The organism is Kitasatospora sp. NPDC051984, from assembly GCF_044593455.1.
Classification (GTDB): domain Bacteria; phylum Actinomycetota; class Actinomycetes; order Streptomycetales; family Streptomycetaceae; genus Kitasatospora.
Window position 1 is genome coordinate 448,873 of sequence record NZ_JBIUCB010000002.1, and the last position, 115,343, is coordinate 564,215.

At 70.8% G+C, this 115,343-nt stretch carries 79 protein-coding genes and 6 pseudogenes (1 of these 85 running past the window's edge); 29 read left to right on the top strand and 56 right to left on the bottom strand.

The annotated features are described in order from the left end of the window. The 6 genes from ACIHEI_RS05915 to ACIHEI_RS05940 all read right to left on the bottom strand — a co-directional run. Window positions 1–1,161, bottom strand: partial view of a lantibiotic dehydratase gene (locus tag ACIHEI_RS05915; protein ID WP_396605771.1) — the 5' portion only. The gene continues 1,491 nt to the left of window position 1, outside the view; only the first 1,161 of its 2,652 coding nucleotides appear in the window; it begins with the start codon at window positions 1,159–1,161; the stop codon falls past the left edge of the window. Window positions 1,162–1,254: 93 nt separating this feature from the next. After that, on the bottom strand, window positions 1,255–2,802 hold the full coding sequence (locus ACIHEI_RS05920; protein WP_396605772.1) for a SagB family peptide dehydrogenase: 1,548 nt from the start codon (window positions 2,800–2,802) through the stop codon (window positions 1,255–1,257). A gap of 170 nt (window positions 2,803–2,972) precedes the next feature. Then, window positions 2,973–4,901, bottom strand: a complete 1,929-nt coding sequence (locus ACIHEI_RS05925; protein WP_396605773.1) for a TOMM precursor leader peptide-binding protein — start codon at window positions 4,899–4,901, stop codon at window positions 2,973–2,975. Window positions 4,902–5,081: 180 nt separating this feature from the next. Next, window positions 5,082–5,255: a hypothetical protein gene (locus tag ACIHEI_RS05930; protein ID WP_387636431.1), complete on the bottom strand. Its 174-nt coding sequence runs from the start codon at window positions 5,253–5,255 to the stop codon at window positions 5,082–5,084. A 105-nt stretch (window positions 5,256–5,360) separates the two neighbouring features. Further along, a complete protein-coding gene (locus tag ACIHEI_RS05935) occupies window positions 5,361–7,466 on the bottom strand; it encodes a TOMM precursor leader peptide-binding protein (protein ID WP_396605774.1) in 2,106 nt (701 codons plus the stop codon). 373 nt (window positions 7,467–7,839) lie between these two features. Then, on the bottom strand, window positions 7,840–8,511 hold the full coding sequence (locus ACIHEI_RS05940) for a MerR family transcriptional regulator (protein ID WP_396605775.1): 672 nt from the start codon (window positions 8,509–8,511) through the stop codon (window positions 7,840–7,842). Window positions 8,512–8,778: 267 nt separating this feature from the next. Between ACIHEI_RS05940 and ACIHEI_RS05945 the strand changes: the two genes are divergently transcribed. Further along, a complete protein-coding gene (locus ACIHEI_RS05945; protein ID WP_396605776.1) occupies window positions 8,779–10,149 on the top strand; it encodes a YhgE/Pip domain-containing protein in 1,371 nt (456 codons plus the stop codon). Between the two features lie 219 nt (window positions 10,150–10,368). Then, entirely contained in the window at window positions 10,369–10,815 is a 447-nt protein-coding gene (locus ACIHEI_RS05950) for a MarR family winged helix-turn-helix transcriptional regulator (RefSeq protein ID WP_396605777.1), read from the top strand. Between the two features lie 12 nt (window positions 10,816–10,827). On the opposite strand, the gene ACIHEI_RS05955 is transcribed toward ACIHEI_RS05950, so the two are convergent. After that, window positions 10,828–11,595 (bottom strand): SDR family NAD(P)-dependent oxidoreductase, encoded by a 768-nt coding sequence (locus ACIHEI_RS05955; protein ID WP_392950160.1) that lies wholly within the window; start codon window positions 11,593–11,595, stop codon window positions 10,828–10,830. Window positions 11,596–11,839: 244 nt separating this feature from the next. Between ACIHEI_RS05955 and ACIHEI_RS05960 the strand changes: the two genes are divergently transcribed. From ACIHEI_RS05960 to ACIHEI_RS05975, 4 genes are all read left to right on the top strand, one after another. Beyond that, the gene (locus ACIHEI_RS05960) at window positions 11,840–12,310 is read left to right on the top strand and encodes a hypothetical protein (protein WP_396605778.1); all 471 of its coding nucleotides are present in this window, start codon (window positions 11,840–11,842) and stop codon (window positions 12,308–12,310) included. A gap of 206 nt (window positions 12,311–12,516) precedes the next feature. Then, entirely contained in the window at window positions 12,517–13,182 is a 666-nt protein-coding gene (locus ACIHEI_RS05965) for a VWA domain-containing protein (protein WP_396605871.1), read from the top strand. Between the two features lie 164 nt (window positions 13,183–13,346). Then, window positions 13,347–14,210: a protein phosphatase 2C domain-containing protein gene (locus ACIHEI_RS05970; RefSeq protein WP_396605779.1), complete on the top strand. Its 864-nt coding sequence runs from the start codon at window positions 13,347–13,349 to the stop codon at window positions 14,208–14,210. After that, window positions 14,207–16,171 (top strand): hypothetical protein, encoded by a 1,965-nt coding sequence (locus tag ACIHEI_RS05975; RefSeq protein WP_396605780.1) that lies wholly within the window; start codon window positions 14,207–14,209, stop codon window positions 16,169–16,171. Before ACIHEI_RS05970 ends, ACIHEI_RS05975 begins: the two co-directional genes overlap by 4 nt. Window positions 16,172–16,178: 7 nt before the next feature. On the opposite strand, the gene ACIHEI_RS05980 is transcribed toward ACIHEI_RS05975, so the two are convergent. The 3 genes from ACIHEI_RS05980 to ACIHEI_RS05990 all read right to left on the bottom strand — a co-directional run bounded on the left by ACIHEI_RS05980 (window position 16,179) and on the right by ACIHEI_RS05990 (window position 20,247). Next, window positions 16,179–18,944 carry a tetratricopeptide repeat protein gene (locus ACIHEI_RS05980; protein ID WP_396605781.1) on the bottom strand — a complete coding sequence of 922 codons (2,766 nt, stop codon included), beginning with the start codon at window positions 18,942–18,944 and terminating at the stop codon, window positions 16,179–16,181. Beyond that, on the bottom strand, window positions 18,941–19,363 hold the full coding sequence (locus ACIHEI_RS05985; RefSeq protein WP_387636461.1) for a hypothetical protein: 423 nt from the start codon (window positions 19,361–19,363) through the stop codon (window positions 18,941–18,943). Before ACIHEI_RS05985 ends, ACIHEI_RS05980 begins: the two co-directional genes overlap by 4 nt. Before the next feature lie 350 nt (window positions 19,364–19,713). Continuing rightward, on the bottom strand, window positions 19,714–20,247 hold the full coding sequence (locus ACIHEI_RS05990) for a PH domain-containing protein (protein WP_396605782.1): 534 nt from the start codon (window positions 20,245–20,247) through the stop codon (window positions 19,714–19,716). Window positions 20,248–20,495: 248 nt separating this feature from the next. On the opposite strand from ACIHEI_RS05990, the gene ACIHEI_RS05995 reads away from it, so the two are divergent. After that, window positions 20,496–20,672, top strand: a complete 177-nt coding sequence (locus ACIHEI_RS05995; RefSeq protein WP_396605783.1) for an alpha/beta fold hydrolase — start codon at window positions 20,496–20,498, stop codon at window positions 20,670–20,672. 177 nt (window positions 20,673–20,849) lie between these two features. Here the strand turns inward: ACIHEI_RS05995 and ACIHEI_RS06000 are convergent, their stop codons facing one another. The 3 genes from ACIHEI_RS06000 to ACIHEI_RS06010 form a co-directional block, all read right to left on the bottom strand. Beyond that, window positions 20,850–21,254, bottom strand: coding sequence for a DUF2267 domain-containing protein (locus ACIHEI_RS06000; RefSeq protein ID WP_396605784.1), 405 nt, complete (start codon window positions 21,252–21,254; stop codon window positions 20,850–20,852). Then, window positions 21,251–21,592, bottom strand: a complete 342-nt coding sequence (locus ACIHEI_RS06005) for an STAS domain-containing protein (RefSeq protein WP_396605785.1) — start codon at window positions 21,590–21,592, stop codon at window positions 21,251–21,253. Before ACIHEI_RS06005 ends, ACIHEI_RS06000 begins: the two co-directional genes overlap by 4 nt. Before the next feature lie 134 nt (window positions 21,593–21,726). Continuing rightward, the gene (locus tag ACIHEI_RS06010) at window positions 21,727–22,161 is read right to left on the bottom strand and encodes an Hsp20/alpha crystallin family protein (protein ID WP_387636477.1); all 435 of its coding nucleotides are present in this window, start codon (window positions 22,159–22,161) and stop codon (window positions 21,727–21,729) included. Window positions 22,162–22,270: 109 nt separating this feature from the next. Here ACIHEI_RS06010 and ACIHEI_RS06015 point away from each other — a divergent pair, with 109 nt between their 5' ends. The 3 genes from ACIHEI_RS06015 (at window position 22,271) to ACIHEI_RS06025 (ending at window position 24,488) form a co-directional block, all read left to right on the top strand. Further along, window positions 22,271–22,957, top strand: a complete 687-nt coding sequence (locus ACIHEI_RS06015; RefSeq protein ID WP_396605786.1) for a type III effector protein — start codon at window positions 22,271–22,273, stop codon at window positions 22,955–22,957. Further along, on the top strand, window positions 22,932–23,186 hold the full coding sequence (locus ACIHEI_RS06020) for a hypothetical protein (protein ID WP_396605787.1): 255 nt from the start codon (window positions 22,932–22,934) through the stop codon (window positions 23,184–23,186). Before ACIHEI_RS06015 ends, ACIHEI_RS06020 begins: the two co-directional genes overlap by 26 nt. Window positions 23,187–24,206: 1,020 nt before the next feature. Continuing rightward, a complete protein-coding gene (locus tag ACIHEI_RS06025) occupies window positions 24,207–24,488 on the top strand; it encodes a MerR family transcriptional regulator (RefSeq protein WP_396605872.1) in 282 nt (93 codons plus the stop codon). Window positions 24,489–24,606: 118 nt separating this feature from the next. On the opposite strand, the gene pcaB is transcribed toward ACIHEI_RS06025, so the two are convergent. Beyond that, window positions 24,607–26,019 (bottom strand): 3-carboxy-cis,cis-muconate cycloisomerase, encoded by a 1,413-nt coding sequence (gene pcaB / locus ACIHEI_RS06030; protein WP_396605788.1) that lies wholly within the window; start codon window positions 26,017–26,019, stop codon window positions 24,607–24,609. Next, window positions 26,016–27,935: an FAD/NAD(P)-binding protein gene (locus tag ACIHEI_RS06035; RefSeq protein ID WP_396605789.1), complete on the bottom strand. Its 1,920-nt coding sequence runs from the start codon at window positions 27,933–27,935 to the stop codon at window positions 26,016–26,018. Before ACIHEI_RS06035 ends, pcaB begins: the two co-directional genes overlap by 4 nt. A 646-nt stretch (window positions 27,936–28,581) precedes the next feature. On the opposite strand from ACIHEI_RS06035, the gene ACIHEI_RS06040 reads away from it, so the two are divergent. Further along, window positions 28,582–30,297, top strand: a complete 1,716-nt coding sequence (locus tag ACIHEI_RS06040) for an APC family permease (RefSeq protein ID WP_396605790.1) — start codon at window positions 28,582–28,584, stop codon at window positions 30,295–30,297. Here the strand turns inward: ACIHEI_RS06040 and ACIHEI_RS06045 are convergent. The 9 genes and pseudogenes from ACIHEI_RS06045 to ACIHEI_RS06085 all read right to left on the bottom strand — a co-directional run. Next, entirely contained in the window at window positions 30,286–32,010 is a 1,725-nt protein-coding gene (locus ACIHEI_RS06045; RefSeq protein WP_387858794.1) for a hypothetical protein, read from the bottom strand. The two genes, ACIHEI_RS06040 and ACIHEI_RS06045, sit on opposite strands and share 12 nt — an antisense overlap. Further along, a complete protein-coding gene (locus tag ACIHEI_RS06050) occupies window positions 32,007–33,032 on the bottom strand; it encodes a hypothetical protein (RefSeq protein ID WP_387636495.1) in 1,026 nt (341 codons plus the stop codon). The genes ACIHEI_RS06045 and ACIHEI_RS06050 overlap by 4 nt, the downstream gene beginning before the upstream one ends. 1 nt (window position 33,033) lies before the next feature. Then, entirely contained in the window at window positions 33,034–33,363 is a 330-nt protein-coding gene (locus ACIHEI_RS06055) for a hypothetical protein (RefSeq protein ID WP_387636498.1), read from the bottom strand. 163 nt (window positions 33,364–33,526) lie between these two features. Next, window positions 33,527–33,973: a hypothetical protein gene (locus ACIHEI_RS06060; protein WP_396605791.1), complete on the bottom strand. Its 447-nt coding sequence runs from the start codon at window positions 33,971–33,973 to the stop codon at window positions 33,527–33,529. Between the two features lie 112 nt (window positions 33,974–34,085). Next, window positions 34,086–35,546, bottom strand: a complete 1,461-nt coding sequence (locus ACIHEI_RS06065) for a hypothetical protein (RefSeq protein ID WP_396605792.1) — start codon at window positions 35,544–35,546, stop codon at window positions 34,086–34,088. Window positions 35,547–36,545: 999 nt separating this feature from the next. Then, complete coding sequence (locus ACIHEI_RS06070; protein ID WP_396605793.1) at window positions 36,546–37,007, bottom strand: hypothetical protein; 462 nt, start codon at window positions 37,005–37,007, stop codon at window positions 36,546–36,548. Between the two features lie 434 nt (window positions 37,008–37,441). After that, window positions 37,442–38,992, bottom strand: coding sequence for a serine/threonine-protein kinase (locus ACIHEI_RS06075; protein WP_396605794.1), 1,551 nt, complete (start codon window positions 38,990–38,992; stop codon window positions 37,442–37,444). Then, entirely contained in the window at window positions 38,989–39,741 is a 753-nt protein-coding gene (locus ACIHEI_RS06080; RefSeq protein WP_396605876.1) for a hypothetical protein, read from the bottom strand. Before ACIHEI_RS06080 ends, ACIHEI_RS06075 begins: the two co-directional genes overlap by 4 nt. A gap of 187 nt (window positions 39,742–39,928) precedes the next feature. Next, window positions 39,929–40,579 (bottom strand): annotated as a pseudogene (locus ACIHEI_RS06085) (serine/threonine-protein kinase); the annotation flags it as partial. Window positions 40,580–41,720: 1,141 nt separating this feature from the next. Here ACIHEI_RS06085 and ACIHEI_RS06090 point away from each other — a divergent pair. The 3 genes from ACIHEI_RS06090 (at window position 41,721) to ACIHEI_RS06100 (ending at window position 45,846) form a co-directional block, all read left to right on the top strand. Beyond that, window positions 41,721–43,004 carry a serine hydrolase domain-containing protein gene (locus ACIHEI_RS06090; protein WP_396605795.1) on the top strand — a complete coding sequence of 428 codons (1,284 nt, stop codon included), beginning with the start codon at window positions 41,721–41,723 and terminating at the stop codon, window positions 43,002–43,004. Between the two features lie 596 nt (window positions 43,005–43,600). Beyond that, window positions 43,601–45,187 carry an FAD-dependent monooxygenase gene (locus ACIHEI_RS06095; RefSeq protein ID WP_396605796.1) on the top strand — a complete coding sequence of 529 codons (1,587 nt, stop codon included), beginning with the start codon at window positions 43,601–43,603 and terminating at the stop codon, window positions 45,185–45,187. A 65-nt stretch (window positions 45,188–45,252) separates the two neighbouring features. Continuing rightward, window positions 45,253–45,846, top strand: a complete 594-nt coding sequence (locus ACIHEI_RS06100) for a transposase (protein WP_396605797.1) — start codon at window positions 45,253–45,255, stop codon at window positions 45,844–45,846. Window positions 45,847–46,025: 179 nt separating this feature from the next. Here ACIHEI_RS06100 and hypE read toward each other — a convergent pair whose 3' ends face one another. The 14 genes from hypE to ACIHEI_RS06170 form a co-directional block, all read right to left on the bottom strand. Next, entirely contained in the window at window positions 46,026–47,120 is a 1,095-nt protein-coding gene (hypE, locus tag ACIHEI_RS06105) for a hydrogenase expression/formation protein HypE (RefSeq protein WP_392950558.1), read from the bottom strand. Window positions 47,121–47,127: 7 nt separating this feature from the next. Then, the gene (gene hypD, locus ACIHEI_RS06110) at window positions 47,128–48,252 is read right to left on the bottom strand and encodes a hydrogenase formation protein HypD (RefSeq protein ID WP_396605798.1); all 1,125 of its coding nucleotides are present in this window, start codon (window positions 48,250–48,252) and stop codon (window positions 47,128–47,130) included. Continuing rightward, complete coding sequence (locus ACIHEI_RS06115) at window positions 48,249–48,539, bottom strand: HypC/HybG/HupF family hydrogenase formation chaperone (protein WP_189272948.1); 291 nt, start codon at window positions 48,537–48,539, stop codon at window positions 48,249–48,251. The genes hypD and ACIHEI_RS06115 overlap by 4 nt, the downstream gene beginning before the upstream one ends. A gap of 13 nt (window positions 48,540–48,552) precedes the next feature. Further along, window positions 48,553–50,847 (bottom strand): carbamoyltransferase HypF, encoded by a 2,295-nt coding sequence (gene hypF / locus ACIHEI_RS06120; protein ID WP_396605799.1) that lies wholly within the window; start codon window positions 50,845–50,847, stop codon window positions 48,553–48,555. A 47-nt stretch (window positions 50,848–50,894) separates the two neighbouring features. Beyond that, window positions 50,895–51,659 carry a hydrogenase nickel incorporation protein HypB gene (gene hypB / locus ACIHEI_RS06125; protein ID WP_396605800.1) on the bottom strand — a complete coding sequence of 255 codons (765 nt, stop codon included), beginning with the start codon at window positions 51,657–51,659 and terminating at the stop codon, window positions 50,895–50,897. Between the two features lie 6 nt (window positions 51,660–51,665). Next, window positions 51,666–52,046, bottom strand: coding sequence for a hydrogenase maturation nickel metallochaperone HypA (hypA, locus tag ACIHEI_RS06130; protein ID WP_396605801.1), 381 nt, complete (start codon window positions 52,044–52,046; stop codon window positions 51,666–51,668). 120 nt (window positions 52,047–52,166) lie between these two features. Next, window positions 52,167–52,271, bottom strand: a complete 105-nt coding sequence (locus ACIHEI_RS06135) for a DUF6893 family small protein (protein ID WP_380330774.1) — start codon at window positions 52,269–52,271, stop codon at window positions 52,167–52,169. Next, on the bottom strand, window positions 52,265–52,795 hold the full coding sequence (locus tag ACIHEI_RS06140) for a hydrogenase maturation protease (protein WP_396605802.1): 531 nt from the start codon (window positions 52,793–52,795) through the stop codon (window positions 52,265–52,267). The genes ACIHEI_RS06135 and ACIHEI_RS06140 overlap by 7 nt, the downstream gene beginning before the upstream one ends. Further along, window positions 52,792–54,153 (bottom strand): hypothetical protein, encoded by a 1,362-nt coding sequence (locus ACIHEI_RS06145; RefSeq protein ID WP_396605803.1) that lies wholly within the window; start codon window positions 54,151–54,153, stop codon window positions 52,792–52,794. The genes ACIHEI_RS06140 and ACIHEI_RS06145 overlap by 4 nt, the downstream gene beginning before the upstream one ends. Then, window positions 54,150–54,794 (bottom strand): DUF6084 family protein, encoded by a 645-nt coding sequence (locus ACIHEI_RS06150; RefSeq protein ID WP_396605804.1) that lies wholly within the window; start codon window positions 54,792–54,794, stop codon window positions 54,150–54,152. Before ACIHEI_RS06150 ends, ACIHEI_RS06145 begins: the two co-directional genes overlap by 4 nt. Continuing rightward, complete coding sequence (locus tag ACIHEI_RS06155) at window positions 54,791–55,438, bottom strand: DUF5947 family protein (RefSeq protein WP_396605805.1); 648 nt, start codon at window positions 55,436–55,438, stop codon at window positions 54,791–54,793. The genes ACIHEI_RS06150 and ACIHEI_RS06155 overlap by 4 nt, the downstream gene beginning before the upstream one ends. Beyond that, window positions 55,435–55,902, bottom strand: a complete 468-nt coding sequence (locus tag ACIHEI_RS06160) for a thioredoxin (protein WP_396605806.1) — start codon at window positions 55,900–55,902, stop codon at window positions 55,435–55,437. Before ACIHEI_RS06160 ends, ACIHEI_RS06155 begins: the two co-directional genes overlap by 4 nt. Continuing rightward, window positions 55,899–57,680 (bottom strand): nickel-dependent hydrogenase large subunit, encoded by a 1,782-nt coding sequence (locus tag ACIHEI_RS06165; protein WP_396605807.1) that lies wholly within the window; start codon window positions 57,678–57,680, stop codon window positions 55,899–55,901. Before ACIHEI_RS06165 ends, ACIHEI_RS06160 begins: the two co-directional genes overlap by 4 nt. A 79-nt stretch (window positions 57,681–57,759) precedes the next feature. Next, window positions 57,760–58,815 carry a hydrogenase expression protein HypE gene (locus tag ACIHEI_RS06170; protein WP_387636563.1) on the bottom strand — a complete coding sequence of 352 codons (1,056 nt, stop codon included), beginning with the start codon at window positions 58,813–58,815 and terminating at the stop codon, window positions 57,760–57,762. Window positions 58,816–59,112: 297 nt separating this feature from the next. On the opposite strand from ACIHEI_RS06170, the gene ACIHEI_RS06175 reads away from it, so the two are divergent. Then, on the top strand, window positions 59,113–59,265 hold the full coding sequence (locus tag ACIHEI_RS06175; RefSeq protein WP_396605808.1) for a hypothetical protein: 153 nt from the start codon (window positions 59,113–59,115) through the stop codon (window positions 59,263–59,265). A 255-nt stretch (window positions 59,266–59,520) separates the two neighbouring features. Then, a pseudogene (locus tag ACIHEI_RS06180) lies at window positions 59,521–59,997 on the top strand (transposase family protein); the annotation flags it as partial. A gap of 77 nt (window positions 59,998–60,074) precedes the next feature. On the opposite strand, the gene ACIHEI_RS06185 reads toward ACIHEI_RS06180, so the two are convergent. From ACIHEI_RS06185 to ACIHEI_RS06195, 3 genes are all read right to left on the bottom strand, one after another. Continuing rightward, a complete protein-coding gene (locus tag ACIHEI_RS06185; RefSeq protein WP_396605809.1) occupies window positions 60,075–62,075 on the bottom strand; it encodes an ATP-binding protein in 2,001 nt (666 codons plus the stop codon). Between the two features lie 487 nt (window positions 62,076–62,562). Next, window positions 62,563–63,513, bottom strand: coding sequence for a hypothetical protein (locus ACIHEI_RS06190; protein WP_396605810.1), 951 nt, complete (start codon window positions 63,511–63,513; stop codon window positions 62,563–62,565). Between the two features lie 35 nt (window positions 63,514–63,548). Next, a complete protein-coding gene (locus ACIHEI_RS06195; protein ID WP_396605811.1) occupies window positions 63,549–63,944 on the bottom strand; it encodes a hypothetical protein in 396 nt (131 codons plus the stop codon). Between the two features lie 367 nt (window positions 63,945–64,311). Between ACIHEI_RS06195 and ACIHEI_RS06200 the strand changes: the two genes are divergently transcribed. Beyond that, window positions 64,312–66,891: a DUF262 domain-containing protein gene (locus ACIHEI_RS06200; RefSeq protein WP_396605812.1), complete on the top strand. Its 2,580-nt coding sequence runs from the start codon at window positions 64,312–64,314 to the stop codon at window positions 66,889–66,891. Window positions 66,892–67,490: 599 nt separating this feature from the next. Further along, entirely contained in the window at window positions 67,491–68,516 is a 1,026-nt protein-coding gene (locus tag ACIHEI_RS06205) for a hypothetical protein (RefSeq protein WP_396605813.1), read from the top strand. Window positions 68,517–68,608: 92 nt separating this feature from the next. On the opposite strand, the pseudogene ACIHEI_RS06210 reads toward ACIHEI_RS06205, so the two are convergent. From ACIHEI_RS06210 to ACIHEI_RS06240, 7 genes and pseudogenes are all read right to left on the bottom strand, one after another. Further along, a pseudogene (locus ACIHEI_RS06210) lies at window positions 68,609–69,146 on the bottom strand (transposase). A gap of 50 nt (window positions 69,147–69,196) precedes the next feature. Further along, a pseudogene (locus ACIHEI_RS06215) lies at window positions 69,197–69,578 on the bottom strand (winged helix-turn-helix domain-containing protein). 173 nt (window positions 69,579–69,751) lie between these two features. Then, window positions 69,752–72,070 (bottom strand): UvrD-helicase domain-containing protein, encoded by a 2,319-nt coding sequence (locus ACIHEI_RS06220; RefSeq protein WP_396605814.1) that lies wholly within the window; start codon window positions 72,068–72,070, stop codon window positions 69,752–69,754. Further along, window positions 72,067–78,807, bottom strand: a complete 6,741-nt coding sequence (locus ACIHEI_RS06225; protein WP_396605815.1) for a DEAD/DEAH box helicase — start codon at window positions 78,805–78,807, stop codon at window positions 72,067–72,069. Before ACIHEI_RS06225 ends, ACIHEI_RS06220 begins: the two co-directional genes overlap by 4 nt. Next, a complete protein-coding gene (locus ACIHEI_RS06230) occupies window positions 78,804–84,248 on the bottom strand; it encodes a hypothetical protein (RefSeq protein ID WP_396605816.1) in 5,445 nt (1,814 codons plus the stop codon). The genes ACIHEI_RS06225 and ACIHEI_RS06230 overlap by 4 nt, the downstream gene beginning before the upstream one ends. After that, window positions 84,245–87,385: a DEAD/DEAH box helicase gene (locus ACIHEI_RS06235; protein WP_396605817.1), complete on the bottom strand. Its 3,141-nt coding sequence runs from the start codon at window positions 87,383–87,385 to the stop codon at window positions 84,245–84,247. Before ACIHEI_RS06235 ends, ACIHEI_RS06230 begins: the two co-directional genes overlap by 4 nt. A gap of 107 nt (window positions 87,386–87,492) precedes the next feature. After that, a complete protein-coding gene (locus tag ACIHEI_RS06240; RefSeq protein WP_396605818.1) occupies window positions 87,493–88,662 on the bottom strand; it encodes a protein kinase in 1,170 nt (389 codons plus the stop codon). Between the two features lie 244 nt (window positions 88,663–88,906). Here ACIHEI_RS06240 and ACIHEI_RS06245 point away from each other — a divergent pair, with 244 nt between their 5' ends. After that, entirely contained in the window at window positions 88,907–90,403 is a 1,497-nt protein-coding gene (locus tag ACIHEI_RS06245) for a hypothetical protein (RefSeq protein WP_396605819.1), read from the top strand. A gap of 193 nt (window positions 90,404–90,596) precedes the next feature. Here ACIHEI_RS06245 and ACIHEI_RS06250 read toward each other — a convergent pair whose 3' ends face one another. Continuing rightward, entirely contained in the window at window positions 90,597–91,190 is a 594-nt protein-coding gene (locus tag ACIHEI_RS06250) for a phospholipase D-like domain-containing protein (protein ID WP_396605820.1), read from the bottom strand. A gap of 256 nt (window positions 91,191–91,446) precedes the next feature. Further along, a pseudogene (locus tag ACIHEI_RS06255) lies at window positions 91,447–93,900 on the bottom strand (DEAD/DEAH box helicase); the annotation flags it as partial. 235 nt (window positions 93,901–94,135) lie between these two features. Between ACIHEI_RS06255 and ACIHEI_RS06260 the strand changes: the two are divergent. Next, entirely contained in the window at window positions 94,136–94,327 is a 192-nt protein-coding gene (locus ACIHEI_RS06260) for a hypothetical protein (RefSeq protein ID WP_396605821.1), read from the top strand. Continuing rightward, a pseudogene (locus ACIHEI_RS06265) lies at window positions 94,285–95,262 on the top strand (hypothetical protein); the annotation flags it as partial. The gene ACIHEI_RS06260 and the pseudogene ACIHEI_RS06265, both read left to right, overlap by 43 nt. Window positions 95,263–95,455: 193 nt before the next feature. On the opposite strand, the gene ACIHEI_RS06270 reads toward ACIHEI_RS06265, so the two are convergent. Then, complete coding sequence (locus ACIHEI_RS06270) at window positions 95,456–98,242, bottom strand: SpoIIE family protein phosphatase (protein WP_396605822.1); 2,787 nt, start codon at window positions 98,240–98,242, stop codon at window positions 95,456–95,458. A gap of 94 nt (window positions 98,243–98,336) precedes the next feature. Between ACIHEI_RS06270 and ACIHEI_RS06275 the strand changes: the two genes are divergently transcribed. Continuing rightward, window positions 98,337–98,594 carry a hypothetical protein gene (locus ACIHEI_RS06275; protein ID WP_396605823.1) on the top strand — a complete coding sequence of 86 codons (258 nt, stop codon included), beginning with the start codon at window positions 98,337–98,339 and terminating at the stop codon, window positions 98,592–98,594. Window positions 98,595–98,772: 178 nt separating this feature from the next. On the opposite strand, the gene ACIHEI_RS06280 is transcribed toward ACIHEI_RS06275, so the two are convergent. Together ACIHEI_RS06280 and ACIHEI_RS06285 are read right to left on the bottom strand one after the other, a co-directional pair. After that, a complete protein-coding gene (locus tag ACIHEI_RS06280; RefSeq protein ID WP_396605824.1) occupies window positions 98,773–99,891 on the bottom strand; it encodes an RICIN domain-containing protein in 1,119 nt (372 codons plus the stop codon). Window positions 99,892–100,321: 430 nt separating this feature from the next. Further along, window positions 100,322–102,073, bottom strand: a complete 1,752-nt coding sequence (locus ACIHEI_RS06285) for a CocE/NonD family hydrolase (protein ID WP_396605825.1) — start codon at window positions 102,071–102,073, stop codon at window positions 100,322–100,324. Here ACIHEI_RS06285 and ACIHEI_RS06290 point away from each other — a divergent pair. From ACIHEI_RS06290 to ACIHEI_RS06320, 7 genes are all read left to right on the top strand, one after another. Then, on the top strand, window positions 102,009–102,437 hold the full coding sequence (locus ACIHEI_RS06290) for a tyrosine-type recombinase/integrase (RefSeq protein WP_396605826.1): 429 nt from the start codon (window positions 102,009–102,011) through the stop codon (window positions 102,435–102,437). The genes ACIHEI_RS06285 and ACIHEI_RS06290 overlap by 65 nt on opposite strands. A 441-nt stretch (window positions 102,438–102,878) precedes the next feature. Then, a complete protein-coding gene (locus tag ACIHEI_RS06295) occupies window positions 102,879–103,868 on the top strand; it encodes an alpha/beta hydrolase (RefSeq protein ID WP_396605827.1) in 990 nt (329 codons plus the stop codon). Between the two features lie 11 nt (window positions 103,869–103,879). After that, entirely contained in the window at window positions 103,880–105,400 is a 1,521-nt protein-coding gene (locus tag ACIHEI_RS06300; RefSeq protein WP_396605828.1) for a peptidoglycan DD-metalloendopeptidase family protein, read from the top strand. 95 nt (window positions 105,401–105,495) lie between these two features. Then, window positions 105,496–106,881 (top strand): hypothetical protein, encoded by a 1,386-nt coding sequence (locus ACIHEI_RS06305; protein ID WP_396605873.1) that lies wholly within the window; start codon window positions 105,496–105,498, stop codon window positions 106,879–106,881. A gap of 291 nt (window positions 106,882–107,172) precedes the next feature. Next, window positions 107,173–107,940, top strand: a complete 768-nt coding sequence (locus ACIHEI_RS06310; protein ID WP_396605829.1) for a serine/threonine protein kinase — start codon at window positions 107,173–107,175, stop codon at window positions 107,938–107,940. A 12-nt stretch (window positions 107,941–107,952) separates the two neighbouring features. Then, window positions 107,953–109,305, top strand: coding sequence for a serine/threonine-protein kinase (locus ACIHEI_RS06315; RefSeq protein WP_396605830.1), 1,353 nt, complete (start codon window positions 107,953–107,955; stop codon window positions 109,303–109,305). Between the two features lie 170 nt (window positions 109,306–109,475). Beyond that, window positions 109,476–110,546 (top strand): BTAD domain-containing putative transcriptional regulator, encoded by a 1,071-nt coding sequence (locus tag ACIHEI_RS06320; RefSeq protein ID WP_396605831.1) that lies wholly within the window; start codon window positions 109,476–109,478, stop codon window positions 110,544–110,546. 49 nt (window positions 110,547–110,595) lie between these two features. Here ACIHEI_RS06320 and ACIHEI_RS06325 read toward each other — a convergent pair whose 3' ends face one another. The 3 genes from ACIHEI_RS06325 to ACIHEI_RS06335 all read right to left on the bottom strand — a co-directional run bounded on the left by ACIHEI_RS06325 (window position 110,596) and on the right by ACIHEI_RS06335 (window position 114,956). After that, entirely contained in the window at window positions 110,596–111,678 is a 1,083-nt protein-coding gene (locus ACIHEI_RS06325; RefSeq protein WP_396605832.1) for an alpha/beta hydrolase, read from the bottom strand. Between the two features lie 53 nt (window positions 111,679–111,731). Then, window positions 111,732–114,194 carry a penicillin acylase family protein gene (locus ACIHEI_RS06330; RefSeq protein ID WP_396605833.1) on the bottom strand — a complete coding sequence of 821 codons (2,463 nt, stop codon included), beginning with the start codon at window positions 114,192–114,194 and terminating at the stop codon, window positions 111,732–111,734. Between the two features lie 93 nt (window positions 114,195–114,287). Next, a complete protein-coding gene (locus tag ACIHEI_RS06335) occupies window positions 114,288–114,956 on the bottom strand; it encodes a cutinase family protein (protein ID WP_396605834.1) in 669 nt (222 codons plus the stop codon). Between the last annotated feature and the right edge of the window lie 387 nt (window positions 114,957–115,343).

Sequence of the window (115,343 nt, forward strand, 5' to 3'; positions counted from 1 at the left end):
CATCCGCCCGACGAGCACGGCGATGTCGTCGGCCCGGTCCGTTCCCAGCCGCGACAGCCCCTTCCGGTACGTGGCGACCGGGTCAGGGTCGTGGATGTCGATGTCCAGATCCGGCACGACGAGCAGCCCCAGCCTGAGCAGCTGGGCCAGGTACCGCTCCACGTCCTGTTCCGGCCGCTTGCCGTCCATCGCGCACAGCCGTCGTACGGCGTCGCCGAACCGCAGCGTCCTGCCGTCGCGGAACAGCGTGAGGACATCGGTGATGGCCTCCCCGCCCGGCAGGTAGAAGAGACTCTCGTGCACGGCGTCCAGGGTGACCGCGGCGTCCGCGTCGCCGTCGGCACCGCGGAGCTTGCGCAGGTAGCGAACCCGGTCGCGGTGCACCTGTGTTCCGCTGGTGGCTCTCACCGGCAGATCGCGGCGGACCTCCGGGTTCCCGGTGAGCTGGTCCGACAGTCTGGCGAGCAGGGCGATGTTCAGCCGGGTGCTGCCCTGCTTGCCCCAGCCGCGGACGGAGGCGGTGAGCGGCCTGCCGTCGCTCTCCGCGAAGGCGCCGGCGGACACGGCCGTCAGCGTGCTGAACGGGCTGGTCTTGCACGCGGTGCGCAGCAGGTACTCCAGCAGCGACCGCTCGATGCGCCGTTCCCGCTTGCTGAGCGGTCCGTCGGCACGCCGCAGGAAGTCGTCCAGGTACTCGTCCAGTGACGGGGACGACAACTGGACGCCGTGGCGCAGATCGGTCTCCGTCGCGACGCGGCGCAACTCCCTTCGGACCGCGGCGATTTCGTCGCCGAGGATCCCCGAACCGGTCCGCAGCAATTCGTCATGTCGTTGCCGGTCGGCCGACCACGCGTGCAACTCGTCGAGTTCGTCGGCCGAGAGCAGCGGTTCGGCCGCGGTCAGGCCGCGCGGGGCACGGGCGTTGAAGACGTCCCGACGCAGATTGATCAGTGCCCGTCGCGCCTGGGGATCGTCGAGGTGGTCGGCCACGCGTTCTTGCAGGGAGTCGGCGATCCGGGCCGCGCGCTCGCTCAGCCGGTGCCGTGCGTCGAGGACGCCGTCCCCCCATGCCGCGGCCGCCGGAGTCGCCAGAGCGGCCGCGGTTTCGAAGGGAAGACCACCGACACGCAGCATGAACCTCGGCACCAGGTGCCAGGTCACGTGCTCCGTGCTCCGGTGATCGGGCGGGGTCGCTGCGGACGCCGTGCGGGGCATCGTCGATGGCGGCGCGCTGGATTTCACGGATCAGCCCTCTCAGACCAGCCGGTAGTCGTAGTCCGCGCTGTCCGCGCGTTCGTGGCCGAGCAGCACGAACAGGAAGGTGCGCTCGTCGCCGTCGTCGAGGCCGACCGCCTCGTCGATGGCGATGTTGTCGAAGCCGAGCACCACTCCGCAGCCGACGTTCAGCGCGGCAGCGGTGGTGTACGCCGTCTGTGACAGGGCGCCCACCTCGGAGTTGAGAACGCGATAGCCGCGGCTGCCGTAGGCATCGAGCGTGCTCTGCCACCGGCCGGAGATCGCCAGTACGGCGGCGACCTGCTCCAGGTTGTAGTTGCTCAGGTAGTAACTGCGCTGCAACTTCTCGGCGAGCGGCATCTCGGACACGACCCGCAGCCGGTGCCCGGCGGCGTCGTAGCGGTAGGTGCCGCTCGGCAGGCCGGTGACGCGGTTCGCCAGGACGTACAGACCCGTCAGCCCGACCTCGTCGGGCACCACGTCCGCGAGGTACCGCTGCCCCGCCGCCGTGCCCGCCAGCACGGTCGCCAACTCGTCGAGGTGCAGGGGGCGGGAGCGCGTGAACGAGCCGAAGCTGGTCCGCCGCGAGCGCAGGGCCCGGCCGACGTCCCGGCCTAGCCGGCCGGTCAGCGGCTCGGGCAGTTCGACCTCCTCGCCCCCGGCGGGCTTCCGCGGCACGAGGCCGCGGGCCACCGAGGGCTGCGGGCGCTCACGACGGTCCGCCAGGACCGCGCGGTGCACCTGCTCGATCTGCTCGAAGGTGCGGGGACGGGCCGATCGCTCGAAACTCGGCCGGTCGATGAGACCTGCGCGGTCCACCGGATCGACCTGGGCCGCCCGGTCCGCGGGTGGGCCGAACGGCATCGGCACCACGGCCAGTACGGTTTCCTGATCGGTTTCGAGTCCGAGCAGGCGGTTCAGCCGCTCGTCGTCGAACCACAGCGTGCGGGTGAGGCGCCGGCCCGTTCCCCGCGCGATCAGTTCCCAGCATCCCAGCAGCGCACCGGCGTCCTGTGTCACCACGTGGTAGCAGAAGCTGTTGTACTTGAAGGAGTTCTTCCAGAAACGCACGGTCACCACGAGGAACCCGTCCGCCGCCCCGTCCCCGCCCCCGGACTCGCACGCCGCACGGACCTCGTCCGTGAGGTCACCGGCAAGCAGCCGCTCGAAGCTGTGGTGCGCCGTCGAGTAGTGGTAGACACCCGGAAGCAGCGGGCTGCCGGGCCCGGCCACCCAGTAGACCTCCAGCGGGTACATGCCGCCCCCCGAGGCGGTACCGCGCCCCCACAGCGCCTCCGGGTAGAGCACCCGGACATGGCTGTCCTGGTTCCAGCTCACCCGCAGCCTGCGGTCGAGCACGCCGTACGACAGCCGCAGCAGCGTGGCGAGGGACTCGAGGGTCCAGGGCGCCCCGCGGCCGACGGGCGGTTCACCGAAGAGAACCTCCGCGGTGTCCCCCAGCGCCGGATCGACGCCCGCCGGGAGCGGGAAGCGCCGCACCCCCAGATAGGTCTTGTGCCGGGACGGCTGGTCGTCCCAGTCGGGGGTGAAACCGACCGGCTCCATCGGCTCCCGACCGCGCCGGAACACAGACTCGACATAGCCTTTCACGACCTGCGTTCGGTCTACGGACACGGGACTTCCTCCTTCGGCCCGCGGGCGGGCCGACGTGACGGACGGGACTCGCTGCCGGGTTCCGCACCGGACGGACAGCGCGCGGAACCCGACGGGACGGCTCAGGGGAACGGGTGCGGCCTGCGGTTCAGCCCCGTGGGACCGAACCCCTCGTCACGGGCGTGGATCTCGGCCAGTTCTCCGTCGAGGTACGCCTGGAGCCGCGGATGGCCCAGCACGCGCTGCCGCTCCCAGCCGAAGTCGATCGGCACCAGCCCGGGCGCCAGTACGCACAAGGTGCGGATGCCGGTGCCGTGCTGCTCCGGGCAGGTCTGGTCCACCGCCACGACGTCGCTGCCGGCCTCGCGCAGACGTTCCATCACGAACCGGGCGTCGTCCGCCAGGTCAAGGGTCGCGGGTCGCTGCGCGAGCCACGGACCGTACAGCTCGTCCATCGACCGGAGCGGTGCCGCCTCCAGCAGGAAGTCGGCCGTCGACGCCATTTCCGGCAGCCCGTACAGCAGTGCGTGGTGAGTGAGCTCGTGCACCTGGTTGTAGTCGGCGGCCATCTCGCGCAGCGCCGGCAGCTTCGCCTCCACCCGTTCGTCCATCCCCGGGATGTAGGACGCCGTCTCCGCGATGGCGGCGCGCACCGCCTCCACCGGGTCCAGGCTCGCGCCGGCGGCGAAGCACAGCTTGCCCAGTCCCCCGTCCAGGCGCTCGGCCACCGCCATCACGGCGGGCACCGGGACGTCGACGCGCATGTCGAACAGCCGCATCCGGTAGCCGAGCCGGGCCACCCGGTCCAGTACGAACCTGATCTCCTCGTCGACGAGGGTCGACTGGTCGATCTCGGGCAGTCTGGCCGAGCCGTACCAGCAGAGCAGGAACGCGTCCCGCTCGATGAGTTCGAGCATGCCGTGCAGCAGTGCCTCCTCCACGCTGCTGCCGCTGGCACAGCCGTTGGAGCACTCCTGGACGAACTTCCGGTCCGGCCGGCGGTCCAGGTAGAAGACGAACTGCTCGGGCACGAGCAGCGGACGCTGCTCCCCGAAGGAGTAGCCCCACACCCAGTGGGTCGGGGTGTCCGGGTGGTACGGCTGGTAGTAGTCGTGGTGCCCGGTGTAGAACTCCGGACTGTACGAACCCATCGCCATGGGGTCGAGCGCGTTCGGCTTCAGTTCGTTGTAACTGGCGTACGTCTGCGTCTGCTTGGCCCGCGGGAACTGCCCGGCGTACCGCTCCATGCCTTCCAGGACGCCGTACCGCTCGCTGCTGGCCGAGCTCTGCGACTGCCCGCTCCACCACATCTCGTGGTAGTCGTACTTGCTGCGGACCCGGAAGTACCCGCTGACCGGCAGAGTGGCGCTGCACTGGTACACCCGTCGTGCCGCGCTCGCCAGCGCTCCGCACACCTCGTTCACCAGACCGGCGGTCGGCAGGTTCAGGTCCGCCGCCGACGCGCCCCGGTAGCTGGTCGGACCCGGCTTCGGCCGGGGACTCAGCGGGAGCATCGCGCCCTCGGCGGTGTCCGGCACCGGGGTGGCGCACCGCTCGCACTCGGAGTCGGCGACCAGCTCGTGCCGGTTGACCGTCAGATCGCGCAGTCGCAGTTCCACGATGCGCCCGATCCGGCGGTCCCCGGGGACGAGCTGACCGCCGGCCGTCTCCGTGTGGACGACCTGAGCGATCTGTTCCATGGCGAACGGCGTGAGCAGGGCGTCGTCACCCGCCACCCACACGTCCGCGCCGTCCTCGACCGGCTTGCGCTCCTCGACGGGGCGCAGCGCCAGCCAGCGGCGTTCCAGGCAGAGCCCGCACGGCTGACTCGTACCGTCGGCCCGGTGCAGCGGCCCCATCAGTACCGTTCCGCCGTACAGGCGCACCGGGTAGACCAGACCGTCGGCCCTCCGCGCCCCGCTCGGCGCGTGGCGCTCAGGCAGGCCGAGCACTCCGACGTCGACCGTGACGCCCGCAGCGGCGTACCCGGCCAGATGGTCGCGGACGACCTCGACCACCCCGGGGCCAACCGGGACCGTCACGGTGGTCACCGCGCTCGACTCCACATTCATCCGTCCACCCAGTCGATGAGAAGATAGGGGTGTGCGGCTGCTTGCCACTTCACGGACAGACCCCTCCTGTCGACGGGGACCGTCCTGCCAAGCAGCCGCACGTTTTCAGCCCATGTGCCGGGTCCCGGGCAGGTGCCCGGCGACCTGGTCAGCCGTGGGTCAGCTGGTGCTCGAGGAGCAGGAGCAGCAGCTGCTGGTGGAGCAGGAGCAGCAGCTGGAGCAGGAGCAGCTGGAGCTGGACCAGGCCAGCTCGACGGACTCGTCGGTCATCTCCTCGACCTCGAACGTCGCGCTCTCGAGAGCGCTCAGCTCGTTCATGAGCTCAACGGACATGGCAATCCTCTTTTCTCGGGATGTGCTCGGGTTGTGCCACCCGGAACGGGACGTTCCGAGAACCGTGGCGCGCCTCGAGTGGGCGCGGACCGGCCGACTGTCCGGCTACTTCGCGGCGAGCAGGACCGTGCCTGTGGTCATTCCGCGGACTGCCCTCAGATCGATCGGTGTGGTGTCGACGAACAGCGCGCGTGTTCCCTCGGCTTCCAGCCGGGCGAGCGCTTCGGACATGGGCACTTCGAGTTGGTCGAAGGACCACTCGGTCTTCGCGTCGGCCGGGACGAGGACCCTGGGATCGAAGTCCGCGATCAGCGGGTCGCCGAAGTCCATGGGTGCGCCCTCGTAGTGGCGGCCGACCGCGAGTCCGACGGCGTCCCGCACCGCTTCGCGTACCGCGGCACGTACGGACAGCGCCGAACCGACCGCCCAGTCGACCTTCCCCTCGGAGTCCTCGACCATCGCGAGAACGGCGAAGGACGGTGCGGCACCGGGCAGCGCCCACACCCTGGCGGACCGGCCGATGGGCCGCAGGCTGCGCAGCGCGAAGGCCGTCTCGTCGTCGGTGCCGAGCCACTCCTCGGAGAGCGGGACGGCCGGTTCACCGCCGCGTACCGCGAGGACGAGTCCGCGATGGGCGAGCGCCGAACACAGTCCTCGCTCCCGCACCTCCTCGGCGGTCCAGCCGACCGCCGCGCCCGCGGGGCTCGGCTCGAACGTGAGGAGGGAGTTGGACGGTGACAGCGGGTGGACTGCCGCAGCCGGCACCTGCCACCGGCTTTCGTCGTACAGGGACACGGCGGCCATCATCGGACCCGCCGCCCGCGCACCGGCTGTGGGCAAGCCGCTGAACAGGCCGAGCCGTTCGGCCGGGACCGCTTCGGCGTCGGCCGCGGGTCCTCCGTCCGGAAGCCCGGGGGAGCCGAGCCGGCCCACGTAGCAGGCGACTGCCGACCGCACCGAACGGGTGCGGGCGACGAGGGCCGTGTCGATGTCGAACGCGACGATCTCACGTGCCGCGTCGGTCAGGGCCAGGGCCGGACCCAGCCGCACCCGGCCCGTCTTGAGCGGGATCTGCCGAATCGATTCGTCGGTCCATCCGGACATGACGCCCAGTTCCGGGGAGACCAGAACAGCCGCGCGTCCGTAGGCGTCGCTGTCGTCCGCGGGCGGAAGCACCTCCTCGGGCGGCACCGCCTGGTGGCGCAGCGGGCATCCGGGATGGGGCAGCACGCGTTCGCGGCGGGATTCGAGCGTGGTCAGGTCCTGGATCACGGCGTGCCGCTCGTCATCCATCTGCAACTGCCCGGTGCGCAGCCGGAAGATCTCGAACGCCAAGGCGTTGCCGACCATGGACTGTGTCACCGGATCGCCGCTCGGGGCCCCGGCGCCGGTCGGGCCGAGCGCCAGTCGGCGCCAGAGGTCGGCCGTCCGACGCGGATCGGAGTTGGCCGACAGACGAAGCTGGGCGCACACCCAGCACGGCTGCTCACCGGGTCCGGAGATCGGACCGACGACCATGCGGGTCGGGTCGGCCACCACCGGGATCAGTCGAGGACCCTGCGGAGCTCCGTGCAGGCGCCTGGTCAGGTCGAGCACGGCGCTGCTGTCCGACTCGTCGGCGACCGCCACCACGACGTCGAATTCCGTCAGGTCCTCGGGAGTTGACGGCAGCACCACGACCTGTGCCGGTGCGCCCGCGTCGGCGAGCCCGGCCGTCTCGCTTTCGAACTCCCGTCCCCACGCCGCGTCGTCCAGCGACACCTCGGCCAGCCCGTTGCGCAACAGACCGCGCACCGCCGCCGCCGCGACACCACTCGGTGAGCCACTGACCAGGACCCGGGAAGAGCGGAAGCGCGCGAACAGCTCCTGTGGCGTCCGCTGGTCCGCGTGCATGAAATGTTCGACGAAGTTGATCTGCGGCGCGAACCTGTCCAGCACTTCGGCCGGCAGCGTCCCCGCGCCCGTGCCCGCGCCCGGAACAGCACGGGCGAAACCCCTGTCGAGCAAGGTGCGCATCAGGCCGACGGCGGTCTTGCGCCGATTGTCGTCCAGGCCTTCGCATATTTCCTCGACAGTGCGTTCACCCGTCATTCGGGGGCCGAGGACAGACATCCATTCATAGGCGCCCGCGCCTTTGAGAACACACGATGTCTCTGAACTTCTCAGATAAATTCCGGTGTCGACGCGAAGGAATACAACGTCATTGCGCAACCGGGGTCTTACGCCTGCCAGAGGTATATCTTCGGCGGTTCGCATAGCGTCCTCTCGCGGGATCATGCGCCGACTGTGGGGCGACGCTACGCGCGTCCACCGAGGAAGAGTGTGTTGGTTGGTCTAGGGCACGTCAACACTCTGTGCAAATCTCGGCAACCTGTGCCCGATTGGACCACTTTTGTAGCCATGGGCAACGCCGCGCGAAATGCCGGATCGTAGCGACACCATCACCGATTGCACTATCGCGCCCCGCAAAATGGGCGATCGGAGCCCATTGGTCTCGACCAAAGTCCTTGACCGGCCATCCCCGGAAAGCGCGATCGGCGCGGGCGCCGCGGTTCACGGCCGAACCGGACGAGCCCACCGCCACCTACTCCGGGTGTGCCGTGGACCGCGGGTCCGTTCCGTCGCCGGTGCGGACCCACGCCGCGCGGCGGCGGGACTCGTCCTCCTGGGCAAGGCGGCGCAGCACGGCCAGGACGGGTTCGAGGAGCAGGACGACGATGGCCGCGTGTTCGGCGAGCCGGAGGCGGTCCTCGATGTGTTCGAGCCGGTCGAGGTCCAGTCGGGCTGCGGCGGCGGCGAGTTCGGCGTAGGGCAGCAGTTCCTCCGTGCCGTACTCCATGCCGAGGCGGTTGAGGTCCATCAGGCTGGCGGCGAGTGCTCTGCGGTGCGGCGATTCCTCGGAGATCTCCCAGCGCATGGCCTCCAGCAGCTGGTCGACCTGCGGCGCCTGCTCGTCGACCGCGTCGGTCTCGGCGGCGTCGACCGGAGTGGGCAGGGCGTAGTGGACGACGCGGAGCGTGTCCAGCGGTTCGAGCGGCTGGTCGATCGCGGTGAGGACGTCGCGGGTGGCGGAGATGGACAGGCCGCCGCGGGCGGTCAGGGCGCGGATCAGCCGCAGGCGCTCGGCGTGTTCGTCGCCGTACAGGGTCAGGGTGGCCCCGAGGGACCGGCCGGGCGGCAGCAGGCCTTCCCGCAGGTAGTACTTGATGGTCCCGACCGGTGTCCCGGTCAGGCGGCTCAGGTCGGAGATCCTCATGCGCTCACTCACTCGGCTGTTCGGTATGCGCCCAGTCTTCCAGACCCCCAGATGGACACCCCTGTTCGGTAGTGCCACTATTGAGCTAGAAAGTGAAGGTTTCTAGCAAGCCTCCAACCAGGCGCGATGCCGGAAACCGCTCACTTCCGCCCCTGAGCGCCACCCCGACGCGACATCGCAACTGGAGCACCATGCCAGCCCCACGCCCCACCGGACCCGGGTCCCACGAACAGGCCCCCGCCACCCGCCACCGCTGTGGGAGGAGCCATGTCTGAACCGCCCCACGCACTCACGGCCAGCGCCCGCGGACTGCTGCGCAGGAAGAACCTGTGGCTGCCGTCCGCGGTGATCCTCGGCCTGCTGTCGTTCGTCCTCTCCCTGCTGTACCTGGGCGCCAACAACAACCCGGTCGGCTCGATGAAGGACCTGCCGATCGCACTGGTCAACGCGGACCGGGGCACCCAGGTCGCGGGCAAGCAGGTCAACCTGGGCGAGCAGATCACCCCGCAGATCGCCCAGGACCCCGGCTCGAAGGGCAAGGTCGCCTGGAAGCAGGTCGACCGCCGAACCGCCGACGACCTCCTCGCCAAGGACAAGGTGTTCGGCGCGCTCGTCATCCCGGACGACTTCTCCGCCTCCGTGGCCGCCCTCGGCGGCCCGCCCCAGCACGATCCGCACCCGCCGACCATGACCGTGCTGACCAACCCCGCCGCCGGAAGCTTCGGCTCGAGCATGGCGTCCGAGATCAACCGCCAGGTCGTGCACACCGTCTCCACCCAGGTGGGCCAGGAGCTCACCCGGCAGCTGAGCCAGCAGGCCCAACCGCACGCTGCCTCCGGCTCCACCGAGCACCCCGCCGCCCCCGGCGCCCCCGGCGCCGCCGCACAGCTGATGATCGCCGACCCGGTCAAGGCCGCGATCGAGGAGGGCCACCCGCTCGGCGACCACAGCGGCCTCGGGCTGAGCGCGTTCTTCTACACCCTCGTCCTCGTCCTCGGCGGCATGCTGGGCGCCAACGTCATCCACACCCAGCTGGACACCGCACTCGGCTACATCGCCAGCGAAAAGGGCCCGTTCCGCACCACCAAGCCCGTGCAACACATCAGCCGGGTACGGCACTTCGCGGTCGGCTCGGTCCTCATGGTCGTCCTGTCGATGGCGACCTCCGCACTGGCCATGGCCGCCGCCGTCGGCGTCGTCGGCATCGACGCCTCCCACCTGCCCCAGCTGTGGATCTTCGGTACCTGCGCCACGGCATCGATGGGCATCACCGCCCTGGCCCTGCTCGCCGCCTTCGGCACCCCGGGCCCGATCATCTCCATGCTCGTACTGATCGGCCTGGCCATCCCGTCCGCCGGCGCCACCATCCCCCTTGAGGCACTGCCCGGGTTCTACCGGTTCCTCGCCGACTTCGAACCCTTCCGCCAGGTCGTCGACGGCGTCCGCTCCATCCTCTACTTCGACGCCCAGGCCGAGGCCGGACTGGGACGGGCCTGGAGCATGGTCGGCATCGGCTTCGCCGTCTCTCTCCTCCTCGGCCTCGCCATCACCCGCCTCTACGACCGTAAGGGCCTGCACCGCACCGCGCCCCGCACGCCCGCACCGCAACCCGCACCGCAACCCGCACCGATCGGCTGACCCGCCCACGGACGGTCCGACGCCGGCCCCGCGCCGACGCCGGACCGCCGGTGCACCGCCCCCGTATGCCCGCACGACACCTGGAAGGCCCCCGTGCCCCGGCACACACCCGAAAGCACTCCCGCTCCACCCGGCCGAACCACACCGAAGACCCTCGCCCGCGCTCCCCGCCCCGAGACCCTTCCCCCGGCCGCGCCGTCCCCGCAGCCACTCGGCCGCATGTACCGGATAGCCACCCTCTGGAAGACCCGACTGGAGCCCCTCCTCAAGCGGCACGGCCTCACCGCCACCGGCTTCCATGTGCTCGTCACCCTGCGCCAGGCCGGGCCCGCCCACAGCCTGACCACCGGCCAACTGGCCGCCCTCGGCCTGGTCACCTGCTCCGGAATGACCATCCGCGCGGACAAGTTGGAGCAACAACGACTGATCGCCCGCGAACGCGACGACCACGACCGGCGCATCATCCACCTCAGGCTCACCGAACACGGCCTCGACCTCGTCGACCACCTCCTCGCCCACTACCGCGCATGCGAACAGCGCCTACTGGCAACGCTCGACGCCGACGAACAGCGGACCCTCTCCAAGCTGCTCGGCAGCATGGAGCACTCCCTGCGACACGACGAACAGACCCTCGTTCCGCACGTGTGCTGCGACGGCCGCGACTGATCTTCGCTCACGTCAGGAGGAAGCTTTGACGGCGGACCAGCCGCCGTCCACCACGAGGGTCGTACCGGTGATGTAGGAGGCGTCGGAGGAGGCCAGGAAGGCCACCGCCGCGGCGACCTCCTCGGGGCGGCCGAAGCGCTTGGCGACGGTCTCGGCCACGCTGTTCGCCCGGCCGACCTCGTCCACCCGGTCCCAGGCCGCCGTCATGATCGGGCCGGGGAGCACGGTGTTCACCCGGACCTCGGGCCCGTACTCCACGGCGAGCTGACGGCCCATCGAGCACAGCGCGCCCTTGGCCGCGGCGTACGCGGGGTGGCCCGGGATGCCGACGAGCGCGTGCACCGAGGAGGCGAGAACCAGCGAGCCCTCGCTCGCGCGCAACAGGTCGGCGAAGGCCCGCACGGCGAGCCAGGATCCCTTCAGGGTGACCGCGAGCTGGCGGTCCCACTCGTCCTCCGCCAGTTCGTGGGCCGGCTTGACGGTCACGGTGTAGGCGTTGCTGAACAGGACGTCCAGGCGCCCGTAGCGGTCCCGGACGTGTGCGGCCAGTTCGTCCCACACGGCGGCGGCGGACACGTCACCGTGCCGGTACTCGGCCCGGCCGCCCTCCCGGACGAGGGAATCGACCAGGACCCGGCCGGCGTCGTCGTCGATGTCGACGGCGATCACCACGGCGCCCTCGGCGGCCAGCCGCCGGGCCGTCGCAGCGCCGATGCCGTTGGCGGCGCCGGTGACAAGGGCGACCCGCCCGTGGAATCTGCGAGGTGTCTGCTCGGGCATGGCCTCACCGTAGCCCTTGGCACTGATGGTGGAAATATCCAGGCGAAGAAGCGGCGGCTCAGGTGGAACGGGCTGGTTTCGGCGGCGCCCTGAGCTTGGGCTCGGACTCAGCTCCCGATGGTGCCGAGCAGTTGCCTCAGGCATAGGCGGATCGCCAGAACCGGTGAAGGTCCGCCAATGCCCTGTGCCGGGCTTTCGACGTGTGTCATCCTGCGCAGGGCGGAACCGGGCGACGGGGGGACTCATGGGCAAGTCGTCAGACGAAGCGCTGTTCCTGGCGGCCCGTGCCGCGCACCGCGTCCTCCATCACATGGTGGTGGACGGAGGTCAGGCCAGGGACTTGGAAGCCGACGTCCAGGCTGCCGGGCCCGCGATGTTCGGGGTGTTGAACGCGTTCCTGCGTAACGTCATGGAGTACGTGTTCAACGGCTCGGAGCCCGTCGAGCACATCCACGCCTACCTGGTCCAACTCCAACAGGCCCATCCGTCGGAACTGAAGGCCCTTCAGCCGCAGCCGATGGCCGTGTTCGTCAAGGAACAGATCGGGCCCGGCGCTCCTCCGCCCGGACAGTCCCGATTCCAGGTGAACGACGGAGTCGTCCACCAGTCCCGCCTGATCGCCGAGTACACGGCCAAGCACGAAGGCTTCTCGCGCGACCAAGTGGAGTTGTACCTGCAAGGTGCGACAGCCCGATACGTCACGGGAGGCTTCTGAGCTTCCCGTGACGGCCTGGCACGCGTCGCCGAGCTGTCCCGAGTCGCAAGCGACGCCAGGACCGCTCTCTCCGGGGCGAGCCGGCCACCGAGGATTCCTCGCGGTGTCCTGTGCGCGGAGTCCACCGGTCTCGCCACCCGACTGCAACTGTCAGAAGCTTGTGGGAATGCGGCAAGGGGGAAATACCGGTGCCAGATGTCAGGGGCGTGTTGCTGCCCGCCTACGTGGTGGCCGACGAGTCCGGATCGATGGCGGTGTGCGAACGGGAACTGGCAGACGGCCTGGTCTCGCTGCACGAGGCGCTGCGGGGCGCACCGATGATCTCGGCGAAGGTCCGGCTGGCGATCCTGGGCTTCTCGGACGACGTCGAGGAACGCCTGCCGCTCTCCGACGTGCGCAACGAACTGCAGTTGCCCCGCTTCGTCATCCGGGGGCTGACCTGCTACGGCGCGGCCTTCGAGGACCTGCTCGCGCGTATCCCCGACGACGTCCGCCGGTTGAAGCAGCAGGGGTACCAGGTGCACCGACCGGTGGTCTTCTTCCTGAGCGACGGGGCCCCCACCGATGGGGAGTCGTGGCGGGAGCCGCATGGGCGGTTGGTCGATCGGAGCATCACCAGGGCGGCCCCGAACATCATCGCGTTCGGGGTGGGCCAGGCCGAGCCGCGGACGATCGCGGAGATCGCCACCCGCCCCGACTTCGCGTTCGTCGCCGTTCCCGGGACAAACGTGGGGAAGGCCATCACCGGGTTCTTCGAGACCTTGACGCAAAGTCTGATGGAGTCGGGCGGTGCGCTGGCGAGGGGCGCCGGCGAACTGCTCGTCAAGCCGCCGGACCCCAGCATCATGCGCGTACCCATTGACATGGTGTGACCATGAGTCTGCCGAACCCTCGCCCGCAGCCCCTGACACCGGCAACGCCGGTCGACTGCACACCACCTCGCCCCGAGACGCCACCACGGCCCGAGACGCCACCACGGCCGGAGATCCCGCCGCGTCCGAAGGCGCCGCCCGACCCGACCGTCTGGCCACCGATCGTGGTCGACCGCGCCGGTGCCGTCTTCGAGCCCCGGCCGCCCAAGGGGCGCAGCTACCGTGCGGACACCGAGTCCGACGGCTGGTCCACGCCCCGCGCGCAGCTGCGCATGGCCTCCGTCCGCGGCAATGCCCACCGTTACTACGGCAAGCCGCGCCAGGACTCGGCCGCGGCGGCCGTGCACGCCGCCTCGGGCACGATCGTGTTCGCCGTCGCCGACGGGGTGTCGGCTGCCGAGGTCCCCGAACTCGGTTCCGCGCTTGCCTGCGAGGCCGCGCTCGGAGCGGTGCTCGACCGACTGGACGCCGGTCAGCGCCCTGTCGAGTGGGCCGCCGTCCTGCGCGACGCGGCCGCCGCCCTGCTCGAACGCGGCGCAGCCCTGCTCGACGACCCGGCTCCCGACCCGGCGAAGGTGGAGCGGCTGCTCGCCACCACCCTCGTGGTGGGGACGGCGTGCCCGGTCCCCGGCGGCCTGGACGTGGCCCTCTCCCGGGTCGGCGACTCCGGGGCCTGGGCCCTGGATCTCCACCGTGCCGCGTACCGCGCGCTGTTCGCACCCAAGTCGGCTCCGGACGCGGAGGTTGTCTCCAACGCGGTGGTGCCGCTGCCCCGCTGCCCCGAACCGGCGGAACTGGCCGGCTGTCAACTCACTGCGGGGCAGGTCCTGTTGGTGGGCACCGACGGATTCGGCGATCCGCTCGGGGACGGCACCGGCTTGGTGGGCGCGCTGTTCGCCCGGCAGTTGGCCACCGAGCCGTCCGCCGCTTGGCTGGCACACGTCCTGGACTTCTCCCGGGAGACCTTCGACGACGACCGGACACTGATCGCTCTCTGGCCGGTCGCCGAGCCGGGGCCCCTGCCGTGACCTCGCCGGCTCCGACGGTCTGCCTCTCCGACCTCGTCCTGGGCGCGGAGTTGGGAAAGGGCGGCCAGGGCGTGGTCCGTTCGGTCCGTCCCGTCCGCGGCCGTCCGGCCGGCCTGGCGTCGGCCGTCTACAAGGAGTACCTGCCGGCCGTCCTGCCCTCCCTCCGCTCCGGGGTGCTGCAGTCCATGGTCGACCTCCCGGGGGTGCCGGACGACGATGCCCGCTGGCTGCGCGAACATGCCGCCTGGCCCGACGCCCTGGTGACCCATCAGGGCGCCGTCACCGGCTTCCTGATGCGGAAGGTGCCCGAGCGGTTCAGGTTCGACTACCGGGGGCTCAGCCCGGTGGGTTCGGAACGCAAACCCGCCAACTTCGAGTTCCTGCTCAACAGCGACGACTACGTGGCCCGGATCGGCCTGAAGATCACCCCCCGTGACCGGCTGGCGCTGCTCCGGGAACTGGCCCGCACCCTGGAGCGGATGCACCGACTCGGCATCGCCGTCGGCGATCTGTCGCCGAGGAACGTGCTCTTCGCCACCGGGCCCACCGCCACCTGCTTCTTCCTCGACTGCGACGCGATGCGTTTCCGGGGCGACAGCGCGATGCCTCAGCTGGAGACCCCGGAGTGGCAGGGCCACGACGGGGAGGAGAAGGCGACGCCGCACAGCGACGCCCTCAAGTTCGGACTGATGGCCATCCGGCTGATCGCCCGGGACCAGAGCGCGACGGACCCCGGGGTCCTGTCGTCCATCGACCCCGAGCTGGCCGACCTGGCCACCGGAAGCCAGTCGCGGCCGGACGCGCGCCCGACCCCCGGCGAGTGGCTCCCCGCCCTGGAGCGTGCCCTCGTCAACGCCTCGACCAAGCCCGCCGCACCGTCGCCGCGGCCCCCTTCGCCGCCCCCGCCCCGGCCGACCCCACCCACCCGACCGCACACGGCACGGCCGGGCCCGGTGGGGCCGGGCCCGGTGAGGCCGGGTGGTGCACCGGCACCCGCGCCGACCCCACCCACCACCGTCCCGCCGGTCCCGCCTCCGAAACGCGGCAAGGCCGTCGGCTGGCTGCTCGCAATCGTGGTCGCCGCAGCGTTGCTGTTCGGCTCGTCGGACGGCGACTCCACTCCGCGGTCCGACCCCGCCCCACAACCCCCGGTGTCCCACTTCGTCGTCCCGGAGCCGCCGCCGATCGTGCCGACGGCCTCCGTCCGGCCGACTCGACCGGCGCCGGATCCGCCCAGCCGGACCGTCGAGAGCCCGACCGTCGAAAGCCCGACCGCGCCACCGCCCGACCCGATCCGGACCGCCCGGTCGGGTCAGTGCTTCGGCGCCAACGGCAGCGGGCAGGACGTCCGACTCGAACCGGCGGACTGCGGCAACGGGGTGTTCAAGGTGCTGCGGGTCTTCGAGGGCACCACGGACCAGAGCCGCTGCGACGACATCCCCGCCGACACGTGGAACTTCTCCTACCCGGGCTACAACCTGGTCCTCTGCCTGAGCTACCAGTACGAGCACGGCGACGCGTACTACGCCCGGCCCGGTCAGTGCGTGTACGGCGAGCCCGGCACCTCGTGGGTCCAACTGTCCTGCCGGACAGGTGCCTTCACCGTCCTGGCACGCCACCAGGGGCCGGCCGACGCCGGTTTCTGCGGCGCCGCTCCGAGCACCCAGAAGGTCATGCAGTTCCCGGTCCCCCGCTGGGACAGCCAGAGCGTGACGCTCTGTCTGGAGATGCGCTATCCCGACGACCTGGGACGGGCGGTGGTGAACCAGTGCCTGGCCAGAACCGGCTCCGACAGCCACGCGACCTTCACGAAAGCCTCCTGCGACCGGGCCAACGTGATCGTCGTCGGCCGGACCAGTACCTACAACGCCCCGGGATTCTGCGGCCGTTACGGCTGGGGCACCTGGTCCCCGAAGATCTACACCGACCTGGCCTACACCGTCTGCTACCGGAACCTCTGAGCCCCGCTCAGCCCCCGGCCGCGCGCAGCGCCGCCGCCAGGCACCGGGCGGCCCTCCTGGTGTCCGGGTGCTCCTCGCCGCGGAGCCGCCCGGAGATCGCCCGGGCAGCGCGCCACGCGGTGACGGCCCGATCGGTCAGCCCTACCAGGTCGTAGACGTCGGCGAGCAGGACGAGCTGGTCCAGCGTGCGCGAATGTTCCTCCCCGAAGACTCGCCGCACGTCCGCCAGGAGGTGTTCCAGCTCCTGGACGATCGCGTCGTAGCCCCCGCACTCGGCCCGCGCCGTCGCCAGATCGCTGCGCGCCGTCAGGGTCATCGGATGGTCCGGGCCGAACACCCGCCGGCTCGCGGCCAGCGTCTGTTCGAGCAGCGGGATCGCAGACTCGGCATCCTGTGCCATCACGCAGGTGCGGCCGAGGCCGCTCCGGATCATGAGCACCTCCGGGTGGTCCTCGCCGAGGACCCGGACGGCGGTGGCCAGCGTCCCCCGGTACAGCTCGATCGCCATCCCGTACTCCGCGACAGCGTCGTAGGCGTTCGCGAGGCTCGAAGCCATGCGCAGCGCAGTGGGGTGCTCCTCGCCGAGGACGCGGCGGGCGTCGGCGGCGACCGGGGCAAGCATCGCCAGCGCCCCTTCCGGATCGCCCGCGTCGAGTCGGGCGTGGGCCAGGTTGTGACGGGCCAGTAGGGTCGACGGGTGGTCTTCGGCGTGGATCCGCCGGCGGTCGTGGAGGTTCTGTTCGAGCAGGGGGAGCGCCTGTGCGAAGTCCCCGCCCTCGGCGAACGCGCCCGCGAGGTTGTTGCGGATCGTCAGTGTGTCCGGGTGGTCGGGGCCCAGGACCCGGAGGCTGTCGGCAAGGGCTTGCTTCAGCTGGGGAACCGCCCGCCGGATGTCGCCGAGGGCGAGCTGCGCGGTGGCCACGTTGCTGCGGGAGTGCAGCGTGTTCGGGTGGTCGGGGCCGAGGATCCTCTCGTAGTCGGCGAGGTTGCGGTCGAGCAGGGGCAGCGCCCGGGCGAGGTCTCCGGCGGCGCTGTACGCGACAGCCAGGCTTTCACGACAGGTGACGGTGTCGGGGTGCCCGTCACCCTTCACCCGGCGGTAGCCGTCCAAGGTCAGCTTCAGCACGGCGATCGCCCGGTGGGCTTCTCCGGCGGCCAGTTGGGCGCCGGCGAGGTTGGTCCACACCCGCAGCGTCCTGGTGTCCTCCTCGCCGAAGACCCGGCGCACATCGTCCAGGATGTCCTCGAACAACCGGATCGCCCGCCTGGCGTCACCGGCCTCGCGCAGGAGGTCGGCGAGGTTGTTGGTGCAGACCAGAGTGTCCGGGTCGGCGCGGTCGGTCAGTCTCCGGAATCCGTCCCGGGCCCGGTTCACGAAAGCGATTCCGGTCGCCAGGTCTCCCTGCGAGCCCAGGAAGATCCCGGCCTGGTTCAGGGCGGCCGCGGTCTTCAGGTCGTCGGTGGCCGGGTCCGCATGTTCGGCCAGGGCCGCGATCTGCTCCGTCAGCCACCGCCAGACGGGCCAGTGACGCACGTCCTTCGTGGTTTCGGGCATCGCCCCGACCAGTAGACCGGTGGCCCGCGTGCGGGCCCTGGCGATCGCCTCCGGTGACCGGTGCGGATCCGCCGGATCCGGCGTCCGGGCCACCGCCTGGACCAGCCGGTGCACCGTCAGGAAGCCGCCCCCGTCGGGCCCCTCCGACCGGCGGGCGATCATGCTGTACGCCGTCAGGCGCCCGAGCGCGTGGGCGAGTTCCGGTTCGGCGGCCAGGCCGTCGAGCAGTCGGCGGGGAATGCCGGTCGGCGCGAGCCAGGCCAGCACCCGCAGGACCTCCCCGACCAACGGGGTGTCGGCGACACGGTCCAGTGTGATGCGCCAGATCCGGGCGATGGTCCGGTCCGGGTCGGTGTGCTCGTCGCCCCTGTTGTAGGCCACGACGGGCTGCTCGGCGAGCAGCCGGAGGTAGGCGTGCGCCCCGGTGGCGGTCTGCGCCAGGTACGCGCCCGCCTGGACGACGGCCAGTGGCAGGTGGCCGAGCGCCTCGCACACCTCCCGGCCTCCGGGCGGCGGGGCGGGTCCGCGGCCCGTACTCGCGGCCAGCAGGCGGAGCGACTCCTCCGCGCCCAACGATTCCAGCACCTGCGTGTCGGCCCCGATCCGCTGCCATCCGACCGAACTGCGACTGGTGATCAGGAACCGGCCGGAGCCGGAGATCCCGGCGAGCAGCGGAGCGAGGCTGTCGGCCGCCGTCGCATTGTCGAGCACCACCAGCCACCCGTCGTGCGCGGACAGCCAGGCCAGCGCCCGTTCGACCAGCGCCTCGGAGGCCAGCAGGCTCGCGGCGGGTTCCAGGGCGAGGGCGAACCTGCGCAGACCTGCCGCGATCGCAGTGGTGTCGTCGGCCCCGAGCCACACGACCTGTGAGTAGCGGTGGCCGTGGGTGCACACGTACTGCGCGGCCAGTGCGCTCTTGCCGACGCCACCGAGACCGTGCACCGTGTGCACCACCACGCCGGGCCCCGGCGCCAGGGCCCGCGCTGTTCGGGACAGCGCGTCGAGCCGTCCGACGAACGACTGCACCCGGCCGGGGATCCCCACCGGCCCCGCGGTCGGCGGAAGTTCGTCGATCGCCCGCAGCGGCGGGAGCCGCGTGACGGTGATCGGGGAGTGGTCGCCGGTGGTGATCTGGCCGTAGTTCGACCCGGCGATCAGGACCGCTCGCTGGCCGGTGGCCCCGACGGGCGTGCCGGGCCAGGGCCCGGCGGATGTCACTCCGGCCCCGAGATCGGCGAGTTGTCGCCCGTGGTGATCCTTCCGCCGTGGTTGGTCCCGACGGCCACCGACCGCTCCCCGTCGGCCTGGACCGGCGAAGCGGCCGGCACCGGCGGAAGCATGGCGGCCACCTGCGCGGCCAGCTCCGGGTCCGCCAGCAGGAGCCTGCGGACCTGCAGCCGCAGCGCGGCCAGCGCGTCCGGGTTCAGCCGGTCCTCGGCGAGGTCCTCCACCGCCGCCTCCAACGGCGCCGGCACGGGGGCGCGGTGCAGCAGTCTGGCCAGCAACCGCTGCCCCAGCCCGACCGTGGCCCCGGCTGCGGCATCCTGCGTCCGCCGCAGCACCTCCACCCCGTAGGCACCGACTGCTGCGCCGATCGCCGGCACGACCTGACCGACGATCACATCCACATCGGGCACGACATCCCCTCCCAGCCGTCCGGTCACCCACCAGGCTAGCCAACTACGCGTGCCACCGGGCCTGTTACTCCAAACCGGCAGGGGTGCCGGGCCAGGTCGTCCAGGAGATCCGCTGCACCGGCTCGCGCCCCGTCACCGTCCGACATCGAGGCCACCACGCAGGTGCACCTTCGGCCCCGCGGTGCCTGCCCCCACGATGCCCTGCCACCTGCCGACAATCCCGGCGACGCCCGCAGCCGGCCGGGGACCCGGTCGTTCACCATCTCGGCTGCGCCTACACCGTCAGCCAGGGCGCCGACGCCTCGATTCACCCGGGCGCGGCGGAGGCGGGGCCGCTGGAGCCGCCCCGGTCATCGGGTCGTGGAGGTCATCCCGTCGGACCCGTGCTGGTGCTCCTGCGCCTCGTCCATGGCCTCGTAGATCTTGTTCTTCAGCCCCTCGGGGTCCGGAACATGCCTCAGCGTCAACATCCCCTGCTCGGAGGCCGACTCGACGTTGAGCGTCCCGCAACGGATGATCCGCTCCCACAGCGAAGCCTCGAACGAGATGTCGTTCACCCGGAGGAGCGGAACGCTGTGACCGGTCTTGGTCAGGAAGCCGCTGCGCAGGTGGAGCCGCTTGGTGGTGAGGATGTAGACCGTGCCACGCCACTTCATCAGCGGGATCAGCCAGTACCGCAGGGAGACGAACAGCGCCGCGGCGAGCACCACGTAGCTTCCCACCCCGCCCCAGCCTTCGCCGCTGGGCAGCAGCCACAGGATCCCGCCCGCCACGACCCAGGTGAGGCACAGCACGACGAACTCGCCGACGAGCTGCGTCCAATGCTGCCGGGTGACGTAAACGAGGTCTTCGTCCTCGGCGAGGTGACGGTCCACAGTAAGCATGATGTGCATCCTGGCACACCACCTCCCGTCCGCCCACGGGCTTACCAATCACCGCCGCTCCAGCACCTCGCCGTCACGGCCTCCACAGACACGAACCCCTCGCCACCCGGGGAACGGGCGAAGGCAACCTCCCCGGCTACGCCCACTACCTGCGCGACCCCGCCCACCTGAGGGCGAGCCTGGCGTGGTTCCGCGCGTTCCCGCAGGACATCCAGGACAACGCACGGTTCCGGCAGACCCCCCTGCCGATGCCGGTGCTCGCCATCGGCGCGTCGGGCAGCCTCGGCCCAGCCGTCGGCGAGCAGGCCAAGGCGTACGCCTCCGACGTCACCGGCGTGACCATCGCAGACTCCGGCCACTGGATCTACGAGGAACACCCCGAGGAACTGACCGCTCTGCTGCTCGACTTCCTCGGACGCCCCTGACCACCTCACCGAGGCGCCCAAGCGCCGATGAACCGTCCGCCACACGTCGGACTGCGGCGAGGTCGCAGCGTTCGTCGCCGGTGAGCTGGGAGCCCAGGAGGGCCAGCACAGCGTCGAGTCATGACCGTGGGCCTTCCAGGGGCCGGCCGCCGGCGGACCGGCGGCGTGAGCGGGTGGTCAGGGGCGTGGCCGTGCGGTGGGGCGGCCGAACAGCAGGTCGTAGCCGGGTGGCAGCTGGAGCAGGATCCGCCTGGTGAGGTCGTCGCCGGCGGCGTCGGCCACCGTGGACAGGACTGCGCCGATGTCCCACGGGGCCGTGGCTTCGGTGGCTCCCTCGATCCAGGCCGCGGTCGCGCGTACGAACCGCTCCGGGCTGAGCGGCTCGGCTGCCTGCAAGGGGTTGAGCAGGATCAGGGCCATGGTCTCCGGCAGGCGGGCGGCCAGTTCCGCGCGCGCGTTGCCGACCAGGTGGGCGCCGAGCAGGGCCAGGACGACCCGGGCGGCCCGCTCGGCCTCCTGCGGGGTGTCGTACTCGCCGCGCTCCCGGACCTCGTCCAGGAACGCTTCCCATCGAAGAGTCACCGCGGTTCTCCCTCCGTTCCAATGTCCGGCGCGACCGTGCCCGCTCGGGGCTCGGCGGCAAAGCGCCGGTGCAGACCGGTGAGCTCGAGCAGCCGGACGACGCGGCGGCCGGCTCCGCGCAGGATCAGGCGGCTGCCGCTGCGGTCGGCCTGGTTGCGGGCCCGGACGAGGGCGCCCAGGCCCGCACAGTCCATGAACGTCACCTCCGACAGATCGAGCACCACCTCCCGGTGCGCCTCGAGCGCGGCGGCCAGAGCACGGCGCAGCGCGGGGGCGGTGTCGAGGTCGATCTCGCCGTCCACCCGCACGATGAAGGGGTGGTTGCTCTGGCCGTTCATGGCGTTGCCACGTCGCTGCGGGTGGGCCGGTCCGGGCGGAAGCGGCCGGCCGTTGGGGGTCGGGGGTGTTCCGGCCGCCCTTGCGATCGAGGGGGGAGAGATCAGGGGGCGGCCGGAACGGCACCGGGGGTTGGTCAGGCCTGGATCTGCTTGCGGTCGCCGCCGTGACTGATCGCGACCTTCCGGGGCTTGGCCTTCTCCGCGACCGGGATCTTCAGGGTCAGCACGCCGGCGTCGTAGTCGGCGGTGATCCCGGCGGGGTCGAGGGTGTCGGAGAGCATGACCTGGCGGGAGAACACTCCGAGCGGGCGCTCGGACAGCTCCCACTTCACGTCCTCGCCCTGGTGACGCGGGCGGCGTTCGGCCTTGACGGTCACCATGTTCCGCTCGACGTCGATGTCGATCGCCTCCGGGTCCACCCCCGGCAGGTCGAAGCAGATCACGTACTCGTCGCCGGCCCGGTAGGCGTCCAGCGGCATCGGTGCCGGACGCGACCAGGTCCCCGTGTTGCCCAGGAACTGCTGGGTCAGACGGTCCAGCTCGCGGAACGGGTCAGTGCGCAACAGCATCGCGAAACACCTCCACTGATCGAATGGGTGCCAGTGCGCTTCACCTGACACCTTTGTAGCGCGTCATCCATCCGATGACAAGTCCACATGTCGCGTATAGAGTGACTTCATGAGTGAGAAGCCCCGCAGACCCGCCGCCGGTCCTCCCCAGCCGGTCGAGCCCGCCTCGTTCCTGGCGGCCGCGGCGGCGCTGGCCGCCATCGACGACGCCGTCCGCACCGCCCAGGACCCCGCGTCCCGGCCCCCGGCCTCCCCTGACGGGCAGGAAGGCCCCGAGCAGGCCCTGGCCGCCCTGATGCTGCTGCGCGAGCTGCGTACCCAGCTCGCCGGGTGGGAAGCCGGCCTGGTGGAGAGCGCCCGGGAGGCCGGCGCCACCTGGGCCGACCTCGCCCGGCCCATGGGCGTCGCCAGCCGCCAGGCCGCAGAGAACCGCTACCTGCGCCTCAAGCCCGCCGGTGGCAAGCCGCAGGCCGCCACCGGTGTGGAACGCGTCAAGGCGGTCCGCGACCGGCGGGCCGCCGACCGGACGGTCACCGCCTGGGCCCGCGACAACGCCGCCGAGCTGCGGGTCCTCGCATCCCGGATCACCATGACCGCACTCGCCCCCGGTGCCCACTCCGCCCAGGCCGCGCTGACCGCCGCCCTCGGCGCCACCGACCCCGCCGACCTCATAGAGCCCCTCACCGCCATCCGCCCCCACCTCGGCACCGATCAGGCCGACCTCGCCACCCGCCTCGACACCCTCACCCACCACACCACCCAGCTCCGCGATGACAGCGACCGACGCCGCGCCTGACCCCCTCGCCACCGCCGCCTCCGAAAGGCGCTGGCAGGACATCCTGGACCGGATCCAAGACCTGGAAGCACGAGTAGCCGCCACCACGAGCACCGTCACCGCCGCCCTCGACCACCACCTCGCCCGGCTCGACGCCCTGCGCCGCCGGCTCGCCCACCCCGACTGGCCGCTGCCCGCCGCCGCCCCGGGCAGCCCCCCGACCACACCGGCGGACAACCGGCCGACCTGACCGGACCGGAAGCCACCGCAGCCGTCCGACCCGGCGCCCGTGCCCCGCCCTCGCCGGTCGCCCCCATCCCCAGCGGCGGCGACCGGCCACTCCCCCACGCGCGGGGCGCAGACTGTCTACCTCGCCGACACGGAAAAATCTGTGCTCGCTGGAGTAGACATTGCCGCGCACCGTGGCTAGTTTTTCTCTCGTAGACGAGGTCGAGCGGTACCCGCCAGACACGAACTGGCGGGCAGCAGTACGCAAGTGCACAGGTCGGCACGGTTGCAGGGTCCTGAAGCCACAGATGGTGCAGTAGGCGACAGGGCCGGCGGCCGGGCCTGGCGGCCCGCAGGTATCAGGGGTCGCAGACCGAGCGGTACCGCAGTTCAGCAGGACGCAGGACACGCCGGGCAGGTGGGCGTGAAGAAGGTGACGCAAAGACGGCGCGGTAGCGGAGTCCCGGAGCCACAGCAGGTGCAGGACGGCGACGGGGCTGGCGACCGGGCCAGGTGGCCCGCAGGTATCAGGGGCCGCCACCGAGCGGTACCGCAGTGCGGTAAGTGCATGACCGGCAAGTGAAGTTGAAGTCGGGCAGTACCGGCAGTCGCAGTACGCGGTATCCCAGTGAAGGCGCCAGGCTGCCGGCGCGCGTGCTGGGAGTCCGGAAGTTGGAAGTACCCGCAGTTCGCAGTAATCGGCCAGTCCAGAGGATGAACGGAGGGCACAGAGCGCCATCAGGATCGCCCGGCCCGTGAAGATCACCCGGGCGGATTCCGAAGACCCCAAGGCAAGGACGGTGGTTTCCGGTCACGCATACGCGATCCCCGCACGCCCCCTCTCTCGGGGCGAGGCGGACATGAGGAAGTCGGCCACAGGCCGACAGATGGTGTAAAACCCTTCGGGGCCCCGGGAGCCGAAAACGCCCCGGGGCCCCTCAACGCGTCCACCGACACAACAAGAAGAGGTGCAGTGACCACGGCAACCGTCCGACCGCATACCCCCGACTCCCTCGACGACGACGACTACCCCGCCTACACCATGGGCCGCGCCGCCGAGATGACCGGCACCACCCCCGGCTTCCTGCGCTCCCTCGGCGAGCAGGGCCTCATCACACCCTTGCGCTCGGAGGGCGGACACCGCCGCTACTCCCGCTACCAGCTACGGATCGCCATGCGCGCCCGCGACCTCGTCGACCAGGGCACCGCCATCGACGCCGCCTGCCGCATCATCATCCTCGAGGACCAACTCGAAGAAGCCCTGCGCATCAACGAGCAACTGCGCTCCTCCCAGCACGGCCAGAAACCCGCCGCCGACACCTGACCCGCCCGCCGGGGCAACGAGACCGGCCCGCGGCGGGCGACAGCCGCGCACCGCAGGCCGCGCCCCCGGGGGGCGAGCCCCCCGTTCCGTCGCACCGGCCGACCGTTGCCCGCCGGGGTCAGAGCCGCAGGGCCCGGTCGACCAGTGGTTCCGCGGCGCCGAGGTAGTCTTCGGGGCGGCACAGCGCCGCGAGCGCCTCCGGAGTGAACACGTCCTTCAGTTCGGGGAGTTCGGCGAGTACCTCGGCGAGTTCCCGGCCCGTGGCCGCGGCGGTCGCGGCGGCCCGGGAGGACAGGGATCGGGCGGCTGCCCGGCCGAGCAGGGGGGCGAGGACGGCGGAGACGCGTTCGGAGACGATCTGGCTGCCGGTCAGTGCGAGGTTGGCCGCCATCCGCTCGGGCCGGACCTGCAGACCCTCGGCGAGTTCCACCGCGGTGTGCGCGGCGCCGCCGGTGAGCCGGAGTGCCTCTCGCAGCAGTTGCCACTCGGCGTGCCAGACGCCGCCGGAGCGTTCGTCCTCGGTGATCAGGCACTGCGTCAGACCGGTGGCGATGACCGGGACCTGGAGTGCGGCACTGCGGATCAGAGTGGAGTGCACCGGGTTCTGCTTGTGCGGCATGGCGGAGGAGGCTCCGCGTCCGGCCACCGGCCGCTCGCCGACCTCGCCGATCTCGGTCCGCGTCAGGACCTGTACGTCGACCGCCATCTTCCCGAGTGCCCCGGCGGTGAACGCGAGCGCGGCGGCCAGGTCGGCGATGGGGGTCCGCAGCGCGTGCCAGGGCAGGACCGGCCGGGCCAGTCCGGTCTCGGCGGCGAAGGCGTCGACCAGGCGGTCGAGGTAGCCGGCCGGGTCGTCGTCGGTGGCGGGGTCGGCGGCGCGGGCGTTCTCCAGGTATCCGGCCAGGGTGCCGGCCGCGCCGCCCAACGAGACCGGCAGACCGGTCTGCTCGACCAGCGCCAGCCGGTGGTCGGCGTCCAGCACCAACTGCCGCCATCCGGCGGCTTTCAGGCCGAAGGTGGTCGGCACGGCCTGGAGGGCGAGGGTGCGTCCCGCCATCGGGGTGGACCGGTGGGCCTCGGCCAGTGCGGCGAGCGCCTCGGCCACCCGGTCCAGGTCCGCCCGGATGATCCGCAGGGCGCGGGCCGCGACCAGCATCGCCCCGGTGTCCAGGATGTCCTGGCTGGTCGAGCCGGAGTGGACGTACTCCGCCGCCCCGGGGTACCGGGCTGCCACCAGCTCGGTCAGGGCCCGGACCAGGCCGACCACCGGGTTGGCGGTCTCCCGGGAGGCCAGTGCGAGCGCCCGTACGTCGAAGTTCTCGACCCGGGCGAGGGCGGTGATGGCCTCGGCCGCCGATGCCGGCACCACTCCGAGTCCGGCCTGGGTCCGGGCCAGCGCCGCTTCGGCGTCCAGCATCGCCTGGAGCCAGGCCCGGTCGCCGACCGCGCCTTCGATCGGGGTGCCGGCCCGGACCGGCGAGAGCAGACCGGTGTCCGCCTCCGCCTCGGATGGCACGGTCTCAAGTGTCACGCGCTGACTCCTGTCCTGTCGGTTTCCTGGTGCCCCACGGGCCGGAGCGAAAGTATGGCGCGTGCGATCGCGTCCGAGTCGCCCAGGGTCACGGAGTCCACCCCGGGGCGGATACCGGCCGCCGTGACCCAGTGGACGCCCTCGGTGGGAACCCCGTAGGCGAACCGGCGCGGGTGCGCCCTCCCGTCGGCGTCGACCACCCGGTACGGGCGGCCGGTCACGTGCAGTCCCCCGGTCTCGTGGCCTCCGGTCTCGTCACCGCCGGCGCCCGACGTCCGGTAGGGAGCGATCCGGCCGCTGTCCAGCAGGTGCCGCAGCAGCGGGTCGGCGGTCCGGCGCACGTCCGGTTCGGGGAGCCTGGCCTCGATCAGCACCGTGGCCAGGACCGGCGGCCCCGACACCCGGCCGGAACGGGCGACGAAGGCCCGGCGGTCGGTGTCGACGCTCACCGTGGTTCCGGGGCCGGTGAGTTCGAGCACGCCCGCCTCGATCAGCGCGATCATCTGCTCGATCCGGGCGGCCGGTGGACCGATCGACAGGAACGCGTTGAGCGGGGTGTACCAGCGCTCCAGGTCCTCGCGGTGCGAGTCGCCGGCCAGGCCGCCGTGGTCCACCGCGAGCCGGATCTCGTTGCGCAGGTCGCGCAGGACATCCAGCGCGGCCTTCAGCGGGCCCCGGAGGTTGCCGGCGCGGGCCTCCCGGAGGTCCTGTGACAGGTACTCCAGCAGCCAGGACCGGAACTCCGCCCGGTCGCCGAACTCCCGGCCCGCGCACGGTCGGGCCAGGCGTTCCCAGTCCCAGTGGTCCGCCCGGTCGATGCCGTACGCGCGCAGGAGTTCGGCCCGCCGCTCCGGCCGTTCGGCGGCCAGGTAGAGCTCGGTGAACGGCCCCCGGTCGGCCGGGCGGTCGCGGACGTCCAGCAGCGCGCCGTAGTACACGCTCTCGACCTCGCGGGCGATCAGCGGCCACAGGTCGCGACGGAAGTCGAGCGGGGCGTCCTGCCGGCGAAGGGCGCTGACGAACTCGACCGAGAGCAGTCTCGGGACGTACCGCCCGTAGGCGCCCTTCTGGTTCTCGCCACGAGCCTGGTACGGCACACCGCGCCGCGAACTCGCGTACAGCACAGGCTCCTTGCCGGAGGCCCGGTACACCAGCCGGCCGCCGCGGCGGGTGAACGTGCCGCCCCGGCCCTCGGTCAGCAGCGCCAGGTGGTCGAAGAAGTTCAGCCCGAGGCCGCGCAGCAGAACGTGTTCTCCCGGCCGGACGGCACTCAGGTCGGCGTCGGCCGGATTGCCCGGCGGCAGGTAGCGCAGCCCCGATCCCGCTGCTGCGTCGGCGAGTTGCTGTTCCTCCGGGCCCAGTACGGCCGGTCCGTGCCCCGTGGCCAGCACCACGGCGTCCAGTGCGTCGACCGTGCCGCCGTCCGCGAGCCGGACCCGCTGAGACCCCTCACCGGTGAGGGCGACCGCCCGGGAGCGGTGCACCCGGACCGTGACATGCCGCGGGGCCCGCTCGACCAGGCGCTGGAACACGGCCCGCAGGTACGCCCCGTAGAAAGCGCGGGTGGGGTAGGAGTCGGGGCCCAGCGAGGCTGCCTCGGCCAGCACCTCGGCCTCGGCCCCGTACGGCGAACGGGCCCACTCGTACAGGCTCGGCCCGGGCTCCACCGGGCCGTCGATCCGTACGCTGTCGTCGGTGAACACGGTGACCTGGGACGCCACGGTGTTCATCAGCAAGTGCCGCGACTGGTCGGTGCGCCAGACCCTGCCCGCCCCCGGCGGGTCGGGGTCGATCAGGTGCACGGTCAGGGGACGCGGGGAGGGGTTGATCCGCTCGTTGGCACAGAGCCGCTCCAGTACGGACAGACCGCGGGGGCCCGCACCGATCAGGGCCACTCGCATGCGAGTCTCCGTCATGACCGCCGTCACCGCGCCCGGCCGGGCAACACGGCACGGCCCGCCCCGGGGGCGGTGCGGCGAGCGCCCCCGGCCCGCGTCCCACCCCGGTGCCCCCGCCGGGTGACGAACATCCCGTCCACGGGGCCGGTGCGATGCGATCCGAGAAGCCCCGACCGGCTTGGTCGGACGTCCGGCTCCGTCGCAACCGTGCAGACGTTCCCCACTGGGCCCCCTCCTGTCCTAGTGCATCTGTTGCGGAGACCTTGCAAGGTACGGGTGGAGAGAGTGTGATTCCGGCCGTGTCCGCCTGGATGATCGGCATCCTGCCCGGCGATCGGCGACGGAGTCAACGGTCTCGCGAACTTCCTGGCCCGAAAGGGCATTTGACCTGCCCAGACGATACTGAGGTCGTTTGCACGCGACCGGCGGGAGCGAAGCCGGCGGCACCTCCTGGACCAGCAGTTGGAGCCACTGCGGCTGACCCGGGCCCGGCCACGGGACAGTGGACGACAGCGAGCCGCCCGGACCCCGGCACCGGCTGCTGACCTGATTTTCATTGCGTAGCAATTTCCTGACGGACCATCACCCGGATCGTCTCGTGTTCTGTAGCCTTTCGATGCTGTGCATGGGGGAGCCAGCACCGTGAACGTCGGGGAGGGCCCAAGTGAGCGTCCACGAGGCGCGGCGCGGCAGCGGACAGGCGGTGCGGATCGAGGACGAGGACGAACAACGCCGGTTGCCTGTCTACCATCTCGTCGGTTTGGCGGCCGGGGGCGTCTTCGGGTCGGGCTGGCTGGTGGGCGCGCAGAAGGCGTACGAGCAGGCCGGTTCCAGCGCCTGGCTGGCTTGGCTGGTCGGCGGCGGGCTGATGCTGGTGGTGGCCTGGGTCATGGTCGAACTGAGCAGTGCCGCGCCCAAGACCGGCGGGCTGATATTCCTGCCCCTGCAGAGCAGTGGACCGCTGGTGGCGACCGTGATCGCCGCCGGGCTGTGGATCTTCTACGCGATCAACTCGGCCAGCGAGGCCCTGGCGATGACCCAGGGCCTGTCCTGGAAGCTCCCCGGGCTGCTCGTCGACCACCGGCTCACCCTCGTGGGCTGGGGGTACACGCTGGCCTTCATGATGCTGATATGTGCGGTCAACCTGATTGCACCGCGGCTCCTGTTCCGCTTCTCCACCGCCCTGACCCTGGCGAAGGTCGCCGTCCCGGTCCTGGCCGTCGTGCTGCTGCTCACCCACGGCGTTCAGCGCGGCATCCTGCCGTCGGCCGCCGATCCCCGCGGGCACGGCGGCAGTGCGGTGCTGGCCGCCGTGGTGAACAGCGGCGTGATCTACGCCTACGTGGGTTTCCAGGCGCCACTCGAACTCGCCGGGAACGTCAAGCGGCGCGGGATCGGCGAGGCGGCCCGGCTGCGCTGGGCGGTCTTCGGGACGATAGTCGGCTCGACCGCCCTGTACATCGCGCTGCAGGTGGTCTTCGGCCGGTACCAGACGCACTGGCAGCCACTGGGGTCCCCCTCGCACCAGGCCGTGGACGGGTCCGAGTCGCCCTTCGTCGACTTCGCGTTCGCCGCCGACCTGAACGTTCTGGGGTGGCTGCTCAGGATCGACGCCGTGGCCTCGCCGTTCGGCGCCGGCCTCGTCTTCGGACAGGCCGTGACCCGCGAGGTCGCCGCGCTCAGCCGGGCCCACCTCACGCACCGGGGCCTGCAGAGCGCCCGCAGGGCCTCGCTGCGGCAGCGTTACGACGTCTACTGGCTGATCCTGCTGGCCGACTTCTTCATCGGGGCGGTCGTGCTGTGGCTGGCCGGCGGGAGCTGGGCCCCGCTGACCGCCGTCACCGGGGTCCTGACGCTGATCATCTACGCCTTCCCCGGGGTGGTCCTGGTCTCGCTGCGGAGCAAGCTGGGCCGGCACTCCTCGCGACGGCGCACCGTCCACGAGGGGCTGGCCCGGGTGAGTTTCACGCTGATCGCGCTGATCCTCTACGGCGCGGGCTGGGCAAGCATGTGGCGCTCCATGGCCTCGCTCGCCGGCGGCAGCGCCCTGCTGCTGATACTCCCCGTCCTCTCGCGCCGACTCCCACTCCTCGGACGGATCTACGACGCCAAGGAGCACGTCACGCTCCTGCGCCACTGGCGCACCAGCGCGGCGGCCCGGGCGGCGATCTGGCTGACCGCCTACCTGGCCGCGCTGATGCTGCTGACGCTGCTGGGCAACTCATCGGTCGGGACGCACCAGGAGTTCGCGGTGGGCGTGCTGGTGGCCGCCCTGGCGCTCGGCGCCTTCGAGATCCTGGTCAGGACCTCGCGCCAGCACGTGGGGCAGGAGGCCCCGCTGCTGCCGGCGCCGACGCCCGCCCCCGACCTACCGAAGTGAGCGGACGACTTCCGCCGCCTCCGGGTCGTAGCCCTTCTCCCGCAGCAACTCGACCGCGTTCTCCCGGGCGTGGGTGTCGGACCAGCGGCCCACCGTGGCGCGCAGCAGGAAGAGCCTGCGGTCCGCCGGCAGCGTGCTGTCGGGCTCGCGCAGCCGGGCGACGACGGCCGCCACGTCCTGGTGGCTGATGCGCTGCTCGTTCTCCAGGCAGCGCTCCAGCAGGTCCCAGCCGTCGCGCCCCGCGTCCCGGGCGTAGAGGCGGACCGCGATCTCCGCAATGACCAGCGCCGACCCCTCGGACCAGCTGCCCGGGTCGGAGGGGTCAGCCAACTCCTTGAGGGCGAGGAAGACAGCGTCCGAACGCCCGTCGACGCGCAGCCTCGTGACGTAGTCGACGAACAGGGCGGGGTCGGCGCCGTCGCCGAGCACGTGCGCGGTGAGCTTGCGCGCGGTCCTGCGCGCCACCCGGTAGCGGTCGCTGGTGCGCTCGACTCGGCCGAGCAGCTCGGCCAGTTCGATCCCCGAGCGGCCCTCGACCTGTTCGGCCGCGGCGATCCACAGCAGTCGCCGGCACTCCGCCTCGGCGTTGAAGTTCGCCAACACCTTGTCCAGGTCGGCCACCCTCGACCGCGGCCGGGGTCCGGTGGCCCCGCCGACCCCGACGGCGACGACGTCGGCGAGGAGGTCCTTGGTGGTCCGGGTGAGGATCTGGGAGCGGTGCCAGGCGATGACGAGCTCGGCGAGCTCGTCGTTGCTGCTCCGGGCCGCGGCGTGCCGGCGGATCTCGTCGCACTTCTCGGGCCGCGTTGTCGCCAACTGGCCGCATATCTCGACGATGTCGTGCCGGGACAACCGGGCGCCGACGTGTTCGACCAGGGTGTCGGGGCTGCCCGTCTCGCTGGCGATCAGCCGGGCGACGATCCGCCTGGTCGCGATCACCTGCTCCGGGTCGGCCAGTTGGGCATCGACCCAGTTCTCCAGGATCTGCTCGGCCGGGCTGAGCTGGTAGAGCGCCCCGACCAGGTCGTGGAACTCGGCCGGGTCGGTGTCCGCCGCCTGCGTCGAACCGTGCCGGTCGATCGTGGACAGGGTCTGCAGGAGCAGCTTGGTGGCCTCCGGGTCGCAGCCCTGTTCGCGCAGCAGGATGTAGAGCAGCGCCTTGTCGAGATTCGTCCGTCCGGAGCTCGGCCGGGTGAAGACGCGCAGCGTCTTGTCCACCGGCCCCTGCGCCCGCCGGCACTCCCGGACGAAGACGGCGACGTCCGGCGCGGTCCGCTGGCAGGCGACGTCGTGCACGATGCCGTCGGTCAGCGGTGTGCCCCGCCCCGCTGCGCCGCGCCCCTCGGCCTCCCACTGCTTGCACGCGAGCTCCGCCGCCTGTTCGGCGCTGCGGCACAGGGCCGCGGTCGCCAGCATGTTGACGGAGTCCCAGTAGTTGAGGCGGTCCCGCGCGGGCAGGGCCGGGCTGGACGCGGGCATCGACGTCGAGGCCGCCGTGAGCAGATCGTCGATGGAGCGACTGACGGCGAACACGTGCAGCAGGCGGATCGCGGTGGCGGGCTGCGCCCCGTCGTCGTTGGCCGTGCCCAGCCGGATGGCCTGCATGCGGCGCACGAAGCTCTCGATCGAGCAGGTGGTCACCCACCCGTAGCCGAGGGCCGAGGGGCGCTCCGGGCCGCCCCCGGCAGCCTCGCCCGGCAGACTGCCGCTCATGTGCGCGGCGCCCGCTCCACCCGGTTCCAGTACCGGGCGAAGGTCTCGGCCTCCTGGAACCGCGTGTTCGCCTTCTCGTCGAGGTGGCGCGCGAGGGACTGACTGGCGTCGTCGGGCCTCCTGCTCAGCGTGCCGACGATGTCCCCGACCATCCGCTCGTCCCCGAACAGCACGTCGAGCAAGTAGTCCTGATCGAGCATCAGATGCCGGATCCAGTCCTCGGCGCTGGCCGGCACCTGGCTCTGATCCCGCAGCCGGCGCTCCATCTGGTTGGTGAACAGCGGGGTGCCGTCCCGGGCGTCGTTGAGCAGCATGCCCGGCGCCTGGTGCGCGCAGCCCTCCATCTCCCGCCGCACCGCCTCGCGCAACAGGCCGATGGTCAGCCGGTCCTTGTGGTCCTTGGTGCCGCCCTGCAGGACGCGCAGCAGGTGTCCGCTGAACGGTGTGCACCGGTCCAGCGGTGCGGGCAGGCTCGAACAGCCCTCGGCGTCGGCGGCCCTGACGTTCCTGACGGCCGTGAAGACGCAGCTGCCCTCGTCCCGCCGGCCCAGCACCCCGGGCAGGACCAGCGCCTCGTCCCCTCCGCTCAGGATCGGCAGCATGTTGGAGTAGCAGCAGTCGGCTATCAGGACCTTCAGCCGCGCCTTGGCCTTGCGCATGGCGCGGTAGAGGTACCAACTGGAGAGCCAGGTCCACGGCTTGTCCTTGTACGAGGACCCCACCGAGAAGTGGACCTGACCGCCCGGCACGTCGCTCCAGTACTGGCCGTGGCCGACGTAGACCACCAGCAGGACGTCCTCGGGCCCGGTCGCGTCCGCGGCCCCCTGCAACGCCCGCATGACGTCGTCCGCGGTCCGCGCCTGCTCGCCGACCAGGACGCGGTAGCTCTCCGGGCCCCACATCGCGTCGCCGGCCAGGGCGTGCCCGTACATCAGGGCGCTCGCGCGGATCGTGGGGTGGCCCGGCAGGCCCGAGTCCTCGGCGTACTCGCCCGGTCCGATCACCAACGCCCGGGAGGCCATCTCAGCCGTCCCGCTCCTGCGCACCCGTCGCCTCGGTGCCGGGCAGGGCCTGCGCGTCGACCGCTGCCTCCGGCCTGTCGAGCCGCTCCTCGCGCCAGCGCTCGACGACCTGTTTCACCCGCTCCAGCACCGCCTCGAAGGCCAGCTCGGTCGTCTTGCTCACCACGGCCACCAGCAGGATCTCCACCAGGCCACCGCTGAGGACCTTGCCCTCGTCGACCGGCTCCTCGCGCCAGCCGAGGCCCGTCTGCGCGGCCAGCTCCTCCAGCAGCCGGGACGCGTCGTCCAGCCCCAGCGGCCCCTTGAGCGACACCGAAATCCTGGTCCCCACGCCCGCCCCCAGCCAGCCGCCAACCCTTGCGCCCAGCGTACCCGGCCCAACGGTCGGACACCCGCGAGTCACCTTCAAAAGGGTCGCCCTGCCCGGAGCGAATCCCACGCCTCCGGCCTGCCGGGTCACCGGCGGCCCGGCCACTCGGGGCGTCCGGACCTGGCTACCTGGCCCGCCAGGCATCACGCGCGGTCTCGACGGCGTCGACGGCGCGCAGCCATCGTCCTTCGATCCCCTCCAGTACGGTCAGCCGGATCCAGGTCCATCGGCACCACCAGGACAGTTGCCGGAACGGGATGAAGGTCAGAGCGTCCCTGATCGCCGTGTCCGCCACCCCTCCGAGTCCTTCCGCTCGCAGCGCCGCGTAGATGCTGGGAGTCAGGCGGCCCGAAGTTCGGGCGAGGTCGCCTGCGGCCACGCAGGCCAGCTGCCGAACCTTGAACCGGTCGGCTCCCAGAGCACGCTCGACCCTCGCCGCGACAGCCTCGAACCCGTCGCTCGCGAAGACCAGCTTGATCACCTCGGTACCGGCGTCGGGGTCGCCCCGATCGAGCGCGGCATCGAGCGCGGCGTCGACCGCGGCAAACCTGGGATCGATCCCGTCCTGCATGGCCGGCGTGCCCTCCCTGCTTCGCTCATCAAGCCCTGCCCACTCCTCGCCGGGCGTCTTCGCGGGGTCCGGACCCGCTCCTTCCTGCATGGTGTCGCCTCGGACGGGCCGGTCAGGAGTGGGCGCCCCCGCCCGGCTCGCCCTCGGCTTCGGTCGCGAGGGATCCGCCGTTCCGGATCCGGTGCACCATCAGGCTGCGGAGGGCGCGAAGGTGGGGCGTCTCGCCGGGCAACGCGGAGATCGTTTCCCCGGTGCGGAGGACGACGCCGACCTCGTGGTCGGCCGTGGTGACGTGGTGGATGTCCCGCCACGGGTGCGCCGTGCCGTCGACGGTCAACGCGGCGGCGCTCAGGGTGAATTGGCCGTAGGTGACCGACTCTCCCCGGTCGAGTCGCTCCTGGGCCCGCGGGACTTCGTAGGCCGCGAGCAGCTCGGCGAACCGGTCCGCCTCCCGCTGCCCGAGGAATCCGAGCAGTTTGGTGCCGGCGGGGGAACGCAGCTCCAGGCAGCGGTGGTAGGAGGTTCGTGAACTGCTCCCTTGGCCACTGCTGCTCCTCAGGGCCCGCATGAACTCGAAGGGGACGACGTCCTGCCAGGAATGAGGTTCGCATCCCCGCTCGGAGGCGATGACCATGCCGGACTCGTACCCGTACACGATGGGCGCCCTGGCGGTGTCGCGTCTGTCGCGTCGGACCGTGAGCACCACGACGGCCACCGCCGCGACAAGGAGGACGACTCCCACCAGGCTCGGGGCCGACCCGAAGCCCGTGGCCGCCACCAGGGAGACCCCGAAAACGATGAGCAGGACCGCGCCCATGCACCCGCCGACGAAGACGGCACTGCCCGGCATCTTCTTCCTGGCGACGAACGAACCGAACCCCTCCGCTTCGGCCACGCTCCGCGCCTCCGGCGTATCCTGCTCCGGCTCAGGTGCGTAACCGTCGCGACCAAGCCGAGCGAGGTCCCGTTCACCGTCCACCAGCCCCCACGCCGCCCCAGCGGCCGTCAGCGCGGAGAGCACGATGCCGACCCACAGGAGCCTGTAGTCCTGGTCCGCCCTCCCCAGGTCTCCCGGGTGGGCCGGGTCTACCCGCAACGTCACGGGAAGAGACCCCCCGAAGTTGCCGTCGCCGAGGTACTCCCGCCCGTTCACGACGTAGGAGTAGTGGCACTTCTGCCCGTGCTCACCGGAGTCCTCGCACTCCACCGTCAGGGCCTGGACCCGAAGCGTCGCGGTGCCGTCGAGGTCACGGCCGTGGAACCAGACGCTGACGGTCAGCGCGAAGGCCACCGCCGCGACGCACAGCACCAGGACCCAGGCGAAGGCGAGGACGGCGGTCGCCCGCCTCTTCACCTCGTCGGCCGGCACCTCGCGGATGCGCCGGGGCCACGCCACGGCCACCGCGACGAGGCCGAGGCCCGTGATCAGCCAACCCGCTTTCCACTGCGGCGAGAACCACGTCCCCGACGCGGTGGCGAGAGCCCCGGCCACCACCACGCACACCGCGGCCACCGCCGCACCGCGCACCGGACCCGGCTCGGCCGACTTCCCCGTACTTTCCTGATCGGTCACAGGATCTCCAAGGTGAGTGCACATCGCCGGGCATTCGCGGGTGCCGCGAGTCGGGGTACCGATCTCAGGCGTTTCAGCGCGACCAGGCGCAACAGGTCGGATTCCCGGCGGCTCTCGACTTCTCCTCGACCGCTTCGCCGCTCACCCCAATGCCCCTCCGCCGTAAGGCAGTTGTGGCAGCCTGGCGCTCGGACAACAACGCGACTCGCCGTCACGGACACTACTGGAAGCCATGCCAGTGGTGGAAGTGGTTCCAGTACCGGGCGAGTGTGAAGTCGGCCCCAGCGAAAGAATCCTCCGAACGACACGGCAGGCGATCGTCGAAGCTGCCGAAGCCCTCCTCGTCGCGGGCGGACCGGCGCCCGTGGCCGGGCCCTGGTCGCCCGAGAGCTCTACCTGCCCAAGTCCCGGGCCGCGGACCGGGACCGCTGCCGCGCGACGAAGATCCCCGATGAACGGAACTTCCACACCAAGGGCGACCTGACCAAGGCCATGGTGCTGCGTGCGCTTGCCTCCGAGCTGCCCAATCGCCTGGGTCACCGCGGACTCGGCCTACGGGCAGGGGGCCGCTTCCGGCGCCTGCCCGAACAGTCCGGCGTCGGCCATGTCCTGGCAGTGCCCAAATCCCAGTTCAGCGCAGGCTGTCCACGGATCGACCGGCTGTTCGCCCAGGCCCCGGCCGAGGCTTGGGAACGGATCTCGTGCGGCAACGGCGCCAAGGGCCCGCGCGTCTACCGCTGGGCGGCCGTCCGGCTGCCCGCCGTGGCCGAGTACGACTACCAGGACGAGACCCAGGTCCGCCGGCGATGGGCACTGCCTGACCAAGCCCGACGAGATCGCCTACTACCTTGCTTACTCACAACTCGACACGACCGTCGAGTAGTTGGTGCGAATCGCCGGGACGTGCCGGTCGGCCTTCGGTTGACCTCCGTGACGGCGCGCACCTCCAGCGCGGACACCCGGGCGGCATAGAGCAGACCCTGCCATCGTTCGGCGGCGTCAGCGGACGAAGATCCGGTGCGGGGTGTTCGTGGTGGTGGGCTGGTCGCGGTCCACGCGGACGCCCGAATAGGTCTTTGCCCCGCTGCGTACGCCGAAGCTGGTGGCCACGGCGAACAAGCCGGTCACGCCTGCCAAGCCGGCACCCGCGCCGCTGCCGCCGATGAGACAAGCGATGACAACAAGGCCGATCCCCGCCACGAGCAGGAGCCAGCCGAGCGTGCTGCGGGTCCGCTGCTTCTGCGCGGCGGTCGGCTCGGATTCCAGCACGACCTTGATCGGGACGCGGCAGTCTCCGCACACTACGTCGAGAACCACGGACCCCGTTTCCGGGCGTCGGCTCGCGCCGAGCGGGAACAGGTGCCACTGCGACCGATAGGTCGTGCTGCGCAGCCCCTCGGTGCGGATCATGCTCGTTCGGTGGCCCAGGCGAAACTGTGAGATCTCAGTGGGTACGCTCATGGATCTCGCTCCATTCTCCCCGTGCACGGTCCCCCACAAGTCCGCGCGAGTCGCGATGCTAGCAGGCGCGCATGTACACGACGAGGCCATCGGGCAACGCCCAGGCGGCGACCTCAGCCGCCGGCTGGCGGACCAGCGGATAAGGCACTTCGGCTGGTGATCCGGCGCCCCACCGGGTCGACATGCTGGACGCGCTCGGGATGCTGTGGTCGATGCCGGACGCGCGGTCCGAGGCCGGCCTGGACTGGGCCCGGGTCTGGGCAAAGGAGCCTGGCGCCCGTTGCGCCGCCGCCGCCGGTCGCCCGACCCCTGGCGGCACATCCGGCTGCTCCATGCCGAGAACTGCCCCACCCGTTGACGCCCTCCAGGAGCTGGGACACCGCAGTGCGCTGCTGGCAGGGATCAACAAGGTTGAGGGGTGACACGGGAGCGGCTCACGCTCCCGCCGGGATGGCCGCCAGGGTCGCCCTCGCGACGTCCCGGGCCGACGCCTCGCAGTCGGGGTAGGTGCCGCGCTTCAGGTACACCCGGATCACCAGGTTGCCGGCGCGTACGTTGAGCTGGCATTTGGGGCCGGTGGTGGTGGCGTCGAGCCAGTCGGCCTGGTCGCCGAAGCCCAGGCCGGTCTCGGGCCGGTTGCCCGTCCCGGCGAAGTCCTGTTCGGCAGCCCGGGTGCCGTTCTGGGCGCGGGTCGAACGGTACATCTCCCAGGAGACGATGCCGCTCTCGTCCGGGATCGGATCGCCCTGGCGGATGGGGGCCGTGGGGAACCAGTGACACTCGGTCTTGGCGTGGTTCCCGATGTTCGTGTCCGATCCCTTGTCCGCCCGCAGCTGATCCTTCATCGGAATAACGGGCGCCATCTGCGCGCAGGTCGGCATCGTGTAGTAGGCGTCGGGCAGTTCACTGCCGCCGCCCGGCTGACCCAGCAACAGGTAGCCGCCGACGCCGAGTCCGGCCGCGAGCAGCCCGCCCACGACCCACCACCTGATATGGCGTGGGACGCGAGGACGGGGCGGTGGGACGGGGAGGTCGGGCACAGTGCGCAGCGCGGTCGGCGGGGCGGCCTCGGTGGGCGGCACCGGGTGCTCGGCCCCGCCGCTCAACAGCTGCTCGGCGCGGGCCCGCTGCGCCGCCACCATGAGCTGCACGGCGGGTGGCCACGGCTCGGTCGATGGGGGCACCGGCCCGAGCAGGGCCAGTAGTTCGGCCGGCGTGGGGCGGTCGGCCGGCTGCTTGGCCAGGCAGCGCGCGACGATCCCGTGCAGGGCCGGCGGCAGGGCGGTCAGGTCGGGTTCGGTGTGCACGACGTTGTAGAGCGTCTGCAGGACGGATGGGCCGGCGAACGGGCTGTGGCCGGTCGCCGCCAGCGCCAGCACCGAGCCGAGCGAGAAGACGTCGCTCGCCGCGGTCAGCTCCCGGCCGTCCGCCTGCTCCGGCGACATGAACTGCGGAGAACCGATCACCCAGCCGGTGCCGGTGAGCTCGGTGGTCTCCCGCCCCTCCGCCGCGCGCGCGATGCCGAAGTCGATGACCCGGGCCCCGTCCTCGGCGAGCAGCACGTTCTCGGGCTTGAGGTCTCGGTGGACCAGTCCGGCCCGGTGGATCTCCGTCAGGGCCGTTGCCAGGCCGACCGCCAGCCGGTGCAGTGCCGGTTCCGGCAGTGCGCCGGCCTTCCCGACGGCTGCGGCGAGCGACGGGCCGGCCACGAACACGGAGGCCAGCCAAGGCTGTTCGGCGTCCGGGTCGGCGTCCAGTACGGCCGCCGTGTACGCCCCGGAGACCCGGCGGGATGCGGCCACCTCGCGCCGGAAGCGGGCCCGGAAGTCGGGCTCGGCCGCGTGCCGGGCGTGCACCAGCTTCACCGCTGCCGGGCGCCCGTCCGGTGTGACTCCGAGCAGCACCCGGCCCATGCCGCCCCGGCCCAGTTCGGCGAGCAGCACGTACGGTCCGGCCTGCCGGGGCAGTTGGTTCTCTCCGCTCACAGGGCCGCCACCGCCGCCAGGCCCTGGCGGGCCATGTCCTTGGCGAGGTTCTGGCAGACCGCCCCCCTCGGGTAGTGGACGCCCTTGACCATGATGAACATCTCCACGTTGACGTCCCGGACGTACAGCTCGCAGTTGGCGTCATCGGGGGTGGCGTACCACATGCCCTCCTCGCCGACACCGAGGTTCGGGTCGCGCGGGGTCTTGGCGCCGAGGTACATGCCCTCGTAATGCTGCTTCGCGAGTTGGGCACCGGTGAGGCCCCCCGGTCGGGAGAGGAAGAGGTCCCAGTAGACCCCGACCTCGTCGCCCGAGCGGCTGTTCCAGACGCAGGAGTTCGCCGGATGCTGCTGCCCGTCCGGGCCGGGCTCCTGGCCCACGCCGTCACTGTTGCCGCTGGGCACGCCGAAGTCGGCCGGAGCCTTGATGCTGCGGTCGGCCTGCGCGCAGGTGGGGAGGGTCTTGGTGTACTTGTCGGCGACCTCGGCGAGCGGGGTGCTGCCGGGTGTCGGCACGGGGTCGGGGGCCACCGCCTGGTACACCTTGTCCGGGCCGGCTGTCAGCACCACGGCCGCCACTGCGGCGAGCACCACGCAGGACGCGATGACGGGGACGAGCCAGCGGGGGCGGCGGCGCGGGGCGGGGGGCGGCGCGACGGGGGCGGTCATGGTGGGGGCGGTGGCCACGGAGGCGGTCACCGCCGGAGCAGGGGCGGCCATGGTGGGGGCGGTGGCCACAGAGGCGGTCACCGCCGGAGCGGGGGCGGCCGGGGGGCGCGGCCTGCGCCAGCCGGGCCGCGGTGCTTCTCTTCTCTTCGATCTGCGCGTACACGCTCGCCGGCCACGGGCGTGCGGTCGGGGCCAGCGGGCCCACCAGCTCCAGGAGCTGACCGGACGTCGGCCGGTCGGCCGGCTCGTTCGCCAGGCACGGGTCGACGATCCGGCGCAGCCCGGCCGGGACCGCGGCGAGGTCGGGCACGCCGTGCGCGACGGCGTGCATGACGGCGAGCGGCGAGTCACCGGCGTACGGGCTACGGCCGGTGGCGGCCGTGACGAGTGTGACGCCGAGCGAGAAGACGTCGCTCGCCGGCCCCGGCTGCTCGCCGCGCACCTGCTCGGGCGACATGAACGCGGGCGAGCCGATCACCGCTCCCGTGCGGGTGAGCACCGTCTCGTGGTCGGCGGCGCGGGCGATCCCGAAGTCCACCACCCGGACGCCGTCGGCCGTCAGCAGGACGTTCGACGGCTTGAGGTCCCGGTGCACGAGCCCGACCCGGTGCACCTCCGCCAGCGCCTGCGCGAGCCCGGCAGCGAGCAGGCGCACCGTCTGCTCGGGCAGCGCCCCGCCCGCCTCCAGTGCCTCGGCGAGGGTCGGCCCGGCGAGGAAGAGCGAGGCGAGCCAGGGGGTGGGCGCATCGGGGTCGGCGGCGATGACCGGTGCGGCGTACGCCCCGGAGACCCGGCGGGATGCATCCACCTCCCGCCGGAAGCGGGAGCGGAACCCGGGGTCCTCCGCGAGGTCGGCGTGCACCCGCTTGATGGCGACGAGCCGCCCGTCCGGCGCCACCCCGAGCAGTACCTGCCCCATGCCGCCCTGTCCGAGCACCCCGGCCGTGCGAAACGGTCCGATGTGCGTCGGGTCGTGAGATGCCAGTGATTGCACGCCAGGTCCCCCTTGCCCGTGAGTCTAATGCCTTACCGAATTGGCCGCCTGCTTGATGGGTCCCGAGCAGGCGGCCAACTCCTTTCACGCAAAGCAAAGTTGACCCCCAAGCGATTGCTCGCGCGGTTCGCACGGCCTGACGGAGGCCCAGGTGTCACCTCGGCCAGAGATGTCCAATTCCGTCCACATGCGTCCACCGGCAGCCAAAACAGCTGGTCCCGAAATGGTCCCAAGGCCCAGCAACGACCACGGACACGCCGAGCAACAGCACTCCAACCACCACCCGCGGCATCCCGCTGACGCCACCCGAGACAACGGCCTGAAGCGTCGCCTGCTGCGGGGCATCCGGGAGCGGATCAGAACTGCCTACCCGTCGACCACTCGCCGTGATCTTCCGAGCGGCGCGTCGCCCTGCGCGTGTCTCCGCCAGCCAACCAAGGCGCGCTTCGCACGCTCTGCCCACACGCCGAACGGGGTCGCGAACCTTGGTGCCAGAGAGCACCAAGCGCAAGGAGGGGTTCATGGGACAACGTCCACAGCGGAGCAGGGTGTACCGGCGGTGCGGCTGCCCGGACGGCAACGGCAAGCAACTGTGCCCGTGGTGCCCGCAGTTGGCCGTGGACGTGAAGCCCGGCAAGTGCACGCACTGCATCGACCCCGCCCCCGACGAAGGGCGGCGCCGCACCCGCCGGCGGAGCGGGTTCGCCACCCGAGCCGAGGCAGCGCGAAAGATGGCGGCGGTCCTCGACGGCGAACTGCGCGGAGCGTACGAGAACCGGCGCACCACCGTCGCGAGCTTCCTGCGGGAGTGGCTGGCCCTGCAGGAAGTGCGGCTGGCGCCGAAAACGTGCGGCGGCTTTGACCCGCCGCTTCGTGGGGGCGCATCAGGGATCCGTCGGGGGCGGCCGCGACCTGAGGTGGAGTTCTGCGGGCGGGAAGATGGGACTCGGGACGGAGCTGCTCCGGCTCCGAGGAGGACGTCTCCTCCCGCACCGGCCTGACACGCTCTCAATTGCCTTTGTGGTCAATGGTGTTGGTTTCATCGGCCGGTTTCCTGGAGGGTGGCATGGTGGACGGGGCAGCGGGTCCGAGGCTTGGGAAGATCGGGGCGGAGAGCCGGCGGTGGCGTTCGGCGGTCGTGGTGCTCGCCTGCGCGGGCCTGCTGGCGGCCTTCGCGCCGGCCGCCGGTGCGACGGGCACCTCGGCGGCGCCCGACCTGGTGGCGGTGAGCGGGGCGCGGGCCGGGGACGGGGCAGGCATGGACGCGGTGGTCCGGGCCATGGTGCGGGAGGGCGGCGCCTCGGCGACGCTGGCCCGAGTCCGGGAGAACGGCTCCACGGTGTGGAAGGGTGCGGCCGGCGTGGCGGACATGGCCACCGGCGCGCCCGCCGTTCCGGACGGTCGTTTCCGGATCGGCAGCGTCACCAAGACCTTCGTCGCGACGGTGGTCCTCCAGCTGGTCGCGGAACACCGACTCGGCCTCGACGACTCCGTGGAGAGCCACCTGCCGGGCGCGGTACCGAACGGCGCCGGCATCACGGTGCGCCAACTGCTCAACCACACCAGCGGCATCCACGACTACACCGACGACCCGGCGTTCGACATCACCAACCCGGAGACGCTGCGGCGGTGGCTGACGGGCGGACGCTGGACGTCCTACCGTCCGCAGCAGCTCGTGGACATCGCCAACAAGTACCCGCCGTACTTCGCCCCCGGGCAGGGCTGGCACTACTCCAACACCGACTACATCCTCATCGGCATTCTCATCGAGCGCCTCACCGGCCGCAGTTGGGCGCAGGAGGTGACCAGCCGCATCATCCGGCCGCTGGGTCTGACGGACACCTCGATGCCCATCGACTCGCCCTTCGTACCCGGCCCGCACGCGCACGGCTACCTCAAGCTCCCCACCGGCCCGGCCGACGTGACGCTACTCAACCCGTCAGTGGCGGGCGCCGCCGGGGCGGGCATCTCCACCACCGCGGACCTCACCCGCTTCATCGCCGCCCTGCTCGGGGGACGACTGCTCGGCCCGGCCGAACTCGCCGAGATGAAGCGCACCGACGGCGCGAGTGCGGCCGTCGGCTACGGCCTCGGGCTCCAGCGGATGACCATGCCCTGCGGCGAGTTCTGGGGACACGACGGCGGCATCCCCGGCTACAACACCCTGCTGGTCGGCGAGGCCAACGGCCAACGGCAGTTCGCCACCTCGATCAACCGGTACGACATGTCCGACCACGCCGCGATGATCCGAACCTCCAACGCCCTGTACTCCACGGGCATCTGCGGCAACCGCCCTTCGACCTCCTCGCCGTCCACCACAATGCTGCGGCCCGCCGGACCGCTCACCTGACCCCGGAACCCTCGCCATGGCCTGCCTCCTCGAAAAACCGGCTCGTGGTTGACACCGGTGCGCTCACCGGCCGTACGGCTCGTCTCGGAGGCCGCGCCTTCTTCCACGGCGGGTCGGCTGCACCGGGGCGGTGTGCTCGTCGTCCGGGCGGGGGCCGGGTGCGGTTGTAGGTTCCGTGACTCGTTCCGTGACTCTGTGAGCACGGATTCCTGCGCATTCGCCGACATCCGGGCACGGTGAGCAGCGGCGGTGTCGACGGATCTTGAGCATCCGGGGTCTTCCGGGTGATCAGGCCGGTGACAGATGGTGGTGAGTTTCGGCGGTCCCGCACGCTGACGACGCGGGTGGTCCCGGCGCTGCCACGGGCCCGAGGCGAACGAAGAGTGGGGACGTGGCCGTGCACCCGCGTGAGCACGTTCGGATGTATGCCGACGCGCGAACATTGCGGTCGGCCGCAGGGTGCGGATGATTGACCTGATGTCGGTTCAGGTCGACGTCGAGCGTGGCTACGCCACCGGCGCGGCCGAGTTGCCGACCCGGCCTGTCACCGTCACCGAGTGCCCCGACGAACCCGGGGTGGGCAGGAGGAGCTTGACATGCCCGTAGCCAACGCCGGGGCAGACGTATTGATCGTCGGTGGTGGGCCGGTCGGGCTCACCGCCCGGGCGCTTCTGGAGCGCTGGGGTGTGCGGGCACTGCTGGTCGAGAAGCACCGCAAGCTGTCACCGTTTCCCCGGTCCCGGCTGGTCAACGTGCGCTCGATGGAGATCTTTCGCCAGCTCGGGCTTGCCGACAAGATCACGGCCGACGCATTCGCACCGGAATACGGCCGCGTCCGCTTCCGCGACACCCTGCGCGACCGCGACTTCGCCACCGCGGCGATGGTCGGGGTCAACGCGCCGGTTCCGGAGAGCCCCGCAATCGGCGTGGTCACCTCGCAGGATCGGTTGGAACCCACGCTTCTCGCCGCCGCGGACGCGCACATGCGGTTCGGGGTCGAGCTCGTCGATCTGGTCGAGGAAGCCGAGAGCGTCGTGGCCTTGCTCCTCGACCACCAGCGCGGTGAGAAGGTTCGCGTCCGTGCCCGCTATGTCATCGCCGCTGACGGCGCGAGCTCCACGGTCCGGCAACGGCTGGGAATCGACACCACCGGCCCCGGAGCGATCGGGGACTTCACCACCGTCGTGTTCGACGCCGACCTCAGCCGCTGGTGCGCCCGCCAGCCCGCCGGGGTCTACTTCACCGCGCACGGAACGTTCCTCCCGCTCTACCCCGAGGGAGGCTGGGCCTGGTTCGTTCCCACGCCCGAAGACGCTGCTCGGGCCGACTGGGCCGGCCTTGTCTCGCGCGCCCTCGGCGTCGACTCCGGCGTACAAGCCGACGTGTTGCGGGTTCAGCACTGGGTGATGAACGGGTTCGTCGCCGAACGCTTCCGTCACGGCCGGATCCTGCTGGCCGGCGATGCCGCGCATGCGGTGCCCATCATCGGCGGTCTGGGCATGAACGCCGGCGTCGCCGATGTGCACAACCTGTGCTGGAAACTGGCGGGCGTTCTCCAAGGGTGGGCCGAACCAAGCCTGCTGGAAACCTATGAGACGGAGCGACAGCCCGTCGCCCAGCAGACTCTCCACCAAGCCGTGGCCAACACCCAACTGCTGCTCCAAGTACAGAACCGGCGCCGCGAGCAGCTGCGGACCGGCGAAGCAGCACCGGCACAGGTCGAACTTCCGTGGTCGGAGCAGTACTTCGCCCAGCTCGGTCTCGTGCTCGGTGTCACCTACCACTCTGCCGCCGTCCTCACCGACGGCAGCACCCCGCCCGAGCCGTCCGACCCCGGCACGGACTATGTCCCCACCGCAGAGCCGGGCCGTCGCATGCCGCACCTCTGGCTCACCCGCGACCGCTCCACCCTCGACACCCTCGGCGAGTGGTTCACCTTGCTCACCCCGGACCCCACTCACTGGGAGCAACAGACCGCCGCACCATGGCCGCTGCACATCGAGGCCCTTCCCATTGAGCACACCGCTCTCTGCAACCTCCGGCCGCACGGAGCCCTACTCGTCCGCCCCGACGGCCACATCGGCGCCCGCTGGCGGGACCGCCCACCGAGCGACGCCACCCTCCACCGCGCCCTCACCGCAATCACCCGCTCGCCAGCCCCCTGGCAGCCCGGCGCCCGGTGACGCGAACCACCGCCGACCTCAGAGGGCGGTATGTGACGTGATGTCGGTGCTGTCGCCACCGGAACGTGTTCATCCACGACCTCCTGCGCCGGCAGGTCCGCGAGCGCAGGGGCCGATCAGCCGACCCGAGCCTGATCGTCCTCGACACCCAGAGCCTGTACGCGGCACTGGCGTCCCCGCCGACACCACCGGCCGCGGACGCCCACAAGAAAGTCCCAGGCCGCAAGCGGGGCCTGGCAGTTGACGTGCTCGGCCTGGTGATCGCCGTGGTGGTGCCGGCCACGTCCGCCCACGACAACGCCGTCGGCATCGCCCTGGTGGACAAGGTCGCCGCCGACACCGACACGGTGAAGAAGACCCTCGTGGACCAGGGATTCAACCCGCCGTCAGGGGTGCCCGCCGTGGAACCGGACCTGACGGCCGGTCCCGTAGCGGTCGGCGAGTTCGGCCGCCAGGCGGTGGGCGAGCGCGTCGCCGCCGCACACCACCATGTGCCCGCCGGGCTGCGACGGCGCGCCGGAGGGGGTGCGGGGACCGGGCAGCGGGACGGGGCGGTCGCGGTCCGTGGCACCGGGTGGGGTGCTCACCCGGGCAGTCTCCTCACTCGGCCGCCCCAGGTCTCCTCGCGAGCGCGCTTCGTTGATGACCCGTCACATTGAGCGGGTGGGCAGAGGGCCGCTCCGTGCCGGCTCGCGCCCGACGAAGCCGGGCCGGACCGCAGGTACCCGCACCCGTGCAGATGACAGCCGAGAGCACACTCTCCCCGGGCGCCGGTTCCAGCGCGCCGGTGTCCATCCGCACACTGTCCTCGTTCCGGTGGGCAGGCGTTGCTGCGCGATCAGCAGATTCTCGGTAGCTGCTCGCCGATGGGCAGGTCCATCACCCGGGTGGCGCCGAACGCGGTTCGAGCGACGACCATGCCGGGGTGGTCGGGGACGCACTCACCGATCACTGCCGCGCCGGCGCCGAGCGGGTGCGCGCGCATCGCGTCGAGCACGGCGTCGGCGGTCCGGCGGGGCACGAAGGCGACCAGCTTGCCTTCGTTGGCGACGTACAGCGGGTCGAGGCCCAGCACCGCACAGGCGTTCGCCACCTGCGGCGGAATCGGCACCGACCGCTCGTTGACCACGACACCGACCCCGGCGGCCATCGCGATTTCGTTGAGAGCGGCGGCGAGACCGCCGCGGGTGGGATCGCGCAGGACGTGCAGGTCGGGGGTGACGGCGAGCATCGCCTCGACCAGGCCGCCGAGCGAGGCGCAGTCGCTCTCGATCTCGACTCCGAACTCCAGGCCCTCGCGCACGCTCATGATGGCCACGCCGTGCAGGCCGATCTCCCCGCTGACGATCACCACGTCACCGGGAGCGGCCCGCTGCGGCCTGATGTCCACGCCGGCCGGGACCAGCCCGATGCCGGCCGTGTTGAGGTAGATGCCGTCGCCGTGACCGGCCTCGACCACCTTGGTGTCGCCGGTGGCGATCTCCACCCCGGCCGCCCGCGCGGCAGCGCCGACGGCCCGCGCGACCCGGTCGACGGCGGCCATCTCCACTCCCTCTTCAAGGATGAAGCCGCAGGACAGGTAGGCGGGCCGCGCGCCGCTCATCGCGAGGTCGTTGACCGTGCCGTTGACGGCGAGGTCCCCGATGCTGCCGCCGGGGAAGAACAGCGGCCGCACCACGTACGAGTCGGTGGAGAAGGCGAGCCGCGCGCCGCCGAGTTCCAGTACGGCGGAGTCGCCGAGGCCGGCGAGGGCAGGGCCGCCGAACGCGGGGGCGAACAGGTTGGCCACCAGCTCGGCGGACATCGCCCCGCCGCCGCCGTGCCCCATCACCACCCGGGGGTGGTCGCGCAGCGGCAGCGGGCAGGACCACCCTGAGAAGTCGGGCGCCGAGGGCGGCCCGTCGGGCGCGGTGGCCGGCGGCGCGGTGAGAATCTCGATGTCAACCAACGAAGGTCGCCTCCTGGGGAGCGGTCGGCGCGCCCAGTCGCCGGTAGAGGTAGTAGGCCGCGCACGCCCCTTCGCTGGACACCATGGTGGCGCCGAGCGGGGTGCGCGGGGTGCAGAGCGTGCCGAAGGCCTCGCACTCGTTCGGCTTGAGCTGCCCTTGCAGCACCTCGCCGGCCCGGCACTGCGCGGGCTCGCAGGTGGTGATCCCGGAGACGTCGAAGCGGTGCTCGGCGTCGTGGTCGCGGTAGCGCGGGGAGAGCCGCCAGCCGCTCTGCGGGATCACTCCGATGCCGCGCCAGGCCCGGTCGGTCACCTCGAAGACGTCTTCCAGCATGGCCCGGGCCGCCAGGTTGCCCTCGGGGCGGACGGCCCGCGGGTAGGCGTTGTCGACGGTGTGCTCGCCGCGCTCCAACTGCCGTACGGTGCGCCGGATCCCCTCCAGGATGTCGAGCGGTTCGAAGCCGGTGACCACGATCGGCACCCGGTGGCGCTCGGCCAGCGCCGGGTACTCGTCGGTGCCCATCACGCTGCACACGTGCCCGGCGGCCAGGAAGCCCTGCACCCGGCAGTCGGGCGAGGTCATGATGGCCTCGATGGCCGGAGGCACCCGGACGTGCGAGACCAGCATGCTGAAGTTGCGCACGCCCAGCTTCCGGGCCTGGTGGACGGCCATGGCGTTGGGCGGGGCCGTGGTCTCGAAGCCGATGCCGAAGAAGACCACCTCGCGGTCCGGGTTCTCCCGGGCGATCCGCAGCGCGTCGAGCGGCGAGTAGACCACCCGGACGTCGCCGCCCTCGCCGCGGACCCGGAACAGGTCGCGGTCGGTGCCGGGCACCCGCAGCATGTCGCCGAAGGAGCAGAAGATCACCTCGGGCCGGGCTGCGATGGCCAGCGCTCGGTCGATCACCTCGAGCGGGGTGACGCACACCGGGCACCCCGGCCCATGGATCAACTCCACGCCCTCCGGTAGCAGTTGGTCGATGCCGTGCCGGATGATGGTGTGCGTCTGCCCGCCGCAGACCTCCATCAGCGCCCACGGCCGGGTGACCGCCGCGCGGATGTCGGCCAGCAGCCCGCCCGCCAACTCCGGGTTCTGGAACTCCTCCAGGTACCTCACTGCCGCTCCTCCGTCGCGCCCGTTCCTGCCGCCGCCTCCCATGGGTCGCCGAACTCCTCCTGCAGCAGGCCGAGTTCGGCGAAGAGGTCGAGGGTCTTCCGGGCCGACTCCTCGTCCAGCCGCTGCAACGCGAAACCGACGTGCACGATGGCGTACTCACCGACCTCGAGGTCGGGCAGGTACTCCAGGCACACGTCCTTGACCACCCCGCCGAAGTCGACGACCGCCATTCGCGTCCCGTCCCTTTCCGAGATCTCCATCACCCTGCCGGGCACCGCCAGGCACATTCCTTCTCTCCTCTCAACCCGCGCCCGGGCCGCCGGCCCGGGCGGCCACCATCAGCTGGCCGAGCGCCAGCCCGCCGTCGTTGGGGGGCACCCGGCGGTGCCGCAGCACGGTGAAGCCGTCCTCCCGCAGCCCGTGCGCGCAGGCCGACGAGAGCAGCGCGTTGGCGAACACGCCACCGGTCAGGGCGACCGTGTCCGTGCCCTGCTCATCGCGGGCGGCCCGGCACTGAGCGCGCACCAGCTCGGCCACCGCGGCGTGGAACCGGGCGGCGACCAGGCCGCCGGACGCCCCCAGGGCCAGGTCTGCGACCACGGCGGCCAGCACCGGCTCGGGCTCGCCGAGCAGCACGCTGCCGTCGCGCCGGAGCCCGAAGGCGTACCCCTCGGCGGGCCCGTGGGCCAGCGCTGCGGCCTCGAGCTCAATGGCCGCCTGCGCCTCGTACTCGGCCAGCTGGCAGACGCCGGCCAGCGCGGACACCGCGTCGAACAGCCGCCCCATGCTGGAGGTCGGCACGCAGTTCAACGACCGATCCAACTGGGTTTCGAGTACCGCCAGTTCGTCGCGTGGGCAGGCCCGGACCGGCGCCAGGTCCGCCGACCACGGAATGCCCGCCGCCCACAGGTGGGCGAGCGCCATCCGGTACGGCCGGACCACCGCGGCGTCGCCGCCGGGCAGCGGCACGTACGCCAGGTGTCCGAGCCGCCGGAAGCCGTCGTAGTCGGCGAGCAGCACCTCGCCGCCCCAGACGGCGCCGTCGTCGCCGTACCCGGTGCCGTCGAACGCAACCCCGATGACGGGCCGGCTGCCGTCCAGCCCGTGTTCGGCCATGACGGAGGCGATGTGCGCGTGGTGGTGCTGTACCGGCCGCACGCGTGCGTCGCCGAAGGACCGCCGGGCGTGCCGGGCCGACCGGTAGTTGGGGTGCCGGTCCACCGCCAACACCTCGGGCTGGACCCCGGTGACGGCCTCCAGGTGCGCCGTCCCGCGGTCGAAGGCCTCCAGTGTGGCGAGGTCGTCCATGTCCCCGATGTGGCCGGACAGCCAGGCGTAGCCGTCGCGCGCCAGCGCGAAGGTGTTCTTGAGGTCCCCTCCGACGGCCAGCACCGGCCGGACCGGCACGGGAAGCGGCAGCGGCAGCGGCACGTGGCCGCGGGAGCGCCGGACCGGCAGCTGCTCCCCGTCGACCACCCGCACCACCGAGTCCTCGCACGGGACGTGGATGGTCCGGTCGTGCGTCAGCCAGCCGTCCACCAGCGGAGCCAGCCGGTCGAAGGCGTCCTGGTCGTCGGTGACGATCGGCTCGCCGGAGAGGTTGGCGCTGGTCATCACGAGCAGCCCCGGCCCTGGCGGCGCGAGCAGCAGGTGATGCAGCGGGGTGTACGGCAGCATCACGCCGAGGTCGGGGCTGCGGGGCGCAACGGCCTCCAGCGCCGCCACCGACCCCGGCGCCGAGACTCTCGGACCCACGCGGCGGAGCAGCACGATCGGCCGGGCCGCACTTGTGAGCAACTCCTCCTCCACCGGCCCCACCTGCACCAGCCCGGCGAGCTCGGCGAGGTCCCGGGCCATCAACGCGAACGGCTTGGAGCCGCGCCGCTTGCGCCGGCGCAGCCGGGCGACGCTCGGCACGTTCCGCGCGTCGCACGCCAGGTGGTACCCGCCGATGCCCTTGACGGCCAGGATCGCGCCGCCCCGGAGCATCCGGCGGGCCCCGTCGAGGGCGTCCTCGCGGCGGGTCGTCCGGTCACCCGGTACGACGAGGGAGAGTTCGGGCCCGCAGGCGTGGCAGCAGACCGGCTGGGCGTGGAAGCGCCGGTCGGCGGGGTCGGTGTACTCCCGTGCGCAGTCCGGACACATCGGGAAGTCCGCCATGGTGGTGTTGGCGCGGTCGTACGGCAGACCGGTGACGATGGTATGGCGCGGCCCGCAGTTGGTGCAGCTGATGAACGGGTGCCGGTGGCGGCGGTCGTGGGGGTCGGCCAGTTCGGCGAGGCAGTCCGCACAGGTGGCGGTGTCCGGCGGGACCAGGGAGCGCCGCAGGCCGTCGCCGCGGGACGGGGTGATGGCGAAGCCGGTCGCGCCGGTTGGCGGCAACGGCGCATGTTCGACTGCGTCGACGCGTGCCAGCGGCGGCGCGTCACCGGCGACGCGTCGGCAGAACGAATCGAGCGCCTCGGCCTGCCCTTCGATCTCGGCGAGCACCCCTTCGCCAGTGTTGGTGACGGTCCCGGCAAGGCCGAGTTCGGCGGCGAGCGCGAAGACGAACGGCCGGAACCCGACGCCTTGGACGACCCCGCGGACAGCCACCCGCCGCCGCTCCAACCCGGCTGCCGGCGAAGCTTCCTGACCGGCCTTCACAGGTTCTCCGCGGCAGCACCGTCGTGCGAGTGCGCATCCCCGTGGGAGTGCAGGTGCCCGGGCCCGTTCGCCGACGCTCCCGCCATCACCGGCCGGTGCACCTCCGCACCGTCCAGCACGGCGCACGCCCGGTCCAGCAACCCGCCCACGCCCTGCCCGGTCCGGGCCGAGGTGAACACCACCTCCACCCCCGGGTTGACCCGGGCGACGTTGGCCAGGAACGCCGTCTCGTCGAACTCCACCGCCGCAGCGAGGTCGGCTTTCGTCACCAGCACCAGGTTGGCCAGCCCGAACGCGGTGGGGTACTTGAGCGGCTTGTCCTCGCCCTCGGTGACCGAGGCGAGCGCCACCCGCAGCGTTTCGCCGAGGTCGTACGAGGCCGGGCAGACCAGGTTGCCGACGTTCTCCACGAACAGCAGCCGGGTGCCGGCTGGCAACCAGCCGGCCAGCTGCCCGGTGAGCATCTCGGACTCGAGGTGGCACAGCCCGTCGGTGAGCACCTGCTTCACCGGCACGCCCGAACGGGCCAGCCGCAGCGCGTCGTTCTCCGTCGCGAGGTCGGCGGTGAGGGCGGCGACGGCAATCCCGCGGTCCCGGGCCAGGCAGAGTTCGGCCTCGAGCAGCGCGGTCTTCCCGCTGCCGGGGCTGGAGAGCAGGTTCACCGCGACGGTGCCCTGGGCGGCGAGCCGGGCGCGCAGGGCGCGGGCACCGTCGTCGTTCCGGGCCAGGACCGCCTGCCGGAGTTCCACCGTACGACACATGGGAGTTCAGCCTTCCTGTCGGGCTCCGGCGCCCGCCGGGCGCTCGGCCCGTTCAACGCCGATGATCTGCAGCTCGCGGCCGGCCAGCAGTTCGACGCCGGAGCCGTCGCAGTTCGGGCAGCCGAGGTCGGGCGGCATACCGACGGACCATTCGGTTTCGCACCCGAGGCACCTCGCGCGGGCCGGCACCGTCTCGGTCTCCAGGACCGCGCCTTCCAGCAGCGTTCCGGCGCAGGCCAGTTCGAAGCAGAACTCGAGGGCCGAGGGCACCACGCCGGCCAGTTCGCCGACCTGCAGCCGCACCAGGACGACGGCCTCCGTCCCGTGCTCGCGCGCCGCGGCGTCCACCTGTTCGACGACTGCCGCCGCGATCGACATCTCGTGCATGGGCCCCGTTCCCGCTGCTGGGAGGCAACAAGGCTTCATTGAAGAGCGCGGCGGCGGCAGCGGCTCGGAGCCGCACTGCCGCCGCGCCGGGGGGCTACGCCGTTCGCAGCAATCCGCGGCTCACATCCGGCTGATCCTCACGTACCGCTTCACGTCGTCCAGGTTCTGCCAGATCACCGCCGCCACGGCCGTCACGACGGCCGCACAGAGCAGCTTCTTCACCATGCCGTTGTCTCCCTCTCCACTTGCGGGTCCGCCTTCGCGCCCGTCGGCTCCTCCGCGCCGACGATCCGCAGAACCACCCGGACCGCCTCCTCGACGGCGGCGGCGACCGGTGTGCTCAGGCCGATTCCCTCGTCCAGCGACTCCGGCTCGCAGCCCACCACGAGCACCCGCCCGGGCAGAGTGCCTCCGGTACCTGCGGCCAGGGTGCCGAGCAGCGCGAGTACGGCGTCGGGTCCCATCCGGTGCCCGTCCAGGACGGGCACCTCGACCGGGCCGGCGTCCGGTTCGATCAGGTAGACGGTGCCCGGCCCGCCGCCTCGCGCGGTGGCGTCGACCAGCACCAGCAGCCGGTAGCCGTCCAGGGCCTGGTAGGCGAGGTGGACGCCGCGCACGCCCACGTCGAGCAGTTCGACGTCGTCCGGCAGCGGGTGCTCCCCCAGCCGCCGGACGGTCTCCACCCCGAACCCGTCGTCGCCGAGGAGGATGTTGCCGACCCCGGCGACCAGGACGCGGCCCGTGCTCATGGCTCCTCCAACAGGGCGATCTCGTCGGGCTGGAAGTAGCGGAAGCGGCCCTGGGCCCGCCACAGGTCCGCGCCGGGGTCGTCCTCCACCGTCACGGCGAGGTGGACCGAGCCGTCCACGTCGTGCAGCACGGCCTCGACGAGGGCGGTCCGCCCGTCCAGGAACAGGTCCTGCGCGTCGGTGCGCCGCCGCCCGGGCCTGAGTACGACCCGGCTGCCCGCACCGACCTGTCGGCCGTTGACGACGACCCGGTCGTGTTCCGGGTCGGCCTCGGGGTCGTCGCCCGGATCCCACCACGGCTGGCCGGGCACGTTCCCGGTGATCTCGCGCAGGCCCCGGACGGCGCCGTGCAGGCGTTCCAGCACCTCCGGCGGCATCGAGTCGGCGAGGTCGATCACTGCTCCGGCCCGCTCGTCGGTACCGCGGGCCTCGCGCTTCTCACGGTCGGTCAGGGCCGCGGTCCGCAGTGCGAGAATCTCGTCGATCTCGGTCGCGTCGTAGAGCGCGCCGGGGCTCTCGGGGGCGATGCTCGGGTGGTCCTCCAGGATGATCGGCGAGGAGAGCAGCACCCGGCAGCGCCCGGGCGGCCCGGCGAGGACCGGCCAGGTGTGCTCGTTGCGGCACTGCGCGACCGCCTCCCTGGCCCACTCGGGCGGGTCGGTGACCGACAGGAAGGAGCCCCGGTCGAGCCCCAGCAACAGGTGCGCCGAGACGAGCGAGTGCTGCAGCGCCGCCTCCCGCCCGTCTGCCGGCGCCGCCGTCCGGACGGTGGTGTTCTCCACCACGACGGTCAGCCGCTGGGCCGCGTACGGCCCCGGGACCGCGCGGGCCGTCAGCCTCAGCACGCCCTCGACCGACTCCCGTCGCCGGACCAGCCGTCCGATCGGCACGTCTTCCTCATAGAGGATTTCGATGTCCTCGCCGGCCAGGAGGTGGAACGGGTGCACTACCCCCTCGGCCGGCTCCGTGACCGGGAGCAGTAGCTCGATGCGCTCCTCGACGCCTTCGTCCCACGGCACCATCACCCGGTCGGCGAGCTCCAGCTCCTCGACCGGCTCGAACCCGCCGCCGGGCAGCGCGCGTTCGACGGTGCGGCGCTGAGCCCGCAGGAAGCGCAGTTCCACAGCGAGTCGGTCGCCGGGGCGCGGCTCCATCAGGCACTCGGTGCGCTGGTGGGAGTGCTCGCCGCTGTCCTCGCCCCAGCCGGGCGGGACGAGCACGCCGAACTGCCAGCGGAGCCGGTTCTTGGCGGCCGAGGCGCGGTAGGGGTACAGCACGTACCCCTCGAAGAGCACGGCGTCGGCGATCTGCCGGGCCTGCGCGAATCTGCTGTCGAACTCCTCGGTCAAGGCGGTCACCGGGCGGCGTCCTCGAGCTCGGTGGCGGTCAGCAGTTCCCGCACGGTGGCCTCCCAGGAGGGCAGGGCGCGGCGGGAACGGTAGGCGAGCAGCGCGTCCATCACGTCCTCGGGCAGCCGCAGCCAGCCGCAGCCGGGGAAGTGCCGGTCGATCGCCTCCCGCCACACCGCGACGGGCATCCGCACCGAAGCCTCCCGGTCCCACGGGACCGGGGTGACCTGGAACCCGCCGGGCCCGGCGAACGCGGTGCCCGAGAACAGGAGCAGCAACGGGACCTCCCCGCCGTCCAGCGCCCTGAGGTAGCGGGCGGACGCGACGTCCATGTCGTAGGTGCACGGCACGGGCAGGTCCACCTCGGTCTCGCCGGTGAACCCGGGGACCATCAGCGGCACCTGGGCGAGCTGGACCGGGTTGAGCGTCGTGCCCCAGCGGGAGCGCTCGCCGAACAGGTCGGCGAGCCGCTCGCCCTCCGCCTCGCCGTAGCCGCGGCGGGCGGGTTCGATGCGAAGCTGGCAGCGGAGCGCGAGGGCGTGCACCCGGGCGGCGGCGGGCGCGGTGATCCGCAGCCGGAAGACGAGCGTGGGCCCGGCGGCGTGCGGATCGGTCGTCACGCCGGTACAGGCGAAGCCGAGTTCGGTCATCGGGAGACCTCCGCCGCCAGCGGCCTGGCGCGCTCGTCGAGCCGGGCGAAGAAGGCGTCGAGTTCGGCCCGGGCCTCGGCGCCGCCGTCGAACCCCCGCCAGCAGCGCCGCAGCCGGCCGACCAGTTCGTAGCAGGTGTCGATGGGCACCAGGTGGCACTGGACGCCGTCGTCGGTGTGCCGCAGCAGCAGGGCCTCGACGTCCGGCTCCAGGACGGCGGCGAGCCGGCTGCCGTCGAGGGCGGACTGCCAGGCGGCCTCGTCCGGCTCGCTCTCGGTGGCACCGGCCGGGCCGGGGTAGAACACCACCAGTCGGTCCTGCCTGGCGTTGCGGAAGAGGAAGGCGGTCCCGACCGGGATGCCGAGCGCCGCCCAGGCGTCCTCGCCGATCCGGTGGTCCGGGTCGATCAGGTGGCGGTCGGGGACACTGCGGTAACGGCCGCCGGCCGCGCCCGGCTGCTGGAAGAGCAGCCCGCACGCGGTGCAGACGCAGGTCAGGGCCTGTTCCTCGGTGTCCACCAGGTGCCGGTGGTGCTGCGGAACGCGCTGGCCGCAGAAGGTGCAGCGCTCGGGCTGCGGAGGGGCCGGTTCGCGCAGCCGGCGCAGCAAGGCAGTGCCGAGCCTGTCGAGTCGACGGACGCTCACCGTGCCTCCGCCGGGCTGGGCGGGCGGGCGGAGATCTGCAGCAACTGCGGGGCCTGTTCCAGCTCAAGCGCCGTCACCTCGGGTGCGTGGCAGGCGAGAACGGCCTCGATCTCCTGCTCGGAGCAGCCGCAGCCTCCTCGGGTGCGGCGGAGCCGGGCGGTGCCGGTGGCGGGTTCGTAGCCGGACAGTTCGATCGGCTCGGCGAGGGTGGCGAGCGCCCGGCGGATACGGGCGGTGGCGTCCTCGGGGTGCAGGTCGTGCAGGACGAGCAGTCCGGCCACCACCGGGTCGTCCAGCAGCCGCTCCAGCGCGGGCGGCGGCACCGCCCGGACCAGTCGGGTGAGGCCGTCGCCGTACATCTCCATCAGCTCGCGCACCAGGTGCTCGCCGGTCTCCTGCGCACCGTGCGCGGCGAGCCGGTCCAGTGCTTCCTGGACCCGTTGCCCGGTCTGCTCCGCCGTCATGCGAGCCCGCTCAGGCCGGTGGGCACGTGCATCTGCTGCACGGTCTTCCCGCCGCCCACGTACATGTGGACGCCGCAGGGCAGGCAGGGGTCGAAGCTGCGGACGGCCCGCATGATGTCGATGCCCTTGAAGTCGTCCGGGGAGTTCTCCTCGAAGATCGGCGTGTTCTGCACCGCGTCCTCGTACGGGCCGGGCGTGCCGTAGCTGTCGCGGACGCTGGCGTTCCACGGGGTCGGCGGGTACGGGTGGTAGTTGGCGATCTTGCCGTCCCGGATCACCATGTGGTGCGAGAGCACACCGCGGACCGCCTCGGTGAAGCCGCAGCCGATCGACTCATCCGGTACCTCGAAGCGCTCCCAGGTCTGGCTGCGGCCGGCGCGGACCTCCTCCAGCGCCTTCTCGGCGAAGTGCAGGGCCGCGGCGGCCGCGTAGGCCTGGAAGTAGGTGCGGGCGCGGTTGCGCTCGATGGCGTTGCTCCACTGCGGGATCTTCCACTCGAAGGTGGTCTCCGGCTTGGTCATCGAGCGCGGCAGGTTGATCACCACGCTGTGGCCGGTGGCCTTGACGTAGCCGATGTCGACCAGCCCGGACAGCGCGGTGGACCAGAGCCGGGCGATCGGGCCGCCGCCGGTGTCGAGCGCCAGGTGATTCTTGCCGTCGAACCAGCGTGGGGACATCACCCAGCTGTACTTGTCGTCGAAGTTGCGCTTCTGCGGCTGCGGGATGGTGTGCTGGTTCCACGGGTGGCGCGGGTCGACCGGGTTGCCGAGCGGGTCGTGGGTGACGAACAGTTCCTTGCCCTGCCAGTCCTCGTAGTAGGAGCTGCCGAGCAGGATCCGGATGCCGAGGTTGATCTCGGTGAGGTCGTTGGTGACCAGTTTGCCGTCGACCACGATGCCGGGGGTGACGAACATCCGCCGGCCCCAGTCGGTCATGTTGCGGTAGGTGAAGTCGCAGTGGTCCGGGTCGTTGAGGCTGCCCCAGCAGCCGAGCAGGACGCGCCGCCGACCGACCTCCTCGTACCCGGGCAACGCCTGGTAGAAGAAGTCGAAGAGGTCGTCGTGGAGCGGCACGACCTTCTTCATGAACTCGACGTAGCGCATCAGCCGGGTCAGGTAGTCGGTGAACAGCTGGACGGTGGCCACCGTGCCGACACCGCCCGGATAGAGCGTGGAGGGGTGCACGTGGCGCCCTTCCATCAGGCAGAACATCTCCCGGGTGTAGCGGCTGACCTGCAGCGCCTCGCGGTAGAACTCACCCTCGATCGGGTTGAGCGAGCGCATGATGTCGGCGATGGTCTTGTAGCCGTGCTCGCCGGCGTGCGGCGCTTCCGTGCGCTCGGCCAACTCCAGCACGCCGGGGTTGGTCTCGCGAACCATCTTCTCGCAGTAGTCGACCCCGACCAGGTTCTCCTGGAAGATGTTGTGGTCGAACATGTACTCGGCGGCCTCGCCGAGGTTGATGATCCACTCACCGAGGTGCGGGGGCTTCACGCCGTACGCCATGTTCTGGGTGTAGACCGAACAGGTGGCGTGGTTGTCGCCGCAGATGCCGCAGATCCGGCTGGTGATGAAGTGCGCGTCGCGCGGGTCCTTGCCGCGCATGAAGACGCTGTAGCCGCGGAAGACCGATGAGGTGCTGTAGCACTCCGCCACCCGCTTCTGCTTGAAGTCCATCTTCGTGTGGATGCCCAGGCTGCCCACGATCCGGGTGATCGGGTCCCAGGACATCTCCACCAGGCCGCTGCCGTCCCCGGCCGCCTTGGTCATCGGTGCCATCGTGTCTGTCGTGCCCTTCTGAAGGGGTGGGAGGAGCGGCGGGCGGGCCGCCACGCGGGGTGCGCAGCGGCCCGCCGGGTCACCAGGGGGCGCGGTAGCCGGTCGTGAGCTTGCGGCCGGTGCGGCGCCACTTGGGTTCCTTGTCGAGGGTCTTGAGGGTGATCGCACGCAGCCGCCGGATGACCGAGCCGTACGCGGAACTGGCCGCCGTGGAGACGGTCGAGCCGGGAGGCGGGTCCATGAATGGCATGAACTTGTCAGGAAATCCGGGCATCGTGCAGGCGATGCAGATGCCGCCGACGTTCGGGCAGCCGCCGACCCCGTTGATCCAACCGCGCTTGGGGACGTTGCACTTCACGACCGGGCCCCAGCAGCCGAGCCGCACCAGGCACTCCGGCGTGCCGTAGTCGGTGGCGAACTGCCCCTGTTCGTAGTAGCCGCCGCGGTCGCAGCCCTCGTGCACGGTGGCGCCGAACAGCCAGGCGGGGCGCAGCTTGTCGTCCAGCGGGATCATCGGCGCCGAGCCGGCCAGCTGGTAGAGCAGGTACGTCAGGGTCTCGGCGAAGTTGTCGGGCTGGATCGGACAGCCGGGCACGCAGACGATCGGCAGCCCCGCCTTGGACTTCCAGTCCCACCCGAGGTAGTCCGGCACACCCATCGCACCGGTCGGATTGCCCTCCATGGCGTGGATACCGCCGTACGTGGCACAGGTGCCGATCGCGACGACGCCGGTGGCCTTCGGGGCGAGCCGGTCCAGCCACTCACTGGTGGTGATCGGCTGACCGGTCGCCGGGTCGTCGCCGAAGCCGCACCAGTAGCCCTCCTCCTTGATCTCCTCGTTGGGGATGGATCCCTCGACCACCAGGACGAACGGGTCGAGTTCGCCGCGGTCCGCCTTGAAGAACCACTCAACGAAGTTGTCGGCGCCCTGCACCGGTCCGCACTCGAAGTCGATGAGCGGCCAGTGGACGGCGACCTTCGGCAGGCCCGGCAGGGCCCCCGTGACGATCTCCTCGATGCTCGGCTGCATGGCGGCCGTCAGAGAGACCGAGTCGCCGTCGCAGCTGAGCCCCGCGTTGATCCAGAGAATGTGCACCACGTCGGTGTCGGTGGCACTCGTTGTTGCAGCACCCATGAGGATGCCTCCTCGGAGCCGGGAGAGCCGGACACAATGGCTCAGAACCGTCTTAACAGCGGTTGGCCCGGCACGCCGGTCCACAGGGCCGTGCGGGACATCCGATGGGCCGCAGACCAGGTCCGCCGTTCGGCTCAACACACCGCCGCTCGGGGGGCAAAGAACTGGCGGCGCATCACCGCCAGCTCCTCGGCACGGTACGCGGCCGGCGACCGACTGCGTCCGTCGACCTTCCGAGCGGCCTTCTTCGCCACGATCCGGCCCTCTTGCCCCATAGCCGAACCGAGGGTTCCCTTCATGGCGCTCATCGTCGCGTTCGGGGCCGCGCTGCTCGTCGCGGTCCTGCTGTCGGGCCTGGCCGCTCGCACCGCCCTCTCCACCTCGTCGCTGTTCCTCGCCGCGGGCGCTTTCAGCGGCGGACTCGAACGCAGCCACTCGCCTGACGACTGACCACAACGGGGGGCGCCAATGTTGGCGGCCGGTTCGGATTCCCCGCACGCAGCCGGTTGACGGGGAGTCACCAGGCTGCGGATGCCACGACGTGCAGTCGTCGACGGAGTCAGTGAGCCTCTTCAAGGCGGGCACCGTTCGGGTGACGGCAGGGTGCTCGGGATGAGAGCAGAACGAACGAGGCTCCCGGGCGGTTGAGCGAGATGTCTCACGTCTCAAGCAGCCGACCAGGGAGCCTCGTTGGCCACCTATCCTGACCCGGAATACGTCCTGGTCGACGGAACCCTCGCCGAGTGCGACCGCGTCGGCGACGGCCGGGCCGACTACTCCGGCAAACACCGCCGCCACGACGTCAACCACCAGGTCATCACCGGCCCGACAGGCAAGCTCGTGCGGATCTCCCGCGCCCTGCCCGGCCGTACCCACGACCTGACCGCCGCCCGCACCCACCGCATCGTCAGGACCTGCGTCCGGCTACGGATCCCGGCCCTGGCCGACATGGCGTACACAGGCGCCGGCGGAACGTTCGCCGTGCCGACCAGACGCCCCGCCCGCAAGGAGCTGACCACTGGGCAGCGGTCGCTGAACCGGGCCCACGCCCGGCTCCGTCACCCCGTCGAACGCGGCGTCGCCACCGTCAAGCGCTGGCGAATCTTCCGCCACGCACGTTGCAGCCCGAACTGGCTGACCTCAGCAGCCAAGGCAGTCCTCACCCTGGAGCTTCACCGCTGAAAGTCTCAATGAGCGGCCAGCATCCGCTCGGCGCGCCGACAGTTGGCGGTCACTCAGGTGTCTCTGTGTGACGCTGATCAGTTCTCGTTGCGCTGGGGTGTCGCGTCAGCGCTCTGGTCACTGCGTGACTGCTGGGGAAGCCTCAACTCCATTGGAATTACCTGCGGGTGGTGCAGGCGTAGGTATTCCAGTGCTTGTTCGACGGACGGGTCGTGCTGCAGGTGCTCTTGGAAGTAGGTGAGGCGGCCTTTGCACTCCTCGATGATCTCGGACCAGCGCTTTACCCAGACCCGAACCGTCATACCGCCGCGCGTGAGGTCCCAGGCACAGCCGGCGGGCCTCTCACGTTGTTGGACCTCCATCTCGACGAGGTCGCCGAGGTCAGTGGCGACGAGCCAGAAGTCCCACTCGACGTTCACGTCGGCGAACTGAGGGTCCTTCGCCACAGCGTTGGCGTAGCTCTTGATCTGCTGCAGCTGCTTGTCGCCAGCGTTCACATCCGGGGCCTTGAGTTCCACGATGAGATGCTGGCGTCGATCGTGGAACTTCCGCGACCGGGACAGCATCAGGTCGACGATCGCCACACTGCCGTCGTCGCGCCGCACTGGTTCCGGAGCTCGGTTGTCGCGGCCGAGGATCTTGAGGTGTCGGTCGAGGACCGTGTTGAGCGACCTGTCGCTGGCGAGGAGGGAGTACTGCTCTCCGAAGATCCACGTCTCATTCTCCAGGATCTTGTGGAGCTGCGTCCGTTCCTTCACGACCTTGCGGATTTCCGGATCGAAGACCATGTGCGACAGCGCGGTCAGGAAGTCAAGGCGGGCGGCGACGCTGCTGGATGCCTTGATGATGCTCGCCAGACTCGTGCGGTCAAGGAGCCGTTCGAGCTCGGTGCGATCCTCCGCGTTGAGCCGGAAGACCTCGTCCAGGATCCGATTCACGCTCTCGGGCTGATGCTTGACCGATTCACGAAGCAAGGCGAGCGTCGCTTTCAGATGCTTGTCGGGCCGGGGCATGTGGCGCTGTACGGTCGTGGCGATGATGTCGAAAGTGTCGCGTTCCAGTTGTTCGGCCTCGGAGCCCACCTCGCCCTCGTATGGGTAGAGACGCTTGTCCTTCCACTGCTGGACGATCTCACCTCTGCGCTCGACCGTGCGGACCTTGAAGTGCTCACGGAGGATTTCGCGGCTTCGCGTCAGCAGTATGGCGACGGGCCCGTCGGCCGCTTCACCCAGGAGGAACTCACCTGCGTGCGACGCCATCTGATCCCAGCTCACGTAAGCCGTGAAGTCGAAGCCAGGGGCCTGGATGCGCAGGTCCACGATGTCCACCACGATGCCATCCGCATCGCAGAGGTGGAGTTCCCGGTCCACCCGCATGTCCCACTCGATCACGCGCAGGGCCGCCTGATGCGTCATGCCATCGTGGGTGAAGTCGAACCCGAATGTCTTCTCCACCTGGATGGCCTTGCCGGGATTAAGAGTCACTCCGTCATAAATGATCTCCAGGCCGGGGAACATCGCGAGGTAGGGCGCGAATTCGGTGGTCAGCTTGGCGCGCGCCTTGTCCTCGCCGAGCTTGTTGAGAATGTAGGACTGGCGCCCCCAAGCCTCGAAGACGGTGCCCGTGTCCTGCTCGCTGGGCCGCGGGTCCGAGATCTCGAAGTCGTTCCTGGAGGAACGGTCTGCGCTGACCGTCGTCAGGAAGCGCCCGCCAATCGAGTCAGCGACCGTTGTCCAGCGGATGGCGGACCCGAGGGCGAATCCGCGAAGTCGCCCCTGCCCCGCCCGCCCGTGCAGGGGGCGGTGATGATCGATCGAGAACCGCCTCAGCTTCTTCCAGGAGCCGCCGATCCTGTCGAAGGTCGAAGCACAGGTTTCCGGTGTTATGCCATTTCCGTCATCCCGGACGACGACCTTCTCGACGGCACCCAACTCGCTCCGCAGGATCTCTACTTCGACCATCGTCGCTTCGGCGTCGAGCGCGTTCCAGACCAGCTCTTTGACGGCACCGACAGGATCCCCCTCGCGCGCCAGGCGCTCGACGTGGTCCTCAGCGGCTTCGAGATGTACACGTCGCATGCAAAGAGGATGGCAGAGGATGGTCAGCTGGGCGGGGGAAACGGAGAATCTACGATCTGCTGTCCGTCCGGTGCCCGAAGGTGCACCGGACGGCGCGCGCTGATTGCTTGCACTCCTGCCCCTCCCGAACGGCTCCGCTTTGGACGAATCTCCTAGCCGAGCGGCTGGGAAGAGAACCGGCATGACTGTGGCCACGCCGAGCGTCCCCGACACCATGCCGATCACGGCACCTTCCACCCCTGATGCAGTGGAGATTTCTCTACGCCGAACCCCACTGGTCGTGGCCGATCCGGTGGACCCACTGGCCCTGACCGCACGTCTCCTGTCGGCAGCCGAGCGGGGAGTGGACCCGTCGACCGTCACCCGATGGCTCGAACTCCTTGTCACCGCGGCGAGCAGTATGCGCCATGGCCGCCGCGCGGGCCCGGTCCCGACACTCGCCGAGTACGGGAACGAGGTGATCAAGGTAGCGCTGGCCGATCTGGAGTCAACCACCCTGGCTCCCTACCTGGCCGGTTGGCGCAAGCGAATCCTGCCGACTCTGGGCCACCTGCTGCTGACCGACATCACCGCCGGGGTCATCGACCGCGCCAACCTCGACTGGATTGCCGACGGACACCAGCTCTCCTCCCTCAAGAACACGCTCGCTGCCCTCAGCCGAGTCCTTGCGCAAGCAGTCCGCGACGGCTGGCTCGACACTCTCCCCGGCCACATGCCCAGGTGGCAACGCGCCTACAAGCAGGCCCAGGACGAGCTCGACAATCTCCGCTCCCTGGCTCTGCCCGACTACCGCGCCCTGACCGACCTGGCGGCGGCACTGGTCGATGCCTCCCGCGACCGCTACGCGCCGCGAGGTCGGCGGAGACCGGCTGGTCGGCTTCGAGGTCTTCGGGGGCGTAGCACCACAGCGCCGTAGGGCGAGGATCTCTGCGGTCTGCTGGCGCTGGCGGGGAGCAGCGGATTCGTCGTCGGTGAGGGCGCCGGCCAGCAGGGCCGACAGCCGGGTGGGCATGCCGGTGCGGGTGACGACGCCCTGGGCGGCGGTGATGACCTCGGGTGGGATGGTCGGCGGGTTGGCGTCGCCGATCTCCTCGTCCGTGTCGCCGGGGTCGCGTGTGCCCTCCAGGGGGCCGCGGGCGGCCCAGAGGTCATCGATCAGCCGGTACAGCCGTGGCAGTTTGGGCGCCCTGGGTCCTGTGATGTCGGACAGCCACCGGTCCGCCACCAGGAGGGCGGTGTCCGTGTCGAGGCCGAGGAGCGGTGTGAGCACTTCCTGACCGAGGTCGGGCAGGTGGCCCAGGGCCGGGGGCCGGAACGCCTGCCGGTCCTGTTCGTCGAGGAAGATGCTGCGGGCGGTGATCACTTGGCGGTGCAGCGCCTCGTGCCGGCGCGCGCACTCGGTGAGGATTCCCGCGATCCGGGCTGCCGCAGCAGTCACCTGCTCGTCCTCGGCCTCGAGCGATTCACGGACCTTCAGCAGGAGGCGGTGCTCCGAATCCAGGCGGCCGGTTTGAGCAACGCGTCGAGGGCGTACTTGGCGACCCTGAGATGCTCATCCGCGGGACGGGCAGGCGCGGCCCTGTGGGCAAGGGCTGCGAGCCCTTCGATCACCACCTGGTACGTGGCTTCGTCGTCGAAGCCCTGCTGCGCGATGACCGGGTCGATGGCCGCGAGGGCGAACGTCGCGACGTCGTAGGTGGCGTCCGGCCAGTCCTGACGGGCGGCGCTCGCGGCGGCTTCCGCGATGGGCCGTGAACGCATCAGCACGGCCACACGCGCCGGGAACGTGCGGTCGAACACCGACAGGTCCCCGGGACCAGGCGTCGAGGACGCGGCTCTGTCGTCGGCCTCGTTGAAGGGTATGTCCAACGTGCGCTCCTCCCCTGAGCCAGCGCCTGGTCCGTACCGTAACCGCTGGCACCGATACCGCGCTGGAAGATCGCAACACGGGCGCGACCACTTGCTGACGCGACTCCAGAGCGCCGGACAACTCGACTGCCAGATGTAGGGCAGCGGCAGGGGAACCGTCCGGCGAGGTACACGGCTTGCTGTGACGTCCACGGCAACTTTTCTGGTTGAACTCGCCTTGTCGTGGGTGACGGGTACGGTGTCGATCAGGTGCTCTCCGCCATGCCCTCGCGGATATCGGTCGGGAGTTCGATGCCGTGTCAGGGCTGCACCGTGTCCGTACCAAGCGTCGGACACGAGGACGGTTGGGGAGAGGGGCCACCGCGTCATGGATGCCAGAGAGACCACGTTCCAACGCCTGATCCAGGGCGACAACCAGTTCCAGATCCCGCTGTACCAGCGCACCTACAGCTGGACCCGTGACGATCACAAGCGCCTGTGGAGCGACTTGGCCGAGCAGGCCGCGGAACTGTCTTCCCCGCGGCCCGGAGCCCCTGCCGTGGACAACGAGGAGCCGGTCCGGCATTTCCTCGGGTCCCTGGTCCTGGCCCCCCGGCCGCCCATTCCGGACACCGTGCAACGGTGGGTCGTCATCGACGGACAGCAACGGCTGACCACGTTGATGTTGCTCGCGTGCGCCCTGCGCGATCACGTCCGCCTCTTCGACGCCCCGAAGGCGGACCTGATTCACCGCCGGTACCTCATCAACGAGGAGGACTTCACCGGACTGGACCGGTACCGTCTCCTGCCGACGCAGGCCGACCGTCCTTCCTACCTGGCGTGCGTCGACGGACAGGCGACGGCCGGCGGGGAGGACAACGTCGGTGCGGCCTATCGTTTCTTCCGCGCTGCACTGGCCGAGTACGACTCCGTTGGCGATTGGGAGGTTGTCCGGTTCGTCGACCTGGCTCTCCGGCACCGGCTGTCCTTGGTCAGCATCACCGCCGGTCCTCGTGACAACGTCTACCGGATCTTCGAGTCGCTCAACAACACCGGTGTCCCGCTGACCCAGGCGGACCTGCTGCGCAACTACGTATTCATGAACCTGCCCAGGCTGAGCGACGAGGTCTACGAGAAGCTGTGGCTCCCGATGCAAACGGAGCTCGGGCCCGACCGGATGGTGACCCTGGCGTGGCTGGACCTGGTCCTGCAGGGGGACACCAGGGCAAAGCAGAGCGAGGTCTACGTCCTCCAGCAGCGTCGGCTCTCGGCCGTGATTGCCTCCGGCGGTGAGCCGGCCCTTCGGGACGAGATCTCCCGGCTTCACCGCCTGGCCGCGGTTCTGTTGCGTGTCACCGAACCTGCCCGCGAGTCCCACCCCGGCCTGCGCGAGGTGCTGAACCGCTTGGGCGAGTGGGGCAGCGAGGTCCACTACCCTCTCGCGCTCTACATCCTCGATCGGGTCGAGCAGGGCGCGGCTGAGCCCGACGAGGCCGTCCAGGCCCTGTCCTACATCGAGAGCTTCCTCGTACGCCGCATGATCTGCTACGTCCGGACGAACAACCTCAACCGGGTGCTCGCCGCAGCCCCTTCCGAGCTCGAGCAGGACCGGCCGTTGGCAGAGGCCGTGCACCGGTATCTCTCGGGACCACGCCGCTACTGGCCGACCGATGCCCAGCAGCGGGATGCCATTCGTACGCAGCCGTTCTACTGGCGAGGAAAGCACGAGCAGAGGTTCTTCGTCCTGCGACGCCTCGAGGAGAGCTACGCAGCTGCCGAACCGGTCGACTTCGAGCGTGCCCGTCTCACCATCGAGCACGTCCTGCCGCAGACTCCGACTCCCGAATGGCTCGGGCTACTGGCGGAGGAGGTCACGGACGAGGAAGGTCCCGAAGAGCTGCACGAGCTTCTCCTGCACACCTTGGGCAACCTCACCCTGACCGGTGAGAACGGGCGGCTCTCGAACCACCTGTTCCAGCGCAAGCAGCAGATCCTCGATTCCAGTACCCTGCGGATGAACCGCGAGATCGCGGCGGCCGAACGATGGGGCAAGGCCGAGATCCTCGCAAGGGCCGAGCGCCTCGCCGACCGCGCCGCACAGCTCTGGCCCGCGCCCCTGCCCGCCGGCTTCGAGGAGAGCGACGAACGCAGCGAATGGGCCCTGCTCCGTCAGATCCTGGCAGGGATGCCGGCCGGCTTCTGGACGACCTACGGGGACGTCGCCGCAGTCATCGGCATCCACCCCCGGCCGCTTGGAACGCACCTGGCCACACGGCGAGGCATTCCGAATCCGCACCGGGTCCTCACCGCCTCGGGCGTCCCATCCCCGGAGTTCGCCTGGCTCGACGGACGCACCGAGACCCAGCGCGAGGCTCTCGAACGTGAGGGCGTGCGCTTCCAAGGGGCCCGGGCGGACGTCGCACAACGGCTGTACCCGGTGGATCTGGCCGGGCTCGCGGGGATGGAGGCGCCGGAAGCGGCGACACCTTCCACGACGCCCTCGACCACCGACCAAGGCGGGGCCGTCAATCGCCCAGTCCGGTTCCGATCCCTCTTGACAGATCATCAGCCCGATGTCGCGGACGGGGTGCTCGCGTTGCTGGCCGCATGGGAGGCGAACGGTGGCTGGCTGAGCTACGGATCGACTGAGGAGACGAGCTGCTTCCCGATGCTTCGCAAGGGAGGTGGTGCCCAAGGCGAGATCTGGCCGGTCGCGATCTATCCCCGCTCCGGCCGGGTCGAGGTGGTGTTCGAACACCTCAGCCGACGAGAGCCGTTCACCCGGCCCGAGCTCCTGATGGGGCTACTCGACCGAATCAACGCAGTACCGGGCGTGCACCTCGACGTCGATGCCGGGGAAATCAACCGCCGCCGTCCCGGCTTCCCGATCGACGTCCTGAACGGCGCCGGCCTCGAACGCTTTCGAGATGTCCTCACCTGGTTCTGCAATGAGGCATCGAGGCTGTAGGAAGAAAGACTCATGGGCCGACATGGCTGCTCGTGGCAGGTTCAGCGGGCGCACCGTGGTCGGAGGATCGCCAAAACTGAACAGTTGACACGACGAGGTCGCCCTTGCTATCCACGCCGTCCCGGCCTGACTAGGGGCGCCGAAGAAAAAGACAGGATATCCGGCCCGTGCGGTTCGAAAAATCAAATCTGGCCACGTACGTCGCTCCCGCCTCATAGCCTCCCTATTGGCAAACTCGTCGGCTTTCGAGTGTTCGTCTCCACTCCCGCCCCCCATAGCTGTTCGGATGTGATCTGTGGCGCCCGTCGCTCTCCTGCAGTGCACAGAATTGATGATGCGTAACCTGCCTGCTCCTGTCCCAGAATGGAACAAGCGTGGGGAGCGAAGCTTCGCTTATCCGTATACAGTGTGGCGGACACCACGAGCGTGGTGTCTGGCCGTCTTCACCAATCGACATGACGATACGCTCAGGCGTGAAATCATCGGCCTCGGCAGCGCGTTCCCCGGGCGCCACAGCGAGACGTACGAGCGGTCACTCGTGGTCAGGCATTACACCCCCACTGCAACGCCCGCTCGCACTTCGCGAACTAGTTGAGCCGATGCGTGCCAGCAGCAGGTACCTGAACGACGATGGACGGCTATCCCCAAAGGCTGGCGAGGCCCTAGTCCAGGGCATTCGCAGCCTGCGTCCCGAAATTGGCCAGCGCATCACCGAACTTGAACAAATTCTGGACGCAGCACCTCCTCAGGGTCCGGTTGGTGAACGCCTGGCTTTCGAGAAGGATGCCGTCGGCACACTGTTCGATATCACTGGCTTGGATCGCGACGCCATCGAGGAATGGCAGGACCCCGTCGTCGGCTCCGGCAACATATCGGTACCTTTCCTCGAGGGCCTTACTAATTCGCGCATCATCGAGGACCAACAGATCGTTCACGACTACCACCGTTTCCCGGGAATGGATGGCAGCGACACCCTTCAACTTGGCTGGCGCGTGTATACCCCCAGCGGCGGCACCTCGCTCCCGCGCCAACAACTCTTCATCTACAATGCGAATCGGACTCAACTCGAACACGACATGGGTCTCGACCTGCTATATTACAATGAGCCCTGTCACAGCCTCGTGATGGTCCAGTACAAGCGGATGCGCGCGGAGAAAAGCGGCTGGGTTTACCGCCGTGACCGCAGCATCGACAAGGAGCTGGCGCGAATGCGCGAGGTCGACCGCATCTGTCAGGGTGCAGAGACCGGTGCGGACCCGCGTCTCGTCGCGACCCCGAGCGTGGTCAAACTGTGTCGCACAACCCCCTTCGCAATGAATTCAACCAAGCTCATCCCAGGCATGTACCTGACGCGATCTCATTTCGAGGCGATCCTTCACCACTCGGACTCGGTCGGCCCCAACAAAGGAATTCGCATCCGCGAGGGAGGCGTGCCCCGGTACCTCAACAACACCACTTTCACCACCCTGGTCAGGGACGGGTGGATTGGCAGTCGAGGTACCAGTACCGACTACCTGATCGAGCAAATCCGCCAGAGTCTGTCACCCCATGGGCCGGGTTCCGTCGTCGTCGGTGTGCACCGCAGCATCGACCCGCCCGGGAACCGTAGGCGGGACCGCTGGTAGCACCTCCTTTCCGGGCAAGCCACTCACAGATGGGGCTGGGCGGGACGCGAGTCCGTCGGCGGCTACTCGAGTTGAACTCGCGGTGTCTGTGGTCAGGATGGGGCGAGGCTCAGTCCAGTCCCGGTCAAGCAGCCGTCGATGAGGTGTGGGCGGTACTGGATCTTCCGCTACCCTCGCCTGACCGTCCGCACCAGGTGCTCCGGGTCGGCGAACGCGACGTTGGCCAGGAATCCCCGCCGAGCAGCGATCAGATGTCCTCGACGGAGTTGAGGTCCGGCGCGTACGGAGGCAGCTGGTAGAGACGGTCAGCCAGTCCTGTGTGGCGATGAACTCCTTCATGCCGGTGGCCAGGTGGGTGTTCAGGTTGTCCCAGACCAGGACGATCGGGCCGTCGAGCTGGTTGTGTGCGGCGACGACCAGGTCGCGGCAGTCGGTCCGGGCGAAGCTCTTGCGGCCCTTGCTCCGGCCCTGGCCGTCGTGCAGCCTGGGTCGGTAGATCAGCCGGGATCGTTCGCCGGGCTTGTAGCAGGTCAGGGCGGCGATCGAGACCCGTCGGCGGGAGCGGCCGCGCACCCGAACAACAGGTGTGTGGCCGCGGCGTCCCCAGGTGCGGGCCCGCGTCGGCGTCATCGAGACCCCGGCCTCGGCCTCGAACACCAGCCAGGCCCCGAGCGCCGCCACTAGCCTTTTACCTGCGGCCACACCTGCTTCTTCCACACCTCGACCGCACCCTCGTCCCGCTCAATTGCACGACGAACGGGCTGCTGACAGGACCAGCCGTTGCCCCGCGAACAACTTCCACGCGCCCTGGACGGTGTAGGAGACGTGGAACCGGCGGCCGATCAGCGTCTTGATCCGCGCCAGCGTCCACCGTTGGTCCTCCCAGCCATGAGCGAGCGGTCCTCTCCCTAACTACCGCTCCAGCAGAACAAACTGACGTGAGCTGAGGCGGGGAAGCGACTGCGGCCCCTTGGACTCCAGCGCGGCCGAGCCGCCTTCCCGCCAGGCCCGGCGCCACCGCTCGACCGACCGCACCGTGACTCGCAGGTCGCGGGCGATCATTGTGTTGCTGTCACCACGCTCGAACCGCTCGGCGGCATCGAGCCGCACCCGCTCCCGGCGCTGCTGTCCTCGAGCAGTGAACCCGCCCCCTGCGCGTATCGCACGGACGGGACATACCCACCGATCGACGCCTCTCAGCACCTACGACAAGGCGAGTTCGACCTGAGTAATGCTCATTGGATCTGCAGGAACGGGCTGGGGGCGCCGTGCCATGAGATTGAGAGTGCGTCGCGTGCACGGGTAGCGGCCACGAAGAGGAGATTGCGGCTCTGTTTGAGTTCGCGCTCGTAGCGCTTGGGGTCGGTGTGGAGGTACTTCTCGATCAGGGCGGTGCGGGGCAGGATGCCGTCGCTTGCGCCGATGATGGCGAGCTTCTGGTACTCCAGGCCCTTGAAGCGGTGCATGGTGCCGATGTGCACCTCACCGCCGCCCTGGGGACCGTCCTTGGTGAGGGTCGCGGTGGTGACGCCGTGCTTGATCGCGAGGTCGGAGGCGACGCGGCCGGCCATGTCGCCGTCCGCGACGCAGACGGCCATGGTGCCGTGGGGGTCTCGGACGGTACCGTCCTCGGCGGGTCGGGTGATCTCCTCACGCCAGAGCTTCAGCCTGGCGGCGAGCTTGGTGATCTCGTCGTCCCAGTCCGTGCAGGCGATGAACTCCGGCGCCGGGCCACGGAGCAGGGAGTGGTAACCGTTGAGGTTGTCGGTGCCGTCGTCGAGGTCGTCGTAGGTCCCGTCGCCGACAACCTTGGCGGCCTGGTTCAGGATCTCCTGCGTGGTGCGGTAGCTGAGGGTCAGTTTGGAGGAGCTACCGCGGATGTTGATCCCGACAGTGGAGAGGGTTACCTGGCGGTCGTAGATCCGCTGGTGGGTGTCGCCGGCGATGAACAGGTCGTTCGAGCCTGGGGCTGCCATCGCGCGCAGCATCTTCCAGTGAGCGGCACTGAGGTCCTGCGCCTCGTCGACGACGATGTGTTGGTAGCGGTGGCGCAGGTAGCGGATGGCGGAGCTGTTGTCGTCGAGGTGTTTCAGGTCGCCGCCGCCGATCGCGGCCTTCTGCTCGGCGCGGTCCTTGATCTTGCGTGCGCGCTCCATCTCGTAGCGCGCGGCACGCTCCGCGGACTGCGCCCAGGTCTCGCGCTTCATGCTGTTCAGGCGCAGTGTGAACTGCTCCAGCACCTGCCAGACGCTTGCGCGTTCGGGGCGGGTGAGGGAGCGGCCCATGCCGGCGCGCCGGGCTTTGAAGTAGTCCTGCCGGGTGGCGAGCGACTGGCCGAGGATCACCTGTTCCCACTCGTCGAAGAGAAAGTCGGCGTCCCAGCGCCGCTCCGCGTCGTACTCGAACAGGACTTCGCCGAGGACGTCCTTCGCCTGGGCATCGCCGATGAGTGAACGCTGTGCGCCGGCGGCGCTGTTCTCGTTGAGGACGCCCTGGGCCAGGAGGTCGATGTGCTTGATGTCCACCCGGGCGAGCAGGTCGGGGGTGACCAGGGAGCTGAGCCGGGAGCGCAGGTCGGCGGTGAGGTTCTTGGTGTAAGTGGTGAGCAGGATCGGCTTGTCCCGGCCGGGCGGGAGCTGGGCGGCGAGCCTGGCGGTGCGGTGCAGGGCCACGATGGTCTTGCCGGTTCCGGGGCCACCGCTGACCCGGGCGGAACCCTTGTGGTTCCGCTCGACGATCTTGCGCTGGGTGGGGTGGAGATAGACCTTCCAAGCCCGGAAGTCGCCCTCGGCGAGCACGTCGCGCAGGTCGTCGTCGACGGTGGTGACGGCGGTGCGGGTGAGGGCGGCGCCCATGTCGTCCTCGAAGCCGGGTTCCAGGACGGTGGCGGCGGGCCGGGTGATCTCCTCCTCCACCTCCTCGACGCTCATGCCGGCGCCCAAACCGGTGAGTACTTCGGCGGTGAGGCGCGGTGCGCCGGCGACGAGTTGGTCGAGTTCGTCGTCGGTGGTGACCTGGAGGGCCACCTCGATCAAGGCTTCTGCGACGCCGAGGCGGCGGAGATCGTCAGCGGTGCAGGCAGCAAGGAGCGGCGGCGCGGAGGGTTCGACGGCAGGCCCGGCAGCGGAAGCGGCGGTGGCAGGTTCGTCCGGGTGGACCGCCTCGGCCGGATCGGGCGTGAGCTGGATACCGGCCCGCTTGAGCACGCTCTGTCCGACGACGCCGAGGTCGACGAACTCGATCTCTCCGGTGACCCGGTTGATGGCGACGCTGAGTTCTTCGTAGACGTGCTTGCGGTGCCGCACCGCGACGACGAGCCATTGCTCGACGCCGTCCGGGCCCACACCGGCGGGGGCGAGGAGCGCCCGGTACGAGGGGTCGATCCTGGCCCGGAAGATGCGGCGGTCGCCCTTGAGCGGTTTGAGGTCGAGTTTGGGATGCCCCGGATCGTTCCGGAACAGGTGGCAGAAGTCGTAGAACTTCGTCTTGACCGACGAGTCCATCTTGTAGAGCTCGTTCTCGGCCTTCTGGTACAGGCTCAGGCGTGCAGTCATCGTGCGGCACTCGGTTCGTGGGAGTCGGAGACGGAGTCGGGCCGGTCGGTGTGATCGGGGAGAGCGACGCGCAGGTCATCGACGAGGCCGAGCCATTCGTCGGCCGAACGGACGGTGAAGCCCGCGTCGCGGTACGCCTGCCAGGTCTTGCGGCTCTCCTCGTCCTCGCTGTCGTACGGATCGGCCATCACGGCGATCCGCACACCGGGGTCGGTCCAGACGAGGTCGGCGAGCCAGCCGCGCTCGCCCAGCTCGAAGCCGTAGACGGGGGCCCTCTTGCCATGGTCCGCCAGGGCGTGGGCGAGGCGGGCCAGCGGGGCATCGGGGTCGTCCTCGTCCAGGTAGCCGAGGATCTCGCGGTCCCACAGCAGGTCCCGCACGGCGGCCTCCAACAGGGTGTCGTCGTCCCGCAGCCCGACCACGGCAGGCTGAGCGACAGCCCGCTCGCCCTCGCCGTACTGGACGACCAGGGACTCGAGTTCGCCGATCCCGCCGAATGCCCTGAGTGTGCCGAGGTCGAACCCACCCGCGGTGGCTGTGGTGAGCTGGATGCCATCGCCGCCGTCGTGAGCGAGGAACTGCAGCAGGTTGGACCACTGGAGCCAGGCGCGCCACCGGGCCTTGTGCTCGGGAGTGCCGAGCTGATCGGTCTCCGCATCGTCGAGACACACCAACGCCGTCCAACCGCCGGTGGCACCGTCGACCAGGAACGCGACGGGCAGCCCGGACTGATCGCAGCTCTGGAACAGGTTGAGCGTCCCGTTACCCGTCACGGTGGCCGGGTCGATGCCGTCGGTGCGGCCCCAGGCTTCGAGCAACGCCGCGAGCGTTCGACGCGTCTGCTCCACGGAGCCGCCGGCGACGAGCGACACCGGATCGTGGCGAAGCAGTCCGCCCACCACGGCCGCGGCCCGCCGCCCCCAGGCGGCCTCGTCAGGGCTGCGCAAGTACGCGAGGAGCTGGCTCATCGGGTCGAGAAAGGCGGTGGAGTCCAGGTCTTCCGCACCGTGCTCGGCCAGCAGCTGCCTCGCCAGCCCCCGGGCGGTGTGCGAGTAGGGCGGCCACACCGACTCGGCCACCTCGCGGTCTCCCGAACTGACACCCATCTGCTTTTCGAACGCGACCAGGTCGTCCCAGGTGAGCTGGAAGACCGCCCGCCCCTTCGCCCGCAGCCGGTTGCGCTTGTCCGCATCCCCGGCGAGCCGGTTGTGGCGTCGTGAGGCGTGGAAGCGGCGGCCGTCGAGGTACACGGTCACCTTCCGCTTGGGGCCCTCGGTGCGTTCGAAGGTGAAGTCGGTGCGGGTGAAGCCCTCGCCGCGCTGCGCGGTGAGGCGCCAGCCATGGACGGCGGTCGAGTCCTTGAGGCGGAGGTAGCCACTGTTGTCGCCGCTCTCGTCGAGCGAGGCATCACTGTCCTGCTGTTCGGCCCACGCCCGAAGCACGGTGAGGAAACGTGCCTCAAGGTCGGACTCGACCTGTCCGTCCAGGCCGATCTGGTCGGTGTTGCCGATGTCCTCCGTGGCCCAGGCATCGGTGCCCCGGCCGAGGAGGTCGTCGAGGATGTCCAGCGCCGCCTGCCGGGACACCGCGTCGATGTGCCGTTCGTCGGCGTAGCGGTACAGACAGCGGTGGCAAGCGGGCCGATTCTCCTGAACGCACGGGCATTCGACGAGCAGGGTCCGCGCATCCTCCAGCACCTGCCGGAAGGCTGCCGGTGTGGTGAGCCGGTCGAGATAGCCGGTGCCGTGCGGGAGACGGTCGTACAGAACGAGGAAGTTGCGCGTCTCCTCGGTGTCGCGGTCGGGCATGACCGCCAGGCAGGAGTCCAGGTGCTGCGGGTCGCCACCAAAAGCGCGGTCGACACCGAGCCGGAGTGCAGCCTGGAAGGAATACACCTTCTCATCGACCAGAACGGTCGCCGCGGGAAGCAGGACGCGCAGCGCCTCGGTCTCCAACTGGTGGGCCAGCAGCACCTGTTCCTGCGGCACCTGGGTGGCGCCGCGCCGGTGCGGGCACCAGGGCGCGTGGTGCTTCAGGGCGCGCTGGCGGTTGGCCGAGGCATCGACGGCGTCGCGGTCGTCGTCGAACACCGGCTGCCCGTCCGCGCTCGCCGCGCCGCACCCGGTGCACACCTGGAAGGGCGCTATGCGCACCGGTCGCCCGGCCAGCTGGTCGCCGTCCTGGGAGCCGATCCTCAGCGGCCCGACGTTGACCCGACGGATCACGGCGCGCCGGGTGTAGTCGACGCCAAAAACCTCCTTGGTGTGCCGCCACGAGGTCTTGGCCACGAAGTCGTCGGGGGCGATGTCGACGATGTCGACGACGGTGTAGAACCGTCGGTCACGGTCGTCGCTCTCGTCACCGATCCGGGCGTCCTCGCGCTTGGCGCGGGCGGTGACGGTGGTCGGCTGGACGACCTGCCACAGGCTGCCGGAGTCGGCGATGCCGGTGTCCGCGCAGCGCGGGCAGGGTGAGATGTCCTGTTCGGCGTTGTCCGTCCGGACGTAGCCGCAGGAGGGGCAGAAACGCCAGTGGCGCCAGTCCTGTTCCTGACCGGCGACGATGTCGATGCCGGTGATGCGGTGCTTGTAGCCCTCCGCGTAGAAGGTGTTGCCGGGGGCGAGTTCGGCGACGGCGAAAGACCGCGGCCGGTCGTAGCTGTAGGGCTTCGACTTGTACTGGTCCTGCCCGGTGGGGGTCTTCCCCTCCTGCCAGTAGAGCGTGGCGGACAGGGTGGTGACCGAGTCGATGAGCGCGTAGTTCGGGAGCAGCCCGAGGTCGCACAGGACGCTCTGGGCGGGCTGGCGCAGCCGGGCACCGCCCTTCTTCGACAGCGCCCATGCCTCGGCTTCCAACTCGGCCTTGGTCCGGGCCTGTTCCTCGTCGCCGTCCTTCAGTTCGTCGATGGCGGACCGGATGGTGCGGATGCGGTCGCGCAGCTTCTGGCTCTCACGTTCCCAGTTGCGTTCCGCCCGCTCGACCGCACTGCGCAGGCGGCGCTTCGCGTACTTCGTCAGTTCGGCCTGCGCGTTCTCGTTCACCCCGGTCGGGAAGAGGGCGAGGAACCCCCGAACCAGTTCATCGCCATGGGCGAGGGCGGCGGCGGCGAAATCCTCCAGATAGCCGGACGGGCCGAACAGCTCGTCCACCCTGCGCGGCAGCGCGGCCAGCGGCCTGCCGTCCTCACGCAGTAGCCGGCCGCGGGCCGCCAGGTCGAGCAGATGGGCGGTGTACTGCCGACGCAGGATCTCGACGGCCGACAGGTACGAGCCGGGCGGCACGATCTGTCCGTCGATCATGTCGCGCGGCCGGTCGAGGAAGTACAGGTCTCGGCGCTTGCGGTCCGGGATGGTGAGCAGGAACGCGTTGCCGGTCCGACGACCCGCCCGGCCGGCCTGCTGGGTGTAGTTGGCGGGGCGGCGCGGCAGGGCGCCGAGCACGACGGCCGACAGGTCGCCGATGTCGATGCCCATCTCCAGCGTCGGGGTGCAGGACAGCACGTTGGGGTCGTTGAAGCCCTCCCCCTTGCGGAACGCCTTCTCGACGCGTTCGCGCTTGGGCCGGGACAGCAGACCGGTGTGCTCCGCGGTGATCACCTGGAAGGTGCCGGCCCGCCGGTACAGGCCGCGGTAGTAGTCGTCGCGGTAGTCGCGGTCGCGGTCGTGCCGGTCGACGCTCTCCTGCCAGCGGTCGCCGGCGACGAGGCGCCCTGAACTGCAGCGGTAGGCCGGGCACGGCTGGTCGTGGTACTGGCTCAGCAGCGACGGGTGCACGGTCTGCTCCCAGAAGCACCTGGGGCAGCGCACGTACGCGCTGTTGACCTGCTCGTCGGAGAGCAACCGGAGCCGCACAGCTCCGGGTTGGAGCCCGTAGATCCGGGCCGCCGAGTCACCGGGGGTGCGGACGGCGAGTAGCCCGGCGTCAGCGAGCCGGGGCAGCAGGCGGAGCCAGAACTCGTCGGCCTGTTCACGGGTCAGGCCGAGGCAGCGCTGCGCCCAGGTCTCGTACCAGGACAGACGGCCGGCCGCGACGTCGAACTCGCTGTTGGACTTCGGCTTGGCGAGGAGGAAGACCGGGGCGGCAACGCCCTTCGGGAATGCCTTCATTCCGGGCGGGCGGCCGCCCCAGACGAAGAACCGGCTGGTGCCCGCCTCGTCGAGGTACTTCGCCAGCCAGCGGTGGCCGATCGCACCGCGGGTGCGCAGCCGGTCGAGGAAGCCCCGCAGGAAGGCGAGGTGGCGGGCGTCGTCGTGCTCGGCGAGGGTGAGGCCGCGGTCCGTCGTCTCCTCGTAGGTGGTGCGGACCAGTCCGATCGCCGCTTGCTCGTCCGGTATGTCGGCGAACGCCGCGGCGGTACGGGTGAGTTCGAGGGTGCGGCCGTTGCGGGAGCGGTGGCCGAACTCCATGGCGGCCTCGAAGGCGAACCGCTCGCCGATCAGGTCCCAGGTCCGCCTGTCGCCGCCCCTGCCGGCACCCGACAGCAGCCGGGCCACGCCTGTGTCGTCGTGCAGGTCGGGCGGGACGACGGCCGCCAGGGTCTTCCGGTCGGTGGTGGCCGCCACCACGTCCGCCACCAGGTCGTTCAGAGCGGTGGACCGGTCCTCGCTCAGGTGCTTGGTGAAGAGCGCGCGCAGCGAGAACGTGTAGGAACGGGAGGCGACGAAACCGGCCCGGTGCGCGGCGTCCTGCACCGAGTCGTTGAACATCAGCGTCTTCGTCTCGTGCTGCTGCTCGTCCATCTCCCCGCCGGTGAACAGCTGGGTGACGGAGGCGGCGGCGAGTGCGGCCGCACCGGTGCCGAGGAAGCGGATCGCGTTGTGGGTGCCGCACGCCGGGCACCAGTCGTCCTGCGCCGCCCGCTCGGCCCGCTCGCCCAACTGGACGAGGACGAACGCCGCGTCCACGCCCCGCGGTTGGGGGGCGCCCTCGGCGGTGTAGTCGTCGACCGGGTCCGGCAGCCGGAGCCGGCGATCGGGGCCGTCCAGCACCATCAGCACGCCCGCGCCGCCGGTGGTCAGCGAGCGCTGCGCCGCCCGGTCCATCGCGGCGCGGCCGCTGCCTTCCATGGCCTCCTTGTCGGTGGCCGCGATCAGTGCGCGAACCTTCGCCTTGTCGGCAGTCACCGAGGCGCGCCGGATCTTGTGCGACTCGAAGCTCAACTCCTCGGCATCCGACTCGGGCGCCAGCGCCGACCAGCCGGAGCGGCCGCACTCGCGGCAGTACACCGCCGGCAGGAACAGCCGGGTCTCCCGGGGGCCGGTGGTGTCCGGCGTCGTCCGCGGCTGGGCCTGCGCCCCGGCCGCGTCCCAGGCGAACGACGCCTGCGGCCACGGCTGCACGCCGCGCAGCATCCGCGTCACCGACCGCGCCCACTGGTGCACCTCCACCTGCACCAGCGGACGGCTGACCCCGGCGGGCGCGTCCGGGTCGCGGGCGACGGACAGCAGAGCGACGAACCGCGCCAGCGCGAGAGCGGCCACCTCCGGGCGGGTGGTGACCGCCTCGTCCCAACCGGCGGCCCCTTCACGCCGCATGACGTCCAGGATCTCGTCGTAGCTGCGCACCGTGCCGTCGAACGCGGACAGCACGGCGTAGGTGAGCCGGTGCCGCTTGAGCGCTGCGCCCAGCTCCCGGGCACCGTGCAGGTCGGCCGTGTCGATCCGGCGTCCGATGACGGCCTCGACGAGCGAGGCGAGCGCGGCCGGTCCGGAGGCGGGGTCGGGGAGGGTGGTCAGCTCCTCGGGCGAGGGCACCCGGCCGGGGAGGAACTTCGGGTCCGGGACGGTCTCGTCGAGCATGAACTCGTCGACCGTGAGCCGGTCCTCGCCGACGATCGCGTCCTCGGTGAACTCGGTGCCGAAGACGTGCGCGGCGACGTCGAGGAGTTGGCGCACCCCGTCGGAGTCGGTCCCGGAGGCGAGGGTGGCGGAGGTGGCGACCGGCGTGATCGTGCCGAGCGGCCGGCCGTCCAGCGTGGCCCCCACCGCGGCGGCGAGACGGCGCAGCAGCATCGCCACGTCGGTGCCCTGCGCACCGTCGTAGGTGTGGAACTCGTCCACCACCACGTAGCGGATGTCGCTGCCCTCCCACAGCGGCGCGTCGGCGGAACGCTGCAACAGCAGGTCGAGCATCTTGTAGTTGGTGATCAGGATGTCCGGCGGGGACAACTGCATGTCCTGCCGGCGGGTGTAGACGTGGTCGTAGTGCGTCGCCGCCTTCTCGCCGATGTACAGGCCGGCCCGGACGCCCGCGAGCGCGTCCCGGTGGTCGGTCAGCAGGTCGTTGATGCGCCCCGCCTGGTCGGTGGCGAGGGCGTTCATCGGGTACAGGAAGACGGCCTTGACGCCGGCCTTCCCGGCAGCGCGCTCGCGGGCGCAGTGGTCGAGGACCGGGTAGAGGAAGGACTCCGTCTTGCCGGAACCGGTGCCGGTGGTCACCAGGGTGGGGAGCGGGTTGTGGCCGTTCTTCGTGCTGAGCCGGGCGAACGCACGGGCCTGGTGCGCGTACGGGGACCAGCCGTCGGCGCGACGCCAGTCCAGGTGCTGCTGCCAGCCGTCCTCGGCGCGGGTGAACGGCGTGCGCAGGCGCAGGTACGGGCCGCGGAACATGCCCGTGGTCTCGTCACCGAGGAAGGTATGCAGGGCCTTGCGGGCACCCTCGTCGGCGAGGCCGTAGGTGGTGGAGAGGTATTGGAGCAGACTCTCCTTGAGTCCCTGTGCTTCGAGGGTGGGCCTCACGGCTTCGGGACCTCCATCGTGGTCGGGTTCCACAGGCCCTTGGCCACGGCATCGTTCAGGCGGGCGGTGAAGTGGGCGTGGGCCGCACGCATCTCACGCTCGCGGTCGGCCTTGTAGAAGGGCGCGGCGTAGCCGTCGGGGACAGGGTTCGCTTCCGAGTTTTCCTGGTAAGCCTCGAACTGCTGCCGGTGCTCTCGGGTCTGGCCAAAGCCGTAGGTCTTGGGGTGGGTGGCGATCTTGCGTTCGTTGGCATCGAACCAGGTCGCGCGGTCGAAGTCCTGCATGATCGGGAACCGGGCCCGGTACATGGCGACGAGCGTGTCCGCATCGATGCCGAGCCAGACCGCGACAAGCGCGTCGATCTCGACGAGCGCGGCGCGGCGGGCGTACTCAGTACGGAATGGGGTGTCGCGCTGCCAGGAGGGGGTCACGGCGTGCAACTCGGTCTCCATGCCAGGCCACTCGATCGCCCAGGGCTCGTAGCCAGCCCAGGTGGGGTCGTACAGCTCTTGCCAAAGGTCGGCGTAGACGGTGGTAAGGCAGTTCAGGCGCAGGGCGCGGAGGAGGAGGGCGGGGGCAAGGGGATGATCGGACAGGGGAGCTGGCATCGTCCGCGCGCCGGCAGGTAGCAGGTCGGAACGAGCGGCGATCCGCAAGAAGTAGTCCAGCGGCAGCGACGCCCAGAAGCCAGCATTGAGAACAGTTGATCGGCTCGTAGTAATCCGGGCGCTATGCATTGCATACAAGTGAGAAACGCCGCGTGGAAGCACAGCAGCATAAAGAGCCCGCTCAGTGTCAGGTGCGATCTGGCGCCGCCACGCCAGGCGATACCACCCGCTATATGGCATGCCAGCCTTTTCACGCAAGAACGCCTCAATCTCCCCGTTCCCGACCCCCTCTGGCTCGACCTTTCGTTTCTCTGCCACCGCCAACCGAGCCGCGACCCGCTCCTCCTCCGAAGCGAGCAACTCTTCGTAACGGCCCCAGTCGACCCAGCGATCCTGCTCTCCCCGGAATACCTCGGTTGGGGCGACCCGTCGGTACTCCGACTCCGGCACTGCATCGTCCGCGAGGTCCCGTGGGTCCAGGCCGCGTGTCTCGCCGCCACCCTGGCTGGGCTGCTTGAACATCGGGTTGGCGACCCCAATCTGCGGGCCCTTGAGGATAACGTCCTCCCAGGACTCCGCATGGTAGTCCTCCTGACCGTCCACGCCGGTGTTGTAGTCGATGAGCCGCACGTTCTTGCCGGGGCCGAACTTCGCCTTTTTGGCACCGCTTTCGTCGTACCCCCGGGTGATGTCCGGTTCCAGGGCGCCGAGCCGGAGCGGGTACAGGCCCAGTGCGTCGATGGCCGGGTCCTCGGCAGTACTCACCGGCGTGAGCAGGCGCGCGTGTTCCACCGGCCCTGAGTCCCCCCCGAGGCGCTGCCAGCGTCGCAGGGTGTCCGGGGTGACGCGGATGACTCGCTTGGGGTGCGGGCGCTCGTCCCAATCACCTCGGTACTTCACGCCGGGATCTTCGTCGTTCTTCTCGACAATCGTGGCCGCCGACAGCCGCAGGGCATCAGCCGTGAACAGCCAGGACAGCGAGTCGAAGGCGATCGCCCCCGCGCTCCCGTAGACGTGAACGCCGAAATCCGTCGAATGGCCCACCGGAGGCGGGAAGAACCGGTTGCTCGCATTGACAAAGTGGCCGTGCACCCGCAGCCGCGCGTAAGCGGCAGCCCGCAACCTCGCCTCCTTGTCGCCAGCGAAGTGCGTGTCGGAGTGCACCATCCCCGCCGTACCACCGACACCCGCGTGGTCCCACACCTCGCACATGAACGCTCGATACAGGTCGGGCTGGCTCCCCGCAACCAGCGGATACACGGGCTCGGCCGCCAGGTACGACGCCATCGTCGCAGTGTTCGTCACCTCGCGGAGCAGGTGTTCCTGCACGTACCGCTGTCCGAGTTCGGTATCCCGCCGACGGGCTTTCTCTTCTGCCTTTGGCTTTTCCGTCAGCATGAACCAGGGCTCGAACTCCGCAAGGACCGGATCCTCTTTCCATTGGGGCCGCACCCACGGCGGGTTACCGACCTGGAGGTCGAATCCTCCGCCAGGTCCCGCAAAGACCCCCGCGTACTCCAACTCCCAGTGCAGGAAGCCCTGTTCCGCCGCGATGTCGCGGACGATCCGCATCCACGGGTACCGCGTCTCGACGGCTCGGCGGGCGTCGTCCATACCCATCTCCGCCTCGATCAGCTTCTCCAGGTCCTTTAGCTTGGTCAGAGAATTCACAGACGTGGCGAAGGTCCCCTCAGGCACCGCACCCGTGCCGACCATGGACTCCAGGAACGCGAGCCAGTCGTCCAGGCCAGCGAGCGGAATGACGTCCCGACGACGCACCGGACCGCCCACCGCCTTCCGGGCGGACGACGTGGTCTTCTTGATCATCTTCCGCTCGACGAGGTCACCCTCCTCCCCCTCACCGAAGGCCAACTGGTCGCCCGGCATGGCGAACAGCAACCCGTGCTCCACGAACACGGGCTCGGGCTCGGGCTCGGCAGCCGACTCAGCCCCGAAGACCGGCGCCACCCCGGACGCCAGCAGCGCGTCCAGCGCGACGACCGGTGCGGAGGCGTACTCGGGGTCCGAGCCGTCCAGCAGGCCGACCTTGTCCAGCGGCCAGAACCAGAGCGCGCACCAGGCGTCCATGACCTGCTTGAGCCGCCAGTACGGCGAGCCCTCCGCCTCGAACAGCTCCTTGAACACCTGCTCCTTGGTCAGCGGCAGCGCACCGCCCGCGTTCTCCTTGTCCCGGCGCAGGAAGGCGTACTCCTCGGCGTCCTCCGACCGGTCCGCACCCCAGACGTCTATCGTCCGGGCGATCTCCTGCTCACTGAGTTCCAGCCGCTTCGCGACTAGCCCCCACAGGTACTCCACCCGCTCCGCGACGGCCTGGAGCCGGGCCAGCTGGCTGCTCTTGCCCCCCGTCGCCTTCGGCTTGGTTCCGACCGCCTTCCGCCATGCCTTCAGCGCGCCGAGCTGTTCCCCGGCGAGCTGCTCGACCAGCTTCTTCGCGTCCCCGCCGGCGTCCGCGACCGCCCCCCACCCGGGCGAGGGCAGCAGGAACTGGTGCACGGCGCCCGTCGGCAGCGGCTGTTCGGCGCCGGTCTCGGCCGACCGGAACGGCAGCTTGTCCGGCGTGTGCGCGGCAGGCGTCCGTTCTCGCTTGAGGTGGTCGGCCGAGTACACCCAACGACGCGCGCCGATCAGGGAGTTGCCGCGCCGCAGGTGCAGGCCGAACCAGGGCGCGCGCATGCCGGGGTGCATGGTGTTGAGCCACAGCGACACCTCCGCCAGCTCGACGCCCGTCGCGTTGAGGTCGACGCCGTAGGCGTTGTGCAACGCGATGTACGCCTTGACCTTCTGCTTCGCCTCCAGCGCCTGCGAGGTGTCGAGGGTGAGGCCCAGCTCGTCCTGGCGGCGCTTCAGGTACGCCTCGGCGACCTGGTTGATCGCCTCGTTGAGGAACGCGCCGGAGCCGAGGGCCGGCTCGCAGATGGTGTAGCGGAGCAGCTCGCTGGCCCGGGTCCTGACGACCTGGCCATCCTCGTCGCGCCGCTGGTCGAGCCGGTGCTTCAGAGCCAGTTCGACCGTGACCTTGGTCAGCGACTCGGGCGTGTAGTAGGACGCCGAGGTCTCCCGGTCGCGTCCGGCGAGCCGGTAGACGAAGGTGCCGGGGTCGTACTTCTTCGGGCCGCGGAGTCCGTGCTGCTCGGCGTCCTGCGCCGAGTAGACGACGTGCGTGTTCGCCGGGTAGTCGCTCAGCCGGTCGGCCGGGACGAGCCAGGATCCCTTCTCCGGGTCACCGTGCTGCTGGGTGCCGCTCTTGGCGCCAGGCTTGGCGACCTCGGCCAGCTGGCGTTCTTCGTCGATGATGCCGGTGTACGACATCAGGCCCTCGTAGACGGCACCGAGTTGGTTGATGCCGAGGTTGCGGTAGGAGATGAAGCCGCCCTGTCGGCCCTTTGCGCTCGCCTCCTTCATGGTGAGCAGCCGCAGCACCTCGTGCAGGGCAGCGTTGCGGAGCCGGAGGTCCAGCCACTTCGGGCACTCGTCCGCTCCGCCGTCGCCTTCGCTGCGCGGATCGCGGACGCCCCGGCCGATCAGGGTGATGGCCTTGGGGTCGAAGAGTTCGCTGCGCAGCGGCTCGAAGCGCAGGCCGCGCTGCTCGCTCCGTTCGGCGACGGTCTTGTCGTCGTCGGGCTCGGTGCCGTGCGGGCGGTGGCCGTAGTTGACCTTGTTGAACAGGACGTCGAGCGACGAGTGCAGGTGGAAGCCGTTCTTGCTCTCCTCGTCGACCAGCTTCCGGTCGCGGGAGACGAGTTCGCGCAGCCGGGCGACCGAGTAGCCGGCCTCGTAGGTGGAGTCGTCGGCGGGCAGAATGCCCAGCTCGGGGCGGGCCTCGGCGTACAGCAGGAAAAGGATGCGGTAGAGGTAGCGCAGCGATTCGCGGGTCAGCTGCTTGGCGAACGGGCCGTGCCGCTCGGGGTCCTCGATCTCCCGCGGGGTGACCTCGTGCTGCTTGAGCCGGGCCAGCACCTCGTTGGCGATGATCTCGACCGAGCGCTGGAGTCCCTTGCGCAGTTCGGAGTTGACGCCGACGGCGTTCTCCCGGGACGCCTTGAGCAGGTCGTCCATCCGGCGGCCCTTGCCGTCGGGGCGGGGAGCGAGCATGTCGTGCGAGAACAGGGCGGCGAGCAGCGCGAGTTCGCCGGTCTTCCTGACGTCGTTACGCAGCAGCGCCGCGTCCACGCTCGCCGCGAGGTAGCGGCCCTCGGACCAGGTGGTGCGGTCGGCGAGGACGATCACGCCACCGCAGAGCAACAGCACGAAGCGCGGTGGCTCGCCACCCGGCTCGTCCAGTTCGCTCTGGAACAGCCAGCCGGCGAGCTTCTCGCCCACGCTGATCAGGCCCTCGTGGGTCTTGAAGGGGTGCAGCAGGCGGCCCGCGCCCTCGGGGTCGAGGGCGTCGTCGAGGTTGTCCGTCCACCCGCAGTCGAGGGCGACGATGCCGTCGCCGTACCAGGCGACGGGGAGTTCGTACCCGCGGCCGGCGTTGTGCAGCGTCAGCACGGTGCCGGACTTGCTGTAGCCGAGCGCGGTGAGCAGGCCGGTGTGCCAGGAGGTGAGCCGCTCACCCCACTGCTCGTCCCGGTCGTCATGCGCGGCGAGGACCGGCCGGACCCGGCCCGCGTACTCGCCGTGCAGCCGCAGGACGCTCTCGCGCGGAGTGGGTTGCGAGTCGTACTCGTCGGTCTCGCGGTAGGTCCACAGCGTGAACAGGCCCTCGTCGTCCGCGGACTTCTTCTTGAGGGTGTTCTCCAGTTCCTCGCTGAAGTAGTGCGCGGAGAGGTACTCGCCGCGGTTGGCGAAGGAGTCGAAGGTGTAGCTCATCGGGCGGACTCCTCGGCACGGAGGTCAGTGGTTGCGGACGCGGCGGAGTACAGGGGTTCGAGTACGGCCAGGACCCGGAGCATCGGGTCGCCGGAGGTACGCAGTCGCCGGACCAGCCCGCGGCGGCCGGCCGCGGTGCCCTGTACCTCTTCGCGGCGCTGTCGGCTGCCGGCCGCGATCAGTGCGCCCTGCTCCCAGACCTGCACCTGGTCCTCGTATGGGGCGAGGTAGCCGTCGATCTGCCGGTCGTACTCGGCGCGGCGGTCCCGCAGGTGGGACTCGGCCGCGTCGACGGCGGCCGGCACCAGGGCCTGCAGACCGTCCTCGTCGAGGATCCGGTCCCGGCCTGGCATGTTCGGTCCGACACCGCAGGCGGCGAGGAAGGCCGAGTCCATCCGCCACACCCGGGGGTCGGCACCCGCGAGACCGGTGACAGCCATCCACTCGACCACGGTCGGCTTGCCGGCGGAGTTGGAGTACACGCCCTGCACCAGGTAGACGGGGCCGTCCAGCGCGGCCGGCAGCTCGGGGTGGATGCGCGCGGCTCTCGCGGCGTCTGGCCGGTGGGCGAGCACGAACGCCTCGTCGTACTTGAGTGCCGCCAGGACCTTGTCGGTCAGCCAGTCGAGGACCGGGTGGATGTCGGAGACGTAGGAGACGTTCGGCCACTGCGACGCGGTCTGCTCGGTCTTGCCGCGCTTGGCATCTCGGGCGGCCTCCAGGCGCTCTGCCGCGTACTTCCGGTCGAAGGTGATGCTCAGTTTGCCGTCGTACTTGGAGGTGGTGAGGATCTTCTCCTGGTCGAGATAGGAAGCGGGCAGCTCGCGGAACCGGTACTGGAGGTCGTCCGGCGGCGTGAACTCGATCCGGCCCCGGTCCGTGACCGGCTTCCAGCCCATGGCATCGCGTTCGGACTGCGGGTAGACCAGGTCCATCGCGGCGTGGAAGTACGCCTCGGTGTCGGCGAACAAGTACGGGACGTCCGCCTTCGCGACCGGTGGGAGGCTCGTACCAACCGGCGCGGCCGACGGGTCGGCGATCCGCGCGTGCACGTTCGCCAGCAGGCCCGCCAGCACGCCGCCCGCCTCCTGTCGGGACTGCTGGATGGAGCGGTCGACCGTGCTGCCCTTGATCAGGTCGCGGGTGAGCCGGTCGTCCTCCTTCTTGGCGTCGTACAGGCCGGTGACGGCCTCGGCGCAACCCTCTCCGGACTCGATCCCGTGCGCCTGCTCCTCACGGCGCAGCAGCCGGACACCGACCAGCCGGTCGTCGAGGGTGAGCTGCTCGCCGGTCGCCTCGTCGCGTCGCCAGGGGACGTCGGCGGTCAGGGTGATGGCGCGGAACTCGGGGCTGATGGCCTGGCCGTAGCGGTCGATGCGGCCGTTGCGCTGCTCGATCCGGATCAGCGACCAGGGAAGGTCGTAGTGGACGAGGTCGTGGCACTGGTGGTGCAGGTTGACGCCCTCGGAGGCGATGTCGCCGGTGAAAAGCAGCCGTACCGGCTCGTCGCGGCGTCCGAAGCGGTCGACGATCTCCCGCTGCTGGTCGTCGTTGCTGGTGTCGCCGTGCATAACCTCCACGACTCCGCCGTACGCCTTCCAGGGGCGGGTGCGCTCGGTCAGGGCGGGCTTCGTCTTGAAGCCCAACCGCTCGGGCACCACCTGCGCGAGCCACTCCAAGGTGGCAGTCCGCTCGGAGAAGATCACGACCCGGCGTTCGGAGCGCGGGCCGACGCCGAGATCCTTGAGCGTGGCTACCAGCGCATCCAGCTTGGCGGAGTCTTTGTCCTCGAACTCGGCTACCAGAGCTTCGAGTTCGCCGAGTGCTCGAAGCTCTGTGGCGAAGTCCTCTCGGCCCTTGGGTGCCGCGGTGGCGCGCCGCGGGTTCTCCAGGTAGGTGCGGCGGTTGGCGAGCGTCTTGCGCAGGGCGACGTGGGAGGAGAGGAACGCCTTGAGGAAGCCGTACGCGACCATCGCATCGGTGCACACCGAGGAGCGAGCGGGGTCGCCGGGCGTCCATTCGGCGGCCAGCTTCTCCAGCACGGCCACCTCCTTCGGCGTGGCCGGGGCGGGGACCGGTCGGGACTCGCCGCGTTCCGCCCACGGCTTGTCCTTCAGGCCGTCACGCACCTCGCGGTCGGTCTTGGTGCGGCGGAGGTAGAGGTGGCCGAGGTCCTCGACCTTGTAGTTCTTGGCGTCGGCGATCGCCGCCGGGTCGAGCATCCCGATCAGCTCGGCGAAGGACTCGGCCTCGCCGTTGTGCGGGGTCGCCGAAGCCAGGACCAGCGCGTCGGTGCGCTTGGCGAGGAGCTTGGCGAGGGTGTTGTTCCGGGTGCCCTTGTTGACGAGGTTGTGCGACTCGTCAATGACCACCGCGTCCCAGCTGGTGTTCTCCAAGTGGTGCGCGTAGGTGGCCGACTTGAGCGTGTCGACGGAGACGATCACCCGCTTGAAGTGGGCGAACGGGTTGCGTCCGGCGGGGATCTCCTGCTGGATGCGCTGGATACCGGTGGAGTCCAGGCGCACCAGCGGCAGCGAGAACCGGGTCCACAGCTCGCGCTGGAACTGCTCCAGGACGTGGGCAGGTGTGACGACGAGGATGCGCTCGCCGCGGCCCCGCCGGATCAGCTCCGCCAGGGTGATGCCGATTTCCAGGGTCTTGCCGAGACCGACCACGTCGGCGATCAGCAGCCGCGGCTGCGGGTTGCGCATGGACAGTGCCAGCTCGGCCGGACGCAACTGGTGCTCCTGGCGGTCCATCAGGAACGAGTCGGCCAGGGCGAGCCCGTGCTCGGTCTGCGGGAGCGCCGTCTTGCGGATCAGCGCTTCCAAGTAGAGTCGGGCCTTGGCATGCTTGGAGGTTTTGTCCGCGACGAGGCGCGTCTTGCGCGGGTCGAGGACGTCGATCTGGTCGAGGCCGTCATAGAAGACGGCGTCCGTACCGCGGACGAACGCGGACACCCCACTGACCTCGACCATCAGCCCGTCTCGGCTCTCGGCGACCGACTTGACCAACCACTGCTCGTCCCGGATGCGGACCTGCGCGCCGGGGGCGAACGTCGGCTTCGTGCCTGCCGGAAACTCCGGGTCCGCGGCGGTGCCCGCAGCAGGATCGTCGGGCAGTGGCGCCGTGGTCAACGTGGTGCTCCTCGATGGAAGGTGTGCTCGCCCGGTACGGCAGTGCCGCCGTACCCGGGTCTGCTGTCTACGTGTTCTACCGCAAGCAGTGGAGCCGGTGCAGGCCCTCAGGACCCGCGGTGCCCGGACCAGGTCAGCTGCCCGCGCACCGCGTACCGTGTGCGCAGTTCCTCGGCCACACGCTGGGACGCAGGCGGACGGCCGGGTCTCGCGGCGGCGGGCCGGGTGTCATCGGGCGAAGGTGCCGGTACGGGCACCGGCTCGCCGGGGACGCCACCCGAAGCGGGGACTTCCTCGCTGGACCCGACGCCGGCCTCCGGCTGCTCCCGCAGTTGCTTGTCGAGCGCCTCCAGGCGGTCCAGCATCTGGGCGTCCGGTTGCGGGAACGCCTCGGATGCCCCGTTGGTCGACCTGGTCTGCTGGATGAGCGTGTGGCGGGCACGAGCGGGACTGGTCCCCAGGTCCCGCAGCAGGTCGGTACAGCGTCGGGTCACCTGGCCCAGGGTCGGACGGTCGTCCGGGTCGAAGGCGAGCATCGAGCTCACCAGTGGAGTCAGCCCTGTGGGCAGCCCCGACAGATCGGGCTGGGCGTCCGGGTTCACCACCTGCACCGCGATGGCCTCCCATCGCGCACCGTCATAAGGCGCGTGGCCCGCGGCGGCGTGCAGAAGGACCGTACCCAGCCCGTACACGTCCGCCGCCGCCGTCACCTCGGTCTCACCGCGGGCCTGCTCGGGCGGCATGCAGCGGACGGTGCCGAGCACCGTACCGGGCTGACTCATCGAACCCTTCGACGCCTCCAGGAAGGCACCGAGACCGAAGTCGATGATCACCGGCCCGAAGTCGCCCAGGATGACGTTGGATGCCTTGAGGTCCCGATGCAACAGACCAGCCCCGTGCACTGCAGCCAACCCCTCGGCGAGCAGCGCTCCCACACTCGCCACCAGCGGCGCCGGCAGCGGACCCTGATCCCGCACCACCTCGGTCAGCGGCCGGCCGGGCACGTAGTCCATGGCCAGCCACGGCTGCTCGGCGAGCGGGTCCGCGTCCAGGAAACGAGCCACCCGACCCGTGCCGGAGATGGTGCGCGCGATCTCCGCCTCCCGCTCGAAGCGGGCACGGGAGTGCGGATCGATCTTGTCGGGCCGGATGACCTTGACCGCGACCGGATCGCCGGCGACGGAATAAGCCAGGTACACCGCCCCCATGCCCCCGGTGCCGAGACACCGCTCGACGATGTACGGGCCGATCTGCTGCGGCAGGACGGCGCCTGTCACCAGCTTCCCTCCGAGTTCCACAGTGCCGACGCGAACGGGATTGACGAGAGCGCCCCGCCCGCCTCAGGAAGCCGCACTGAGCGGTGTGGACACTGACGAATCACCCGCACAGCGTACCGATCAGCACCAGCCTGTGGAGAAGGTGACGCCGTTCTGTGATCGAAGGATGGGTCAGAGTGACGAAGAGGGGGCGGAGCCGAGGGCTTGCGGGCCATGGTCCGGAGCGTTCTGGCAGGCTCCTTTCATGGCGATGATTCCTCCTGCTGATGCCGCAGACTTCACCTTCTCGCTGGGCGACGCACTCGACATTCCGGTCCGCGTTCGTTCCGACGGAGATCTGGCGAAGTGGGACCGCAGGAAGGCGCCCAAGGCCGTGCAGCCGTGGCCGACCAGTGGCGGGCTGCCGGTGGACGGCGAGTACCTGGCGACGACCACCTGGCGTCAGCTCGTCACGGCGGCGGCCGGCGCGGGGCGCGACCTGGCGCCCTGGTTGCGCAAGACGCCGGCCTTCGCGGTCAACGAACTCATCGCCCGCGTTGCCCCGCTGCAGGCGTACCTGTCCCTGAAGGACGTCCCGGCGCCCGCGGCCGCGGCGGGGCGTCGTCTGTTCGTGAACGCGGTCTACCGGCACGGCACGGAGCGCAGCGCCCACGCCGCCTTCGGCTACCACCTCGGCATGACGATGGCCCAGTGGCTGACCGTCGGCATGGCCGGGCTGCCGGCCACCGTCCACCTGGAGGCGTGTGGGATCCCAGCGTTGACGGACCCGGCGAAGAAGCTCCCGGACCTCTACGGCAACCACGTGGCCGAGGCGCTGCCGTGGCTGATCGAGGCCAAGGCACGCAAGTCACTCGGCGGTCCCGGCATGCAGGGCGGGCAGGAGCAGTTGGACCTGGCCAGCGCGGAGCTCGCCGTACCGCACCGGCAGGTGCTGTGCGGAACGGTCCTACCGGAGCCGCGCCGATGGGCGGACGACCATCTGGTGATGATGGTGCACACCACTCTGGTCGACCCGTCCCCCGGCGGCGGCGTCCACTCCCTGCCGGATCCTCCGAGCAGCCCGGGAGCGCCCCCGCTGGACGAGTCCCCCGACGAGCTGCTGAGCGTCGCACGGGACCAACTGCTCGTCTTCCGGGCGCTGGCGTTCGGCGCGGTGCAGGATCTGCGGATCGTGCCGCTGGCGGAAACGGGGACGGAGCCGACCGGGCGGTCGGGGCCAGTGGGCAGGACGAGGCCGCTTGAGCGGGACGCCGATACCCGTGAGCTGCGCGGTCTGCTGCTGGACGAAGGGGTGCCCTACGAGTGGATCCGGCAGGAGCGGGGCCGGAATCTTCGGGAGTTCGTGGTGGGGCGCATTCCCGGCATCGGTGTCCACCTGGGTCTGTCGCGTGGTCTGTACGCGGCCTGCGCCCGCCTGCACCAGGTGCAGGCGGAAGTCCCCGCGGAGGAGCCCCTGTTCCCCGCGGACCCGTTCCTCTCGCTGCGCGGGGAGGACGAGGTGCGTGAGGAGGTGAGCCGCGAGGCGCGGCGCACTTTCTACGAGCGTGAGGACGAAAGGCTGGTGACGGCCAAGCGGGAGATGGCCCGCGCGTATGCGGCCCAGGAGGTTCCGGTCGAACTCCTGCGCGGTGCTCGCCTCGCGGTGGAGCGGCCCGAAGCCAGCGGGCTGCTGGAAGCGAGGACGGCCGAGACATACGTGGCCGTCGAGCCCGCCGATCCGATTCTGTCGAAGCGCCGTTGACCCAGCCGTTGCGGAGTCGGCGGGCCGGCGCCATACGGTGCGTGATCAGCGGGAATCGGGCCGGCGCTGTGGTGTCCCCCCGAGGAGCTGTTCCTCCCGTTCCGGCAGATCGCGCCGGTGCGCCCCGGTCCGTATCCGGTGCAAAATCACGTCGATCACCTGCCGGTGGGAGCGCCACCACCAGCACCCGGATTCAGCGGGTTCCCCGCTTGGGCCGGGAGGTCGTGAACCGGACGGGAGCGGTCCAGGCGCGGTCGCCCTTGCGGGCGGGGCAGGCCTTGTCGTAGCAGCGCCAGTACCAGCCGGCTTTGCCTCGTCTGAGGTCGAGTTGGTTTCCTCGGCAGCCGGCGCATTTCGGAGGGCGGGCGAAGTCCTCGGCGTGCTCGTGGTCGAGGATCTTGCGGGCGAAGTGGGCGCCTCGCACGGTCAACATGATCTCGCGGGAGTGGCTCTGGGAGAGGGTGTTGAGGCTGCCGAGCAGGACGGTCCGCTCGTCGATGACGACGATCTTCTGGTGCATGACGTTGACAGGGATCACCGAGGGGGTGACGGCCTTGAGTTCGTCGAGGTACTCGGTGAAGCGCTGTTGGTTCTGGTCGCTCTGGTCGCGGACGAACACGGTGATCTGCACCCCGCGGCGTACGGCGTCCTCCAGGGCGGGGAGCAGGCTGCGTACGCGCTTCGCGACCCACGGGGTCCAGATCCACAGGGAGTGCTGGGCCTCGGCGAGGCGGTCGGCGAAGGTCTTGTGAAAGGAGACTTCGTCCTGGACGTCGGCGATCTCCACGTGCCGGCTGAGGATGTCCGCGAGGCGGGCGCCGACGGGTCCCAGTCTGGGGGTCTGGGCGGCGAGCGGGGTGATGAGGTCGGCGGCCCGGACGGTGCGGACGGAGCCGGCGGCGATGAGGTCGCGGACGGCACCGAGGGCGGTGTCGCTGCGGGCGGCCGCGATGCGGCTGCGGCTGCCGATGAGGTAGAGGCCGGTTCTGGACGCGGGTGGCGGCGACGTTGAACAGCCGCACGCCGTTGTTGACCCACTCTCCGGCTTCCGGTCGGCGTGCGGCTTGGGCCATCCACATGCCGCGGCCGTGCTGCTCTTCGACGAGGTCGAAGATGACGACGGGGAATTCGCGGCCTTGGAAGCGGTGGGCGGTGCCGACTTCAGCGAGCAGGCCGGAGTCGCCTTCGATGTCGCGCAGGGCCGCAAGTGTTGCTTCTGCCTGGGCTCCGTAAGGGGTGACGATGCCGCTGGTATCTCCGTCGGCGCGGTGGAGTTCGACGAGGGTGCGGGCAAGGAGGAGTCCGGCCGGCCACCAGCCGCTGGCCGGTCCGAGGCGGTGGACCTGGGCGAGGCTGCCGAGTCCGTCGGTGTCGACGATGACGATCTCCGCGTCGTCGCCGTTCCTGGTGCGGGCGCGGGCTTGGACGGTGGGGCCGCCTGTGAGCAGACCGTCGTAGGCGAGGGTGTTGGCCAGGCGCATGACGTCCGGGCCGAAGCGGTGTTGGACGTCGAGGCTGATGCATCCCGGGTGGGCGTGGGCGGCGGCGGGGGTGGTGATGCGGCAGTGGTCGAAGACCTCGGTCAGCAGCCAGCGGCGGATGTCGGGGCGCTGGTTGCCCTTGAGCACCTCGGGCAGGACCGGACCGAGCTGCATGAAGTCGCCGAGGAGGACGGCGGTGCTCTTGGCTTTCGCGACGGCGAGGAGGACTTCGGGCAGGGTGGCGGCGCCGACCTCGTCGACGAGGACGACGTCGTAGGGGCCTTCGAAAACGGTCGGGTTGGTGCGGAACCTGGCGAGGGTGGTGGCGACGAGGCGGGCTTCGCGGATGATGTGGCCTTGCGCGTCGCGGGCGAGGCGTTCGTACTGATCGTGGAGTTCGCGGTGCTGCCGGAGCAGCGCGGGCTGCCGGGCGGTGTCGGCGGCGACCAGGGGTCGCAGAGTCTCGGCTTCGCGGTGGGTGGCGGGATGCCCGCAGCGGTCGGCTTTCTTGACGTCGTCGACGGCGGCCAGGGTGAGGCGCAGCTCCTCGTCGAGGTGGACGATGCGGGCGGCTGCGTCTTCCTCCTGTGCGCGGGCGTGCCGGAGGGCGGCGTCGGCCTGGTGCAGTTCGGCGTCGATGGCGGCGAGGTCGTCGCGGGTGAGCGGGGTCGACCGACTGAGCCGGGTGATGGCGGTGTGGGTCTGGAGCCGGTGGCGGTCGGCGAGGGCCCGGGCTTGTCTGGCTTGCTCAAGGGTGTCCTGCTGGCGTGCGAGGGCGGCGTCCCGGTGCTTCTCGGCCGCGGCGATGGCCTGCCGGGCTTTGAGTCTGGCGAGGCCCTTCCTCGATTCGAGTGCGTCCAGCGCCTGTTGTGCTTCGGCCAGGTTCTGGCGTGCGAGGAGGTCACGGGCCTCGGCGCTGGTCGCGGCCTCCTCGACCTCGGCCGCTTCGGCCTCCAGTGCATCGATCTGCGCCCAGGCCGTGCGGTGAACAGCAGTGTCGACGCTTCGCCGGGCGGCTTGCTCGGCGCGGTCTTGGACCTGGGCGAGGAGGGGTTGCAGTTCCCGGTGCCGGTCGGAGTGGGCGGCGAGTTGCGCGGTGAGGTGTTCGGCTGCGAGTGCCGGGTCGTCCAGGCGCCGGCGCTGCCGGGTGTAGTGGTCGGCGTCGAAGCCCGTCAGGCGCGCGGTGAGGGCGGCGAGTTGCCGGGCGCGCTGCTGCAGGGCGCTGAGTTCGGCGGCCACGCTCTCGCGCTGCCCGTCGATGGCGGCAAGCTTGGCACGGACCATGAGTGGCAGGCACACCTGGGGGTCGTCGGCGATCTGCTTGAGGTGGGGCGGGCCGACGCGGACGAGCTGCCCGGGAGAGTGCCGTTGTTCCTTGACGACGCCGAGGAGGGCGTTGTCGACGGCGATGTTGGTCGCCGACACCAGGAGCACGCGCTTTCCGGCGGCGATGAGGTCGCTGATGGCGCGTTTGAGGACGGAGGTCTTGCCCGTGCCGGGCGGCCCCCACACGAGCCACAGTCCCGTGCCGAGGCAGGCCCGGTAGGCGAGGTCCTGGGCGGGCAGGAGGACTCCTTGCGGCAGTCCGTGCGGGGAGAGGCGGCCGCCGGGTTCACCGCGGGCGAGGAGGCCGGCGAGTCCATCGTCAGTAATGCCGGCGATGCCGTCGCGGAGGGCTTTGGTGAGGAACGTCGCCGGTTGCTGGTAGAGCCACAGGCACGGGTCCGCGGGCTCGGCGAAGTCGGGGACGCGCACGCGCAGGGCGGTGCCGTCGTGCGTGACGTCCAGGACGGGGTGGCCGTCTTCGACGGTGTTCTCGTCCGGTTCCGCGAGGCGCAGGCTGTCGGTCTGCAACTGGTCGGCGTTGATGTTCAGGCCGCGAACGTCGACCGCGTACTCGCCCGGCCCGGCGACGACGGCCCGGCCGAGGATGCGCCACTGAGCCTTCCGTCCGGCTCCGCCTTCCAGGGAGAGCCAGGAGTCGAGCGCCGTCACCGTTTCCTCGCGCCAGCCCACAGTCCCCCCAGAAGGCGTCCCTCAACGGCCTATGTCCTACCACCAGGGGCCGTTCGTCGGAGGAGTAACGCCAAGATCCGATCCTGTGACACTGGGTAGATGGCCACACGAGGGCGCGATACCAGCCAGTTCCAGCCAGCAGCACCTGACCGCCGCCCGACCACGGCACCGGCAGGGCGCGGCTGGCGCGTCGCCAGGTTCACACTGGGCTGTGCGCCGCGTTGTAGCGCTCAAGATGACGACTGAACTGCTGGAGATCCTCTTCCGCCCAATCCGCGAGGCGCTCCAGAAAGGCCAGGCGGCGGTACGCGTTGGCCTGCTCCCCGACCTTGCGGCCGGCAGTCGAGGGGCGCAGGATCTGGCCCCGATGGTCGTCGGGATCGGTCTCACCAGGGCGCCTTCCACCAGCCGGAGCCCCACCACCTGAAGGTCGCCGTGGTGGGCACCACCGCGCCGGACCAGGTGCTGGCGCAGACCCTCAAGGACCGGGCGGGCGACGCGCTCGACGTCACCACCCTGCCCGACCGGCAGAGCGCCGAGCAGCAGCTGCGCGACCGGGACCTCGTCGGCGCGTACGTCCCCGACGCCAACCGTCCGGAACTGCTCGTCGCCAAGGGCAACTCCGACACCTCCGCGATGGCCGCGGAGGCGGTGTTCCAGCCCGTCGCCGCGCACCAGGGCGTGCCGCTGGCGGTCACCGACGTGGCCCCGCTCGCGGCCGGCGACCCGACGGGGCAGGGGCTCTTCTTCCTCCTGGTCGCCCTCAGCATCGGCTCCTACGCCAGCGTGGCGGTGATCGGCACGGCAGGCGCGGCCCTCGGCATCCGAGTGCGCGCACTGGTCGGGCTGGCGACCTCGCTCGTCGTCAGCGCGATCGGGATCGTCACCGCGGGACCCGTGTTCCACATCGTCGACCACCAGCAGGTCGCGATCTGGGCGCTCGGCTGGCTCTACTCGGCGGGCATCGTCGCCATCGGCACCGGCCTGCACGTCTTCCTCAAGCGGTGGACCACGCTGACCATGATGGTGCTGTTCGTGATGCTCAACTTCACCACCTCCGGCGGCATCTACCGTCCCGAGCTGCAGAACGGCTTCTTCGGCGCGCTGCACGGATTCTGGAACGGCGCCGGATTCATCGAAGGCGCGCGCAGCATCCTGTACTTCGACGGTGGCGCGGGCCTCGGCGGGCGGGTGCTCTCGCTCGCGCTGTGGCTCGTGGTCGGACTGGCGCTGCTCGTCGCCGCCGGTATCTACGAGCAGCGGCAGCGGACTGCCGCGGTGACCGGTCCGACGGCGGAGCCCAGGTCCGACGAACTCGCCGAGGACGAGCTGGAGGAACTGGAGGAGACCGTCGCGGTCTGACGCGAGCGCGCCGCTGAATGCCCAAGGGACGGCGCATCCCTCCGCAAGACGGGCAACGAGTCCTTCTCGCTGACGGATCGACAGCAACGGAGTGGATTCCTCGACACCGGAGAATTCACGGCGCGCGGCCCGCAGCACCGGCGGCACGGTCTCCTCACGCCAACGCGTGTCGGCGTTCCGGGCCTTCGCGGGCTCACGGGTGCAGCTCGCCGAAGCCCTCGAACCGGAACTCCGGCGCGACCAGCGACTGTTCGGCCCAGATGACCTTGCCCCGGGCCGTGTACCTGGTCCCCCACCGCTCGGCCGTCTGCGCCACCAGGAACAGGCCCCGGCCGCCCTCGTCCGTGGTGGCGGCGTAGCGCAGGTGCGGGGCGGTGCTGCTGCCGTCCGAGACCTCGTGGACGAGGCTGCTGTCGCGCAGCATGCGGACCCGGACCGGCTCGGTGCCGTAGCGGATGGCGTTGGTGATCAGCTCGCTGAGGATCAGCTCGGCGGTGAAGGACAGGTCCTCCAGTCCCCAGGCGGCCAGTCGGTCGGCGCACTCCTTCCGGATGCGTGACACCGAGGCGAAGTCGAACGGCACGTCCCAGCTGGCCACCTGGTCGGCTTCGAGCAGCCGGGTGCGCGCGACCAGGAGCGCGATGTCGTCGGTGGGGCGCGGCGGCACCAGCGCGTCGGACACGGCCTGGCAGATGTCGTCCGGGGAGTGCCGGACATCGGCGCCGGCCAGGGAGCGGCGCAGTGCCTCCAGTCCGGTTCCCAGGTCGCGGTCGCGGTTCTCGACCAGCCCGTCGGTGTAGAGCACCAGGGCGGTTCCGGGGGCCAGCCGCAGGTCGGCGGTTTCGAAGGGCAGTCCGCCCACGCCGAGCGGCGGCCCGGCCGGCAGGTCGACGAACTCGGCGCTGCCGTCGGGCTCCACCAGCACCGGCGGTGGATGTCCGGCCCGCGCCATGGTGCATTCGCCGGACGTCGGATCGTAGATCGCGTACAGGCACGTGGCGCCCGTGACGGCCGCCCGCTCGCCCCGGCCCCCGATATCCCGCTCTCCCCCGGAGTTCTCCGCCGGGTCGAGGCGGGTGACCAGTTCGTCGAGGCGGGCGAGCAGTTCGTCCGGGGGCAGGTCGAGGGCGGAGAGGTTGAGGACGGCCGTGCGCAGGCGGCCCATGGTGGCGGCGGCGTGCAGGCCGTGGCCGACGACGTCCCCGACGACGAGCGCGACGCGGAAGCCGGGCAGCGGAACGACGTCGAACCAGTCCCCTCCCACCCCGTGCAACGCCGGCAGGTAGCGGTAGGCCGCCTCCAGGGCGCTCTGCTCGGGCAGTGCTCCGGGCAGCAGGCTGCGCTGCAACGCCTCGGCCATCGTGCGCTCGCGGGTGTACCGGCGGGCGTTGTCGAGGCAGACCGCCGCGCGGGCGGCCAGCTCGTCGGCGAAGGAGAGGTCGTCCTCCTCGAACGGCGGCGACCCCGCCCGCCAGAAGTGGACCGTGCCCAGGGTCGTGCCACGGGCCCGAAGGGGTGCGCAGACCAGCGAGTGGACCCCGTACGAGAGCACCCGGTCGGCCGCCTCCGGGCTCCGCGCCCGCCAGGCGTCGGACCCGCGCAGGTCGGCGACGAGCGCGGCGCGCCCGGTGTCCAGCGCGATCTCCTCCGGGGTGCCGGGGCGCGGGTCGAGCCGCGAGCCGATCGGGAAGAACGGCCAGTCCTCGTCGACGCCGCCGACCGCGACGCGGCGGATCCACAGGCCCTGCGCGGTGCCCGGGTCCGGGGGCTCCTCACCGTTCAGCACGGCGTCGGCCAGCTCGACCGTGGCGAAGTCCGCGAAACCGGGAACGGCCACGTCGGCCAGCTCCTGCGCGGTCCGCGCCACGTCCAGGGTGGTGCCGACCCGCAGCCCGGCGTCGTAGAGCAGTTGCAGTCTGGCCCGCGCGGTCTCGGCCTGCCCGGCCAGTGCGCGCAGTTCGGTGGTGTCACGGACGGTCGCGACGCTGCCCGGCTCTCCGCCGAACGGTGCGGTGGGGCGGTTGTTGACGGCGAGCAGCCTGTCCCCGGCCCGGTGCACCTCGTCGGTGGCGGCCCGCCCGGACGCCAGCAGCTCGGCCAGCGCGGGGGCGAGCCCGAGCTCGGAAACGGCCCGTCCCTCCGCGTCGGGCGGCAGTTCGAGCAGCCGGCGGGCCTCGTCGTTGGCCAGCAGCACCTGTCCGTCCCCGCCGACGATCAGCACACCCTCGCGGACGGCGTGCAGCACCGCGTCGTGGTGCTCGTACATCCGCGTCATCTCGGCCGGGCCCAGGCCGTGCGTCTGGCGTCGCAGCCGCCGCCGGGCCAGCGCCGCCCCGCCCGTGCCGACCGCGAGCGCGGCCGCCGCACCGCCGATCAGGATCGGCAGCTGCCGGCCCACCGCGCTGCCCACGTGGGCGACGGTGATTCCGACCTGGACCACGCCGGCGACCGAGCCGTCCGGCCGGTGGACCGGCGCGCCGGACTCGACGACCCGCCCGACGGGCGTCCGGAAGCTGTCGGTGGTCGGCCCGGCGAGGGTGTGCTCGAACGGACCGATGACGTGCTTCCCGATCAGGTCGGGGCTCTGGGCCGAGTAGCGGATCCCGGCCGGGTTGGCGAACACCACGTAGTCGACGCCGCCCTCCTGCACGACCTTGTCCGCCAATGGCTGCAGCACCGCGGTCGGATCGGGACCGTCCATCGCGCTCACCACGCCGGGGGCCCGCGACAGGGCGACGGCCACGGCCCGGGTGCGGCCCGCGGCCTCACCGGTGGCGGACCGCCGGGCCTGCAGCACGAGCGCCGTCAGCGCCACGCCGACCAGCAGCAGCACGACCACCAGCAGCACCACGAACACCTGCCCGGCAACGGTGCGCACCCGCAGCCGCGAGCGCACCCCGCTTCGGGCGGATCGCTGTCCGTCCGACCCGCCCGGTCCGGCACCCCGAGCATTGCCGTCCGCTGCATTCATCCAGGCCATCCCCGCACATCCGGGTCCCAGCTCCTTCCACGCTGCCACCCCGCCCGATGTCGCGCACAGCAGGAGAATCACCAGAGGTCCGACGGAGCACGGCATGGCCACCACCGAATACGTCAACGCGGACTACCCGGTCCCGACGAACCGGTTCGTCCTCGACATCGACGGCGACGGCAAGACCGACGGCGTCTTCGCCTCGGTGTCCGGGTTGGAAGCCGGCGTCGAGAACATCCGTGAAGCTGTCCGGCCAGAACCTGGACGGCACGAGTGGCGAGGGGACCGTCGACGAGGTCGTCCTGTCCGCCGATCGGCTCGCCGTCATGTTCCACTGACGACTCGGCCGCTGCCCCCATGAGGGCACCGGTCCGGCCCCTGCCCTCCTGGGGGAGGTCGTCCTCGGGCGACGGCAGGGCGTGCCAACAGGACGGGGCCCGCCCCCGCCGCGAGGTCGGCCGCCAACCACCATGTCCCCGCAGGCGTGCCACCAACGTGCCCCGGGAGACCGCGCCAAAGGGAGCCGACGGGGGGCCGTGTCAGCTCTTCTCGTCGTCGGCCCAGGTGATGTCCATCTGGTCGATGAAGTAGCGGCCGTCGAAGCAGAGGAACACCTTGGAGCTGGTGTCGTTGTCCGCGATCCAGGTCTTGTTCCACTGCACGACGGTGCCGGCGCCGTCACGCTTGGGGAAGTAGAGGCCCTCGCGGCGCTCGGGCCGGTTGTAGAAGCCGTGGCCGTTGGCCAGCCGGTACGGCGTCCGGACGAGGGCGCCGTCGTAGTCGTCGAAGAGGGCTGCGGGGAAGTTGGTGCGGGCGACGAGTTTCGGCGGGACGTAGTGGACGTCGACCTCCTCGGAGTCCACGTAGCGGGCGGGTTCGCCCGGCAGCCGGTGGAAGGCCTTGCGCGCGGCGCCGGCCCGCTCGTAGCTGTCGGTGAAGGTCACGAGACTTCCCTCCCGTCCCTCCTCGTACCAGTCCCCTTGCGAGTACTGGTCGAAGTCGAAGGTCTCGATCCTCGTCCCCGGGGCGAGGAGCTCGCCGGGCACCTCCCGGAAGATCGTCTCCCCGAAGATCTGCTCGACGATCCGCCCGTACCTCTCGTAGCGGCGGGCCGGCACCCGGACCCGGCCGGTCCCCACCGGCAGGTCGGTGGCCTTCGGCGCCGGAGCGGGCTCGGGCTCCGGCGGCGGGAAGGGCGCCGGAGCCCAGGCGGTGCAGGACAGGTCCTGGGCACCGGCACCCTTCTCCAGCACCAGCGGCCCGCCCGGCCGGTCCGCGGCGGGGTCGGCCAGGCCCAACAGGCAGTCGGAGGCGTCGTTGATCGCCATCAGCCGGCCGGTGCCGCTCTGCACGTAGGCCCGCCACATCTGCCGCCAGTACGAGGAATCACTGCCGTCGTCGGAGAACTTGGGCCGCAGAGTGACCGCTGCGCCCCGGCTCGTCTCCTCGGCGGTCAGGTAGAGGCCGGTGGCGGCGTGTCGGATCCGATGCTGGACCACCCGGAACCGCTCGGCCACCCACCGCTCGCCGTCACCGCCCGTCTCCGGCCCGAGCACCACGGGGGTACCCTCCGGGCTACCCGCCGCGGCACCCGCCACCAGGCCGGGAATGCGATGCAGGCGGAGCGCGAACGCCTCCGCAGGCCAATCGACCAGCATGGTGAACACCCTCTCGACACAAGGGACATGACACAACGTCACACCATGATCACCGATTTGAACACGGCTGCGCCAGACGCATCGGAGCCGCCGCTCCCCTGATCCGCGAGTCGGCCGCCGAGCAGGTAGGCCCGCGTCGGCAGCCGATGGTGTTCGTCGCCGCGACCTCGACCGGGGAAGGTGAGCCACGCGAACCCGCCGCGGCCCCCGAACTCCGCACCGGCAGACGGGCCGCGGGCGACTCCACCGGGATCGCCCGCGGCCTCAGTGTCGTCGCCATCGACATCCGCAGAGCCCGGGGGGCGTCGACCCGCGCCCGATGTTCCGCAGGTGGCAGATGACGGCCGGCCGGCCCGCAGACGCCGGTGCATCCGGTCCGCTTGCGGATTGACGGGCCGTACCGGCTGCGGGGCCCTCCCTGGCGCGGGCGTCAGCTCAAGGGAGAGAGCGGGACGTCGAGGTAGGACTCGGCCCCCTGGGGAGAGGTGATCTCGATGCTGGTCGGGGTGGAGTTGGCGTCGGCGAAGAACTCGTCGTGGGTGCCGATGACCAGCTGGAGCACCCGGCCCCCGGCGAGAGCGTAGTGGGCAGGCTGCAGGGGGAAGGTCACGGTGGTGGCCTGCCCGGCCTGCTGGTTGGTGAGGGTGTACGGGGCGTGGGTGATGACGGCGGCCTTGCCGGTGGCCGGGTCGCAGTCCAGCAGGTAGGCCACGATGGTGGCGTCCATCGCCCGCGGCTTCACCGTCACCCGCAGCTCCAGGTCGCCCTGGACGCGCATGGGCTGCTCGAACGGCGCGGTGGTCCAGATCGCGGCGAGCTCGCGGTCGATCTCGGCGGTCTTGCAGAGGTGGGGCAGGCCCATCCGCTCGGCCAGGCCGGTCTGGACCAGCTTCGGGGCGACGACGGCCTCGGTGCCCCGGCCGGTGGCCCTCACGGAGCGGGACCAACCGGACTGCCCGTCGCCGTCGGACAGTTGGCCGTCGCTCTGGCCGGCGTCGTCCGCGAGGTGGAAGCGCTTGCGCGGCAGCGCGTAGTCCGCCCAGCTGTCGTGGCGGAGGTCGGACAGGAGGTCGTGCATGTACTCGGAGCGGATGCCGAACTGGGGCGTGGCGCCGTCGCCGGCGGCGCCGCCGAGGTGGTGGTCCATCCAGCGGTAGGCCATCTCGGTGGGCTTGGAGACCAGGCCGAACAGGCCGGGGAGTTCACCGTTGCCGTGGTCGCCGACCTGGACGAGCAGCGACTTGGGGCCCGTCAGGTTGCTGAAGAGGTCGATGACGGCGGGCACCGAGAAGATGGTCTCGTGCCAGGCGGTGGTCAGCAGGATCGGCGTGTTCGCGCCGTTGTACGCGTCCAGGTGGTGCCTCGGCGAGCGCACCCGGGCGAACTCCCTGACCTCGTCGTCGACGGTGTTGCTGCGGATCTTCTCGATGATGCCGCGGAACTCCTTCGAGCAGCGGTCCTCACCGAAGAGCTGCACGAGCGCCTCGAAGGCCTTCAGGTGGCGGGTCCCGTTCTCGTACAGCGAGGCGAACAGGTCACCCCAGGAGCTGGTGCCGGCCACGGCCTTGATGCGCGAGTCCTTCGCGGCCGCCAGCAGGCTCGTCCCAGCACCGTAGGAGGAACCGAAGAACCCCACCCGGTCGGGGTCGACGCCGTCCTGTCCGACCAGCCAGTCGACGACCGCGCCGGCATCGGCCACGTCCTGCGGTCCGGCGACGTGGATCTCGCCCCCGGAGCCGGCCAGGCCGCGCTGGCTGTAGGCCAGCACGGCGTAGCCGCCCAGAGTCCAGCGCGCCGGAGCATGCCGAGGGTGGATCTCGGCGATCGCGTCCTGAGCACGCCGCTTGGGCCGGAAGCCGTACGAGCACGGCAGGAAGTCCGCCTCGAAGAACGGTTCCAGCACCAGCTTCAGCGCCGCCTGGACGACCCGGTCCGCAACGGTCGGGATACCCAGTCGCCTGAGCTTTCCCGACCCGCCCGGTTTCGGGATCTTGCGCTCCGGCACCGGAAGCGGCCGGAACGAGCCGTCCTTGAGACCGGCCCGCAGGCCGTCCAGGAACCCGGGCACGCCCACCTGCTCGGCGACATCGGCGACCGTGAGGCCGTCCACGCCGGCGGTGCGCGCACCCCGGTTTCCCGCGACCCGGTCGAACGCCACGATCAGCGTCGCCGGATCACACACGAAGTTGCGTCCTGCTGCGACAGGATCGGCGGCGAAGGTCTCTCACCTCCACTCGGACCACAGCGCCTCACGGCGCACGCACGACCTGCGCCACGGAGCCGCAAGCCTCGCATTGACCGGCGGCTGCGATCCGAAGGTCATCCAGGCCCAACTCGGTCACTCCACCATCATCACGACCGCGGACACCTACACCTCGGTCCTGCCCCAGACCGCCCACAACGGCGCCGAAGACACCGCCAGAGTCGTCATCGACGCCGCCCGGACGATCTCCCGCAGCATCCGCCACCAGCCCAAACGCCGCCACCGCCGAACGAATCTCCACTCGGCCACCCACACCGCCGCCAGAACCCCCCTCGCGGCGTAGCCAATTGAGAGACCAGCAGATCCCTTGTCGCCCCACCCGGGGCCCACCACCGACCCATCAGCGACCCGAACACGACGAAGGGCGCCCTCCCGAAGGGAGAACGCCCAGGTCAGGAGGCATTTTGGTCTAGTGGGCCGCCAGGGCTCGATCCCTGAACCTACGGACTAAAAGGGCCGGACCCACCGCTGCCTCGGCCGCCGCTGAACCCCCGCCGACCCGGCCGTCGCCGTCCGCTGGTCCGCCCGTCCGCAGGTGGGGTTTTCGAGGCTGTCGGCCGGCCGGCCCGGTCAGGGGACAGGCGCCAGTCTCGGGCGACGGGTCCGCTCCTGTCAGTCCGTATGGTTCCGGGTTCTGCGCCGCGCGGAGCGTGGCTACCGTCCGAACCGCTCGATACCCGGCGGTCCGGACAGGCCCGCCGTCACGCGCCTTCAGGAGGTCACGTTGACCGCGCACCACCCCACCCGTAGGAGCATCCTCAGGTCGGCCGGCGGGCTCGGCGCCGCGCTGGCGCTGGGCACGGCGGGCTCGTTGGCGTCGGCGAAGCCCGCGGCGGCGGCCGGCAACGGGTTCGGCCTGACCATCGTGGACGGCAACGAGGGCGACCCGCGGATGTGGTACTACCGCTTCCAGACCTCCGCGATCGGCTGGAACCCCGCCGTGAACGTGCTGCTGCCGGACGACTACTGGACGAGCGGGCGCACCTACCCGGTGCTGTACCTGTTCCACGGCGGCGGCACCGACCAGGACTTCATCACCTTCGACCGGATGGGCGTCCGCGACTGGACCGCCGGCAAGCCGATCATCGTCGTGATGCCGGACGGTGGCCACGCCGGCTGGTACTCCAACCCGGTCAGCTCCAACGTGGGGCCCCGCAACTGGGAGGAGTTCCACATCAACCAGCTGCTGCCGTGGGTCGAGGCCAACTTCCGCACCTTCGCGGAGTACGACGGCCGCGCGGTGTCCGGCTTCTCGATGGGCGGATTCGGCGCGCTGAAGTACGCCGCCAAGTACTACGGCCACTTCGCCTCGGTCAGCGCCCACTCCGGCCCGGCCAGCCTGCGGCGGGACGGCGGACTGGTGGCGCACTGGGCCAACGCCTCCTCCGCCGCGCTGGACCTGGCGGGCGGCACGATCTATGGCGCGCCGCTCTGGGACCAGGCGCGGGTGACGGCGGACAACCCGGTGGAGCGGATCGAGAGTTACCGCAACAAGCGGGTCTTCCTGGTGGCCGGTACCAGCCCCAGCCCGGTCGACTGGTTCAGCAGCGTCAACGAGCCCCAGGTCCTGGCCGGGCAGCGCGAGTTCCGCTCGCTGCTCGACCAGGCCGGCATCCCCCACGATTCGCACGAGGTGGACGGCGGCCACATCATCCGGCCGGATCTGATGCGGCTCGACATCGACGGCATCATCGACCGCCTGCGCAAGGCGTGAGGAGCGCTCGGATGTACTCCTCGTTCTCCCGCCGCGCCTCGCGGCTGGCGCTGGCCGCGGTCGCCCCGCTGCTGCCGGTCGGCGTGCCGGCCGCCCCTGCCGAAGCAGCGGCCGCAGCGGCCGCCGGGTTCGCGGCCTCCTGCCCGGCCGCCGGGTTCATCTCCCAGGGCTACACCCCGGAGCACAACGGCATCGACATCGCCAACGACTACGGCACCCCGATCTACGCGGTCGGCGACGGCCAGGTGCTGGCCTCCGGCCCGGCACAGGGCTACGGCCAGTGGATCCGCATCCTGCACCCGGACGGGACCATCACCGAGTACGGGCACATGCAGGAGCGGGACGTGTCCACCGGCGACCACGTGACGGCCGGTCAGCTGATCGCCCGGATGGGCAGCGAGGGCGAGTCCAGCGGCCCGCACCTGCACCTGCGGGTCTGGGCCGACGCGAACGCAACCGTGCGCACCGACCCGATCGGGTACCTCGCGGACCGCGGCATCGGCATGCCCTGCACGCCGGGAACCGGTCCTCGCCCCGCTCCGCTGGTGTATCCGGCGCAGTCGGGGAAGGTGGTGTCGGCCCGGTCGGCGGACGGTCGGCTGGAGGCATTCGCGGCGGGGGCGGGCGGTGTGTCGCACGCCTGGCAGACGGCGGTGAACGGTGCCTGGTCGGACTGGGAGAGCCTGGGCGGTCCGGGCGGGGCCGAGTTGACGATCGGTTCCGATCAGGACGGCCGGCTGGAGATGTTCGCCCTCAACGGCAGCACTCTCCAACACCGTTACCAGCTCCAGCCCTCCGGTACCTGGTCGGGTTGGGACACCTTCGGCGGTGGCGGTCACGCCGTCGCCGCCGGCGCCAACCAGGACGGCCGGCTGGAGGTGTTCGCGTCCGGCCCCGCCGGGTTGTTCCACAAGTACCAGACCGCACCGAACGGAGGCTGGTCGAACTGGGAATCCGCCGGCGGCGGGCCCGCGAACAGCGAGATCGCGCTCGGCAAGGCCCCCGACGGCCGGCTGGAGGTCTTCGCCCTGAACGGCAGCACCTTCCAGCACCAGTGGCAGACCGCCGTGAACGGCACCTGGTCGAGCTGGGAGACCTTCGGCGGCGGAGGACACGACCTCACCGTCGACCACAACCAGGACGGCCGCCTGGAGGTCTTCGCCTCCGGCTCCGCCGGGGTCTTCCACAAGTACCAGACCAACCCGACCACCTGGTCCGGTTGGGAAGCCGCCGGCGGACCCGCCGACTCCCAACTCACCAGCCAACCGACCGCGGACGGCCGCGTCGAGGTGTTCGCCCTCAACGGCAGCACCGCGCAGCACACCTGGCAGACCAACCTGAACGCCCCGTACAGCCCGTGGGACACCTTCGGCGGAGCCGGCACCGAAATCACCGCCACCGCCAACGCCGACGGACGGATCGAGGTGTTCGGCACCAGCAGCGCCGGTGTCTACCACAAGTGGCAGACCGGCTTCTCCACCTGGTCCGACTGGGCCTGGCTCAACACCACCGCCGGACCCGCCGTCAGTTGAGGAGCGATCACTTGACCAGCACGCACCGCGCCCACCGGGCGCCCCACCGTGTCCTGCTGTCCGCCTTCGCCGCGCTGGCCGTGGCGACGGGCCTGATGGTCGGCACCACGCCCGCGTCGGCCGCCACCGGCATCGACCTGTGCGCCGAGGTCGGCTACAACGCGGGCTTCCGGGGCGACGCCCTGGTGACCGCGATCGCCGTCGGCATGGCCGAGTCCAGCTGCGACCCGTTGGCGTCCAACGTCCAGAACAACACCCCGCCGTCCCGCGACCGCGGCCTGTGGGAGATCAACGACTACTGGCACCCCGAGGTCAGCGACGCCTGCGCCTTCGACGCCCAGTGCAACGCCAACGCGGCCTTCCAGATCTCCAACGGCGGCACCAACTGGCAGCCCTGGTCGACCTACAACGAGGGCGCCCACCGGCGCTACCTGGGCGCGGCCCAGGCCGCCGCGGACCGCCTGGGCCACCCCGCCCCGGGACCCGCTCCGCTGGTGTATCCGGCGCAGTCGGGGAAGGTGGTGTCGGCCCGGTCGGCGGACGGTCGGCTGGAGGCGTTCGCGGCGGGGGCGGGCGGTGTGTCGCACGCCTGGCAGACGGCGGTGAACGGTGCCTGGTCGGACTGGGAGAGTCTGGGCGGTCCGGGCGGGGCCGAGTTGACGATCGGTTCCGGTCAGGACGGCCGGCTGGAGATGTTCGCCCTCAACGGCAGCACTCTCCAACACCGTTACCAGCTCCAGCCCTCCGGTACCTGGTCGGGTTGGGACACCTTCGGCGGTGGCGGTCACGCCGTCGCCGCCGGCGCCAACCAGGACGGCCGGCTGGAGGTGTTCGCGTCCGGCCCCGCCGGGTTGTTCCACAAGTACCAGACCGCACCGAACGGAGGCTGGTCGAACTGGGAATCCGCCGGCGGCGGGCCCGCGAACAGCGAGATCGCGCTCGGCAAGGCCCCCGACGGCCGGCTGGAGGTCTTCGCCCTGAACGGCAGCACCTTCCAGCACCAGTGGCAGACCGCCGTGAACGGCGCCTGGTCGAGCTGGGAGACCTTCGGCGGCGGAGGACACGACCTCACCGTCGACCACAACCAGGACGGCCGCCTGGAGGTCTTCGCCTCCGGCTCCGCCGGGGTCTTCCACAAGTACCAGACCAACCCGACCACCTGGTCCGGTTGGGAAGCCGCCGGCGGACCCGCCGACTCCCAACTCACCAGTGAGCATTCGCCGGACGGCCGGGTGGAGGTGTTCGCCATGAACGGCAGCACCGCGCAGCACCTCTGGCAGACCGCCGTCAACGCGCCGTACGGTCAGTGGGAGACGTTCGGCGGCCCCGGCACCGAGGTCGGCGCGGCAACCAACGCCGACGGACGGATCGAGGTGTTCGGCACCAGCAGCGCCGGCGTCTACCACAAGTGGCAGACCGGCTTCTCCACCTGGTCCGACTGGGCCTGGCTCAACACCACCGCCGGACCCGCCGTGCCCTGACGGCCCTCCCGGGGCACGACCGCGACCGAGTCCGCGACTGCGATCGCGCCCCCGATCGACACCTGTCGACGGGCGGGAGCACCGGTGCTCCCGCCCGTCGGCCGTTCCGTCATCAGGCACTCGGCGGCGCTGCGGCCCTGACTGTCCGTCCGGCGCCCCGCACTCCCCGTCACGTGGTCTGCGCCACCACGCGGTTTATTGTCATGCTCAAGGAGGTAACGTTTGGTCCGTCTGGCCACCACCGGCAGGCCGAACGGTGCAACGGGGAGCAGCGCGCGGGACGGAGGAACGGTGAGCGGAATTCTCGTCCACCTGCCGGAGGGGAACGGCGAGGACGCGGTGACCCTGCGGCTTGGTCCGGGGGAGCGGGCGCGCTTCGGCCGCGGCTCCGCCCGTACGCCGGTCGAGCTCCGGCTCGGCGACGAGACGGTCTCCCGGCTCGCCGGCGAGATCCACGCGACCGACGACCACTGGCAGTTGAGCAACCTCAGCGACACCCACTCCTACCTGGTGGAGAACCCGGAGGGCGCCGGCGAGTACCTGCGGGTGCCGCCCCGGCGGATCGGCGCGCCGATCCCGTTCGAGTTCTCCCGGGTGGTGCTGCCCTCGCGACGGGACACGCCGCTGTCCTTCCAGGTGTTCGCGCCCGACCACGTCTACCTGGACGCCCACGCGCTCGGCCGCGGCTCCTCGGAGAGCCGCACCATGACGGCGTACTCGCTGGACGAGACCGCCACCTACTTCCTGGTCCTGGTCGCGCTCTGCGAACCGTGGCTGCGCGACCGCTCCCCAGCCGCCGTGCCCACCACCCCCCAGGTGGTCGAGCGGCTGCGCCTCCACCCCGCCTGCGCCCGGCTCACCGCCCGCGCGGTCAGCTCGCACCTCGACTATCTCGCCGACGAGAAACTCCGCATCGACCTGCCCGACGACGCGGTCCGCGCGGACCGGCGCAACGGCAAGCGCGAGGCCGTCGTCGGGCTCGCGCTGAAGTTCGGCATCGTCCGCGAGGAGCACCTCGCGCTCTTGCCGCGCCCCGAAGCCGCCGCGCCCGGACGGTAGGAGGGGGCTCCGATGGTGCACGACCCGTCCTGCCACGGGGACGGCGAGGACCTGCTGCCACCCGGCCACCGGATCGGCGACTGGACCGTCACCGAGCCGATCGGCGAAGGCGGCTGGGCGACGGTCTACGCCGCCCGCCGAGCCGATGGAACGACCGGCGGGGACGGAGAGGACGGCTCGGTCGCCCTCAAGGTGCTGCCGACCGCCGGACTCGCCCCCCGCCAAGCCCGTCAGGTCACCGAAGCCGCCCGCCGCGAGGCCGAGTTGGGCCGCACCGCCCCGCACCCCCGGCTGGTCCGCCTGCTCGACACCCTGGTACTGGCCGCCCCCGACCACCCCGCGCTCGACGGCGCCATCGTCCTGGTCATGGAACGCGCCCGGTGCACCCTGCGCGACCTGCTCGCCACCGGCGTCGACGAGGCCCGGGGCGCCCGGATCATCGCCGGCATCTGCGAGGGCCTGGCCCACCTGCACCGCTCCGGCTGGGTCCACACCGACCTCAAGCCCGAGAACGTCCTGATCGGCCGGAACGGCGAGGTCCGCCTCTCCGACTTCGGCCTCGCCATCGAACTCACCGGCACCCACGGCCACGCCGCCCCCATGGGCACCCCCGACTACCTCCCGCCGGAACGCTGGAAAGCGCCGCTCGGCGCGGACGGCGTCAAGATCCGGGCCACCGCCGATATCTGGGCGCTCGGCATCGTGATCCACGAGGTGTTCGCCGCCGGCGTCCCGCCCTTCCCGGGCGCGACCCCCACCGCCCGCAGCGCCGCCGCCCAGCAGTACGCCGAGGGCCGCGCGGCCCTGCGGCTGGCCCCGGTCGTCCCGCCGTTCTGGCGCGACCTCGCCGCCGACTGCCTCGCCCCCACCCACGCGGCCCGCGCCCCGCACACCGCCGAGAGCCTGCTCGCCCGGATCCGCGCCCACCGCCCGGGCCGCCGCCCACGACCGCGCACCGCCCTGCTGGTCCTCGCCACCTGCGCCACGGCCGCCGTCACCGCCACCGCCACCGCGCTCTGGCCGCACCCCGCTCCGGCCCGACAGCCGGCCGAACACCCGGCTCACATCAGGGTGTTCAACGCCGAACGCAGCTGCCAGGACCGCGCCGACCGCGACCCCCAGTGCAGCCTCGGCCTCGCCGTCGACCCGACGCGCCCGTACACCGCCGGCAACGTCATCCCCACCCGCGTCTGGCACAACGACGTCCTCGACGCGGACTGCCAACTCCCCACCGGCCTCCCGATCATCGACGAGGAGGACCGCACCTCCACCCTCTGGTACCGCATCCGCCTCCCCGGCCCCGCCACGGCCTGGCTCCCCGCCGTCCGCACCAAGGACCGGCCCACCCTCGTCGGCTGCCCCTGACCGGGAAGCCCCCGACCAGGAACCCTGACCAGGCGCGCATGCCCCACTGCCTGCGGCGCGGACCGTCGGCCGCGCGCCTCCGGATCGTTCCGGATTCCGGTCCCTGAGTCCCCGTCACTACCTTCGACCGTGCCCGCCGGACCGGCCGGCCCGGAGTCCAGGGAGCAGCGATGCCGACGACCGCCACCACCAGCCGGCCCGGCTCCGCCCCGCTCGGCCCCCAGGAACGCGAGGTGCTCCGCGCGGTCGGCTGCGGCCTACGGGACGACGAGATCGCCGCCGCCCTCGCCCTCACCGAGGACGCCGTGGCCGGACAGCTCGTGCGGATCCTCGGGAAGCTGGGGCTGCGCGACCGGGCCGCCGCCATCGTCCACGCCTTCGACTGCGGGCTGGTCTCCCCCGGCTGCGGCCCCCGGACCGGGCTGGGGAGCCCGGGGCCGCAGCGCACCGCCCGCCGTACGGCCGGACCGAAGGTGCAGATCTCCGTGCTCGGACCGCTGCGGGCCTGGCGGGACGGACGGCCGCTGGACCTGGGGCACCTGCGCCAGCAGGCCGTGCTGGCGGCGCTGGCGCTGCGCGCGGGGCGGACGGTCAGTCAGCAGGAACTGCTGGACGGGGTGTGGGGGTCGGAGCCACCGGTCACCAACGTGGTGCCGGTGCACGTCTACCGGCTGCGCAAGACCCTGCGGATCGGGGACAGTCCGGACTCGGTGATCGGGCACGACCGGCGTGGCTACCGGCTGGTCGCCGACGCGGCCGAGGTGGACCTGGCCCGGATGGAGAGCCTGGTCACCGATGCCGGGGCGGCCCATCGGGCGGGAGACCCGGTCGAGGCGGTCCGCCTCTGCACCCGGGCGCTGGACCTGTTCCGCGGGGAGCTGCTGGCCGGCCTGCCCGGTCCGCTCGCCGAGTCGGAGCGGCTGCGGCTCGCCGAGCGCAGGATCGCCGTCGCACAGCGGAAGTCGGAGTGGCAGCTAGGGCTGGGTCAGTGCGCGGAGGCGATCGCCGAGTTGTCCGCGCTGTCCGCCGAACACCCCCTGAACGAGCCGGTGGCGGCGATGCTGATGGGTGCGCTGTACCGGTGCGGCCGGCAGGCCGACGCCCTGGCCGTGTTCGGCCGCGCGCGCCGCCGGCTGGCCGAGGAGCTGGGGGTTCCGCCGAGCCGGATGCTGCGGCGGACGTACCAGATGATCCTGTGCGGGGACGAAGCCGGCCTGGGCCTCACCGCCGTCACGCGGTGAGGCCCGGGCCGGCCGTGGCGCCCCGGTCACCGGGGCATCACGGTCACGGTCAGGAGGCGAAGGCCCGTTCCAGCCGGGGGATCAGGTCCCTGAGGTCCTGTTCCCAACAGCCGGCGCTGTGGCCGCCGTTGCACTGGGTGCCCCAGGCCGAGCCGTCGCCGTAGTCGACGTAGTAGTAGGGCATGCCCAGGGCGTCCATGTGGTCCTTGACGTGCTTGGAGGCGCCTTCGAGCCAGAACTCCAGGTCGGTGGGCACGCCGCGGCCGTTGCCCACGTAGATGGAGACCCCGACACCGGAGAGCTTGTCCATGTGCTGCGACGGGTCGGCCGCGTTCCACCGCCAGTCCGCGTTGAACACCGGGTAGGGCGTTCCGAACAGGGCGTCGCTGTCCACACCGGGCTTGTACGGGTCGTTGTTCGGGTCGCCGCAGAACCCGGAGGCCGAGCCGCAGAGCGCCCCCTGCGCGTCGATCAGGGAGGCGACGACGGCCAGCCGCAGGTCCATGGAGTCGACCGACAGGTCGATGTCCCCGGACAGGGACGCGGTCTGGCTGAACAGCTCGGGACGGTCCTGGGCGTAGTGGAGGGCCCCGAACCCGCCCATCGAGACGCCGGCGATCGCCCTGGCCTTCTTGGTGGCGACGGTCCGCAGGTTCGCGTCGATGAACGGGATCACCTGGTTGAGGTGGAAGTTCTCCCAGTTCTGGGCTCCGACCTGGGTGTTCTGGTTGAGCCAGTTGGCGTACCAGCCCCGGGCGCCGCCGTCCGGGATGACGGTGATCATGGAGTTCGAGCTGGTCAGCGCCGGATAGTTCTGCTGGACGGGATCGTCGGGCGAACCGTGCAGGAAGTACAGCACGGGGTAGCGCCTGTCCGGGTCGTCGTAGTAGCCGCTCGGCAGGACGATCTTGATGTGGTGTTTGCCGGTGACCTCGGGCGTGGTCACGGTGAGGTAGAAGTTGGTCGGTCCGCCCACGGCCGGTTCGACCTGGGTCAGGCCGAACCTGTCCGCCATCGGCGGCGGCGCCCCGGTGCCACCGGCGGCCCGCACCGCACTCGTGGTCGTGGCCGTTCCCACGATGGCGGCCAACAGGGCCACCACCATGCGCCACCGGCTCCATGTCCTGCTCACGGTGTTCCCTCCTCGCGGGTGTCGCGGGTGTCGTGCTCGCGCGGCGCGGAACATCAGTCCAGCACCTTGATCTCCAAGGCCGGTGAGGCCGCGATCTGGTCCTCCGTGTACCGTTCGGTCACCCACTGGCGGGCCGAGAACAACTTGGTCTGGTCCGCGTAGTGCGGCGAGTTCGGGTTGGCCGACTGGGAGTAGGCCAGCAGCGAGGCGGACCGCGGCGGGCCGTCCGCGGTGAAGCTCGTCTGCTGGATGAAGCTGGAGCCGAAGGTGACGTCCAGCTTGCCGTCGACCGTGCCGAAGGTGACCACGTTCAGCACGCCCAGTTCGTGGATCGCCCCGTGGATCGGGATCTGCTCACCGTTGCGGGTGATCTTCTGGGTGTCCGACAGCGGTGCGTTCAGCGGGATGCCCGCGTTGCGCAGCGCGAGGACGGCCCGGGCGAGCGAGTTGCGGACGGCGTCGTTCCCGGCGTCCAGCGAATTCGGCGTGTGTACCGGGTCCTTGGGGTCGAACGGGACCCGCCACGGCAGTTTCTCGATCGCCTGCCCATTGCCCAGGAAGTACCAGAAGTTCTCGAACAGCAGGGAACCCCGGCTGTCCGTACCGTACTTGTGGTTCCAGGCGGCCAGGATCGGGCAGGCCTCGCTGATGTTGACCAGGTTGCCGTCCACCAGGACCAGCCCGAACGGGGCGCCCTGGCAGGCACTCACCGTGGCATTGAGGGCCAGGTCGGCGGCCCGGCTGTTGTCGGAGAACAGCAGCTGCCGCATGTTCTCCGGGGTGAAGCCCCGTCCCGGCAGGCCGTCGTTGCCGTCGATCCGGTTCCGCGCGGTCAGGATCAGCTCCTGGGTGCGCAGCGTGCGGGCCGTCCCGCTGTCGCCCATCACCCGGGGGTAGGACAGCGGCTGGTCCGGATTGGCCAGCCAGGCGCTGTCGTTGGCGTTGCCCACGAAGTCGGACCGGATCAGTCGCGGCTGCTTGTGCGGGTCCAGCAGGCCCGGCGCGACGGCGTTCGGGTCGTTCGGCCAGTCGCACTCGCTGCGCTTGCCGTCGAAGATGGAGATCGGCGGCACGTTGGGCAGCCGCAGTACCTGGTTGAACAGCGCCTGGCCGGTCAGGGTGAGGCACGACTGGGCGTGCTCGTCGGTGATGTTCGGGGCGGCCTGGATGTCCGCGTACAGCGCGTTGCCCTTGCGGTCGGTGGCGACGGTGTTGAAGAAGGGCACGCCCTCCGTCGTCTCCAGGGCGTTCACCACGTCGTTGACGTCCTTGGCCTGGTCCAGACGGAACCAGGTGTTCAGGGCCCGCAGGTTGTCCATGTTCGCGTCGCGCACCGCGTGGGCGCTCACCACCCAGGGCAGCGGGTAACCCTGCATCGAGGTGGTGATCGGGCCGTAGCGGGTGGACCACAGTGTCCTGGTGACCCTGCCGAGGGAGCCGTCCGGGTTCAGCACGTCGACGCCGACCTGCTGCGAGGTCATCGGCGTCCAGGCGCCGTCCACCAGGTAGTTGGTGGGGTGCAGCGGGTCCACCTGCACGTCGAACAGCCCGAACGGGGCCACCGTGGCGACGGTGTGGCTCCAGGCGACGTCGTCGGTGTGGCCGATGTTCACCGCGGGGAGGCCGAGCAGGCTGGCCCCGGAGACGTTGAACTTGCCCGGGATGGTCAGCTGGCTCTGCCACATCCGGTTCTTGCCCTGCCACGGGAAGTGCGGGTTGGCCAGCAGCATGCTGGTGCCGCTGCCCGCGGACATGCCCTGCGAACCGACCGCCAGGGCGTTGCTGCCCATGGCGCCCTGCTGATGGCTGGCGGCGATCGCCTCGCTGATCTTCGCCGCGGTCTCCTCCGGCGACACGGCCGGGGCGGCGGGGGCTGCCGAGGCCGAGGCTCCAGGGGGTGCGGCGTTCACCTCGCCCTCCAGCAGCGGATCGGCGACGCCCATGATGATCTCGGCGTGGGCGTGCCGGTAGACGTCCAGCTCGGTGATCGGCCGCACCCAGGCCTTGCCTCGGCATGCCGGGTCGGAGATGTTGTCCACGCCGGTCTCGGCCAGGTAGCGGTTGTACCCCCGGACGTAGCCGCTGATGGCCTCCTTGACCTCCGGTTCCGGCCCGTTGGGGGCGGGCTGTTCGAGCTGCCGCTCCACCACCCGGTTGTCGTTGATCCGCTGGAAGTAGAAGTCGCTGTTGAGGTTGGTGGTGGTGTTCTGGTTCTGGCCGGGGCTCGTCCTGCCGTCCGGCCCCAGGTAGCGGGACCGCTGGGCGTTCACCATCAGGTAGGTGTCGGCCAGGGTGCAGATGTTGTCCTTGGCCGCGGCATACCCGTAGCCCTCCCCGATCCCTCCGAGGGTCGAGGCGATGATGTGCGGGATCCCGTACTCGGTGTACCGGATCGTCGGCTTGTCCGGCCCCGGTGCGGCGGCGGCCGGTGCCCCGACCGCCGCCATCGTGCTCATCAGTGCCATCGCGGCCATGACCGCGATCGGCAGCCTTCCCTTGACTCTCCTGCGTGCCATCGGCCGTCCTTCCCCTGTCGGTCCGGGCACTTGACTGAACGCGGCCAGACTAGGGAGGGTCGATGACAACCCGATGAAGCGGGCGCCCCGTGGTTACGCGGGGTACCAGGCGCCGTTGTACCAGACCTCGTTGGCACTGTCGTTGTGGTGGTCCATGTTGAAGTCTTCGGGGTAGTTGTGGATGTGGTTGTACGGGTAGGTCCAGATGCCGGCGGACTCGTCGCAGACGTAGTCCCAGTGGCAGATCGTCTTGACGGGGATGTTGCCGAAGAACTTGTCGGCGCCGGCGAGCGGGGCGCCGATGACACCGCCGAACGGCACCGCCCCGCCGTTGGCTCCGGGCGGGCCCTGACGCTTGGGGTCCGAGATGAGGATGGCGTTGACGTTGCCGAAGGTCTGCCAGTTCTCGGTGACCCAGACGTGCACCACCCCGGCCCCCAGGGAGTACCCGGCCATCTTGACGTGCTGGTCCGGACAGGCGGCGCGCTGGTCACGGACCAGCCGGTTCAGCTCGTTGACGCCCGCCCGGGTGCTCGCGCCGTTGGGGATCTGGGTGGGATAGCCGACGTGCTGCTGGATATTGCCGGTGAAACCATCGTTGTTCCACGAGCTGCCGGTGCCCCCGACGACGATCGTGTAGGTGCCGTCGCACGGAGCGGTCACGCGAGTGGCGGCAGCCTGTGCCGTGGCCCCCTGTGCCGCCGTAAGCCCGGCGGTCAGCAAGAGTCCGGCCGCCGCGGCCACAATCCTTCGTGCTCGCATGTCAATCCTCCCGAAGCAGTTGGCCCACCCGTCCACGCTCCGGCGCGGCACCCGGTCGACCGAGGTCACCCGACGACCGTGGCAGCACCCGATGACATCCCGATGAAGCCTCACCCGGGCGCAGCGGACCGCCCCTCGTCCCGGCCCCCGAGCACATCGACACCGCGCGTCCGACCCGCAACCCCACGAAGCCCCCGCTCATGCCCCGGCCCGCGGCGGCCGAGCGGCATCTGTGGACCGAGGAGCCGGCGGCTCGCTTTCTGCGCTTCACCCATCTCGTCGGCCCTCTGTATGCCGACCCCGCTGAGCCGGTGATCGGCACCGGCAAGCGCAAGGGCGAGGCCCTGGCCCTGCGCCGGGACGACGTCGCTCAACCCCGAGGTCACC

Bases quoted from the DNA above. Each gene is read 5' to 3' on its own strand.
- ACIHEI_RS05940 (WP_396605775.1), bottom strand. From the start codon at position 8,511: ATGAGGATCTCCGACCTGAGCCGCCTGACCGGGACACCGGTCGGGACC.
- ACIHEI_RS06200 (WP_396605812.1), top strand. From the start codon at position 64,312: ATGGATGCCAGAGAGACCACGTTCCAACGCCTGATCCAGGGCGACAAC.
- ACIHEI_RS06245 (WP_396605819.1), top strand. From the start codon at position 88,907: ATGGCGATGATTCCTCCTGCTGATGCCGCAGACTTCACCTTCTCGCTG.
- ACIHEI_RS06160 (WP_396605806.1), bottom strand. From the start codon at position 55,902: ATGACGGCGGAGCAGACCGGGCAACGGGTCCAGGAAGCACTGGACCGG.
- ACIHEI_RS06015 (WP_396605786.1), top strand. From the start codon at position 22,271: ATGAGTGAGAAGCCCCGCAGACCCGCCGCCGGTCCTCCCCAGCCGGTC.
- ACIHEI_RS06140 (WP_396605802.1), bottom strand. From the start codon at position 52,795: ATGAGCACGGGCCGCGTCCTGGTCGCCGGGGTCGGCAACATCCTCCTC.
- ACIHEI_RS06270 (WP_396605822.1), bottom strand. From the start codon at position 98,242: ATGGCCTGGATGAATGCAGCGGACGGCAATGCTCGGGGTGCCGGACCG.
- ACIHEI_RS05930 (WP_387636431.1), bottom strand. From the start codon at position 5,255: ATGTCCGTTGAGCTCATGAACGAGCTGAGCGCTCTCGAGAGCGCGACG.
- hypB (WP_396605800.1), bottom strand. From the start codon at position 51,659: ATGTGTCGTACGGTGGAACTCCGGCAGGCGGTCCTGGCCCGGAACGAC.
- ACIHEI_RS06090 (WP_396605795.1), top strand. From the start codon at position 41,721: ATGGTGGACGGGGCAGCGGGTCCGAGGCTTGGGAAGATCGGGGCGGAG.
- ACIHEI_RS06025 (WP_396605872.1), top strand. From the start codon at position 24,207: ATGGGCCGCGCCGCCGAGATGACCGGCACCACCCCCGGCTTCCTGCGC.
- ACIHEI_RS06005 (WP_396605785.1), bottom strand. From the start codon at position 21,592: ATGAACGGCCAGAGCAACCACCCCTTCATCGTGCGGGTGGACGGCGAG.
- ACIHEI_RS06010 (WP_387636477.1), bottom strand. From the start codon at position 22,161: ATGCTGTTGCGCACTGACCCGTTCCGCGAGCTGGACCGTCTGACCCAG.
- ACIHEI_RS06135 (WP_380330774.1), bottom strand. From the start codon at position 52,271: ATGGTGAAGAAGCTGCTCTGTGCGGCCGTCGTGACGGCCGTGGCGGCG.
- ACIHEI_RS06115 (WP_189272948.1), bottom strand. From the start codon at position 48,539: ATGTGCCTGGCGGTGCCCGGCAGGGTGATGGAGATCTCGGAAAGGGAC.
- ACIHEI_RS06045 (WP_387858794.1), bottom strand. From the start codon at position 32,010: ATGAGCGGCAGTCTGCCGGGCGAGGCTGCCGGGGGCGGCCCGGAGCGC.
- ACIHEI_RS06020 (WP_396605787.1), top strand. From the start codon at position 22,932: ATGACAGCGACCGACGCCGCGCCTGACCCCCTCGCCACCGCCGCCTCC.
- ACIHEI_RS06280 (WP_396605824.1), bottom strand. From the start codon at position 99,891: ATGCTGGTCGATTGGCCTGCGGAGGCGTTCGCGCTCCGCCTGCATCGC.
- ACIHEI_RS06150 (WP_396605804.1), bottom strand. From the start codon at position 54,794: ATGACCGAACTCGGCTTCGCCTGTACCGGCGTGACGACCGATCCGCAC.
- ACIHEI_RS05995 (WP_396605783.1), top strand. From the start codon at position 20,496: ATGCCGGTGCTCGCCATCGGCGCGTCGGGCAGCCTCGGCCCAGCCGTC.
- ACIHEI_RS05960 (WP_396605778.1), top strand. From the start codon at position 11,840: ATGGGCAAGTCGTCAGACGAAGCGCTGTTCCTGGCGGCCCGTGCCGCG.
- ACIHEI_RS05945 (WP_396605776.1), top strand. From the start codon at position 8,779: ATGTCTGAACCGCCCCACGCACTCACGGCCAGCGCCCGCGGACTGCTG.
- ACIHEI_RS05920 (WP_396605772.1), bottom strand. From the start codon at position 2,802: ATGGAGCCGGTCGGTTTCACCCCCGACTGGGACGACCAGCCGTCCCGG.
- ACIHEI_RS06260 (WP_396605821.1), top strand. From the start codon at position 94,136: ATGACGACTGAACTGCTGGAGATCCTCTTCCGCCCAATCCGCGAGGCG.
- ACIHEI_RS05955 (WP_392950160.1), bottom strand. From the start codon at position 11,595: ATGCCCGAGCAGACACCTCGCAGATTCCACGGGCGGGTCGCCCTTGTC.
- ACIHEI_RS06275 (WP_396605823.1), top strand. From the start codon at position 98,337: ATGGCCACCACCGAATACGTCAACGCGGACTACCCGGTCCCGACGAAC.
- ACIHEI_RS06170 (WP_387636563.1), bottom strand. From the start codon at position 58,815: ATGGGTGCTGCAACAACGAGTGCCACCGACACCGACGTGGTGCACATT.
- ACIHEI_RS06300 (WP_396605828.1), top strand. From the start codon at position 103,880: ATGTACTCCTCGTTCTCCCGCCGCGCCTCGCGGCTGGCGCTGGCCGCG.
- ACIHEI_RS06060 (WP_396605791.1), bottom strand. From the start codon at position 33,973: ATGCAGGACGGGATCGATCCCAGGTTTGCCGCGGTCGACGCCGCGCTC.
- hypA (WP_396605801.1), bottom strand. From the start codon at position 52,046: ATGCACGAGATGTCGATCGCGGCGGCAGTCGTCGAACAGGTGGACGCC.
- ACIHEI_RS06035 (WP_396605789.1), bottom strand. From the start codon at position 27,935: ATGACGGAGACTCGCATGCGAGTGGCCCTGATCGGTGCGGGCCCCCGC.
- ACIHEI_RS06220 (WP_396605814.1), bottom strand. From the start codon at position 72,070: ATGACTGCACGCCTGAGCCTGTACCAGAAGGCCGAGAACGAGCTCTAC.
- ACIHEI_RS06175 (WP_396605808.1), top strand. From the start codon at position 59,113: ATGGCGCTCATCGTCGCGTTCGGGGCCGCGCTGCTCGTCGCGGTCCTG.
- ACIHEI_RS05990 (WP_396605782.1), bottom strand. From the start codon at position 20,247: ATGCTTACTGTGGACCGTCACCTCGCCGAGGACGAAGACCTCGTTTAC.
- ACIHEI_RS06095 (WP_396605796.1), top strand. From the start codon at position 43,601: ATGCCCGTAGCCAACGCCGGGGCAGACGTATTGATCGTCGGTGGTGGG.
- ACIHEI_RS06165 (WP_396605807.1), bottom strand. From the start codon at position 57,680: ATGGCACCGATGACCAAGGCGGCCGGGGACGGCAGCGGCCTGGTGGAG.
- ACIHEI_RS06330 (WP_396605833.1), bottom strand. From the start codon at position 114,194: ATGGCACGCAGGAGAGTCAAGGGAAGGCTGCCGATCGCGGTCATGGCC.
- ACIHEI_RS05950 (WP_396605777.1), top strand. From the start codon at position 10,369: ATGTACCGGATAGCCACCCTCTGGAAGACCCGACTGGAGCCCCTCCTC.
- ACIHEI_RS06305 (WP_396605873.1), top strand. From the start codon at position 105,496: ATGGTCGGCACCACGCCCGCGTCGGCCGCCACCGGCATCGACCTGTGC.
- ACIHEI_RS06335 (WP_396605834.1), bottom strand. From the start codon at position 114,956: ATGCGAGCACGAAGGATTGTGGCCGCGGCGGCCGGACTCTTGCTGACC.
- ACIHEI_RS06230 (WP_396605816.1), bottom strand. From the start codon at position 84,248: ATGAGCTACACCTTCGACTCCTTCGCCAACCGCGGCGAGTACCTCTCC.
- ACIHEI_RS06315 (WP_396605830.1), top strand. From the start codon at position 107,953: ATGGTGCACGACCCGTCCTGCCACGGGGACGGCGAGGACCTGCTGCCA.
- ACIHEI_RS06185 (WP_396605809.1), bottom strand. From the start codon at position 62,075: ATGCGACGTGTACATCTCGAAGCCGCTGAGGACCACGTCGAGCGCCTG.
- ACIHEI_RS06070 (WP_396605793.1), bottom strand. From the start codon at position 37,007: ATGAGCGTACCCACTGAGATCTCACAGTTTCGCCTGGGCCACCGAACG.
- ACIHEI_RS06205 (WP_396605813.1), top strand. From the start codon at position 67,491: ATGCGTGCCAGCAGCAGGTACCTGAACGACGATGGACGGCTATCCCCA.
- ACIHEI_RS06320 (WP_396605831.1), top strand. From the start codon at position 109,476: ATGCCGACGACCGCCACCACCAGCCGGCCCGGCTCCGCCCCGCTCGGC.
- ACIHEI_RS06050 (WP_387636495.1), bottom strand. From the start codon at position 33,032: ATGGCCTCCCGGGCGTTGGTGATCGGACCGGGCGAGTACGCCGAGGAC.